The 93259-nt window shown below is 61.8% G+C and carries 95 protein-coding genes, 1 tRNA gene, 1 pseudogene and 1 riboswitch; of the genes and pseudogenes, 54 read left to right on the forward strand and 43 right to left on the reverse strand.

The genetic code is table 11. The features are described 5' to 3' along the window. From HX851_RS33550 to HX851_RS33565, 4 genes are all read right to left on the reverse strand, one after another. The coding region (locus HX851_RS33550; RefSeq protein ID WP_177064185.1) for an OprD family outer membrane porin at positions 1-348 on the reverse strand (348 nt) is incomplete at its 3' end. A gap of 305 nt (positions 349-653) precedes the next feature. Further along, positions 654-2105: an AdeC/AdeK/OprM family multidrug efflux complex outer membrane factor gene (locus tag HX851_RS33555; RefSeq protein WP_177060733.1), complete on the reverse strand. Its 1452-nt coding sequence runs from the start codon at positions 2103-2105 to the stop codon at positions 654-656. After that, entirely contained in the window at positions 2102-5254 is a 3153-nt protein-coding gene (locus HX851_RS33560; protein WP_177060732.1) for an efflux RND transporter permease subunit, read from the reverse strand. The genes HX851_RS33555 and HX851_RS33560 overlap by 4 nt, the downstream gene beginning before the upstream one ends. 3 nt (positions 5255-5257) lie before the next feature. Further along, positions 5258-6418: an efflux RND transporter periplasmic adaptor subunit gene (locus tag HX851_RS33565; RefSeq protein WP_177060730.1), complete on the reverse strand. Its 1161-nt coding sequence runs from the start codon at positions 6416-6418 to the stop codon at positions 5258-5260. 254 nt (positions 6419-6672) lie between these two features. On the opposite strand from HX851_RS33565, the gene emhR reads away from it, so the two are divergent. Both emhR and HX851_RS33575 read left to right on the forward strand, forming a co-directional pair. Next, entirely contained in the window at positions 6673-7305 is a 633-nt protein-coding gene (gene emhR, locus HX851_RS33570; protein ID WP_177060729.1) for an efflux system transcriptional repressor EmhR, read from the forward strand. A gap of 159 nt (positions 7306-7464) precedes the next feature. Further along, the gene (locus tag HX851_RS33575) at positions 7465-8352 is read left to right on the forward strand and encodes a DMT family transporter (RefSeq protein ID WP_177060728.1); all 888 of its coding nucleotides are present in this window, start codon (positions 7465-7467) and stop codon (positions 8350-8352) included. A 12-nt stretch (positions 8353-8364) separates the two neighbouring features. On the opposite strand, the gene HX851_RS33580 is transcribed toward HX851_RS33575, so the two are convergent. The 7 genes from HX851_RS33580 to HX851_RS33610 form a co-directional block, all read right to left on the reverse strand. Next, on the reverse strand, positions 8365-9231 hold the full coding sequence (locus tag HX851_RS33580) for a hypothetical protein (protein WP_177064186.1): 867 nt from the start codon (positions 9229-9231) through the stop codon (positions 8365-8367). Between the two features lie 63 nt (positions 9232-9294). Beyond that, positions 9295-9741 carry a hypothetical protein gene (locus HX851_RS33585; protein ID WP_177064187.1) on the reverse strand — a complete coding sequence of 149 codons (447 nt, stop codon included), beginning with the start codon at positions 9739-9741 and terminating at the stop codon, positions 9295-9297. 143 nt (positions 9742-9884) lie between these two features. Beyond that, a complete protein-coding gene (locus HX851_RS33590; protein WP_177064188.1) occupies positions 9885-11090 on the reverse strand; it encodes an ABC transporter permease in 1206 nt (401 codons plus the stop codon). 183 nt (positions 11091-11273) lie between these two features. After that, a complete protein-coding gene (locus HX851_RS33595) occupies positions 11274-11723 on the reverse strand; it encodes a hypothetical protein (protein ID WP_017127706.1) in 450 nt (149 codons plus the stop codon). Positions 11724-11968: 245 nt separating this feature from the next. Next, positions 11969-13018 (reverse strand): alkene reductase, encoded by a 1050-nt coding sequence (locus HX851_RS33600; RefSeq protein WP_177064189.1) that lies wholly within the window; start codon positions 13016-13018, stop codon positions 11969-11971. 20 nt (positions 13019-13038) lie between these two features. Continuing rightward, positions 13039-14205: an MFS transporter gene (locus HX851_RS33605; protein ID WP_177060723.1), complete on the reverse strand. Its 1167-nt coding sequence runs from the start codon at positions 14203-14205 to the stop codon at positions 13039-13041. Between the two features lie 14 nt (positions 14206-14219). Then, the gene (locus HX851_RS33610) at positions 14220-14522 is read right to left on the reverse strand and encodes an ArsR/SmtB family transcription factor (RefSeq protein WP_177060721.1); all 303 of its coding nucleotides are present in this window, start codon (positions 14520-14522) and stop codon (positions 14220-14222) included. 155 nt (positions 14523-14677) lie between these two features. On the opposite strand from HX851_RS33610, the gene HX851_RS33615 reads away from it, so the two are divergent. After that, positions 14678-15259, forward strand: a complete 582-nt coding sequence (locus HX851_RS33615; protein ID WP_177060719.1) for an acyl carrier protein phosphodiesterase — start codon at positions 14678-14680, stop codon at positions 15257-15259. 200 nt (positions 15260-15459) lie between these two features. Here the strand turns inward: HX851_RS33615 and HX851_RS33620 are convergent, their stop codons facing one another. Next, a complete protein-coding gene (locus tag HX851_RS33620; protein WP_177064190.1) occupies positions 15460-16266 on the reverse strand; it encodes a lysophospholipid acyltransferase family protein in 807 nt (268 codons plus the stop codon). After that, a complete protein-coding gene (gene olsB / locus HX851_RS33625; protein ID WP_177060715.1) occupies positions 16266-17021 on the reverse strand; it encodes an L-ornithine N(alpha)-acyltransferase in 756 nt (251 codons plus the stop codon). The genes HX851_RS33620 and olsB overlap by 1 nt, the downstream gene beginning before the upstream one ends. Before the next feature lie 130 nt (positions 17022-17151). On the opposite strand from olsB, the gene HX851_RS33630 reads away from it, so the two are divergent. From HX851_RS33630 to HX851_RS33675, 10 genes and pseudogenes are all read left to right on the forward strand, one after another. Further along, complete coding sequence (locus HX851_RS33630) at positions 17152-18030, forward strand: acyl-CoA dehydrogenase family protein (protein WP_177060713.1); 879 nt, start codon at positions 17152-17154, stop codon at positions 18028-18030. Between the two features lie 75 nt (positions 18031-18105). Next, a complete protein-coding gene (locus tag HX851_RS33635; protein WP_177060711.1) occupies positions 18106-19206 on the forward strand; it encodes a serine hydrolase domain-containing protein in 1101 nt (366 codons plus the stop codon). Then, the gene (locus HX851_RS33640) at positions 19203-19532 is read left to right on the forward strand and encodes an amidase (RefSeq protein ID WP_177064191.1); all 330 of its coding nucleotides are present in this window, start codon (positions 19203-19205) and stop codon (positions 19530-19532) included. The genes HX851_RS33635 and HX851_RS33640 overlap by 4 nt, the downstream gene beginning before the upstream one ends. A 64-nt stretch (positions 19533-19596) precedes the next feature. After that, on the forward strand, positions 19597-20175 hold the full coding sequence (locus HX851_RS33645) for a YceI family protein (protein ID WP_177060707.1): 579 nt from the start codon (positions 19597-19599) through the stop codon (positions 20173-20175). 1 nt (position 20176) lies between these two features. Next, complete coding sequence (locus HX851_RS33650) at positions 20177-21334, forward strand: phospholipase D-like domain-containing protein (protein WP_177060705.1); 1158 nt, start codon at positions 20177-20179, stop codon at positions 21332-21334. Positions 21335-21435: 101 nt separating this feature from the next. Further along, complete coding sequence (locus HX851_RS33655; protein ID WP_177060703.1) at positions 21436-22074, forward strand: LysE family translocator; 639 nt, start codon at positions 21436-21438, stop codon at positions 22072-22074. A gap of 80 nt (positions 22075-22154) precedes the next feature. Further along, complete coding sequence (locus HX851_RS33660; RefSeq protein ID WP_177064192.1) at positions 22155-23432, forward strand: GGDEF domain-containing protein; 1278 nt, start codon at positions 22155-22157, stop codon at positions 23430-23432. Positions 23433-23502: 70 nt separating this feature from the next. Continuing rightward, entirely contained in the window at positions 23503-23757 is a 255-nt protein-coding gene (locus tag HX851_RS33665; RefSeq protein WP_177064193.1) for a helix-turn-helix transcriptional regulator, read from the forward strand. Further along, positions 23750-24752, forward strand: a pseudogene (locus tag HX851_RS33670) (type II toxin-antitoxin system HipA family toxin). The gene HX851_RS33665 and the pseudogene HX851_RS33670 overlap by 8 nt, the downstream one beginning before the upstream one ends. Positions 24753-24863: 111 nt before the next feature. Continuing rightward, positions 24864-25361 carry a hypothetical protein gene (locus HX851_RS33675; RefSeq protein ID WP_177064194.1) on the forward strand — a complete coding sequence of 166 codons (498 nt, stop codon included), beginning with the start codon at positions 24864-24866 and terminating at the stop codon, positions 25359-25361. A 221-nt stretch (positions 25362-25582) separates the two neighbouring features. Here the strand turns inward: HX851_RS33675 and HX851_RS33680 are convergent, their stop codons facing one another. Continuing rightward, complete coding sequence (locus HX851_RS33680; protein WP_177064195.1) at positions 25583-25930, reverse strand: DUF6124 family protein; 348 nt, start codon at positions 25928-25930, stop codon at positions 25583-25585. Between the two features lie 258 nt (positions 25931-26188). Between HX851_RS33680 and HX851_RS33685 the strand changes: the two genes are divergently transcribed. After that, on the forward strand, positions 26189-27274 hold the full coding sequence (locus HX851_RS33685; RefSeq protein WP_177060688.1) for a type I restriction endonuclease: 1086 nt from the start codon (positions 26189-26191) through the stop codon (positions 27272-27274). Between the two features lie 87 nt (positions 27275-27361). Here HX851_RS33685 and HX851_RS33690 read toward each other — a convergent pair whose 3' ends face one another. Beyond that, entirely contained in the window at positions 27362-27664 is a 303-nt protein-coding gene (locus HX851_RS33690) for a helix-turn-helix domain-containing protein (RefSeq protein ID WP_177060686.1), read from the reverse strand. Positions 27665-27883: 219 nt separating this feature from the next. Beyond that, positions 27884-28438 (reverse strand): 2OG-Fe(II) oxygenase, encoded by a 555-nt coding sequence (locus HX851_RS33695; protein WP_177060684.1) that lies wholly within the window; start codon positions 28436-28438, stop codon positions 27884-27886. A gap of 329 nt (positions 28439-28767) precedes the next feature. Here HX851_RS33695 and HX851_RS33700 point away from each other — a divergent pair, with 329 nt between their 5' ends. The 6 genes from HX851_RS33700 to copD all read left to right on the forward strand — a co-directional run bounded on the left by HX851_RS33700 (position 28768) and on the right by copD (position 34335). After that, the gene (locus HX851_RS33700) at positions 28768-29208 is read left to right on the forward strand and encodes an Ohr family peroxiredoxin (RefSeq protein WP_177060681.1); all 441 of its coding nucleotides are present in this window, start codon (positions 28768-28770) and stop codon (positions 29206-29208) included. 174 nt (positions 29209-29382) lie between these two features. After that, positions 29383-29841, forward strand: a complete 459-nt coding sequence (locus HX851_RS33705) for a MarR family winged helix-turn-helix transcriptional regulator (RefSeq protein WP_177060679.1) — start codon at positions 29383-29385, stop codon at positions 29839-29841. A gap of 421 nt (positions 29842-30262) precedes the next feature. After that, positions 30263-32089, forward strand: a complete 1827-nt coding sequence (locus HX851_RS33710; RefSeq protein ID WP_177064196.1) for a copper resistance system multicopper oxidase — start codon at positions 30263-30265, stop codon at positions 32087-32089. A 10-nt stretch (positions 32090-32099) separates the two neighbouring features. Continuing rightward, positions 32100-32927, forward strand: coding sequence for a copper resistance protein B (locus HX851_RS33715; RefSeq protein ID WP_177060675.1), 828 nt, complete (start codon positions 32100-32102; stop codon positions 32925-32927). A gap of 121 nt (positions 32928-33048) precedes the next feature. Further along, on the forward strand, positions 33049-33378 hold the full coding sequence (gene copC, locus HX851_RS33720) for a copper homeostasis periplasmic binding protein CopC (protein ID WP_177060743.1): 330 nt from the start codon (positions 33049-33051) through the stop codon (positions 33376-33378). Between the two features lie 3 nt (positions 33379-33381). Beyond that, positions 33382-34335, forward strand: a complete 954-nt coding sequence (gene copD / locus HX851_RS33725) for a copper homeostasis membrane protein CopD (protein ID WP_177064197.1) — start codon at positions 33382-33384, stop codon at positions 34333-34335. Between the two features lie 265 nt (positions 34336-34600). On the opposite strand, the gene HX851_RS33730 is transcribed toward copD, so the two are convergent. The 5 genes from HX851_RS33730 to HX851_RS33750 all read right to left on the reverse strand — a co-directional run bounded on the left by HX851_RS33730 (position 34601) and on the right by HX851_RS33750 (position 38477). Further along, a tRNA-Gly gene (locus HX851_RS33730) sits at positions 34601-34674 on the reverse strand. Between the two features lie 167 nt (positions 34675-34841). Further along, on the reverse strand, positions 34842-35729 hold the full coding sequence (locus HX851_RS33735; protein WP_177064198.1) for an alpha/beta fold hydrolase: 888 nt from the start codon (positions 35727-35729) through the stop codon (positions 34842-34844). A gap of 312 nt (positions 35730-36041) precedes the next feature. Then, entirely contained in the window at positions 36042-36734 is a 693-nt protein-coding gene (locus HX851_RS33740) for a pseudouridine synthase (RefSeq protein ID WP_177060672.1), read from the reverse strand. Positions 36735-36772: 38 nt separating this feature from the next. Further along, the gene (locus HX851_RS33745) at positions 36773-36994 is read right to left on the reverse strand and encodes a cysteine-rich CWC family protein (protein WP_177060671.1); all 222 of its coding nucleotides are present in this window, start codon (positions 36992-36994) and stop codon (positions 36773-36775) included. Further along, positions 36987-38477 carry a sensor domain-containing diguanylate cyclase gene (locus HX851_RS33750; RefSeq protein WP_177060670.1) on the reverse strand — a complete coding sequence of 497 codons (1491 nt, stop codon included), beginning with the start codon at positions 38475-38477 and terminating at the stop codon, positions 36987-36989. The genes HX851_RS33745 and HX851_RS33750 overlap by 8 nt, the downstream gene beginning before the upstream one ends. Before the next feature lie 167 nt (positions 38478-38644). Between HX851_RS33750 and HX851_RS33755 the strand changes: the two genes are divergently transcribed. Next, positions 38645-39493 carry a cache domain-containing protein gene (locus tag HX851_RS33755; protein WP_177060669.1) on the forward strand — a complete coding sequence of 283 codons (849 nt, stop codon included), beginning with the start codon at positions 38645-38647 and terminating at the stop codon, positions 39491-39493. Positions 39494-39666: 173 nt separating this feature from the next. On the opposite strand, the gene HX851_RS33760 is transcribed toward HX851_RS33755, so the two are convergent. Further along, a complete protein-coding gene (locus HX851_RS33760) occupies positions 39667-41184 on the reverse strand; it encodes an MDR family MFS transporter (RefSeq protein WP_177060667.1) in 1518 nt (505 codons plus the stop codon). Positions 41185-41387: 203 nt separating this feature from the next. Continuing rightward, on the reverse strand, positions 41388-42572 hold the full coding sequence (pobA, locus tag HX851_RS33765; RefSeq protein ID WP_177060665.1) for a 4-hydroxybenzoate 3-monooxygenase: 1185 nt from the start codon (positions 42570-42572) through the stop codon (positions 41388-41390). Between the two features lie 174 nt (positions 42573-42746). Here pobA and HX851_RS33770 point away from each other — a divergent pair, with 174 nt between their 5' ends. Further along, on the forward strand, positions 42747-43628 hold the full coding sequence (locus HX851_RS33770) for a helix-turn-helix domain-containing protein (protein WP_177060663.1): 882 nt from the start codon (positions 42747-42749) through the stop codon (positions 43626-43628). On the opposite strand, the gene HX851_RS33775 is transcribed toward HX851_RS33770, so the two are convergent. Together HX851_RS33775 and HX851_RS33780 are read right to left on the reverse strand one after the other, a co-directional pair. Then, complete coding sequence (locus HX851_RS33775; protein WP_177064199.1) at positions 43620-43796, reverse strand: hypothetical protein; 177 nt, start codon at positions 43794-43796, stop codon at positions 43620-43622. The genes HX851_RS33770 and HX851_RS33775 overlap by 9 nt on opposite strands. 218 nt (positions 43797-44014) lie before the next feature. Next, positions 44015-44920 (reverse strand): LysR family transcriptional regulator, encoded by a 906-nt coding sequence (locus HX851_RS33780; protein ID WP_218173407.1) that lies wholly within the window; start codon positions 44918-44920, stop codon positions 44015-44017. A 113-nt stretch (positions 44921-45033) separates the two neighbouring features. Here HX851_RS33780 and HX851_RS33785 point away from each other — a divergent pair, with 113 nt between their 5' ends. Both HX851_RS33785 and HX851_RS33790 read left to right on the forward strand, forming a co-directional pair. Next, complete coding sequence (locus tag HX851_RS33785; protein ID WP_177064200.1) at positions 45034-45930, forward strand: MBL fold metallo-hydrolase; 897 nt, start codon at positions 45034-45036, stop codon at positions 45928-45930. 48 nt (positions 45931-45978) lie between these two features. After that, positions 45979-46593 carry an NAD(P)-dependent oxidoreductase gene (locus HX851_RS33790; protein ID WP_177064201.1) on the forward strand — a complete coding sequence of 205 codons (615 nt, stop codon included), beginning with the start codon at positions 45979-45981 and terminating at the stop codon, positions 46591-46593. Between the two features lie 211 nt (positions 46594-46804). On the opposite strand, the gene HX851_RS33795 is transcribed toward HX851_RS33790, so the two are convergent. From HX851_RS33795 to arsC, 3 genes are read right to left on the reverse strand one after another with little or no spacing between them, the layout of a single operon-like run. Beyond that, a complete protein-coding gene (locus HX851_RS33795; RefSeq protein ID WP_177064202.1) occupies positions 46805-47230 on the reverse strand; it encodes a DUF2069 domain-containing protein in 426 nt (141 codons plus the stop codon). Then, positions 47223-47828, reverse strand: a complete 606-nt coding sequence (gene wrbA / locus HX851_RS33800; RefSeq protein WP_177060653.1) for an NAD(P)H:quinone oxidoreductase — start codon at positions 47826-47828, stop codon at positions 47223-47225. Before wrbA ends, HX851_RS33795 begins: the two co-directional genes overlap by 8 nt. Next, positions 47825-48178 (reverse strand): arsenate reductase (glutaredoxin), encoded by a 354-nt coding sequence (arsC, locus tag HX851_RS33805; protein ID WP_177060651.1) that lies wholly within the window; start codon positions 48176-48178, stop codon positions 47825-47827. The genes wrbA and arsC overlap by 4 nt, the downstream gene beginning before the upstream one ends. A gap of 115 nt (positions 48179-48293) precedes the next feature. Between arsC and HX851_RS33810 the strand changes: the two genes are divergently transcribed. After that, positions 48294-48755 (forward strand): TlpA family protein disulfide reductase, encoded by a 462-nt coding sequence (locus HX851_RS33810; RefSeq protein WP_177060649.1) that lies wholly within the window; start codon positions 48294-48296, stop codon positions 48753-48755. A gap of 3 nt (positions 48756-48758) precedes the next feature. Here HX851_RS33810 and HX851_RS33815 read toward each other — a convergent pair whose 3' ends face one another. From HX851_RS33815 to HX851_RS33840, 6 genes are all read right to left on the reverse strand, one after another. Further along, positions 48759-49841, reverse strand: a complete 1083-nt coding sequence (locus HX851_RS33815) for an FUSC family protein (RefSeq protein ID WP_177064203.1) — start codon at positions 49839-49841, stop codon at positions 48759-48761. Positions 49842-49848: 7 nt separating this feature from the next. Further along, positions 49849-50994: an FMN-dependent L-lactate dehydrogenase LldD gene (lldD, locus tag HX851_RS33820; protein ID WP_177064204.1), complete on the reverse strand. Its 1146-nt coding sequence runs from the start codon at positions 50992-50994 to the stop codon at positions 49849-49851. 318 nt (positions 50995-51312) lie between these two features. Then, positions 51313-51717: an META domain-containing protein gene (locus HX851_RS33825; protein WP_177060639.1), complete on the reverse strand. Its 405-nt coding sequence runs from the start codon at positions 51715-51717 to the stop codon at positions 51313-51315. Continuing rightward, the gene (locus tag HX851_RS33830; RefSeq protein WP_177060637.1) at positions 51717-52151 is read right to left on the reverse strand and encodes a hypothetical protein; all 435 of its coding nucleotides are present in this window, start codon (positions 52149-52151) and stop codon (positions 51717-51719) included. Before HX851_RS33830 ends, HX851_RS33825 begins: the two co-directional genes overlap by 1 nt. Before the next feature lie 96 nt (positions 52152-52247). Then, positions 52248-53237, reverse strand: coding sequence for a 2-hydroxyacid dehydrogenase (locus tag HX851_RS33835; protein ID WP_177060636.1), 990 nt, complete (start codon positions 53235-53237; stop codon positions 52248-52250). A gap of 224 nt (positions 53238-53461) precedes the next feature. Beyond that, the gene (locus HX851_RS33840) at positions 53462-56215 is read right to left on the reverse strand and encodes a response regulator (protein ID WP_177060635.1); all 2754 of its coding nucleotides are present in this window, start codon (positions 56213-56215) and stop codon (positions 53462-53464) included. A 245-nt stretch (positions 56216-56460) separates the two neighbouring features. Here HX851_RS33840 and cysM point away from each other — a divergent pair, with 245 nt between their 5' ends. The 5 genes from cysM (at position 56461) to HX851_RS33865 (ending at position 62696) form a co-directional block, all read left to right on the forward strand. Continuing rightward, positions 56461-57363: a cysteine synthase CysM gene (gene cysM / locus HX851_RS33845; protein WP_177060634.1), complete on the forward strand. Its 903-nt coding sequence runs from the start codon at positions 56461-56463 to the stop codon at positions 57361-57363. Then, entirely contained in the window at positions 57363-58715 is a 1353-nt protein-coding gene (rlmD, locus tag HX851_RS33850; protein WP_177060633.1) for a 23S rRNA (uracil(1939)-C(5))-methyltransferase RlmD, read from the forward strand. The genes cysM and rlmD overlap by 1 nt, the downstream gene beginning before the upstream one ends. A gap of 120 nt (positions 58716-58835) precedes the next feature. Beyond that, positions 58836-61079, forward strand: coding sequence for a GTP diphosphokinase (gene relA, locus HX851_RS33855; protein ID WP_177060629.1), 2244 nt, complete (start codon positions 58836-58838; stop codon positions 61077-61079). Between the two features lie 211 nt (positions 61080-61290). Beyond that, the gene (gene mazG / locus HX851_RS33860; RefSeq protein WP_177060628.1) at positions 61291-62145 is read left to right on the forward strand and encodes a nucleoside triphosphate pyrophosphohydrolase; all 855 of its coding nucleotides are present in this window, start codon (positions 61291-61293) and stop codon (positions 62143-62145) included. A gap of 5 nt (positions 62146-62150) precedes the next feature. After that, positions 62151-62696, forward strand: coding sequence for a DUF2058 domain-containing protein (locus tag HX851_RS33865; RefSeq protein ID WP_017527556.1), 546 nt, complete (start codon positions 62151-62153; stop codon positions 62694-62696). A 110-nt stretch (positions 62697-62806) separates the two neighbouring features. On the opposite strand, the gene HX851_RS33870 is transcribed toward HX851_RS33865, so the two are convergent. Then, on the reverse strand, positions 62807-62995 hold the full coding sequence (locus HX851_RS33870; protein ID WP_177060741.1) for a hypothetical protein: 189 nt from the start codon (positions 62993-62995) through the stop codon (positions 62807-62809). Positions 62996-63609: 614 nt separating this feature from the next. Between HX851_RS33870 and HX851_RS33875 the strand changes: the two genes are divergently transcribed. Together HX851_RS33875 and HX851_RS33880 are read left to right on the forward strand one after the other, a co-directional pair. After that, positions 63610-64056 (forward strand): hypothetical protein, encoded by a 447-nt coding sequence (locus HX851_RS33875; protein WP_177060627.1) that lies wholly within the window; start codon positions 63610-63612, stop codon positions 64054-64056. 197 nt (positions 64057-64253) lie between these two features. After that, complete coding sequence (locus tag HX851_RS33880) at positions 64254-64973, forward strand: hypothetical protein (protein WP_369680882.1); 720 nt, start codon at positions 64254-64256, stop codon at positions 64971-64973. A 229-nt stretch (positions 64974-65202) separates the two neighbouring features. On the opposite strand, the gene HX851_RS33885 is transcribed toward HX851_RS33880, so the two are convergent. The 3 genes from HX851_RS33885 to purM are packed head-to-tail and all read right to left on the reverse strand — an operon-like array spanning position 65203 to position 67645. Then, entirely contained in the window at positions 65203-65916 is a 714-nt protein-coding gene (locus HX851_RS33885; RefSeq protein WP_177064205.1) for a DUF3108 domain-containing protein, read from the reverse strand. Positions 65917-65924: 8 nt separating this feature from the next. Further along, the gene (gene purN, locus HX851_RS33890; protein ID WP_177060739.1) at positions 65925-66575 is read right to left on the reverse strand and encodes a phosphoribosylglycinamide formyltransferase; all 651 of its coding nucleotides are present in this window, start codon (positions 66573-66575) and stop codon (positions 65925-65927) included. 11 nt (positions 66576-66586) lie between these two features. Next, complete coding sequence (gene purM, locus HX851_RS33895) at positions 66587-67645, reverse strand: phosphoribosylformylglycinamidine cyclo-ligase (protein ID WP_177060625.1); 1059 nt, start codon at positions 67643-67645, stop codon at positions 66587-66589. Positions 67646-68020: 375 nt separating this feature from the next. On the opposite strand from purM, the gene HX851_RS33900 reads away from it, so the two are divergent. From HX851_RS33900 to HX851_RS33925, 6 genes are all read left to right on the forward strand, one after another. After that, positions 68021-69073 (forward strand): DUF2066 domain-containing protein, encoded by a 1053-nt coding sequence (locus tag HX851_RS33900; RefSeq protein ID WP_177060623.1) that lies wholly within the window; start codon positions 68021-68023, stop codon positions 69071-69073. A 37-nt stretch (positions 69074-69110) separates the two neighbouring features. Further along, the gene (locus HX851_RS33905; protein ID WP_177060622.1) at positions 69111-70184 is read left to right on the forward strand and encodes an AI-2E family transporter; all 1074 of its coding nucleotides are present in this window, start codon (positions 69111-69113) and stop codon (positions 70182-70184) included. Positions 70185-70569: 385 nt separating this feature from the next. After that, the gene (gene hda, locus HX851_RS33910; RefSeq protein WP_017127762.1) at positions 70570-71274 is read left to right on the forward strand and encodes a DnaA regulatory inactivator Hda; all 705 of its coding nucleotides are present in this window, start codon (positions 70570-70572) and stop codon (positions 71272-71274) included. 231 nt (positions 71275-71505) lie between these two features. After that, complete coding sequence (locus HX851_RS33915) at positions 71506-72141, forward strand: C40 family peptidase (protein WP_177060620.1); 636 nt, start codon at positions 71506-71508, stop codon at positions 72139-72141. Between the two features lie 231 nt (positions 72142-72372). Continuing rightward, complete coding sequence (locus HX851_RS33920; protein ID WP_017127764.1) at positions 72373-72909, forward strand: C40 family peptidase; 537 nt, start codon at positions 72373-72375, stop codon at positions 72907-72909. A 20-nt stretch (positions 72910-72929) separates the two neighbouring features. Then, entirely contained in the window at positions 72930-73592 is a 663-nt protein-coding gene (locus HX851_RS33925; protein WP_177060618.1) for a class I SAM-dependent methyltransferase, read from the forward strand. Between the two features lie 33 nt (positions 73593-73625). On the opposite strand, the gene HX851_RS33930 is transcribed toward HX851_RS33925, so the two are convergent. After that, positions 73626-74939 carry a PQQ-dependent sugar dehydrogenase gene (locus tag HX851_RS33930; protein ID WP_177064206.1) on the reverse strand — a complete coding sequence of 438 codons (1314 nt, stop codon included), beginning with the start codon at positions 74937-74939 and terminating at the stop codon, positions 73626-73628. 73 nt (positions 74940-75012) lie between these two features. Beyond that, positions 75013-75591, reverse strand: coding sequence for a hypothetical protein (locus tag HX851_RS33935; RefSeq protein ID WP_177060613.1), 579 nt, complete (start codon positions 75589-75591; stop codon positions 75013-75015). 157 nt (positions 75592-75748) lie between these two features. After that, positions 75749-75968: riboswitch (cobalamin riboswitch) on the forward strand. Between the two features lie 83 nt (positions 75969-76051). Between HX851_RS33935 and cobO the strand changes: the two genes are divergently transcribed. Genes cobO through HX851_RS34005 form a run of 14 tightly spaced genes read left to right on the forward strand, consistent with a single transcriptional unit; the run spans position 76052 to position 87371 of the window. Then, a complete protein-coding gene (cobO, locus tag HX851_RS33940) occupies positions 76052-76663 on the forward strand; it encodes a cob(I)yrinic acid a,c-diamide adenosyltransferase (protein ID WP_177060612.1) in 612 nt (203 codons plus the stop codon). Then, complete coding sequence (locus HX851_RS33945) at positions 76660-78024, forward strand: cobyrinic acid a,c-diamide synthase CobB (protein WP_177064207.1); 1365 nt, start codon at positions 76660-76662, stop codon at positions 78022-78024. The genes cobO and HX851_RS33945 overlap by 4 nt, the downstream gene beginning before the upstream one ends. Then, positions 78021-78671 (forward strand): 5,6-dimethylbenzimidazole synthase, encoded by a 651-nt coding sequence (gene bluB / locus HX851_RS33950; RefSeq protein ID WP_177064208.1) that lies wholly within the window; start codon positions 78021-78023, stop codon positions 78669-78671. The genes HX851_RS33945 and bluB overlap by 4 nt, the downstream gene beginning before the upstream one ends. Beyond that, a complete protein-coding gene (cbiB, locus tag HX851_RS33955) occupies positions 78668-79576 on the forward strand; it encodes an adenosylcobinamide-phosphate synthase CbiB (RefSeq protein WP_177060607.1) in 909 nt (302 codons plus the stop codon). Before bluB ends, cbiB begins: the two co-directional genes overlap by 4 nt. Next, a complete protein-coding gene (gene cobD, locus HX851_RS33960; protein WP_177060605.1) occupies positions 79569-80561 on the forward strand; it encodes a threonine-phosphate decarboxylase CobD in 993 nt (330 codons plus the stop codon). The genes cbiB and cobD overlap by 8 nt, the downstream gene beginning before the upstream one ends. Further along, positions 80558-82012, forward strand: a complete 1455-nt coding sequence (locus tag HX851_RS33965; protein WP_177064209.1) for a cobyric acid synthase — start codon at positions 80558-80560, stop codon at positions 82010-82012. The genes cobD and HX851_RS33965 overlap by 4 nt, the downstream gene beginning before the upstream one ends. 15 nt (positions 82013-82027) lie before the next feature. Beyond that, complete coding sequence (gene cobU / locus HX851_RS33970; protein ID WP_177064210.1) at positions 82028-82549, forward strand: bifunctional adenosylcobinamide kinase/adenosylcobinamide-phosphate guanylyltransferase; 522 nt, start codon at positions 82028-82030, stop codon at positions 82547-82549. Then, positions 82546-83601 carry a nicotinate-nucleotide--dimethylbenzimidazole phosphoribosyltransferase gene (cobT, locus tag HX851_RS33975; protein WP_177064211.1) on the forward strand — a complete coding sequence of 352 codons (1056 nt, stop codon included), beginning with the start codon at positions 82546-82548 and terminating at the stop codon, positions 83599-83601. Before cobU ends, cobT begins: the two co-directional genes overlap by 4 nt. After that, positions 83598-84176 (forward strand): alpha-ribazole phosphatase family protein, encoded by a 579-nt coding sequence (gene cobC, locus HX851_RS33980; RefSeq protein ID WP_017127777.1) that lies wholly within the window; start codon positions 83598-83600, stop codon positions 84174-84176. Before cobT ends, cobC begins: the two co-directional genes overlap by 4 nt. A gap of 2 nt (positions 84177-84178) precedes the next feature. Beyond that, positions 84179-84910 carry an adenosylcobinamide-GDP ribazoletransferase gene (locus HX851_RS33985; protein WP_177064347.1) on the forward strand — a complete coding sequence of 244 codons (732 nt, stop codon included), beginning with the start codon at positions 84179-84181 and terminating at the stop codon, positions 84908-84910. Positions 84911-84969: 59 nt separating this feature from the next. Next, positions 84970-85383 carry a MarR family winged helix-turn-helix transcriptional regulator gene (locus HX851_RS33990; RefSeq protein ID WP_017127779.1) on the forward strand — a complete coding sequence of 138 codons (414 nt, stop codon included), beginning with the start codon at positions 84970-84972 and terminating at the stop codon, positions 85381-85383. Positions 85384-85435: 52 nt separating this feature from the next. Next, positions 85436-86644, forward strand: a complete 1209-nt coding sequence (locus HX851_RS33995) for an MFS transporter (protein ID WP_177064212.1) — start codon at positions 85436-85438, stop codon at positions 86642-86644. Then, positions 86641-86763 (forward strand): hypothetical protein, encoded by a 123-nt coding sequence (locus HX851_RS34000; protein WP_256262808.1) that lies wholly within the window; start codon positions 86641-86643, stop codon positions 86761-86763. The genes HX851_RS33995 and HX851_RS34000 overlap by 4 nt, the downstream gene beginning before the upstream one ends. Before the next feature lie 56 nt (positions 86764-86819). After that, positions 86820-87371 carry a glutathione peroxidase gene (locus HX851_RS34005; RefSeq protein WP_177064213.1) on the forward strand — a complete coding sequence of 184 codons (552 nt, stop codon included), beginning with the start codon at positions 86820-86822 and terminating at the stop codon, positions 87369-87371. Positions 87372-87449: 78 nt separating this feature from the next. Here HX851_RS34005 and HX851_RS34010 read toward each other — a convergent pair whose 3' ends face one another. The 3 genes from HX851_RS34010 to HX851_RS34020 form a co-directional block, all read right to left on the reverse strand. Further along, a complete protein-coding gene (locus tag HX851_RS34010; RefSeq protein ID WP_177064214.1) occupies positions 87450-88730 on the reverse strand; it encodes an OmpP1/FadL family transporter in 1281 nt (426 codons plus the stop codon). Between the two features lie 145 nt (positions 88731-88875). After that, complete coding sequence (locus tag HX851_RS34015; RefSeq protein WP_017127784.1) at positions 88876-89358, reverse strand: hypothetical protein; 483 nt, start codon at positions 89356-89358, stop codon at positions 88876-88878. Positions 89359-89625: 267 nt separating this feature from the next. Beyond that, positions 89626-89850 (reverse strand): hypothetical protein, encoded by a 225-nt coding sequence (locus tag HX851_RS34020; protein WP_003204606.1) that lies wholly within the window; start codon positions 89848-89850, stop codon positions 89626-89628. A gap of 927 nt (positions 89851-90777) precedes the next feature. On the opposite strand from HX851_RS34020, the gene HX851_RS34025 reads away from it, so the two are divergent. Beyond that, on the forward strand, positions 90778-91101 hold the full coding sequence (locus HX851_RS34025; RefSeq protein WP_042936079.1) for an SEL1-like repeat protein: 324 nt from the start codon (positions 90778-90780) through the stop codon (positions 91099-91101). Positions 91102-91293: 192 nt separating this feature from the next. Beyond that, positions 91294-92646, forward strand: coding sequence for a DNA recombination protein RmuC (locus tag HX851_RS34030; protein WP_177064348.1), 1353 nt, complete (start codon positions 91294-91296; stop codon positions 92644-92646). The last annotated feature ends 613 nt before the right edge of the window (positions 92647-93259 follow it).

Consider the following 93259-nt stretch of genomic DNA (forward strand, 5'->3'; position numbering starts at 1 on the left):
CGGGCGCCCGTCACGGTCCAGTGGCAGCAACTGTGTACCACCAGTGCCTTTGCCGCCGTCGAGCTTCTGGGAAAAGGTGCCGAGCAGATCGAGACCGAAGCCGACCGTACCCTGGGTAAAACCGGATTTCGCATCGAGGATGAAGTTCTGGGTCCATTCCTCGGCCTTGCCCTGGGTGTAGGCGGGGTTGGTGTAGTTGCGATTGATATAGAAATTACGCAGGTTCAGGGTGGCCTGGGCGTCTTCCACAAAGCCATGTTCCTCGGCCATTGCCGGCAGGGTCGCCGCGGTAATGGCGAGGGCCAGCAGCGTAAGGGAGGACAGCTTGCTCGTGTTCAGTGGCTTCATGGATCGGTCTCTCTAATTGTTAGGGATGAAGCAGGGCGCAGCCGCAACCAGAAGGTGCAGACAAAAGGTGTGAACAGGGAACGGGCGGGTGTGATCAGCCGCTGAGGGCAGGGCGTCGAGGCATGGCGGATGAACCTGTTGTTATTGGTATGGATTGAGAGGTATGGCTCTGTGCGAGGGAATGTTGCGTTGGACCCACCGCCCGGTTCAATCGCGCTTTGGCGGTTCTGGGCGATTACCGAACGGAACAGTGCCGGCATGAAAAAACCCGCCGATGGCGGGTTTTTTGTGTCGCATGAAAGGCCTCAGCCCTTCGGGGGTGTCTCGTCGATCGGGCGGGCCTGACCGGTCTGCTCGTTCCAGCCACCGCCGAGGGCCTTGTACAGGTTGACCTCGCTGGTGAGTTGCGACAGGCGATCGCTGATCAGCGATTGCTGGGCAGTGAACAGCTGGCGCTGGGCATCGAGGAAGGTCAGGTTGCTGTCGACACCAATGCGGTAGCGACGCTCGGCCAGGCGGTAGTAGTCCTGGTTGGCGGCGACCAGATCACGCTGTGCCTGCAACTGCTGGTTGAAGGTCTGGCGTGCGGCCAGGCCATCGGAGACTTCCTGGAAGCCGGTCTGGATCGCTTTCTCGTAGTTGGCGACGCTGATGTCCTTCTGGATCTTCGAGTAGTCCAGGCTGGCTTTCAGGCTACCGGCGTTGAAGATCGGGATGCTGATCTTCGGCGAGAACAACCAGGTTCCCGAACCGCCCTTGAACAGGCCGCCCAGGTCCGGGCTCAAGGTCCCGGCATTGGCGGTCAGGCTGATGCTCGGGAAGAATGCCGCGCGCGCCGCGCCGATATTGGCATTGGCCGCCATCAACTGGTGCTCGGCACCGAGAATGTCCGGACGTCGTTGCAGCAGGTCAGACGGCAGGCCAGCGGGCATGTCGCTGAGCAGCTTGGCCGACAGAGGCTGGGCCGCTGGCAGGTTGGCCGGCAAACCGGCGCCCAGCAGCAGCGTCAGGCTGTTCTGGTCTTCGGCGACCTGGCGGGTGAACTGCGCCAGCTTGACCCGTGCGCCTTCCACCGAGGTCCGCGACTGGCTCAGGTCCAGGGCGGAGGCCACGCCGACTTCGTTGCTGCGCGAGGTCAGCTTGTAGCTTTCCTCGTAGGCCGCCAGGGTGTCCTGGGTCAGCTTGAGCAGTTCCTTGTCGGCCTGCCAGGTCAGGTAGGCGTTGGCGACGCTGGCCACCAGGCTGATCTGCGTGGTGCGGCGGGCTTCTTCGCTGGCGAAGTAAGTCTGCAATGCCTGCTCGCTCAGGCTGCGGATCCGTCCGAACAGGTCCAGCTCATAGGAGCTGACGCCGAGGGTGGCCGAGTACTGGCTGTTGATCCCCGCCTTGCCGGTTGACGAAGCGTCGGCCGGCAGGCGCTGGCGGCTGCCGCTGCCGTCGGCGCTGACCGCCGGGAACAGGTCGGCACGCTGGATCTGGTACTGGGCGCGGTAGGCGTCGATGTTCAGGGCCGCGACACGCAGGTCGCGGTTGTTTTCCAGCGCCACCTGGATCAGCTGTTGCAGGGCCGGGTCGCTGAAGAACTGGCGCCAGCCCTGTTCGGCTGCCGCGACATTCGCCGCCTGGGCCGGCGAGTAGGCCGGTCCTTGCGGGTACTGAGCCGCTACCGGCGCTTGCGGGCGCTGGTAGTCGGGAATCAACGAGCAGCCGCTGAGCACGAAGGCGGCGACCGCTACGGAGAGAAGGGACTTGCTCATTGGCCAGCCTCGTTGCTTGGAGTTTCAGTAGTGTCTGGCTTCTTGTGCTTCTTCTCGCCGCCGATGGACGACACGGATACGAAGAACAGCGGCACCCAGAAGATCGCCAGGATCGTTGCGGTGATCATACCGCCAATTACGCCGGTACCGATGGCATGTTGGCTGCCTGAGCCGGCACCAGTGGAGATCGCCAGGGGCACCACGCCGAGGATGAATGCCAGGGAGGTCATGATGATCGGACGCAGACGCATGCGGCACGCCTCGATGGCGGCGTCGACCAGGGTCCGGCCCTGTTCATGCAGTTCCTTGGCGAACTCCACGATCAGGATGGCGTTTTTCGCCGCCAGCCCGATGGTGGTCAACAGACCCACCTGGAAGTACACGTCGTTGGACAGCCCGCGGAAGGTGGTCGCCAGCAGCGCACCGATAATCCCCAGCGGTACCACCAGTACCACGGCGATCGGAATCGACCAGCTTTCGTACAGCGCGGCAAGGCACAGGAACACCATCAGCAGCGACAGGGCGAACAGCGCCGGCGCCTGGGAGCCCGACTGCTTCTCTTCGTACGACAGGCCGACCCAGGAAATCCCGACACCCGCCGGCAGTTTCTGGGCGAGGGCCTCGACCTCAGCCAGGGCTTGGCCGGTACTGTAGCCAGGCGCCGGGGCACCGAGCACTTCCACGGCGGAAACACCGTTGAAACGCGACAGCTTCGGCGAGCCGTAGACCCACTCGCCCTTGGCGAACGCGGAGAACGGCACCATGATCCCGGCGCTGTTGCGCACGTACCATTTCTGCAGGTCTTCAGGACTCATCCGTGAACTCGGCTTGCCCTGTACGAACACCTTCTTCACCCGGCCACGGTCGATGAAGTCGTTGACGTAACTGCCCCCCAGCGCAATCGACAGGCTGTTGTTGATGTCCGCGAGCGATACGCCCAGGGCACTGGCGCGCTCGTCGTCGATGCTCAGTTGGTACTGCGGTTCATCGTTCAGGCCGTTGGGACGCACCTGGGTGAGCACCTTGCTCTGTGCCGCCATGCCAAGGAACTGGTTACGCGCGGCCATCAGCTTCTCGTGACCGATACCGGCCTGGTCCTGCAGGTACACGTCGAAACCGATGGCGTTACCCAACTCCAGTACCGCGGGGGGGGCGAAGGCAAACACCATCGCATCGCGGAACGTGAAGAAGTGCTGCTGCGCACGGGCCGCCAGGGCGAACACGTTGTTGGCCGTGGAGCGTTCGTGCCAGGGCTTGAGCATGATGAACGCCAGGCCCGAGCTCTGACCGTTACCGGCGAAGTTGAAGCCGTTCACGGTAAAGACCGAGTTGACGGTGTCGCCTTCCTTGTCCAGCAGGTACGAGCGCATTTCGTCGAGCACCACCTGGGTCCGCTCGGCACTGGAGCCCGATGGCGTCTGGACCTGGGCGAACAGCACGCCCTGGTCTTCTTCCGGCAGGAACGAAGTGGGGATACGGGAGAACAGCCAGATCATGCCGGCAAAGATGATCACGTAGACCAGCAGGTACGGTGCCTTGTGTCGCAGGATGCTGCCCACGGTACGTTCGTAGCCGCGCACACTGCGGTCGAAGTTGCGGTTGAACCAGCCGAAGAAGCCGCGCTTGGAAGTGCCGTGGTCGCCCTTGGCAATCGGTTTGAGCATGGTCGCGCAGAGCGCCGGGGTGAAGATCAGGGCGACCATCACCGACAGGGCCATGGCCGAGACGATGGTGATCGAGAACTGCTTGTAGATCACCCCGGTGGAACCGCCGAAGAACGCCATCGGCAGCAGTACCGCCGAGAGCACGAGAGCGATACCCACCAGTGCGCCCTGGATCTGCCCCATGGATTTCTTGGTGGCTTCCTTGGGTGACAGGCCTTCCTCGCTCATCACCCGCTCGACGTTTTCCACCACGACGATGGCATCGTCCACCAGCAGGCCGATGGCAAGCACCATACCGAACATGGTCAGGGTGTTGATGCTGAAGCCGGCCGCCGCGAGGATCCCGAAGGTGCCGAGCAATACCACCGGTACGGTCATGGTGGTGATGATGGTGGCGCGGAAGTTCTGCAGGAACAGGAACATCACCAGGAACACCAGCACGATCGCCTCGACCAGGGTTTCAACCACGCCCTTGATCGATTCGGTCACCACTGGCGTGGTGTCGTACGGGAACACCACCTCCATGCCTGGCGGGAAGAACGGCTGCAGCTTGGCAATGGTCTGGCGCAAGGCCTTGGCGGTGTCCAGGGCGTTGGCGCCGGCGGCGAGTTTCACGGCCAGGCCGGATGCCGGCTTGCCGTTGTACTGGGCGTTGACGCTGTAGTTTTCACCGCCGAGACCGACATCGGCGACATCGCCCAGGCGCACTTGCGAGCCGTCCTGGTTGACCTTGAGCAGTATCGCCTTGAACTGTTCGGCGGTCTGCAGGCGGGTCTTGCCGATGATGGTGGCGTTCAACTGCTGGCCGGGCATGGCCGGCAGGCCGCCCAGTTGCCCGGAGGATACCTGGACGTTCTGTGCGGCAATGGCGTTCTTCACGTCAACCGGGGTCAGCTTGAAGTTGTTCAGCTTGGCCGGGTCGAGCCAGATGCGCATCGCGTACTGGGCACCGAACACCTGGAAGTCACCGACACCCGGAGTCCGTGAGATCGGGTCCTGCATGTTGGAGACGATGTAGTTCGCCAGGTCTTCCTTGACCATGCTGCCGTCGGTCGATACCACACCGATGACCAGCAGGAAGTTCTTCACCGACTTGGTCACGCGGATACCCTGTTGCTGCACTTCCTGTGGCAGCAGCGGGGTCGCCAGGTTCAGCTTGTTCTGGACCTGGACCTGGGCGGTATCGGGGCTGGTGCCCTGATTGAAGGTCGCGGTGATGGTCATGCTGCCGTCGGAGTTACTCGACGACTCGATGTAGCGCAGGTTGTCGATACCGTTGAGTTGCTGCTCGATCACCTGGACCACGGTGTCCTGCACGGTCTGCGCGGAGGCGCCCGGGTAGGTCACGGCAATCGCGATGGCCGGTGGAGCAATGGCCGGGTACTGGTTGATCGGCAGCTTGAGGATCGATAGAGCCCCGACCAGCATGATCACCAGGGCGATAACCCAGGCGAAGATCGGACGGTCGATAAAAAATTTCGACATGGTTTACTCCCCTTTGCTGCCCGCGGCTTTTTCTGTGGCCGGGGCAGGCGCCGGGTTGGCTGCCTTCACGTTGGTGGCTTCGGTGGCCTTGACTTCAATGCCAGGACGCACGAACTGGAGACCTTCGGTGATCACGCGGTCGCCGGCTTTCAGGCCGTCCTCGATCAGCCATTGGCTGCCGACGGTACGGGTGGCCTTGAGCTGGCGCAGCTCGACCTTGTTGTCGGGACCGACGACCATCGCGGTCGGCACGCCCTTGAGGTCGCGGGTCACGCCTTGTTGCGGGGCGAGGATCGCGGCGCTCTTCACACCGGCCTGCAACTGGGCATGCACGAACATACCGGGCAACAGGGTGTGATCGGGGTTGGGGAACACCGCCCGCAGGGTCACGGAACCGGTGGTTTCGTCCACGGTGACTTCCGAGAACTCCAGCTTGCCGTCCTGCGTGTACTGGCTGCCGTCTTCGAGGGTCAGCTTGACCGTCGCGGCGTTGTCGCCGGCTTTCTGCAGGCGACCGCTTTCCAGGTCGCGGCGCAGTTGCAGCAGCTCCGCGGTGGACTGCGTGACGTCGACGTAGATCGGGTCGAGCTGCGAGATCGTCGCCATGGCATCGGCCTGGCCGGAGCTGACCAGTGCGCCTTCGGTCACCGAAGAGCGGCCGATACGTCCGGACAGCGGTGCATACACCTTGGTGTAGCGCACGTTGATCTGGGCGCTTTGCAGGGCTGCTTCCGATTGCAGGCGGTTGGCGACGGCGGTGTCGTACTCCTGGCGGCTGACTGCCTGTTCGTTCACCAGTTGCTTGTAGCGGTCGGCAATCGACTTGGTCGATTGCAGGTTCGCCTCGGCGCTCTTCAGGGTCGCTTCATAGACCGACGGATCGATCTGATAGAGCTGCTGGCCGGCTTTGACATCGCCGCCTTCCTTGAACAGGCGCTTGAGAATGATGCCGTTGACCTGTGGCCGGACTTCCGCGATGCGATAGGCCGTGGTCCGGCCCGGCAGGTCGGAGGTCAGGGTGAAGGTCTGGGTCTGCAGGGTAACGACGCCGACCTGAGGCGCGGGAGGGGCTGCCGGGGCGGCCTTTTCCTCTTTACATCCGCTGAGCAGCGATGCCAGGGCGACGGCGGTGACCAGAGCGGTAACAGCTGGCTTGAGTTGCATGAAGATCCTCGGGTCAGGCGCGCACGATGCGCACAAGAATAGTGGAAGGGTATTAAAGGTGATCCGACTGGATAAATAGGTTGCTAATGAATATACTTACATTCATGGTTGTTTGTAAATACTTGCACTTTTCGTGAAAGTAGTAACAAAGCATTGAATTCATTTCGGGAAAAGGCATAAGAATCGCCGCCCGTCGTTAATCTCGGATCAAGCCCAGGGGCCGTCCGAGGCCCCCTGATTGAGGTTGTACTGCCATGGTCCGTCGCACCAAAGAGGAAGCTCAGGAAACCCGCAGCCAGATACTCGAAGCTGCCGAAAAGGCGTTCTACGAGCGTGGTGTGGCGCGCACGACCCTGGCCGATATCGCGACCCTGGCAGGTGTGACCCGTGGCGCCATCTATTGGCACTTCAGCAACAAGGCCGATCTGGTGCAGGCGATGCTCGACTCGCTGCGCGAGCCTCTGGATGACCTGGCCAAGGCCAGCGAAAACCAGGAGGAGCTTGATCCGCTGGGGTGCATGCGCCAACTGCTGGTGCACTACTTTCAGCAGGTTGCCCTTGATCCGAAGGTCCGGCGCATCAATGAAATTCTGTTTCATAAGTGCGAGTTCACCGATGAAATGTGTGATCTGCGTCGCCAGCGACGTGCTGCCAGCCTGGACTGCAACGTGCACATCGAACTGGCCTTGCGTAATGCAGTGAACCGAGGACAGCTTCCCGGGAATCTCGATACGGCCCGCGCCGCCATCAGTATCCATGCCTGGATCGATGGCATTCTCTATCAATGGTTGCTGGCCCCCGACAGCTTCAACCTGGCTGGAGATGCCGAGCGCTGGGTCGATACAGGATTGGATATGCTGCTCCTGAGCCCCAGCCTGCGCAATTGAGTCAAAATGCGTAATTGAGTCTAGTTGTGTCAACATTTAACGCTAGTAACAAAAAAACAGCTCAGTTGCCGACAGCGGGCAACATTTATATACCTGTGAGCTGAAACTTGGTAGTTAGTGTGCTAAGTATTTTGTAGCAAATTTGTTGCGAGCGTGTGAATGAATGTATCGAACCTGCTGCACAAGAGTGCCGAGCAGCCACTCAAGGGTATTGCCCTGATCGGCGTGGCGGTGTTGCTGTTCGCCAGCCACGATGCCTTGTCCAAGTACCTGTCGGGTTTCTACCCGATCGTGATGGTGGTCTGGGCCCGCTATGTGGTCCACACCCTGCTGATGCTGGTGGTCTTCGTACCCCGCAGTGGCTTTTCCGCGGTGGTACGCACCCGGCGTCCCGGCCTGCAATTGTTGCGCGCCTTGTGCCTGATCGGCACCAGCCTGTTTTTTACCACTGGCCTGCGTTATATCCCCCTGGCGGAAGCCACCTCGGTCAACTTTCTCGCGCCCTTGCTGGTGACCGCCTTGTCGGTGCCGCTGCTGGGCGAGCGCGTGAGCCGGGGACAATGGGCGGCGGTGATCGCCGGTTTTGTCGGGGTGCTGATCGTGGTGCGGCCGGGCGGGGCATTGTTCACCCCGGCGATCCTGCTGCCACTGTGTTCGGCGTTGTGTTTCGGCTTTTATCAGTTGCTGACCCGGATGCTCAGTGGTGTCGACAGCCCGACCACCAGCAACTTCCTCACTGGCATCCTCAACAGTCTGATCATGAGCGCGTTGCTGCCGTTTTTCTGGAGCACCCCGACTCTGGTCCATGGCCTGTTCATGATCGGCCTGGGGACCTGCGGCATGCTCGGCCACATGTTCCTGACCCAGGCCTTCCGCCACGCGGCGCCGGCGATGCTGGCGCCGTTCAGCTACGGACAGATCCTGTTCGCGGGTATGTATGGCTACCTGATTTTCGATCACACGCCGGACATGTTCGCCGTGGCCGGGATCGCGGTGATCTGTCTGAGTGGACTGGCGGTGGCCTGGGGGCAACGCAAGCGCGGTTGACCCCCTGGGTATTCAGCCATTGCGATTTCGGCTGAGAAAGGTCGCCAGTGATGATTGCCAGCCGCCATTGCGGACCATCTGGAGCAGACTTCTGCGCCAGATGTCCTGCAGGGTTTCGGCTTTTTCCGAGTCCGGTGCCGGATTTGGCGCCGCAGGATTTTGCCCCGTGGCCTCCTGTTTCTGTCTTGCCAGGCGTTCCAAGGCCAGGGGGTTCAGAATCTCGCGGGATTTATGTTCGATGTAGCTTTGGTGCCTCTGATAAGTCTGGAAGTGTGGCGCAAGCGCCACCTCCGGGTCGCCTGTGGTGGAAAATCGGGTGACGACCTTTTCCAGAAAATCGAAGTCGCAGATATTGAAAGCACTGTAACCGGGATCAAGGAGATAACGCAGGAAACCTTGGTCCAGAGCGCTGCCTTTTATGGCTTCGCCATCGAGAATACGTGCAGCCGTTGCAGCGTCCTTGTCGATAAAGCTGTAGCTCAACTGGTGTCCTTCAATATCGTATATGTCGCCACTGTTCAAACTTCCCAGCAGGGCACCATTCTTGAATTGACGGTAATCGGCCAACTCCCTCGCGAGGGAGGTGACGTATCTTGGCGCGGCGCCTTGTTCTTGAGCAAACTCATAGATGCGCGCCAGTAGATCTCTGTCGGCTTTGGTCAGGTAATATTTTCCGCTCTTGGTGGTGTCCAGAACTGTTTCAAAGGGTGGGTTGAGTTCCCCGCCATAGAGGTGGGTGATCAGTAATGCCTCGCCGCTTAGGGAAACAGAGTTTGACGTGGTGGCTGGTACACTGTTCTTTGTAGTGGGTGGAGCTGGTGCCGCTTTCATTCGGGCTGAAGGGAAATTGTATGGATTTTCTGACTGGGTGATTTTCATGTTTTCAGTTCTCTGGGTATAGTAAAAATCCGTCAGCACCTATGTGCTGACGGAGAAACTTTGTCACTGGTAGCTGTATTCAAAAGTAATAGCGTCTTCCCCCAGCGCATGGGCGGGCTTTTCCAGGTCTTCCGACATGTGGGTGATGTGGATCTTTACGCCATGTCCAAATTTTTTTCCGTTAAAGCGATTGATGCTTCCGGTCGAGTTTGGATTAATGAATTGGCAGTCTGTTTCTACTTCTGTATTGGAGTAAGGCTCGAAATAACAAAGTCGGACCCTTTCATTTATTGCGTCTGGAAAAAGCGTTGTAGTCCAACGAATCTCTCTGAGCTTCATCATAAAGTTTGTCGGATGAGCGAAATCGGCGAGTAATATCCGATGTGTTGAGGTGCCTGTATTGATATAGCTGAACATACTCGGCGGTTTTGCCGATTTGGTAATGCTCACGTCGGTGGCGAAAGTTGGGGTACTTGCCAAAAGCAAGGCGAGCGAAAGCAGCTTTTTCATGAGGGTATTCCTGAAAAAAGAGCGTGTTGTTTATGTTTTATGGGACATGCCGGCTCCGGGTTTTCATGGGCGGTCCCCTGGGCGCGTGGCTGTACTGAGGGAGGCCAGGACCCGGAAGGGCGCGGCAGGCGGCAGGTATCGGATCAGTCATCACGAAGCGCCTCCACCGGTTGCAGGCGAGAGGCTTTCAGCGCCGGATGCAGGCCAAAGAACAGCCCGGTCAACAGCGAACTGCCGATCCCGAGCAGCAACGCTTCGGGGGCCAGATGCAGGGACCAGCCGGCAAGATGACTGAAGATCAGCGCGACCAGGCTTCCCAGAACCGCTCCCAGCAGGGCACCGAGCAGCGACATGCACAGGGCCTCGCAGAGAAAGGCATCGCGGATATCCCGGGGGCGGGCACCGAGTGCCAGGCGCAGGCCGATTTCCCGTCGACGTTCGGCGAGGTTCATCAACATCACGTTCATCACCCCGACGCCCGCCACCAGCAGGACAATGCCGCCGAGTCCGGCCAGCAGTCGGGAGAAGGTGGCGGCCTGGCGCTTCAGACCGTCGAGCAGTTGCTGCGGTATCCGCACCTCGACATCCCGGCCCCGGAGCAGGGCCCGCAAACGGACCTTCAGTGCTTGCGCCATGGCGTGCGGGTCGGCATCCGGCGCGATCCTGATAATCAGGCTGTCGATTTTCGGCTCGCTAAATAACCGTTGCAGACTGTGCACGGGGATCACGATCGAGTGATTGATGTCCAGTGGCAACAATGGATTATTGGGCTGGCGAGCCGCAATGCCGATGACATCGAACAGATAGCCCTCGATAGGCAATTGGTCACCCGGGCGCAGGGGACGGCCCTGTTCCGATAATTGTCGTGCGACCTCTGCGCCGACCACGGCAAAGGTTTCCCGGCGATCGAATACGCTCAGGAAACGACCGTCGCGCATCTGCAGGTCCAGGGCCGCCGCCAGATCGCCAGTGGTGCCGAGCAGGGCGCTGTCGACCTCGATTGCAGACCGGCGCAAACGCGTGGAATACAGGCTGACGGGGGCAATATCGATCAGATGGGGCAGGGCGTTGCGCAAGGTGGCCGGATCGAGCGTCGTGGTGGGTGTCCGGGAGGTTTTGCCGCTCGGCGGGAAGCTGACGACCAGCATGTCCGTCCCCATGGCCTGGAACGAACGCAGGGCTTCGGCTTGCGCACTGTTGCCGATGTTCAGCAGGGCAACGATCGAGCCGCTGCCGACCACTAGGCCCAACAGGCTCAGCCAGGTGCGTCGGCCGGCCAGCCACAGGTTGGCGATAGCCTCGGCGAGTACCTGGCGCGGGAGGGGGCCGTAATGTTCGAGATGGATCATGCCGCACTCTTCCTTTGGACCGATCACTGCGTAGCGCAGATGCCTCATAAGAGTCGGCCGTTGGAAGGGGGGCTAAATAGGAATGGTTTCCGCTTGTTGTGTGGGAATTTTCTATTGCCGGTAGCGAGTCGAGCGACGCCGAAGCGCCTGGTGAAGCAGGCACCTCACCGGGTACTCAATGGCTCAGCTCATGCTGAATTTCACGCTATAGCTGTAGGGCGGGGCCTTGAGCGTCTTGTTCAGCCGGGCCTTGCAGGATGCCCGGCGTTCGCCGATCGACTCGGCTTCCCGTGTCCACACCGGCAGGTAGCTGTGGCGGGGCGCCTGGGCGAAGCGCTGTTGCAGGGAGTGCTGGGCCACGAAGCGGCACTTGCGGGGCCCCGAGCCGTAGATGAACCAGGCCCGTGGTCCGGCGAGCTTCAGTTCCCGCCGCTCGCCGCCGGCAATGGAAAAGCTCGAAGGCGAGGCGCCATTCAGGTCGATGCCGGTGCCCAGCAACTCCAGGGGCTGGGAGGAGTCGTTGTGGATTTCCACCGCGGTGACGATGCCTGACGCATAGGCGGCAAATGAAAGCAGGGCGGACAGGGCACCGCAGAACAGCGCGATGCTGAAGGATTGCAGCAGGAGAGTCATGTTAATTCCTTTTAGGTCGGATCTTGGAAGCAACGCCATTCCATGGCGTTGCACGCTTTTCCGGAGAGGGGAGGAAAAGCGTCGTGTAAGTATGCGGACTGTGGCGAGGAATACCCTCGACAAAGCGCCCTTTGTCCTGTGAGTGTTTTCCGATAGTGATGTAGTGAAGTTTGGCAGATGCAAAAAAGCCCCGGCTCTGACGAACCGGGGCTTTTTCTTGCGACTGTCAGCGTGTTGCTTGCGGCTTAGAGCGTCGGGTAGTCGATGTAGCCGACCGGGCCCTTGCCGTAGAAGGTTTCAGGGTGGGCATCGTTCAGCGCTGCGTCGGCCTTCAGGCGTGCCGGCAGGTCCGGGTTGGCAATGAACGGTACGCCGAAGGCCACCGCGTCGGCCTTGCCGCCGGCCAGCCAGGCATTGGCGCTGTCCTTGGTGAAGCGCTCGTTGGCGATGTAGGGACCGCCGAACGCCGCCTTCAATTGTGGGCCGAGGCTGTCGCCGGCTTCCTTCTCGCGGGAGCAGATGAAGGCGATACCGCGTTTGCCCAGCTCACGTGCAACGTAGGTGAAGGTTTCCGAGAGGTTCTCGTCGCCCATGTCGTGGGAGTCGGCGCGTGGTGCCAGGTGCATGCCGACACGGCCGGCGCCCCAGACTTCCACCACGGCGTCGGTGACTTCGAGCAACAGGCGGGCACGGTTTTCCAGGGAGCCGCCATAGTTGTCGGTACGCTGGTTGGTGCTGCTCTGCAGGAACTGGTCGAGCAGGTAGCCGTTGGCGCCGTGGATTTCCACGCCGTCGAAACCGGCAGCCTTGGCGTTTTCCGCACCGACGCGGTAGGCGTCGACGATATCGGCGATTTCAGCGGTTTCCAGTGCCCGCGGCGTCGGGTAGTCGGCCAATGGACGGACCAGGCTGACGTGGCCCTTGGGTTGGATGGCGCTCGGTGCGACCGGCAGCTCGCCGTTCAGGTACGAGGTGTGGGAAACCCGGCCGACGTGCCACAGTTGCAGGAAGATCCGGCCACCGGCGGCGTGTACGGCCTTGGTGACGTTGCTCCAGCCACGCACCTGGTCGTTGGACCAGATGCCTGGGGTGTCAGGGTAGCCGACGCCCATCGGGGTGACCGAGGTCGCTTCGCTGAGGATCAGGCCGGCGGAGGCGCGCTGGACGTAGTACTCGGCCATCAGGGCGTTCGGTACACGGCCTTCATCGGCACGGCAGCGGGTCAGCGGTGCCATGATGATGCGGTTCGGCAGTTCGAGGTCGCCCAGCTTGATTGGATCGAAAATAGTGGTCATGTGTACAACCCTCTTGATGATTAGTTGGTAGCGGGAGCCAGGTCGGCATTGCCGCTCTGGCGAAACGTGATCAGGGTCACCAGCAGCGCGAGCACCGCCAGTGCCGCGGCGGCCAGGGGCACGCTGGTAAGGCCGAAACCGTGGGCGATGACACTGCCGCCGATCCAGGCGCCAAGGGCGTTGCCGACGTTGAAGGCGCCGATGTTCAGGGTCGAGACCAGGTTCGGTGCGGCCTGGCCATAGGTCACCACGTTGACCTGCAATGCGGGCACGGCGGCGAAACAGGCGGTGGCCCAGAGGAACAGGGTGATTTCAGCCGGAACCACGATCAGGCTGGTCCAGGTCAGTACGGTGGCCAGGACGGCCATGGCGATAAAGACTCCGATCAGCGTCGCCGACAGGCTCTTGTCCGCCAGCTTGCCGCCGATGATGTTGCCGGCCGTCAGGCCCAGGCCCATCAGTACCAGGGTCCAGGTCACGCCCCGTGGCGAGACGCCGGTGACTTCGCCGAGCAATGGCGCGATGTAGGTGAACAGGGCGAATACCGAGGCCGAGAACAGCGCGGTCATGCTCAGGGACAGCCACAGGCCGGCCCCCTTGAGGGCCGCGAGTTCGGCGCGCATGTCGAGTTTTTCCTCGTCGCGCCTGGCCGGCAGGAAGCGGATCAGGCCGATCAGCGCGATCACGCCGATAACGGTCACCGCCCAGAAGGTCGAGCGCCAGCCGGCCTGTTGGCCGAGGGCGGTACCCAGGGGCACGCCGAGCACGTTGGCCAGGGTCAGGCCGGTGAACATCAGGGCCACGGCCGAGGCACGCTTGTCCGGGCTGACCAGGTTGGCTGCCACCACCGAGCCGATACCGAAGAAGGCGCCATGGCACAGGGCGGTGACGATGCGGGCGATCATCAGCACGTTGTAGTCGCTGGCCACCGCGCAAAGCAGGTTGCCGATGATAAAGATGCCCATCAGGGCCACCAGGGCGGCCTTGCGCGGCAGCCGGGCGGTGGCCATGGCCATGAATGGCGCGCCGATGGCCACGCCCAGGGCGTAGCCGGTCACCAGCCAGCCAGCGCCGGGGATCGAGACCCCGAGGTCCGCCGCGACATCGGGCAACAGGCCCATGATGACGAACTCGGTCGTGCCGATGGCGAAGGCGCTCAGGGCCAGGATAAGTAGCGAGAGGGGCATCGTGTGCGGTCCTTTTAGAGCTCTTGGCTCATGATGCGGAGGAACTCCTGGATGGTTTCCTCGTTGCGTTTGAAGAAGTGCCACTGGCCGGCTTTCTGGCTGCTGATCAGGCCTGCCCGTTGCAGCGTTGCCAGGTGTGCGGACACGGTCGACTGCGACAAGCCGCAGCGTTGGTCGATCTGTCCGGCGCAGATGCCGAATTCATGGTGGTGCTGCTGGTCCGGGAACTGGGTTTTCGGATCTTTCAGCCAGTTGAGGATGTCTCGGCGTACTGGGTGTGCCAGCGCTTTTATTATTTCGTCGAGGTCGATGGTCATGGCAGTGTCTCAGGGTGGTAAAACGGTATATCGCGATGGGGCGAAATATAAATCGCTACTTCACGATATACCAATATGATTTCGATCTGATTCCAGCATAAATCGCTATATCGGGTTATAACGATATAGACGGCGAAGGTGCTAAGCTGCTTGGCATGAATTATCTCGCACACCTCCATCTGGGCGGCCAGCGCCCGGAACAACTGCTCGGCAGTCTCTACGGCGATTTCGTCAAGGGGCGTGTCGACGGGCAATTCACGCCCTCCATCGAGGCGGCGATCCAGTTGCATCGGCGCATCGATGTGTTCACCGACCGGCATCCCCTGGTGGACCAGGCGTTGTCGCGTTTCAGCCTGACCCGTCGGCGTTATGCCGGGATCGTCCTGGATGTGTTCTTCGATCATTGCCTGGCGCGGGACTGGGCGTTGTACGCCGAGGGTTCGCTGGACAGCTTTACCGCCGGGGTCTACCGGCTCCTGGCGAGCGAGCCGCAGTTGCCGGGGCGCCTGGCGCAGGTCGCACCCTATATGGCGGCCGATGACTGGCTGGGTTCGTATCGGCAGTTCGACGTGCTGCGCCAGGTACTGCGAGGGATTTCCCGGCGCTTGTCACGGCCCGAGGAACTGGCTCATGCGATGCATGAGCTGGAGCTGTTGTACGAGCCGCTGGGCGAAGATTTCCGGCGCTTCTATCCCCAGTTGCAGGCGTTTTCCCGGGAGCAGTTGCAAGCGCCTTGATCGCCGGGTGTTTGCCCTGATTTGTAGGAGCCGGGCTTGCCCGCGAAGCTTTTGATCGTTCCCACGCTCCGCGTGGTAACGCCGCGATGGACGCTCAGCGTCCGCTTCTGCGACGCAGAGCGTCACGGGCAGCATTCCCGCGCTGGAGCGTGGGAACGATCGGACGGGCCTCTTCGCCGGCAAGCCGGCTCCTACAGGGTTTATGCGGCTTCGGCTTCGGCTGCTGTGACCGGACGTGGCATCGCACGCTTCACTTCGGTGGCTTCGCCAAACAGGGCCATCTGCACCGCCTGTTGGGCCTGGAAGGCCAGGGCCGCGCGTTCCTGGCCGTTGCAGGCAATCGGTGCCAGTACCTGGATCTCCACCTCGGCCTGGTCATTGGAAAACAGCCGCATCAGGTGCGAGAGCAGATCATCGTCGCCAATGAAGGGTGCGAGCATGTCAGGCTGCCCGTCGCGCAGATAGCGGATCGCCACCGGTTGCAACGAGACGTCCGTATCGATGGCCGCCGACAGCAGGCGACCGTGGAAGGTACGCAGCGAACGGCCATCGGTGGTGGTGCCTTCGGGGAACATCAGCAAGGGATGCTGTTGCTCCAGGTGACGGCTCATCTGCTTGCGGATCAACTGACTGTCACCCGAGCCACGGCGGATGAACAGGCTGCCGGCCTTCGCCGCCAACCAGCCGGCCACCGGCCAGGTGCGGACCTCGGCCTTGGACAGGAAGGACAATGGCGTCAGTGCGCCCAGCAGGGCGATGTCGGTCCAGGACACGTGATTGCTGACCCACAGCATCGGTTGGGTCGGCAAAGTGCCACGGACCGTGACGCGAAAAGGCAGGGCATTGCTCAGCCGGGCCATGAAAAACCGCGACCAGCGCTGGCGACGGACCATCGAGTTGGCGATACCCAGGCGTTCGAACACACCGAACACGCTGGCCATGCTCAAGCCGAGGGCGACCACCAGCAGCACCCGGGCTATCCGCGCATACACCCGCAGCCGGCTCATTACACGGCCGCCTTGAAGTGGCGGGCGTAACGCGGGCACAACTCGTCGCGCTTGAGCAGGATGAACACATCGGCGACCTGGAAGTCTTCGTCCCAGCACGGCTCGCCACAGATCTTCGCGCCCAGGCGCATGTAGGCCTTGAGCAGCGGCGGCATCTCGGCGATGACGTTACCGGGGATATCCAGCGACGGCAGCGGTTTCTTCGGTTCGGCGCGCAGGTGTTCGGTGCTCAGGTAGCGTTCACGCAGACGCTGCATGATCGCGTGGGCCTGGATCCCGCCATCCTGCATCGGGATGCTCGCGCAACCCATCAGGTAGCTGTAGCCGCCTTCGTTGAGTACTTCGGCCAGCTCACCCCAGAGCACGGCGATGGTGCCGCCGTTGCGGTAGGCCGGATCGACGCAGGTCCGGCCGATTTCCAGGATCGGGCCCTGCAAGTGGCCGAGGCCATGCAGGCTGAATTCTTCTTCGCTGTAGAAGCGGCCCAGGGTATTGGCGGCCTTGTGGTCGAGCAGGCGGGTGGTTGCTACCAGGCGGCCGCTGTTCAGGTCGCGCACGCCGATGTGGCGGCAGTGCACATCATAATCATCCATATCCAGGCCGAGCTCGGCGCCTTTCAGCTTGGCGTTGAACTCGCCGCTGAAAACGTTGAAGCGCAAGGCCTGGGCTTCTTGCAAGGCCGCGGCGCCCAACAGGCGTTCGGCTTGCAGGCGGCGTTCATTGCCGGTGTCGCTGATGCGGGCGATCTGAGTCATGACGCGTCTCCGGTTGCCGGCCAGGGTTGCGGCCAGTCGACTTTGTTGTGCAAAGTCAGGCTATGTAGCCCCGGTGTCATCGCCATGAAGCTTTGGTGATGCTTATATGACAGCCCCCAAGGAGCCCGCCATGTCCTGGTCATTCCTGCTCGACCCGCCCCAACGCCTGCCTGTGCCGACCGATCTGGGCGAGGGCTTCGCGGTCCTGCTCGATGGGCTGGGAGCGGTGACGCCGTTCGAACTGGCGGTGCGCGGAGGGCGGATCATGGCCTCGCCGGGGCTGGCGTTCCTGGTGGGGTATCAGGCCGCCTTGCGCATGCTCTGGCCCAGCGCCCCGGCCAGCCTCGGCGCGTTATGCGCGACCGAGCAGCGCAGCCTGCGTCCGGCCGATATGCAGACCCGTCTCGATGGTCTGCGCCTGACCGGGCACAAGGACTTCGTCACTGGCGGTGATGCCGCCGACTGGCTGCTGGTGGCCGCGCGCAGTGAAGAAGAAGGCGGTTCGCCGCGCCTGAGCCTGGTGATCGTTTATCCGGGCGAGCCGGGTATTCGCCTGGAGAGCCTGCCGCCCTTGCCGCTGATACCGGATATCAGCCATGGCCGGGTGCATTTCGATAACGCCGCCTGCGAGCGCCTGGCCGGTGATGGCTGGGATGCCTATATCAAGCCGTTCCGAACCCTGGAGGATATTTATGTCCTCAGTGCCCTGACGGCCTGGCTGCAGGGTGTCGGCCAGGACAGCGGCTGGTCGCAGACGCTGCAATTGCGCCTGCTGGGCGTGTTGGCCGGCTGCGCCGAAGCCAGCCGGCAAAACCCGTCTTCGGCAGCGGGGCATGTGTTGCTGGGTGGTCTGTTTGCCCAGTTCGAGGCCCTCAAGGTCGAACTGGAAAAAGCGTTTGCGTCGGGACCCACTGAGTGGCGCGATATGTGGCTGCGTGATCGCGGGGTGCTGGATATCGCCGCCGGTGCACGGGCCAGGCGCCTGGCGAAGGCCCTGGCAACGCACTGAGCAGACAGAGTGCTGAGCAGAACTGTCATCAAATCCGCTTACACTCGACCGCGGCTATTTCTTCGAGCTTGCCCCATGCCCAAGGGTTCGACCTTTTTCGCGGTTTTCCTGCTGCTTGTCACCTCCGCCGTCCGTGCCGAAAACTGGCCCGGTGCCGACTGGGCCCAAGGGCCGAAGGTTGCCGGTCCTGCCGTCGAAGCCCTGCAGGCCTATGCCTTTGCGCCGCGCGACGATACGACCCGCAAAGGCGTGCGCACCGACGCCTTGCTGGTGATCCACCAGGGCCGGATCGTCTACGAGCAATATGCCGGACCGACCCGTGTCGATACCCCGCACCTCACCTGGTCGATCAGCAAGAGCATCATGGCGACGGTCATGGGCGTCGCCTACGGCGAGGGGCTGTTCCAACTGCACGATCCGGTGGCGAAGTTCTACCCGGCTTTCCAGGCCCACCCCAAGGTCACCCTGGAGCACCTGTTGAACTGGTCGTCGGGTATCGACTGGCAGGAGGACTATGAATACGCGCCGCTGAAGTCCTCGGTGGTGGCGATGCTCTACACCCTCGGCCATGCCGACATGGCCGGCTATACCGCCGGTCATGGCGAGTACAGCGCACCCGGCCGGGCTTTCCGTTATTCCAGCGGTGACAGCAACGTCCTGGCGGCGGCCCTGCGCAATATCGTCGGCGCCCAGCGTTATCCGGACTATCCCTGGACGGCCCTGTTCGACCCGCTGGGTATCCACGGTGCGGTGTGGGAGCGTGATGGCAGTGGCACCTTCGTGGCGTCGTCCTACGCCTATATGACCGCCCGCGACCTGGCCCGGATCGGCCTGCTGATGGAGCGCAATGGCCACTGGCAGGACCGGCAACTGCTGCCCAGGGCCTGGGTCGATTTCAACCGGCGCCCGTTTCCCGGCTACAAGCCGGGGCAGGATGAAGCCGTGGCGGGAGGCCAGTGGTGGCTCAATCGCTCCATCGACGGGGCGCCCAAGCCTTGGCCGGACGCGCCGTCGGATACCTTCGCCGCCCTCGGGCACTGGGGACAGGTGTTGTACGTGATTCCCAGCGCCGGCCTGGTGATCGTGCGCTATGGCGATGACCGCGACGGCAGCTACCGTCACAACGAACTGCTCAAGCGGGCCATGGTGGCCTTTGCGCCGAAGGTGCTGCCATGACGTCCACGGGGTTTATCCGCCGCCGCCCGTTTCTCAGCCTGCTGGCGTTGCTGCTGTTGGCGCTGTTCTCCTGGACCTGGCACGAGCGTGTCGCCCTGCGGGCCTTTCCGCAGATCATCAGTGCCTATACCGCCAAGGAATATTGCTCCTGCCGGTATGTCATGAACAATGCCGCCGACTACTGCCTCGGCTATGTGAAACAGTCGGTGCCGATCAGCCGTTTTGTCGACGACCCGAGCCAGCGCCGGGTCAGTGCCGAAGGCCTCGGGCGCAGCAGCACGGCGGTCTGGGTCGGTGAGCGCGAAGGCTGTCGGCTGGAGCCCTGAGACGTCGTTTGCCACCTCAACCGCCGCCGGTTAAGGTGACGCCTACGTTCAATCAGGAGCTTGCATGCACCGGTCCCGCCTTCTTCTGGCCCTGCTCGGGGCACTGGCCCTGCCGGCCCAGGCCAACTGGTACCTGGACAATGAGTCTTCGCGCCTGTCGTTTGTCACCACCAGGAACGCCGATATCTCCGAAGTCCACCGCTTCCTGACCCTGCACGGTAAGGTCGATAGCCAGGGGCTGGCGACCCTCGAGGTCGAGCTGGAGTCGGTCAATACCGGCATACCCTTGCGCGACGAGCGCCTGCGTCGCGACCTCTTCGAAATCAAGGCCCACCCCGAAGCGCAGGTCACCGCGCAGATCAATGTCCAGCCGATCAACGACCTGGCACCCGGTGCCCAGCTTGAACTGCGCCTGCCGCTGGTGGTCAGGCTGCATGGCCAGGAGCACAGCTACAACGCCGAATTGCTGGCGACCCGTCTCGATGACCGGCGCTTCCAGGTCGTGACCCTGGAGCCTCTGGTGGTGCACGCCGAGGATTTCGACCTCTTACCGGGCCTCACGGCGTTGCGCAAGGTTGCCGGGCTGTCGGCCATCAGTCTGTCGGTACCGGTGGGCGCGGTGCTGATTTTCACGGCGCGCTGAAATGGCCGGCGCGGTCTTTCCCTGGCGCAGCGACAATGCCTTCGAGCTGCTGATCGACGGCCCGGAGTTCTTTCCGCGCATGCTGGTGGCGATTGCCCGGGCCGAATGCCAGGTCGAACTCGAGCTGTACCTGGTGGAGGCCGGCGAGTGCGCCGAAGCCATGGTCCAGGCGCTGGTCCAGGCGGCCGAGCGTGGGGTGCAGGTGCGCTGCCTGTTCGATGACTATGGCAGCCTGGCCTTTACCCTGGGCTTGCGTCGGCGGCTGCTCGAGGCCGGGGTCGAACTGCGCTTCTATAACCGCCTGCGCTGGCGGCGTGGCATGCGCAACCTGTATCGCGATCACCGCAAGCTGCTGCTGGTGGACAAGTCCATGGCGGTGGTCGGAGGCACCGGCGTCACCGACGAATTCTGGACGCCTGGCAACGACCGTTTCGAATGGCACGAAGTCATGGTGCAGATCCGTGGTCCGCTGGTGCTCGACTGGCAGTTGCTGTTCGACCGTCAGTGGCTGGCCAACGAGCAACGCACCGCCTGGAAACCCGTTGCCCATTTCGGCCTGACGCGCGTGCCACGGCTACCGGTGGCGGGGCAGGGCATGGGGCGGGTGGCCTACGCCGATGCCCGGCAACATCGCGATATCCTGCAGTCGCTGATCCGTGCGCTGAGTGGCAGCAAGCAGCGGATCTGGCTGGCGACCCCGTATTTCCTGCCCACCTGGAAGGTCCGGCGTTCATTGCGCCGGGCCGCCCAGCGCGGGGTTGACGTGCGGCTGCTGCTGACCGGGCCGCGTACCGATCATCCTTCAGTGCGTTATGCCGGCCATCGTTACTACCCGCGCCTGCTCAGGGCGGGAGTGCAGATCTTCGAATACCAGCCATGTTTCCTGCATTTGAAGATGGTGCTGGTCGACGATTGGGTCAGCATCGGCTCGTGCAATTTCGATCACTGGAACCTGCGCTTCAATCTGGAAGCCAACCTCGAAGCGCTTGATCCGCCATTGACCGCAGCCGTGATGGCCAGCTTTATCAGTGATTTCGCCCTCAGCCAGCCGGTCAGCCTCGAAGCCTGGAAGGCGCGGCCGTTGTGGCGCCGGGTGAAACAGCGGCTATGGGGTTGGGTCGACCGCCTGGTGGTGAACCTGCTCGACCGTCGGCACTGATCGATTGTGCAACAGTGTCCCACAGGTCGCATTCAGGGTATTGCGACCGGTTTCCCTGGGATAGACTCCAGCCAATTCTTCCTATGTACGGGAACACCCCCATGACTCCATCGTTGCTTATGGCCGTCCTCGCGTCCGGCTTTATCTATGGCATCACTCCCGGTCCCGGTGTGCTGGCGGTATTCGGCATTGGTGCGGCGCGCGGACGGAGGGCCGGTGCCGGGTTTCTCTGCGGTCATCTGCTGGGGGATGTGATCTGGTGCAGTACCGCGCTGATTGCGATTGTCGGTGCGCGGGAAGTCGGCAGCACCGCCTTCGATGTGCTGGGCGTCATCAGCGGCCTCTACCTGTTCTGGCTGGGCTGGCGGGCACTGCGCAGCCGTCGTTCCAGCGGCGAATCCCCCCAGGGTGCGGCCCGGCAACCGTTCTGGCATGGCATCCTGTTCGGCCTGACCAATCCCAAGGCCTACCCGGTGGCGGTCGCGACTTTTACCGCCTTGCTCTCCAGCCGTGCCGAGCTACTCAGCTGGTCGATGCTGCCGGCGCTGATTTTTCTCAGTTTCCTTGGCGGCGTGCTGGCATACGCTATTCTCATCGGTGTTGTCGGTGCCCAGCGGGTGCGGGTGCTGTATCAGCGCCACGAATTGATGATTACTCGTTTGTGCGGTGTGATGTTCATCGGCTTTGCCATAAATGCGCTGACTCATGCGCTGCCGGGATTACTGCCGAACAAGGCTTGAGTCAACGGCGAGGGGGGCAGGGAGCCGCGTTTTTCCAGGGATCGATACTGACGCTTAATTTTTCGGGCGATCGCTTTCTGATGGAAACGAAGACTGTCACACCGCTGGCCAGCTATATCGACCTGCTGCTTGATGCGGTGTGTGCCGTTGATGTCGAAGGGCGTTTTGTTTTTGTCAGTGCCGCCTGCGAGCGCATCTTCGGCTATACGCCGGACGAACTGATCGGCACCGCGATGATCGAGCTGGTCCTGCCCGCCGACCGCGAGCGGACCCTCAGGGCCGCCAGTGAAATCATGGCCGGCGAGCCCAAGCCACATTTTGAAAACCGCTATGTGCGCAAGGACGGCCAGGTGGTGCATATCATGTGGTCGGCGCGCTGGTCCGAGGCCGATCAACTGCGTATCGCCGTGGCCCGGGACATCACCGAGCGCAAGCTCGCCGAGGCGAAGCAGGCGGCGCTCTATGCGATTTCCGAGGCCGCCCATGCGACCGAAGACCTGCTGACCCTGTTCCAGCGGATACACCGGATCATCGGCGAATGGTTGCCGGCGCAGAACTTCTGCGTGGCGCTGTATGACGTGCCGCGGGACCAGTTGAGTTTCCCCTATCACATCGACGACCGACGAGCACAGTGCAACGCCGATGGCCACTGCGCCCAGATCGTGCGCAGTGGCCTGCCGTTGCTACTGAACGACGAGGACGCACCTTGTCTCGGCGTACCACTGACCTCGCAGAACGGCATCATTGGCGCACTGCTGGCAAAGAGTTCGGATGGTGAGCGCTACACCGAGCACGACCAGGATCTGCTGCAGTTCGTCTCGGCCCAGGTCGCCGCGGCCATCGAACGCAAGCAACTGCATGCGCGCCTGCAATACATGGCGCGTTACGACCAGTTGACCCACTTGCCCAACCGGGCGTTTTTGCAGGAGCGCCTGAAGGCGGCGCTGGCCAGGGCGCGGCGTGAGCACGGGCAGTTGGCGTTGCTGTATGTCGACCTGGACAAGTTCAAGCAGGTCAACGACAACTTCGGCCATGGCGTGGGCGACCTGCTCTTGCAGGAAGTGGCCCGGCGTCTGCAGCAATGCGTACGCGAAACCGATACCGTGGCCCGTATCGGCGGGGATGAGTTCGTCATTCTGCTGGAGCAACTGCACCTGCGCGAACACGCCACCCAGGTTGCCGACAAGATCCGTCGCCAGCTCAACGAACCGATGGTCTGGGAGGATTGCGAACTGAGCATCATGCCGAGCATCGGCATTGCCCTGTACCCGGAAAACGGCGAGGAGGCGCAGCAGCTGTTCAAGCATGCGGACGAGGCGATGTATGGGGCAAAGCGCGCAGGTCTGGTAACTCATTGAGGCAGTGGAAAGGTATTTTGAAAAGTGATCTATAAATCACATTTAGCATGTAATGTGATTTATAGCCGACATGAACGATCTTCTGGTTCAGGATCAATTCGCCCAGCAGTTGCGGGCCTTGCGTAAACGCCGTGGCCTGACCCAGGCGCAGGTTGCCGCACTGGCGATGATTGACCGCAAGCAAGTGATCCTGGTCGAAAAGGGCTTGGGCAGTGTGTCTTTCGAGTTCTACAGCAAGGTCATCGCCGCCCTGGGATGCTCCATCGAAATCAAGCCGGCGACACGCCCGACGCTGGAAGAGTTGCAGGGTATTTTCAATGAATAACCCTCTGTCTCTTGAAGTGGTGACACCCTTCGGCTTTGCCGGTGATCTGTTTTTTTCCGATCACGCAAAGCACTACGTATTCCGTTATGACCGACAGGCAATACCTGCCCATGATCTTTGTCTCTCGATGCCGGTACGTATCGATGAGTATCCCAGCGACCAGATGCATCCGATTTTCCAGATGAACCTTCCAGAAGGTTTCCTGCTTGATGAATTGAAGCGGCGCCTGTCGAAAGTCGCCCGCCTTGATCCGATGATGCTGTTGGCGATTTCAGGCAGCGGTCATCCGATTGGTCGGGTGCGGGTCAGGGCCCCTGAAGCGGTGACCCGGCCGCAGCGACTTTCCTGGCCTGGCAATCAACGAGTTTCTCTGCATGTCCATGGCCAGGGAGGCGGGGCTGCCCGTGCCGGAGTTCTTCCTGTCGCAGAACCATGAGCTGTTCATCATGCGTCGTTTTGATCGCACTCCGGAGGGCGAGCCGCTGGGGTTTGAAGATATGGCTGTGGTCACGGGGCGGGGGGCGGAAGCCAAGTACAATGGCAGCTATGAAATGCTGGCGAAGGCGATTGATATTTTCGTGGCAAAGGAGCACCAACTTCAGGATCTGCGGCTATTGTTCCGGATGGTCGCGCTGTCATGCATCGTCGGCAATGGCGATGCCCATATGAAGAACTTCGGGCTGCTTTACAGCCCTCCTAGGGCGGGTGATGCACGTCTTTCTCCGGCCTACGACATCGTCAATACCACCGCCTATATCCCGGAGGATATGCTTGCTCTGACACTGAACGGCAGCAAGAGCCTGTTCGCTTCGTGCCTGGGTTTACTGGAGTTCGGTCGTCGTTGTCGCATTGATCAGCCCAGGCAGGAGATCTGTCAGGTCATGGCTGCTGTCGTCGATGTGTTGGAGCGTGAAACCTTGCTCTGTGAAGCAGTGCCGGCTGTGACTGCAGTGGTCAGGCAACAACTGAATCAGTTCGAGAGCAGTTTTGGTTGAGCACAGCGGAGTGGGTTCTGTATCCATTTGCTTACGTGGCACTCAAGTCCGCTTACTGGGCGCCGATAAGTCGATACAAGGATCTCTATCACGCTTGAGCGAGCATTGGCCATGGTTTCCATCAGCAACGTCACTATCCACAACCCGGCCTTGCAGGCCGTCCAGGGTGCTGCTGCGGCGTCGAAAGACAAGCCCGCCACTGCTTCGACCCAGCCGGTCGAAGGGGTTCAGGTGAAGATTTCTTCCGAAGGGCTGGCGGCGTCGAATGCTGCCAAGCCGACGGCCAAGAGCCCGGCAACCGCCCAGGCCCAGCAGATCGAAAAACTGCGCAAGATGATGGCTGAACTGCAAAAGCAGATGGCCGAGAAACAGGCGCAGATCCAGGCGGTTGCCAACAGCCAGTCGAGCGATGCCGAGAAGGCCAGCAAGGTCGAAGCGTTGAACACCGAAATGGCGACCCTCAGCGCATCCCTGACCAGCGCCACCGCGACCTTGTTCAACCTGATGAAGCAGAAACCGACGCCGGCGCTTTCGACCGAGCCTATCCCGGTGACGGCGACCGTGAAGTCGAATGATGCCCCGGCCGAGATGGCGCCGCTGGAGAGCTGACAGGCAGCCAAGGTCAAGCACGCTCTTTTGCAGGAGCAGAGCTTGCTCGCGAAGACGCTCTTGAGAGCGCTAAAAGCTTCGCGGCGGTGCGGCGCCCGGACAAGCACCGCTCCCACGCACTGTTCCCACGGTTGATAGCATTCAACCCGTTGACCTCAGGCTGCTCATTCGCCAAAGGACGGGTCGAGAGGGAGGCGTTCTCCCTGTCGGTTTTGCTCCCTTCAGCTTGTCGCTGTCACCGGTTCATTCTCCAGCACCGAATCCACCATCCGCTGCGCCAGTTCGATCAGGTGCACCACGCCCATCGCCACCTTGCGGCTGGGGCCGTTGAGGTTGTCGGCGTTTTCATAGGCCGTGGCGGCTGCGGACTCCAGGATCGAGCTGGCATTGACCAGGACTTCTTCGCTGCTTTGAAAATCGGGCAGAGGCTCGCGTATTGATATGGCGCCTGGGTGGTTTCTTTTGCGGAATGGCGGTAGATCGTAGTGCGCCAGGGCGCTATCAGCAGCCTTTGGATCAATCGTCTCGGGACTTGATGAATCCGGCGGGTTCGGTGTGACCTTGAACATGGCAAATCTCCAATCCAATTGAAGATAGCCATCCGGATTGGCAGGCACAAGCGGTCAGGATTTTCTAGGAAGTTTCAGTCAAAAGAAAGGGATGTGTCTTGCTGGCTCGGCAAAAACACTGGCTGATAGTAGCGAATCACAGAGGCTTCTGGACGCTTTGTATCTCTTCCTTTCTTTGTTCCATTTTGTGTCTACGCTCAAGGGCAGTCATTTTGCCAGTATGCCGAAGCACGGACTTGAACAGATAAGGAGTCGTTTATGGAGTTCTTTGAAAAGCTTGCCAGTCTCGCCGCAAAGGTTCGTTTGCAAGGGGCTGCGATTCAAACGGAGGAGGCCACCAAAAACGCCTTTGTCATGCCGTTTATCAATACCGTGCTCGGTTACGATGTTTTCGATCCGCTTGAGGTCACCCCGGAGTTTGTTTGCGATGTCGGGACGAAGAAGGGGGAAAAGATTGATTACGCGATCATGAAGGATGGGGAGGTTCAGATACTGATCGAGTGCAAGAAAATCGGTGAGCCGCTCAATATCAATCACGCCTCGCAATTGTTTCGCTATTTTCACGTCACCAGTGCCAGGATTTCCATCCTTACCAATGGGCAGGTCTACAAGTTTTTTACTGATCTGGATGCGCCCAATAAAATGGATGAAAAGCCTTTTCTTGAACTTGATTTGCTCGATATCGATGAGTACTCGGTTCCTGAGCTGACCAAACTCACCAAGTCGGCTTTTGATGTCGATTCGATTATAAACGCTGCCGGTGAACTGAAGTACGTCAGCCAGATCAAGAAGGTGATTGGCGCTCAAGTCAGCAAACCCGACGATGATTTTGTCAAAGTGTTTGCTTCAAGGGTCTACGACGGTGTGATTACGCAGAAGGTTCGTGAGCAGTTTTATGAATTGACCCGAAAGGCACTTGGGCAATTTCTTAATGACCAGATCAATGACCGACTGAAATCTGCGATGAGCGGTGCACTTCAACCGACGATCAGTTCCCTTCCACCTTCGTCTGAGCTGCCAGAGAACATTGGCAGTCGTGAGGATTCAGACGAGAAAATCCTGACGACGCTGGAGGAACTCGAGGGTTACCACATCGTTCGTGCGGTGGTGCGCTCGGTCGTTGACGCGAAGAGAATCGTGCAACGGGATACCCAGAGCTACTTCGGGATTCTGCTGGACGATAACAATCGCAAGCCAATCTGTCGCTTGCATTTCAATCGCTCGCAAAAATACATCGGGATTTTCGACGAGGGAAAAAATGAAACGCGGCACCCGATAAATTCCGTGGACGATATTTACGAGTATTCGGACCGGCTGAAGAAAACAGTGGGTTACTACGAATGAATTGTGAGATGGAGGTAAAAGCTCTTTAAACATCCGTTGATGTTCAGGCCAACTGGAGAGTGAGGGCGACTCTCCGGTTGAGATGACTCAAGCGCAAACCGTGCCGATCTCCGGCGTCAGGCGAATTTCTACCCGCTGCCCGAGTGCACGGGCGGCGTTGGCCAATGTGGCCAAGGTCATCCCTGGATCATTTTGATCCAGAGCACGATCCACAGCCGTTCGGCGGGTGTGCATACGTTCGGCCAGGGCTTTCTTGCTGACCCGTCGTGCTTTCATCAACTCGCCAAGCTGCCAGGCGATAACCCGCTTGAGCGCTGCTGCGCAGACTTCCTCTGTCAGACCTTCCTCTTCTAGAAAATCATCGAAAGCGGAGCCGATATGCTTGTTCATGGGCTTGTCTCAAAGGTTGGCTTTGCGTCGTTTCGCGAGTTGCAGGTCACTGGAAAGGAAAGTGTTGGTAGCTGTTTCTGCCTTTTCCGGAATGGTCGCTGGCGTAGTCAGGCGACTGGAAGCGGCTTCGTGGCTTTCTGTTTGGAGGGGGAGGGGACGACAAGGAAGGGGGGCGAGAGCGACCCGTATGAATTGTCGCTCTCAGACGCATCACAGCTTTTAAGGCTTCGGCTTGCCAGCCTGGTCTTTTCCTCGACCGACACGCAACAATCGGGAGACCGCGTTGCGCAAGGTGTTGTCGACGACACCCAGGGCACGACGCCCCGGTTCTTCCGGACGGCCATTGAAGGACGTTACGTGGAAGTAGGACTTATCGTCGTCGTCGGGAGATTCTTCGGAAAAGTAGTAGTTGGATACGCAGCAGCGCGGGCCTTCAACACGTACTTTGCTCACCGAGTGCCAGGAGTCCTTGTTGGTTTCCATCACGACCAGTCGGTTGAATTTTGAAACCAGGGTTTTTTGTGTCTTGACCTGTGGGTCCCACAGCTCGAAGTTCCCACCGTTTTCCAGCGACCAGTCCGGCGCCACGTAGTACAGCAGGTTCAGCCGACGATAGAGCGCCCGGGCGGCATCGTGGCTGTTGTCGATATGAGGGTTGAGGAAGTCATCCTTGAACATCATCGACAGGCCACCGGCATACAGCGTCGGATCCGGCAGGATACCGTCGATAGCGACCAGTTCGGCAATCTTGCCGACGACCGAAGGATGCTGCATCGCGAAGGTGATCGAACTGCAGCACGCGATCTACCGTTCGTCGCCGATCCGTAAAAAAATATTTGACATCGTTAGGGGCTTTGATTGAGTATTTATAAGTCGTATACGATTTAATCGTTAGCGATAGTAAATACTTCAACTCTTACTCTCTGGAGATTCGGCCATGAACACTGGAAGCCACCACCCAATGCTTGTCTCTACCGACCATGCTTCCCATGGCCACCAGAGCCACAACGAGAATAACTGGATCGCTGTATCAGGCGATTTCAATGGCTAAAATATCGTATGCGATATTTTAGCGCTAAATTAAAAACTCTGAGGAAACGACCATGAGCAAGATTGAAAAAGTACTGGCCACCGGCAAAACCCACACCACTCACAGCAGTGTCGGCGGTCAGAGAGGCAACCTCGATATCGAACTCTCGTCACCCGGTTCTGCCCAGCCGGCCCACGTATTCACTGGTGTCCAGCCGCACCCGAAAGCCGAGCAACTGTTCGCCGGGGCGTGGTCGGCCTGCTACACCGCCGCCGTCGGGCTGGTGGCCCAGGAGCGCAATATCGCCTTGCCAGCGGATCTGTCCGTCGATATCGAGGTCGACCTGGGCCAGACCGGATCGGCCTATTTCCTCCAGGCCCGACTGACCCTGCGTGTGCCCGGGCTGTCCCACGATGTCGCGACCGACTTGGCGCAGATCGCCGATTCCATCTGCCCCTACTCCAAAGCCACACGCGGCAACATCGACGTCGCGATCAAAGTCCTCACCGCTTGATGCACCATCTGGCCGACTTGCCTGGACCATCCTTGGCGAGTCGGTCATCGACCGTTGCAAAACGCATGCACATCAAGTGATGGCAGTCAGGAGGGCGGATTGCTTCTGATAACATCGCATGCGATGTATAGTTCTAGCTTGCAATACATCCGTTTTCGGTCGTAGAGAGTGCTTATGAAATCCACTGAAAAGATAGACCCCCTCGACCTGAAGCTTTCCCAGTTCCTGTGTTTTGCGGTCTATTCCTCCAACCTTGCCTTCGGCAAAGCCTACAAGCCAATGCTCGAGCGGCTCGGGCTGACCTATACGCAGTACATCACCCTCGTTGCGCTGTGGGAGGAAGACGACCAGACCGTTGGCAGCCTCGGCGAAAAGCTGTTTCTCGAATCCAACACCCTCACGCCAATCCTGAAGAAGCTGGAAGCGATGGGGTACTTGCTGCGCCAGCGCGACCCGGAAGACGAACGCCAGGTGCGGATCAACCTCACTCAAGAGGGGCGCAAACTGCGCGAAGGTCTTTCGGAAGACGGCTTTCCGCAAACCGGCCTCGATCCTGATGACTTCGTGCAAATACAGAAGGCAATCGTGAAGTTACGGAGCAATCTCATCCGTTCGACGAAAGACCGGGAGTAGCTCGCAAGAGGCGCCTGGAGATTCTTGTCGAGGGCGCCATGATGCAGGGCACGCACAGAGCAGCAGCGTGATTCGCCGTCTCCAGTCAGACGTATCGCCCGCCCATATCATGACTGGAAACTCGCGCCCTGCGGTTCAATCGCAACCTGAGCGTCGGCCTCCACCGCATGCCCGAAGAGCAATACTGTCAAAACCGTAACGTTCACCTCAGCTTTCTGAAAGCTCCTCCCGCCTACCATCCTTGTTCAGTGTCGTCGCTTCTGTGGTTGGTGAGGCTTCGATACCGAGGGCCGAAACAAGCTTGCCGGCTGGCTGATGGCGACTCTCGTTCAAACACGCACGTGGTAGTCCCAGATATCCAGGTCTGCGGCGCTGCTCCATGTGCTTGCTCTGGTATCTGATTCGCGGGGCGTGAAACGGTATGCAATCCAAAACATCCAGGCGCACCTTTGTGAAAGGCCTGACCTCTGGTGGCATTCTCGGCGGCCTGGGATTGTGGCGCACGCCCGTCTGGGCGATCACCAGCCCTGGCCAACCTGGCGTTTTGTCAGGTACGGAGTTCGATCTGTTCATCGCTGAGAGCCAGGTGAACATTACTGGCGTAGCGCGTACGGCGATGACCATTAATGGCGGTCTGCCCGGGCCTCTGTTGCGCTGGCGTGAGGGCGAGACCGTCACACTCAGGGTCAAGAACCGCCTGAAAGACATGACCTCTATTCATTGGCACGGAATTATCCTGCCCACGAACATGGATGGTGTCCCGGGCTTGAGCTTTCACGGTATCGATCCTGACGGTATGTACCTCTACCGGTTCAAGGTCAAACAAAACGGGACATATTGGTACCACAGCCACTCCGGCCTGCAGGAGCAGCTTGGGGTGTATGGCCCATTGGTCATCGACGCCAAGGAGCCCGAGCCCTTCACATATGATCGTGACTATGTGGTGATGTTGAGCGACTGGACGGACGAAGACCCCGTCGCGTTGATGAAAAAACTGAAGAAGCAGTCGGATTACTACAACTACAACAAGCGTACCGTGAGTGATTTCATTCACGATGTCGGGGAGAAAGGCTGGGCCGCCACGGTTGCCGATCGGAAGATGTGGGCCGAGATGAAAATGAACCCCACCGATCTCGCAGACGTAAGCGGTGCAACCTACACCTACCTCATGAACGGCCAGGCGCCGAACATGAACTGGACGGGGATCTTCCGACCGGGTGAGAAGATCCGGTTGCGGTTCATCAATGGTTCGTCCATGACGTACTTCGATGTGCGAATTCCCGGGTTGAAAATGACCGTCGTTGCCTCGGATGGCCAGCATGTAAAACCTGTCGTTGTTGATGAGTTGCGGATTGCTACTGCAGAAACGTTTGATGTCATCGTCGAGCCTGCTCAGGAGGTCTACACACTTTTTGCCCAGTCGATGGACCGAACCGGCTACGCACGCGGCACTTTAGCTGCACGAGCTGGCCTTGTTGCCCCTATCCCTGCGCTGGACCCACGACCATTGGTCACGATGGCTGACATGGGGATGGGGGGGATGGACCATGGCTCCATGGCTGGCATGGGCGATATGGCCGGAATGGACCACAGCTCGATGGCGGCTATGTCCGGGATGGACGGTGGAGAAATGCAGGGCATGGACGACATGGTCGGCATGGACCACAGCCAAATGTCGAACATGGCCCCAGGAAATGGGCACGGTATGTCGGGGATGGCCGACATGCAGTCTCATCCTGCAAGCGAAAACAACAATCCTCTGGTGGACATGCAGGCGATGGAAACTTCGCCGAAACTCGACGACCCTGGCATGGGCCTCAGGAATAATGGCCGTAAGGTGCTTACCTACTCGGACCTCAAAAGTACCTTTGAAGACCCCGATGGACGCAAACCCGCTCGCACGATCGAACTCCACCTTACCGGCCATATGGAGAAGTTTTCCTGGTCATTCAACGGTGTGAAGTTTGCCGACGCTGAACCCCTGCGATTGAAGTACGGCGAGAGAGTCCGACTGGTGTTGGTCAACGACACCATGATGACCCACCCGATTCATCTGCACGGCATGTGGAGTGATCTGGAGGACGAGTCCGGGGAGTTCATGGTGCGCAAGCACACGATCGATATGCCACCAGGTTCGAAGCGCAGTTACCGGGTCACGGCGGATGCGCTCGGACGTTGGGCCTATCACTGCCATCTCCTGTATCACATGGAAATGGGAATGTTCCGCGAAGTGCGTGTAGAAGAGTGAGACATTAATCATGATCAATAGACTTCGTGCGCGCCCCATCTACCTGACCATGGTGGTCACAAGCCTGGCATTTGCCACGACTTCATCAGCCCTGGCGAAAGACAGCGGCCTGCAAGTCATGGAGCAAAGTCGTACACCGATTCCCGTTCTGAACGATGCTGACAGAGCCGCTGTTTACAACGCCCCTGGCGGGCATGAAATGCAGGACGACGCCCTTAACTCTTTCTTCCTGATTGATCGGTTGGAGTGGCAGAACGCTGATGCGGGAAGTGCTTTCAATTGGGAGGCGAAGGGCTGGGTCGGTGGCGATATTGATCGTCTTTGGCTGCGCACCGAGGGTGAACGGCTCAATGGTCTGACTGAAAAATCAGAGGTCCAGGCGTTATGGGGGCACGCCATCAGCCCATGGTGGGATGTCCTCGGCGGTGTTCGCCAGGACTTCAAACCAGGCGACGCCCAGACCTGGGCTGCTTTTGGTGTTCAAGGATTGGCACTGTACAACTTTGAGGCCGAGGCGACCGCATTCATTGGCGAGCAAGGCCAGACTGCTGCGCGTCTTGAGGGAGAGTACGACTTTCTGCTGACCAACAAACTGATTCTCCAGCCAATGGCAGAGTTGAACTTCCACGGCAAGAATGACCCGCAACGCGGCGTCGGTTCCGGCCTGTCTGAAAGTGAAATAGGCATGAGGCTTCGATATGAGATTCGGCGAGAGTTTGCGCCGTATGTGGGTTTGACCTGGAACAGGTCCTATGGAAAGACCGCCGACTACACCTTGGCGGAAGGTGGTGATCGCAGTGAGGCACGCTTGGTGTTGGGTGTCCGTTTCTGGTTTTAATCGCAATAAACACGTGATGTAACTTACTAAATTAAATCCGGCAGCTTTGTGCTGTGAGGAGTCCTGCGTGCCCATTATTAGAAAAACGGCTGTAATTATTCTTCTATCCACAGGGTTGCTGATGAGTGCCTTGGTTCAAGCTCATCCAAAACTGCTGTCTTCCAGTCCGATGGATGGAGAGAGTAGTGTTGCTCCGGCGAAAATAGAACTGCACTTCTCCGAAAACCTGATGACCCAGTTTTCCGGAGCGAAACTCATCATGACGGATATGCCAGGCATGCCTGACTCCCCCATGGGCGTAAAGGCCAAGGTTTCAGGTGGCAGCGATCCCAAGACGATGCTTATCACTCCCGTGTCTGTGCTCACTGTCGGTACGTACAAGGTGGAGTGGCGTGCGGTGTCTTCCGACACCCATCCCATTACGGGTACTGTTACCTTCAAAGTGAAGTAGGTCATGAGCGACTTCATTAATATGGCACTGCGTTTCACCCTTTATACCGATCTCATGATGCTGTTTGGATTGGCGCTATTCGGCTTGTACAGCTTGCGGGGCCGAGAGCGGCGATCAGGGGTAGTGCTGCATTTTGAGTCGCTGCTGACAGGCTCCGCCGCTATTGGCATCGTGGCGTCTATTGCCGCACTGGTTGTGCTGGCGCAAAGCATGAGTGCCGCCTCGAGTTGGATCGAACTACACCCTCATATTGAAATGATACTGACTGAAACCGAAGTGGGGTTGAGCTGGATCATTCGCGTGGGCAGCTTGATCCTGGTGATGGCGGCTGCGGCCCAGAATAAGCGTTCGCCCACGGCAAGCCTGTGGATCGTCACCCTCGGCGGCGGGATAGCCCTGGCAACGCTTGCCTGGACAGGGCATGGGGCCATGGATGATGGGCGTCGCCGAATTTGGCATTTTGCCACGGACATCTTCCACCTGCTTGCCGCGGGTGGCTGGCTGGGGGCGCTGGTTGCCTTTGGATTATTGGTGAGACTCAAGAAAGTCCAGGCACGGCAATCAGTCGGGATTCTGGCCCGGGCGCTGACCGGTTTCGAGTCCGCCGGCGCTGTGATTGTCGGCATCATCATCGTCACTGGCGTAGTGAACTACCTGTTTATCGTGGGCCCCAACCTGGATGGGATCACGGACAGCACCTATGGCCTTTTACTGTTTTTGAAGTTGGCTCTGTTTGGCGCGATGCTGGGCCTCGCCGCACTCAATCGGTTTCACCTTGGCCCATTCCTCGAGCGTTCGCTCGCCAACGGTGATTACACGGTTGCGGCGAATACCCTGCGACGCAGCATGGTTGCCGAACTCGGCCTGGCCATCGTCATCATCTGTCTGGTGGCCTGGTTGGGAACGTTAAGCCCCGAGATGGACAGAGGTGAAAGTCAGACACAATCGGCCAGGTAATCCTCGATAGCGGCAGCAAACTCGGTGCGTAACCGCGTCACTGAGTCGGCCAGCGGCCGGCGTTTGATTTCTGATCGTTTCATCCGTGGATTCTTGTATGGTTTGGTTCGATTTTCGAGCGACCATGCATCGCGCCATACAACAAAATCAATGCTATGCGGGAATAGAGGGGATTGTGAGGGATTGCGCGGATCAGCCTTGGCTGTTGTAGCGCGGGACTTGCGAGGGATTGAGGCGTTTCGGGGTACGAGGGGGAATAAGATCGTGGAGCGGGTAGAGGGAATCGAACCCTCAACTAAAGCTTGGGAAGCTTTCGTTTTGCCACTAAACTATACCCGCTCGAACGGCTGACTTTGTACCAGATGTCGCCGCGGATTTGAAGTTTTTCTTTGCGAATCTGCGTTTTAGCAGCGATTGCGCAGCGGACTTTCGCCAGGTGTCATCGCGGGCAATCGAGCATCGGCCGGGGTGTTCCCCGCAACGCCGTTGCCCGCGATGGCGGTCGATCACATGGCGTGCGCATGGTGTTCCTGGACATGTCGGTAGTATCGAGCCCGGCTTTCCTGGTGGGTGGGTTCGAGGAAACCGAGCACCGCATGACGGCTGTCCCGGCACGCCGATTTGTGTTCCATGTCGAGGAAATGCCCGGCGCTCGGAATGGTGCTGAAGTGGCTATGGCGCACGTGGTTGCCGAATGCCCGCGCATCCCCGGCCGCCGTGTACTCGTCCCATTCGCCGTTCATGAACAGCACCGGTACGTCGATCTTGTCCGCGGCCTTCAGGTAGCACAGGCGATCACTGGCGAGTATTTCGCTGATGTGGAAGTGCATCTGCCCGTATTCGTGCTCGGCCAGGCTGCTGACATGACGGTAGTTGAAGCGCTTGAACAGCGACGGCAGGTGCTTGCCGATGGTGCTGTTGACCAGGTTGCCGACCCGGTCGCGGTCGCAGGCGCCGAGGTAGTCGACACCGCGCTCCAGGTAGTCGCGCATCGGGTCGTTGATCACCGGCGAGAACGAACTGATCACGGCCTTTTCCACCCGTCGCGGGCGCTCGGCCAGGGCGATCAGCGCTGCGGCGCCACCCCAGGAAAACGACATCACATGCTCGGCGGCAAAGTGGTCGATCAGTTCCAGGAGGATCTGGCCCTCGACTTCCTTGGTCAGCATTCTCTCATGACGGTTGTGGGCCTTTGACTTGCCCGCGTAGGGCTGGTCGTAGCACACGACATTGTACTGCGGGTGCAGGTTCTTCACGGTCTGTGCAAATGACGCAGTGGTGGCCATCGAGCCGTTGACCAGGATAATGGTCTTTTCTGCGGCATCTGCGCGATAGAACTCCGTGTAAACCCGATATTGACCCTGTATATCCAACACAGCGATTTCTGGCCTCATGTCCAAAGACTCCTGGCAAGCGGGTATGCGCGCAACTGACTGTGCACGAGCTATATGACAGGTAGGCATTCGCCTGGAATTTGCGGCCCATGTCGGTCCGGTGGAAGCCTGGCCGACGGGTGTTTTTATAGGCGGGCAATCTGCCGGAGAGCGAGAGCTGGCAAGCTCTGCAGCCGACAAAGAGTTTCTTGGAGTTATGAGGTGACTTGTCAGTCACAATCTGGCTGACGGTTTGATTCAAGCAGGCACCCGGTGATTGTGCAAGGAGCGATTTGGCATAAGCCGATCACTTCTGCCCAACGGTCGTCGACTTCAGATCAGGCGGATTTCTTCGTCTGTCAGCGCACGGTATTGCCCGGGGGCGAGGTCATCGTCGAGTACCAGTGGTCCCATGCGCTCGCGGTGCAGGCGCAGGACCTTGTTGTCGAAGTGGCCGAACATGCGTTTGACCTGGTGATAGCGGCCCTCGACGATGCTCAGCCGGGCGCTGCGCGGACCCAGCAGTTCCAGCCCGGCCGGTTGCGTGGTGAGGTCTTCGAAGGCGAAGTACAGGCCTTCGGCAAAGGTCGCGGCGTATTCGACGCCGATCACCTGCTCGGTCTCCACGTAGTAAACCTTGGGCAGCTTGGTCAGCGGCTGCGTGAGGCGCCGCGACCACTGTCCGTCGTTGGTCAGCAGCATCAGGCCGGTGGTGTTGAAGTCCAGGCGGCCGGCGATATGCAGCTCATGGACGTCCGGTTCCTGCAGCAGGTCGAGGACGGTAGGGTGCTGCGGGTCGCGGGTGGCGCTGACGCAGCCCTGGGGTTTGTGCAGCATGAAGTAGCGCGGCGGGCGACCGGCCTGCAGCACTTCGTCGTCGACTTCGACCTGGCTGAACTCGCGCACTTCATGATGCGGATCGGAGGCGATCAGGCCATCGACCCTGACCCGCTTTTCCACCAGCAACAGGCGTACCTGCTGGCGATTGAAACGGGGCAGGTTGCTGAGGAAACGGTCGAGGCGCATGGCGGGATGTTCATGGGAAAGCGGGCGGGCATTTTACGTCATGGCGCCGAGGATGGGGCCTGCTTCAACTGTTCGTCCACCTGCGCGCAACGCGGACACAGGCAGGCGGTGTTGCGCAACTCCGCGGGCAGGGCTTCGAGCACGGCCCGGTCGATGCTGACGCTGTAGCACCAGCAGGGCCGGTCGGCGGTACGCGGATCGGCCAGGGTGCAGTCGTTGCGGGCGCCGCAGGCCGGGCAGAGGCTGGGGTCATTATTCATTGGCGGACTTTGGCAGGTCGCTGCAGACGCGGTTGCGCCCGCTCTGCTTGGCGCGATACAGCGCATGGTCGGCGCGGGCCAGCAGGCTGTGCAGGGTGTCGTCCTGTTGCAGTGAGGTCAGGCCGATACTGACGGTCAGTTGCAGGCTGTGGCCGTTGTAGCTGTAGCGCTGTTGTTCGACATGTCGGCGAATCTTCTCGGCAACCAGCTGCGCATTGTTGCTGTCGGTGTCCTTGAGCAGCACGATGAATTCCTCGCCGCCCCAGCGGCAGATGATTTCCGACTGGCGCAGGCAGCTTTCCAGGTCCCGGGCAAAACCGCTCAGCACGGCATCGCCAGCGAGGTGGCCATGGCTGTCGTTGAGCTGCTTGAAGTGATCCAGGTCCAGCAGCAGCGCGGTCAGCGGCTTGGGCTCGCGCTGGGCTTCGTGCAAGGCCTGGGCCGCCAGCAGGTCGAAGCCCCGGCGGTTGGGCAGGCCGGTCAGGCTGTCGAGGGTCGCCAGGGCCTGGATCTTGCGCTGGTAGCGATGGATCACGCGGTTGAGCAGGGCCAGTACGATCAGGGTCACGACCAGGCAGATCAGCAGGTTCAGGTACAGCGATTGGCGGATCCCGCTGAGGGCGCCGTCTTCGCGCTTGTCGACGAACAGGTACCAGTTCAGTTCCGGAATGAAGCGCACGTTGAGGAAATGCCGCTGGCCGTCCGACTCCGCATAGTCGTAGCTGCCGTCGTGGGGCTTGGGCAACTTGGCCAGCAGGTTCTGCATGCTCGCCAGGTCGTTGAGCGACTTGCCGGCACGGGCGCCTTCGGGGCCGCCGTCGGCGCCGGTCAGTACCAGGCGGCCAAAGGTGTCGACGAAGTACACACTGCGCTGGTAGCGCTGCTGGTACTTGTCGATCAGCTTGATCACCGCGTCGACGGTGAGGCCGACTCCGGCCGCGCCGATAAAGTGTTCGTCGTAGTCGAAGACCTTGTAGTTGATGAAGAAGGTCAGGCGGTTGTTGTTGGCGCTGTCCGGGTCGACGTTGATCTCATAGGGTGGCTGCATGTCGCGCACGCGGAAGTACCAGAGGTCGTTGGGTTCATCGATGCGGACTTTCTTCAGCACGCCCTTGGCCTGGTAGTAGGTCAGGTTGCTGTTGGAAACGAAGAAGGCGGTGTAGGCGCCGTAGTGGGTCATGACCTCGTTGAGGTAGCGGGTCATCTGGTCCGGATCGCGCTCGCCGGCCACCACCCAGTCGCGCATGAAGGTGTCGCGGGCCATCATCGAGGAAATCAGGATCGGCCGCACCAGGTCCTTCTGGATTTCCGAATAGACCGTGTCGGACGTCAGCGGCAGTTCGGTGTTGATGATGCCGTCGCGGATCGAGGCGCGCGAGGCGTAGTAGCTGAGCAGCGAAGTGGCGAGGAAACCGCAGCCGAGCAGGGCGATCAGCGTCACCGCCAGCGAGCGTTGCGAATAGAGTACAGAGCGAAGCGGCATGACGATTCCGTAGGCGGTTCCCGATGGACGCATTCTAGTGCCCAGTCCGGTAAATGACTGCACATTTTGCAGGGATGTTGATGCCGTACTCTTCATTGGCTGAATGGTCCCGTATAGGCCATGGCGGTCTACGCTCTTGGGAGACCAACAAGAACGGGGGATACACCATGAAGTCAGGCCTGCTACGAGCCTTGTCAGGTTGCCTGCTGTTGCTGTGCGGGGGGATGGCGTCGGCCGCGACCGCGCCGGCCGACGAGGCGCCTGCCGCCAGGGCGCTGCTGGAAAAGGCCCTGGCCTATTACCACGACCAGGGCGACAAGGCGTTCGCGGCGTTCAGTCGTCAGGGCGAGTTCGTCGATCAGGATCGTTATGTGTTCGTGGTCGACACCCGGGGCGTGATGCTCGCCAGCGGCGGCCCGTCTGCGGCGTTGATCGGTCGGGACGTGTCCGAGGTGCTCGGCGCGGATTTGCGCAAGGCCTTCAAGGACGTGCTCAAGACTCCGGAGGGCAGCGGGATCCAGGAGACCGAGTATCGCTGGCAGAACTGGAGTGACGGCAAGGTCGAGCGCAAGCGGGTGTTTTTCCAGCGGGTCGGCGAGCGCATCCTCGCCGTGGGTTATTACCTGCCCCGGGCTTCGGCGGAGCAGGCCAAGGCCTTGCTGGCCAGGGCGGCGAGCGATCTGGGCAAAGACCGCAAAGGCACGCTGGAGGAGATCAACGGGCTGCAGGGCGGGTTCCTGCAGGATGACCTGTATGTCTTTGTCGTGGACCTGAAGACGCACCGTTACCTGGCCCACGGTACCAACCTGCGCATGGTCAATACCGATTTCGCCAAGGTCAGGGACCCTGACGGCAAGCCGGTGGGCGAGCCGATCCTGGCGATGATGGGCAAGCAGGAGCAGGGCGAGTACGCGTATCGCTGGAAGAACCCGGTGACCGGCAAGGTCGAGGACAAGCATGCTTACTTGCGCAAGGTCGGGCAGTTGCTGGTGGCGGTCGGGTACTACAGTCCCTGAGTAGACACTCCCCTTTTGAAGAGCGGGCTTGTCAGTTTAGGAAAAGGGATCTTGAAAATTTCACGCAACCTGTAGGAGCCGGGCTTGTCGGGACGCCGCACCGCCGCGAAGCTTTTAGCGGCTTCACGGGCTTCTTCGCTGGCAAGCCAGGCTCCTGCAAGGACCGTGTTCACTTAGTGTGCCTTGTCTTCCCTTCCGCGCAGTACCTTGTTCGGCATGGCGATGGCCGCGGCCAATCCGAGCAGGGCGACGCCGGCGCTGATCAGCAGCAGATGCCGGAAGGTCAGCAGCAACTCGGCCCGCAGGGCTTCCTGCGCCGGACCCGGTGCGGCGTTGAGGCCATCGAGCAGGGCGTTGCCCGAACTGCCTTCGGCGATCACCGCGGTGCCGGTCAGGTGGGTCAGGCTAGAGTCCTGCAACAACGCCAGCAACAGCGCCGACATCAGGGCCACACCCACCGCCCCGCCGAGGGAGCGGAACAGGTTTGTGGTGCTGGTGGCGACGCCGATATCCCGTTGCTCCACCGAGTTCTGCGTGCCCACCAGCGAGGTCGGGAACTGCAGGCCGCCGGCAATCCCGCAGAGCAGCATGAGCAGGCTGCTCGGCACCACGGCCTGGGGCGCGGTGAATGCCATGCCGACAATGGCCAGGGGCATCAGCACTGCACCGCTGAGGATCATCGGTTTGTAGTAGCCGGTCACCGAGGTCATGCGCCCGGCGAAGTAGGCGCCCATGGGCAAGCCCATCGCCAGCGGCAACAGGTGCAGCGCCGCGCTGTCGGCGCCGGCGCCGGTCACGCTCTGGAAGCGCAGCGGCATCAGCACGGTCAGCGAAATCGCCTGGAAACTGGTGAAGAAGATCGTGCACCAGCACAGCAGGGCATTGTGGTTGACGAACAGGTGCATCGGCAGCAGCGGTTCGGCGGTGCGCCGTTCATGCAGGACGAATAGCGCCAGGGCCACCACTGCCGTGGTCAGCAGCCCCAGCACATCGCTGTCGTTCCAGCGATGGCCCTGGCCGATCTGGGTGATACCCAGCAGCAGGGCGGTCAGGCCGACGATCATCAGCAGTGTGCCGAGGTAGTCGATGACCGGTTTACGCTGCGGGACCGGCAGGCCCACCAGTGTCCGGTGCGCCACCCACCAGGCGCCCAGGCCCAGCGGCAGGTTGATCAGGAACACCCAGCGCCACGACAGGTACTCGGTCATATAGCCGCCCAGCACCGGACCGGCGACGCTTGCCACCGCGTACATGCTGCTGAAATAACCCTGGTAACGACCGCGCTCGCGCGGCGGGATGATGTCGCCGATGATCGCCTGGCTGACCGAAATCATTCCGCCGGCACCGATGCCCTGGATGATCCGCGCAATCACCAGTTGCTCCATGCTCTGGGCCATGCCGCAGAACAGCGAGGCCAGGGTGAACAGGCCCATGCCGAACAGCATCAGCTTGCGTCGACCGTAGAGGTCGCCCAGCTTGCCGTAGATCGGCACGGCCACGGTCATGGCGACCATGTAGCCGGAAATCACCCAGGCCAGCAGGCCGACATCCTTGAACTGGGCGGAAATGGCAGGGATGGAGACGGCGACGATGGTCTGGTCCAGGGCGCCGAGGAAGATCGCCAGCATCAGGGCGATCAGGATGCTGCGAATCGCCGGCTTCGTCTGGCCGGGCTGATGAAGATTGGTCACGGTAGAACCTGCACGCTGAGATTGACCCGTGATCTGTCTTGAGCGCCGCTGTCCTCTGCACGCGCCGGGCCTGCCCGCGAAAAGGCCCTCGGGACCTTTGAATGTTTCGCGAGCAAGCCTGGCCCCCACAGGTATGCATCAGTTCCGGACCGACGGTTATCGGGACAAGCACGGGAGTGCCTGCCAGTGTACTAGATAGCCTGCTATTGGATAGCCTCGTAAGGGAGACCGACGTAATTTTCCGCGATGGTCTTGCGCCCGGCTTCGGAGCCGACGAAGTAGTCCAGTTCGGTCTGTTGCAGGCGTTGGCTGAAGGCATCGCTGTCGGGAAAACGATGGAGGATCGAGGTCATCCACCAGGAAAAGCGCTCGGCTTTCCAGACCCGACGCAGGCAGATCGACGAGTATTGCTCCAGCAGTTCGTGACGCCCCTCGCGGTAGACCTTGAGCAGGATGTCGAACAGGGTGCTGACATCGCTGGCCGCCAGGTTCAGGCCCTTGGCGCCGGTGGGCGGGACGATATGGGCGGCGTCGCCGACCAGGAACATCCGCCCGTACTGCATCGGTTCGACCACGAAGCTGCGCAGCGGCGCGATGCTCTTTTCAATCGACGGGCCGGTGACCAGGCGCTCGGCCAGGGTCGCCGGCAGGCGGGCCTTGAGTTCTGCCCAGAAGCGCGCGTCGGACCAGTCCTCGACCTTCTCGTCCGCCGGCACCTGCACGTAGTAACGGGTGCGTGTGGGCGAGCGCATGCTGCACAGGGCAAAACCGCGTTCGTGGCTGGCATACACCAGCTCTTCGCTGACCGGCGGCGTGTCGGCCAGGATACCCAGCCAGCCGAAAGGGTAGACCCGTTCGAAGGTCTGCAGCGACTCGGCCGGAATCGACTGTCGGGCAACCCCGTGGAAACCGTCGCAGCCGGCGATATAGTCGCAGTCCAGGCGGTGGGTCTGACCGTCTTTCTCGAAGGTCAGCCAGGGCATGTCGCTTTTCATGCCGTGGGGCTGAACGTTACTGGCGCTGTAGATCGTCGGCGCGCCGGCGGCCTCGCGGGCGGCCATCAGGTCGCGGGTGACCTCGGTCTGGCCGTAGATCATCACGCTCTTGCCGCCGGTCAGCGTCTTCAGATCGATATGCACCCGACGGTCGTTGAAGGCGAGTTCGAAGCCGTCATGCACCAGGCCTTCGGCATCCATGCGCCGGCTGACGCCGGCCTGGCGCAGCAATTGGACCATGCCCTGTTCCAGGACGCCGGCGCGGATCCGTCCGAGCACGTAGTCCGGTGCCTGGCGTTCGACGATCACGGTGTCGATCCCGGCGTTGTGCAGCAATTGACCGAGCAGCAGGCCGGAAGGACCGGCACCGATAATGGCGACTTGAGTTTTCATTGTTGTTCTCTCTGCAAGCCTCACGCGGCACGCCGGTGAGTCGGTTCTTGTAAGGACTCTTGTTACGAGTGCCTGTATTTTTCGCTTGCAGTACACGCTTTAGAAGGTGAAAACTGTGCATTTGCCGGTACTTTCCAACAATGCGGGCGATTATCGCCCAGGTCTTCCGCACCGATGAACAAGCCCGCCACCGCGTCGATTCCGGTCTTCAAGCTCTACGGTGAAAACCAGGACTGGATCACCCCGGATCTGCTGCACTGCGAGACCATTCCCAAGCGCAGCCGCCTGCATCACTGGGAGATCCAGCCACATCGGCATGCCGATCTGTGCCAGTTGCTGTTTCTCAACAAGGGCCAGGCCGAGGTCGATATCGAAGGGCAGCGCACCACCTTGCGTGAGTCGGCGATCCAGGTGGTGCCGCCGCTGTGTGTGCACGGTTTTCACTTTTCCGAGAATATCGACGGCTACGTGCTGACCCTGGCCGCGCCGCTGGTGGCACAACTCCAGCAGCAACTGGGCAGTTCGCCGGATGCCCTGGCGCTTGCCGCGAGTTATCCGGCGGGCCGGGACCGGGCCTATCTCAACCGTTTGTTCAGTGCCTTGCAGAGTGAGTACGCGGCGAATCAGCCGGCGCGGGACATGCTCCTGCGTTCGCTGGTCAGTGTGTTGCTGGTATGGGTCAGCCGTCAGGTGATCCGCCGCCAGGCAGCCGGACAGCTACCCGAGCGCGGGCGGGAGTACCTGAGTCGTTTCAACGGGTTGGTGGAGGCGCACTTTCGCCAGCAGCCGAGTGTCGAGCAACTGGCCCACAGGGTCGGCATTTCCGTTGCGCACTTGAACAGTACCTGCCGGGAATGGGCGGGGCAGTCGGCGTTACAGATGATCCACCAGCGCCTGTTGCTGGAGGCCAAGCGCAACCTGATCTACACGCGCATGAGCATCAATCAGGTAGCGGATGACCTGGGCTTTGCCGACCCGGCCTATTTCTCGCGGTTCTTCCGCCGCATGACCGGGCTTTCACCGAGCGCCTTTCGCGCCGATATCAGCCTAACGTAGCGCGCTCAGGCTCGCCGTATGCGGCACGCAGTGCTCAAGGTTGCAGGTGGAGAGGTTGCGCGGTGTCTGCCTGAGCTGTTCGACCCGCCAGGCGGCGGTGGCATACAGCGCAATGGCGGCGCAGACAGCGAGAACGGCGGCACATTTTCTTGTTTTGAGGATGTTCATGGTGCTGACCTCTTACTCAGTCGAACCCGGTTCGCTAGAAGGTACTGAGTTGAAGATTAGGTCAGTTGTGCCGACTTGTGTAGGAGCGGTGCTTGTCGGGACGCCGCACCGCCGCGAAGCTTTTAGCGATCTCCAGGGCCTCATCGCCGGCAAGCCGGCTCCTACAGGTCGGTGCATCACCGCAAAACGCAGGAACGATCTCTGGATGGTCCGTGCAGTCAGAGCCCCTCGTCCCAGGCCGGCGTCTCGGGAAAGCGCTGCACCAGGAAGTCCAGCATGCTGCGCAGGGTCGCCGGCATATGCTTGCGCGAGGCATACACCGCATAGATGTTCATCAGCCGGGGTTCGGCGTGGGGCAGCAGGCGTACCAGCTCGCCGCGGTGGATGTGCACCCCGGCCTGGTAGGTGGGCAGCATCGAGATGCCGGCCCCGGCCATGACCGCGCGTAGCAGCGTGCTGGCTTCGTTCGCGCTGATAGTGCCCTGGACCGGCACCGACACCTGCTCGCCGTCCTGCTCGAAATGCCAGAGGCTCTTGCCGAAGTAGGAGTGCGTCAGGCAGTTGTGCCGGCTCAGTTCCTCGACCCGTTGCGGCGCCGGGTGTTCGCGCAGGTAGGCCGGTGACGCGCAGATCACCGAGCGGCAGACCGTCAGCCGTCGGGCGATCAGGTTCGGGTCCAGGTCGTTGCTGGTGCGGATCGCCAGGTCGATGCGTTCGTCCACCAGGTTCACGGTGCGGTCGAGCATCTGCAGGTCGATGCTGACGCCGGGGAAGCGCTTGACGTATTCGGCCATCGCATCGACCAGTTGGGCCTGGCCGAAGGAAGTGCTGACACTGATCCGCAGCAAACCGCGTGGCGCCTGATCCGGGGTGCTGACGGCGGCCTGCAGGTCACTGGAAAGCTCCAGCAGTTGCCGGCAGCGCGGCAGGGTTTCGCTGCCAGCCGCGGTCAGGCTCAACTTGCGCGTGGTGCGGTGCATCAGCCGCGCGCCGACCCAGTCTTCCAGCTCCGCCAGATAACGCGATACCACCGGCCGCGACAACTCCAGGTGGTCGGCAGCCGCCGATTGGCTACCCAGGTCCACGACTGTGACGAACACCCGCATTGCTGTAAGACGATCCATGATTTGCCCGATTTTAGAAACAAACTATGTCCCAGCATCGCATTTTTTGTATCGGATCGGGCAACTAAGCTCTGTTTACTGCCAATCACGGCAAACAGACTCTGGAGCTGTACATGATCGGACTTTCTGCATTTCGCCGTCTCTTGCTCGCTGGCGCGACCCTCGGCTTTGCGGCCCTCGGTTTTGCCGGCCAGGCGGCGGCCCGGCCAGCCCTGATCCTGGATGTCTACAACCCGGGGACGGCGGCGATTTTCCCGGTGACTTCGGTGCTGGTCAGCGGGGAGAAGGAGGCGATCCTGGTGGACGCCCAGTTTGGCAGGTCCCAGGCCGAGCAGGTGGTGGAAAAGATCCGTGCCAGCGGCAAGCAACTGACCACCATCTATATCAGTCACGGTGACCCGGATTACTACTTCGGCCTGGACACCCTTACCCGCGCGTTCCCCAAGGCCAAGGTGCTGGCCTCGGCGCCGACCGTGGCGCATATCAAGGCCACCGTCGACGGCAAGCTGGCGTTCTGGGGGCCGAAGATGGGCGCCGATGTGCCTGCGCGAACCGTCGTGCCGCAGGTGCTCAAGGGGCATCGTCTGATGCTTGAAGGACGCGAGCTGGACATTATCGGCCTGGATGGCCCGCAGCCGGATCGCAGCTTTGTCTGGATCCCGTCGATCAAGGCGGTGGTGGGCGGCGTGGTGGTCGCACGGAACATCCATGTGTGGATGGCCGACACCCCGTCGGCCCGGTCCCACCAGGATTGGCTGGCTACGCTGCAACGTATCCAGGCGCTGCAACCGCAGACCCTGGTGCCCGGCCATTACCTCGGCGACGCCGCGCATTCCGTGGCGGCGGCGCAGTTCACCGCGGACTACATCAAGGCCTTTGATGAAGAGACCGCCAAGGCCCAGGATTCCACGCAGTTGATCGCGGCCATGAAACAGCGTTACCCGGACCTGGGCGAAGCGTCCTCCCTGGAACTCAGCGCCAAGGTCGCCAAAGGTGAAATGAAATGGTGAGCCCGCTCACCGCCTGATTGACCGTAAACAACCCATTTGGAGAGCGTCATGAGCAAGATTGCAATCATTGGTGCTACCGGTCGTGCCGGTAGCCAGTTGCTGGAAGAAGCCCTGCGTCGCGGCCATGGCGTCACCGCCATTGCCCGTAACCCGGCGAAGATCGAGGCGCGCGCCGGTGTCGTCAGCAAGGCGCTCGACGCCCTCGATGCGGCTGCGCTGGAAGCGGCCGTGGCCGGTCACGATGTGGTGATCAGCGCCGCGCATTTCGCCACCCTGCCGGCCGCGGCGGTGATCGGTCCGGTGAAGAGGGCCGGGGTCAAGCGCCTGCTGGTGGTCGGTGGGGCCGGTTCGTTGCTGCTGCCAGGTGGCGGGCGAGTCATCGACAGTCCGGGTTTTCCGCCGGAATACAAGGCTGAGGCCAGTGCCGGGGCGGCCTTCCTCGACACCCTGCGTCAGGAAAAGGAGCTGGACTGGAGTTTCCTGTCACCTTCGGCGGAGTTCGTCGAAGGCGAGCGCACCGGTAAATTCCGCCTGGGCCAGGATGACCTGCTGGTGAGCGCCGAAGGCCGCAGCTGGATCACCTTCGCCGACTATGCCATTGCCCTGCTGGATGAAGTCGAGAAGCCCGCCCACTCGCGTCAGCGGTTCGCGGTCGGTTACTGACCGCTTGTAGGCGCCAGCGCGGTGCTTGTCCGTGAAGCTTTTTGGCGCCTTCAAGGACGCGATCGCCAGCAAGCCGGCTCCCACAGGTTTGTGCATTACCGCGAAGTATTGTGGCAACCACGATCCGTGTAGGAGCTGGCTTGCCAGCGATGAGGCGCCTGAGCCTTGCGGCGCCTGTCGGGGTGCCATCGCCGGCAAGCCTGCAGCAGGGTCAGGCCGGTTGGACCTGGCCTTCTCCCGCCAAGCGCCGGTTCAACTGATGACGCCAGCGCACATACAGCATGGCGCTGCAGAACACCGCCAGGCTTGCGCCCATTTCCAGTACCCCGAACAGTTGCCGGTTGGGGTCGAAGGCCGCCAGTGCACCCTTGAGGAAATACAGGTTCACCACATAGCAGGTGAACGAGTGGCCGCGCGCACTGCCCAGCAACATCCCCGGCAGTAGCGGCAGCAAGGGCACCAGTTCGACCAGCAGGATCACCCAGCGCCGGGCGCCGTGCAGGTCGGCGAACATCAGGTAATACACGCAGAGCAGGCCGATCAGCCCGAGAAAGCACACCAGGGCCAGCGCCCTGCCGAGCTTTACCCGTGGCTCCAGCCAGTCCTGGCTGGGCAGAACCTTGGGCTTCCTAGCCACGACCGTTCTCCAGTTTCAGTGCAGTGTTCGCCAGGCGCAGGCCGAGGGCGCGACACAGGGCGATTTCATGTTCGTCCAGTGCACGCTTGCCGTCGCTGCCGGTGTGATGGCTGGCGCCGTAGGGCGTGCCGCCACCGCGGGTATCGAGCAGGGCCGACTCGCTGTAGGGCAGGCCGGTGACCAGCATGCCGTGGTGCAGCAATGGCAGCAGCATCGACAGCAGGGTGCTTTCCTGGCCGCCGTGCAGGCTGGAAGTCGAGGTGAAGACCGCGCCCGGCTTGCCCACCAGGGCTCCGGTCAGCCACAGGTTGCTGGTGCCGTCGATAAAGTACTTCAACGGTGCCGCCATGTTGCCGAAGCGGGTCGGGCTGCCGAGGGCCAGGGCCGAACAGTGCTTCAGGTCGTCGAGGCTGGCATACAGCGCGCCTTCCTCTGGAATGGCCGGGGCCACTGCCTCGCATTCGCTGGAGATCGCCGGCACGGTGCGCAGGCGTGCTTCCATGCCGGCCTGCTCGACGCCCCGGGCAATCTGGCGGGCCATTTCGCGGGTGGAACCGTTGCGGCTGTAGAACAGCACCAGGACGTACGGTTCACTCACGGCAGGATCTCCAGCACTTTTTCCGGTGGGCGGCCGATGATGGCCTTGTTCCCGGCCACCAGGATCGGTCGCTCCATGAGTTTCGGGTGCGCGGCGATGGCGGCGATCAGTTGGGCTTCACTGAGCCGGCTGTCGGCCAGGTTCAGGCTCTTGTATTCGTCTTCGCCGCTGCGCAGCAGTTGCCGGGCGTCGAGGCCGAGCTTGTCGAGCAAGGCCCGCAGTTGGCCGGCGTCGAGCGGGGTTTCCAGGTAGCGCACCACGGCCGGGGCCAGGCCGCGGGCTTCGAGCAGTTCCAGCGCACCGCGGGATTTCGAGCAGCGCGGGTTGTGATAAAGCGTCAGATCGGTCATGTGCGGGTCGCATCTTGCGTAAGGTGGCGGGTATTCTACCTGCCTGGCGAGCGCTCCTGAACCGTACGAGGTAAATGGTCGCAGTCGATGACTCAATTGACGGGGGATGGTGCACATGGCGAGGCGATTGGCCGCCGTATTGGCGATGATGGGCGCGCTGCTGCTCAGCGGTTGCGGCAACGATTACGGGGTTGACCAGCACGGCCGGAAGGTTGCCTCCGAGCGTCTGGACAAACAGTGGAAAGTGGTCAACTACTGGGCTGAATGGTGCGGTCCGTGCCGCACGGAGATCCCTGAGTTGAATGCCTTGTCCGAGCAGCTCAAGGGCCAGTCGGTGGGGGTGTTCGGGGTGAATTTCGACGGCTTGCAGGGCGATGACCTGGTCAAGGCCAGTGACGCGCTGGGGATCCAGTTCACGGTACTGGCGCAGGATCCGGCGGATTTCTTCGACCTGCCCCGCAGTGAGGCCTTGCCGGTGACCTACATCATCGATGACAAGGGCAAGGTCCGCGAACAACTGATGGGCGAGCAGACCGCGGCCGGTGTGCTGGAGCGGCTGAAGGCCCTCAAGGGCTGACGCTCAGGAACCCGGCGTCTTCGAGCCGGTCGCCGGTGGTTTTCCCCAGAGCGGTCGGACGATCAGCGCGATCATGATCACCAGCAGTGCAGCGCCCAGGCTGTTGGACACGCGCAGGTAGGTGAGGCCGATTTCACTGCCATCGGGTTGGCTCAACTGGGCCACCAGGATGAAGTGCGGCGTCAGAAACAGCATATAGGCCAGGTAGCTGATATTGCGGCAGGCCAGTGTCCCGATCGACAGCGGCAGGATCAGCCACGCCAGCAGCAACGGCGAGTGGACAAGATGGCCCAGCAGCATGGCGATCAGTGCACCGAGCACGGTACCTGCCACCCGTTCGACAGACACCTTCAGGGTGGCGGCAAAACCGGGTTGGCTGATCAGCAGTACGGTCAGGATCATCCAGTAGCCGTGGTCCAGTGCGCAGTAGTGCACGGCGGCCACTGCAATGGCCGTGGCGATGGCCACGCACACGCCGTGCAGAAAACCCTGTGAGTCGGGGTTGAGGTGTTGCCGTAGCGTGCTCGACAAGGTTACGGGCGGCTCGCCCGGGACCACCGCCTGCTCGTAGGGGCACCATGACAGCAGGGTGACACTGCTTGCCCAGAGGCTGCCGTAGAGAAAGTAGCAGCCATAACCGAGGGCATGTTCGAGGTCGTTTCCGGCAAAGGCCGTCGAGACCGCGAAGGCCGTGGCGACCAGCAACGCCGGGAAGCCGATCCGCTTGCCCGCCACGATAGCGAAGGCGCCACAGAAGCCGATGAACGCAGCCAGGCCGATCATCAGTGGCGCGCAGGCGGCGCTCCAGACCCCAAGCCCCGAAGCGAATGCGCCGGCCAGGCCAAATACCAGGGCGAACCGGCAGCGGCTGGCGAAGCGCCCGCCGGGCAGGCTGATGTAGCTCCAGAACGCGGCGATGGCCGACCAGCCGAGCAGCGGGTTGTGACAGTACGCGGCGAGGATCGCCGGGAACGCACACACGATCCCGCCGCGGAGGAGGTCGGCCAGGTGGCGCGGGTGGGCGGTATATGCGTCTGTCAACCGACGCAGGATCGCCGCCGCTTTCGAGGTCATGGGCTGTTGCATGATGGACTCAGCAGACCGGAGTGCGGGCGAGGATGGATTCGTTGATCTGATCGATCGACGTCACTCCGGTCAGGGTCATCGCCACGCGCATTTCCTGGGCGAAGATATCCAGCATGTTTTCCACGCCGTGTTGCCCTGCAGCCGCCAGGGCGTACACCGTCGAGCGCCCGAGCAGCACGCTTTTCGCCCCCAGGGCCAGCATCCGCACCACGTCCAGTCCCGAGCGGATGCCCGAGTCGACCAGCACGGTCAGGTCGCTGCCCACGGCCTGGGCAATCGGCGGCAGCGCCTTGGCGGTGGACAGCACCCCGTCGAGCTGACGGCCGCCATGGTTGGAGACCACGATCCCATCGGCGCCGAAGCTGACGGCGTCCTTGGCGTCCTGTGGGTCGAGGATGCCCTTGATGATCATCGGGCCCTTCCAGAATTCGCGGATCCACTCCAGGTCCTTCCAACTTATGGACGGGTCGAAGTTGTTGCCCAACCAGCCGACGTAATCTTCCAGAGTGGTGGCCCTGCCCAGGTAGCGGGAGATATTGCCCAGGTCATGGGGACGCCCGAGGACACCGACGTTCAAGGCCCAATCCGGCTTCATGGTCGCCTGCAGGATCCGCCGTGGCGCGGCGAACGGGCCGGACATGCCCGAATGTGCATCACGATAACGCGCGCCCGGGGTCGGCATATCCACGGTGAACACCAGGGTCTTGACGCCGGCGGCCTGTGCCCGTTCCAGGGCGTTGCGCATGAAGCCGCGGTCCTTGAGTACATAGAGCTGGAACCAGATGGCCTGCGGGCTTTGCGACGAGACTTCCTCTATGGAGCACACCGAGACGGTCGACAGGCAGTAGGGAATGCCCTTGTTGGCGGCAGCCTTGGCCGCCTGGACTTCGCCACGACGGGCATACATGCCGGTCAGTCCCACCGGGCTCAGGGTGATGGGCATCGCCATCGGCTGGTCGAACAGGCTGGTCTTCAGGCTCAGGTTGTCGACGTTCTTCAGGATCCGCTGGCGCAGGCTGACGTCCGCCAGGTCCGAACCGTTTTTCCTGAGGGTGTGCTCGGCGTAGGCGCCGCCATCGATGTAGTCGAACAGAAAGCGTGGCAACTTGCGACGTGCGGCTTCGCGGTAGTCAGTGGCCGATGAAATGATCATGGGAGCGATTCCTCTGAGTGACAGGGTTGGCGTACCTGAGCGTTGATCCGGGGATATCGCTGTGGGGTGGCCGACGGGGTCAGAGTAGGGAAAACTTCTTCATGATAAAAACAACTTTTTCAACTTGAATTAAGTCGCAAATGGAATACTGGTGAGCCTGCGGACGCGGAGCGCAACGACCTGGTGGCCGCCGGGTTGGGCATGGCTTTACTGCCGCGCCTTGCTGGAATTGGCGGAGGAAATGAAAGGGATGTGATGGGTGATGCAGGCGCCGTATGTTTCAGGTCACGACGCCTCGGCTATCCGGCTGAAAGCGCTTCAGCCTTCTTCCGACCACAAACGCAGGGGCTGGCCTTGAGCCGGCCAGAAACGCACCTGTTCCACCGGGGAAATATCCCAGCGCTGGACCGTTTCCAGGGCCTGCAGGAAGCGTTTTTCCTGCTCCATCAAGGCTGGGGCACAAAGCTTGCGAGTGCTGCCGACCTTGCCGAAGCTCAAGGTGTCGCCTTCCAGGGTATAGGGGGCGAACCAGTGGTTGCAGCCGCCGGTGCCGTAGGCCCGGCCATCATCGCCGAGGGTGATGGTCAGGTGGCTGTTGTCGATCAGCGGACGTTCGCCGATCCACTCCAGCACGTAGCTGTGATCCTGCTGCAACTGCACACGGTCGCCGGTACAGCCCAACAGGCTGGTCGCCAGCATCCCCAGAATCACCGCTTGTTTCATTATGTTGCCTCCTGGCATTTCGGGCAGAGGTGCTTCTCGCCCTGTGTGGTCCAACCCAGCTCGGCGATACGTGCCGTGGCTGCAGGTTTCTGCGCGGGAGCGCCGAGCTTGGCGTCCACCGCGAATTCGAAGTTCAGCTCCTTGGCGCAGCTGTCGCAGTTGACCTGCCACTGATGAATCGCCAGCTCGCCGAACACCGGTCCACGAGCCATGGCGGTCCACTGGCCCGGCGGGTTGATCAGGTGCCGCACGGTTTCGACGGTCAGGCGCATGGACAGGTCCTTGCTGCCCTTGAGGGTGACCAGCAGCACGTCGTCGATGCGGATCGAGCCACCGTTGCCGGTAACCTGGTAACGACCCGGCACCAGGGCGCGGCATTCGGTCAGGGTGTGTTGCGGGTTCATCAGGCTGTAGCGGAAATCGTGTTCGACCATGGGTCCTCCAAATATGGCCGGTATGCTAGCACGCAGACGCGAACCGGATAGCGCCGGCATGCGACCTTCGATCCGGTTCACGCCACTGTTGCCGGCTCAGCCGTGCACCAGGTTGCGGGCCTGGCCGGATTTCCATGCGGCGATGTTGTCCAGGGTGGTCGTGGCGATCGCCGCCAGCGCTTCGTGAGTGAGGAACGCCTGGTGGGCGGTGACGATCACGTTGGGAAAGGTCAGCAGGCGTGCCAGTACATCGTCCTGCAACGGCAGGTCGGAGCGATCCTCGAAGAACAGCTGTGCCTCTTCCTCATAGACATCCAGCCCGAGGTAACCGAGCTGGCCCTCCTTGAGCGCGTCGATCAGCGCCGGGGTGTCCACCAGGCCGCCACGTCCGGTGTTGATCAGCATGGCGCCGGGTTGCAGGTGGGCGAGGGTGTCGCGGTTGATCAGGTGCCGGGTAGCGCTGTTCAGCGGGCAATGCAGGCTGATGATCCGCGACCGGCCGAGCAACTCCGGCAGTTCCAGGTAGCGGGCGCCCAGGGCCACGACCTCGGGGTTGGGGCAGGGATCGTACGCCAGCAACTCGCAGCCGAATCCGGCCATGATCCGGGCGAAGGTCGCGCCGATCTGCCCGGTGCCGACCACACCGACGGTTTTCCCCACCAGGTCGAAGCCGGTCAGCCCGTGCAGGCTGAAGTCACCCTCGCGGGTCCGGTTGTAGGCGCGGTACAGGCGGCGGTTGAGGGCGAGGATCAAGGCCACGGCATGTTCGGCCACGGCATGGGGCGAGTAGGCCGGCACGCGCACCACGCTGAGCTCCAGGCGACTGGCGGCGTTCAGGTCGACGTGGTTGTAGCCGGCCGACCGCAGGGCGATCAGGCGGGTGCCGCCGGCGGCCAGTTGCTCCAGCACCGGGGCACTCAGGTCATCGTTGATAAAGGCACAGACCACTTCATGCCCTGCGGCCAGCGTCGCGGTGTCCGGGCTCAGGCGGGCGGGCTGGAAGTGCAGTTCGAGATCGGCCATCGGCGCGACGGCCAGAAAGCTGTCGCGATCGTAGGTCTGGCTACTGAAAAGAATTCCACGCATATCGGGCTTCCTTGGATATGAGCTGGCTTGCCAGCGAAGTTTCTGATTCTTTGCAGGAGCAGAGTTGGTGTAGAAGTGGGCGTGCCTGCGATGAGACCCTCGGGGCTGTTAAAAGCTTCGTGGGCAAGCCCCCTCCCACACAAGCCCACTCTCTCGCAAGCCCATTCCTGCACAAGCTCCGCGCCTACATAACCCCGATTCCGGAATGACAGCTCAGGATGGGCTCAGGCGCTGACACGGGCCTCGATGGCAAGGCGGGCGATAGCCATGTCCAGTTCGTCGAGGGCCTTCTGGGCGTTGGGATCGTCCTGCTTGAGCAGGGTCTCGCTGCGCTGGCAGGCAGCACGCAATTGCGGTACGCCACAGTAGCGGGTGGCGCCATGGAGGCGATGGACCCGCTCGATCAGGCCGTTGTTGTCATGGGCTTCACGGGCCGCGCGGATCGCTTCGCGGTCGGCGTCCAGCGAAGCCAGGAGCATCGCCAGCATATCGGCGGCGAGGTCGGCCTTGCCCGCGGCCAGGCGCAGGCCTTCGTCCGGATCGAGGACCAGCAGGTCGCTGCCGCTGTTCCAGACTTCGCCGCTGCGCTCCTGGCCCTGGTTACGCAGGGCCAGGCCGGTCCACTTCAACACCACCTGGGCCAACTGGCGTTCGCTGATGGGTTTGGTCAGATAGTCATCCATGCCGCTTTGCAGCAGGGCGCGCTTCTCGTTGGCCATGGCATGGGCGGTCAGGGCGACGATGGGCAGCGGCGTGCTCTGCCGTTCGTTTTCCCACTGGCGAATCGCCTCGGTGGTCTGCCGGCCGTCCATGCCGGGCATCTGCACGTCCATCAGCACCAGGTCGAAGCGCGCCGTCTGTACGGCATCGATCGCCGAGTAGCCGCTTTCCACCGCCACGACCTCGGCGCCCATGTCTTCGAGCAGGGTCTGGACCAGCAGCAGGTTGGCCGGGTTGTCATCCACGCACAGCACTTGGGGTGCACGGCTGCTCAAGGGTTCGATGGGCTCGATGCGCATCGGACGCGGGGTGATCAGGTCCGACAGGGCGCGGCGCAACTTGCGGGTGCAGGCCGGCTTGGCCTGGAGCTGGCTGTGGGGGTTGGGCACCGACAGGTGGAACAGCGTCTGCTCGGTGGTCGGGCAGAGCACCATCACATGGCAGCCGAGGTGTTCCAGGTCCCAGATATGCTGGTTCAGTCGTTCGGGCGGCATGTCCTGGGCGGTGACGCCGAGTACCGCGAGGTCGATGGCCTGTTCGGTCTGGTGCGCGCCGGTCACGCCATTGGCGAGGTTCTGCAAGGTGTTGAACGGAATCACTTCCAGCCCGCAATCTTCCAGTTGGTGCTGCAGTGCCTGGCGCGCCAGCTCATGGTTTTCCAGCACGGCGACGCGCCGGCCGAGCAGCGGCGCGGCGGGCAGGTCTTCGATATCGTCGCGGGTCTTGGGCAGGCTCAGGCTGATCCAGAACTCGGAGCCTTCGCCCGGCGTGCTGTCCACGCCGATTTCACCGCCCATCTGTTCGATCAGGCGCTTGGAGATCACCAGGCCCAGGCCGGTGCCGCCGGGCTGGCGCGACAGCGAGTTGTCGGCCTGGCTGAAGGCCTGGAACAGCGCCCGCACATCCTGGTTCGACAGGCCGATGCCGGTGTCCTGCACGCTGATGCGCAATTGCACGCTGTCTTCGTGTTCTTCCTCGAGCATGGCCCGGGCGACGATGGTGCCCTCGCGGGTGAACTTGATCGCGTTGCTCACCAGGTTGGTGAGGATCTGCTTGAGCCGCAGCGGATCGCCGATCAGCGACAACGGCGTATCGCGATAGACCAGGCTGACCAGTTCCAGCTGCTTGGCATGGGCGGCCGGGGCGAGAATGGTCAGGGTGTCCTGCAACAGGTCGCGCAGGTTGAACGGAATGCTGTCGAGTACCAGTTTGCCGGCTTCGATCTTCGAGAAGTCGAGGATCTCGTTGATGATCCCCAGCAGGCTGTCGGCGGATTTTTCGATGGTGCCCAGGTAGTCCAACTGGCGCGGGGTCAGCTCGCTCTTCTGCAACAGGTGGGTGAAACCGAGGATGCCATTGAGCGGTGTGCGGATTTCATGGCTCATATTGGCGAGGAATTCGGATTTGATCCGGCTGGCTTCCAGCGCTTCCTTGCGGGCCAGGTCCAGCTCGATGTTCTGGATTTCGATGGTTTCCAGGTTCTGCCGGACGTCTTCGGTGGCCTGGTCGATGCTGTGCTGCAATTCTTCCTGGGCGTTCTGCAGGGTTTCGGCCATGCGGTTGATACCCGAGGCCAGTTCGTCCAGCTCCTGGCTGCCGAGGGGCGGCAGGCGGGTTTCCAGGTTGCCGTCCTTGAGCTGGGCCACGGCCAGCTTGATCTTGCTGATCGGCGTATTGATGGTGCGGCTCATGCGCAGGGCCAGTAGCGCGGTGCCGAGCAGGCCGGTGGCGATCAGCAGCAGGCTGGCGAACAGGCTGCGATAGCCGCGCAACAACATGCCATTGTGGGACAGCTCCAGCTCGACCCAGCCGAGCAGCCGGTCGGCTTCGTCGGGGAGCGGTTCGCCGGCCATGTTGCGGTGCCGGCCGAAGACCGGCAGCAGGTAGCGGGTCGCGTCATTGCCGCTACGTTGCAGCATATGACTGCTGTTGCCGGTGGGCGGTTGGTTGAGCATGCTGGGGCCGGCATGGGCCAGCTGTTCGCGGTTGGCGCCGAGGAACGATACGGCGCGCACGTCGGTCTGTTCCAGCGCCTGGGTGGCGACGCGCTCCAACTGTTCGCTGTCGTTGCGGCCCAGCGCCGGAGCCACCAGCGGTGCCAGTTGTTCGGCGATCATTTCCCCGCGTTGCAGCAACTGGGTTTGCAGGTCCGACTGTTGCAACCAGGTGAAATAGCCGCCCAGCACCAGGGCCATCAGTGTGGTCGGCAGCAGGGTGAGCAGTAGGACGCGGCCTTTGATGCCCAGGTTTTTAAGCACGCAATACTCTCCATCAGATACAGCGTCCGGCAGACACGGCGATCTTCGATTCTCGGCGCGCGCTTCCTGCGCCCGCTCCACCTGCGCAGTGTAGGGGAGGCACAAACCACAAGCCACAGGCCTGCACGGGCTTCTGCCGTTTAAGCTTATAGCTGAAGTGAATAACGTCTGCACTTTGCGTGATATGGGCCGCAGGCGTTTGCCGGTATGATAGGCGCCCCCGCAGTCTGGATTGCGAATACGCCATGACCTTGCAGTACCCCACGATCGCCGATTGCATCGGCAACACGCCCCTGGTTCGCCTGCAACGCTTGCCCGGAGCGACCAGCAACACCCTGCTGCTCAAGCTTGAAGGGAACAATCCCGCGGGGTCCGTGAAGGACCGTCCGGCACTGTCGATGATCACCCGCGCCGAGTTGCGTGGGCAGATCCAGGCCGGCGACACGCTGATCGAAGCGACCTCGGGCAATACCGGGATCGCCCTGGCGATGGCTGCCGCGATCAAGGGCTACAAGATGATCCTGATCATGCCCGACAACTCCACCGCCGAACGCAAGGCGGCCATGACCGCCTATGGCGCCGAGCTGATCCTGGTCAGTCGCGAGGAAGGCATGGAAGGCGCCCGTGACCTGGCCGAGCGGATGCAGGCCGAAGGGCGCGGCAAGGTCCTCGACCAGTTCGCCAACGGTGACAACCCCGAGGCGCACTACACCAGCACCGGTCCGGAAATCTGGCGGCAGACCCAGGGCACCATCACCCATTTCGTCAGTTCCATGGGCACCACCGGGACCATCATGGGGGTGTCGCGCTACCTGAAAGAGCAGAGCCCGGACGTGCAGATCGTCGGCCTGCAACCAATGGAAGGTGCGTCGATTCCCGGCATCCGCCGCTGGCCCCACGAATACCTGCCGAAGATTTTCCAGGCCGAGCGGGTCGACCGCATCGTCGACATGGGCCAGGAAGAGGCCGAGGACGTGATGCGTCGTCTGGCCCGTGAAGAAGGAATTTTCTGCGGCGTGTCCTCGGGCGGCGCGGTGGCGGCGATGTTGCGCCTGTCCCGGGAAGTCGAGAACGCGGTGATGGTCGCGATCATCTGTGACCGCGGCGACCGCTACCTGTCGACCGGCATCTACGACGCGCCCAACTGATGGCCAAGCATGAGAGAGGCCTGCGCTTCCAACCGAGTGGCGGTAGCCGGGCCCCGCAAGTGCCTGTGGGCAAGAAACAACGCCTGACGATCGAGCGGTTGGCCAACGATGGCCGCGGGATCGCGTTTATCGAAGGCCGTACCTGGTTTGTCGCCGGCGCCCTGGCCGGCGAAGAGGTCGAGGCCCGTGTGCTCGGCGCCCATGGCAAGGTGGTCGAGGCCCGTACCGAACGGGTGTTCCTCGCCAGCGAGCGGCGGCGTCCGGCACCTTGCGCCCATGCCGGACGTTGCGGTGGCTGCAGTGTGCAACATATGCCCCACGATGATCAGTTGGCCCTGAAACAGCGCATGCTCGCCGAGCAGTTGTCGCGGGTGGCCGGTGTCGAACCCGAGGAGTGGGCGGCGCCCCTGACCGGTCCGGAGTTCGGCTATCGCCGCCGGGCGCGGGTGGCGGTGCGCTGGGATGCCAAGGCAAAAAAACTCGAGGTGGGTTTTCGTGCGGCGTCCAGCCAGGACATCGTCGGCATCGACGACTGCCCGGTGCTGGTACAGGCCTTGCAACCGATCATGAGCGGCTTGCCGGCAATGCTGCGACGCCTGGGCAAACCCCAGGCCTTGGGTCATGTCGAGTTGTTCAGCGGTTCGGCGCTGGCGGTGTTGTTGCGCCATATGTCGCCGTTGTCGGCCGATGACCTGCAGGTCCTGCAAGCCTTTTGCGCGGAACATGGCGCACAACTCTGGCTGCATGGCGAGGACGGGCCGCAACCGGTCGACCCGACGCGGTCCCTCGGTTATCGCCTGGAGGCGTGGGATCTGGAGCTGGCGTACCGGCCGGGGGATTTTGTCCAGGTCAATGCCGGGGTCAACGAAGCGATGGTGGCCCAGGCGCTTGACTGGCTCAAGCCTGAGGCCGGCGAGCGGGTGCTTGACCTGTTCTGCGGGCTGGGCAACTTTGCCTTGCCGCTGGCCCGTCGGGTCCGTGAAGTGGTGGCGGTGGAGGGCGTGCAGACCATGGTCGAGCGCGCCGCTGCCAATGCCGCTAGCAACAATCTGCATAACGTGGCTTTTTTTCAGGCCGATTTATCCCAGCCCCTGAGTGATGCCGGTTGGGCCAAAGCAGGCTTTTCTGCGGTACTCTTGGACCCACCACGCGATGGTGCTTTCGAGGTGGTGGGCAAGCTCGCCGCACTGGGTGCCGAGCGATTGGTGTATGTGTCGTGCAACCCGGCAACTTTGGCGCGCGACACGGTCGAATTGATCAAGCAGGGCTACCGGTTAAAACGTGCCGGGATCCTCGATATGTTTCCGCAGACCGCGCATGTCGAGGCCATGGCGTTATTTGAAGCGAGCTAGGATGCTCGTCTAGTCCGACTGGCCGCCCCCGTATTCCGACCAGCCTTGCCGGAATGCAGGGGCGATGAACGGCCAGCGATTTTGACGCATTGAATCTGCGTCGTAGGGAAGGTAAGCAAGATGGTACAGGTGAGAGCACACCAGCCGATCAACACTGACGGCAGTATCAATCTCGAGGCATGGCTCGATCATACGGTCAGCGTCGACCTGGCGCTGGACCGTGAAGCCTTGAAGGAAGCCTGCGAGTACGCACGGCTTGCCGAACAACAGACCAACGCGGCCCAGAATCTGTGGCCCGAAGGGGGTTCCAGTTTCAGCACTGGCCTTGAGATCGCCGAGATCCTCGCCGACCTCAAGCTCGACCAGGACTCCCTGGTCGCGGCCGTGCTTTACCGTGGCGTACGCGAAGGGCAGATCGCCTTGCCAGCGGTCAGCCAGAAATTCGGCCCGGTGGTGGCCAAGCTGATCGACGGCGTGCTGCGCATGGCCGCCATCAGCGCCAGCCTCAGTCCGCGCCAGTCCCAGGTCCTCGGCACCCAGGTGCAGGTGGAAAACCTGCGCAAGATGCTGGTGGCCATGGTCGACGACGTGCGTGTCGCGCTGATCAAGCTGGCTGAGCGCACCTGTGCCATTCGTGCGGTCAAGAACGCCGACGACGAGAAGCGCAACCGGGTGGCCCGCGAGGTGTTCGACATCTACGCGCCGCTGGCCCATCGCCTGGGCATCGGGCATATCAAGTGGGAGCTGGAGGACCTGTCCTTCCGCTACCTGGAGCCCGACCAGTACAAGCAGATCGCCAAGTTGCTGCATGAGCGGCGCCTGGATCGCGAGCGGTTCATCAGCGATGTGATGAACCAGCTGGAAAACGAATTGCTGGCCACCGGGGTCAAGGCCGATATCAGCGGCCGGGCCAAACACATCTATTCGATCTGGCGCAAAATGCAGCGCAAGGGCCTGGAGTTCAGCCAGATCTACGATGTGCGCGCCGTGCGCGTGCTGGTCCCGGAAATGCGCGACTGCTACACCGCGCTGGGGATCGTCCACACCCTGTGGCGGCACATCCCGAAAGAGTTCGACGACTACATCGCCAACCCCAAGGAGAACGGCTACCGCTCGTTGCACACGGCGGTGATCGGTCCGGAAGGCAAGGTGCTGGAGGTGCAGATCCGCACCCACGCCATGCACGAAGAGGCCGAGCTGGGGGTTTGTGCGCACTGGAAGTACAAGGGGACCGACGTCAAGTCCGGGTCCAATCATTACGAAGAGAAAATCTCCTGGTTGCGCCAGGTGCTGGAGTGGCACGAAGAGCTGGGGGATATCGGTGGCCTGGCGGAACAACTGCGGGTCGATATCGAGCCGGACCGGGTCTATATCTTCACCCCCGACGGGCACGCCATCGACTTGCCCAAGGGCGCGACACCGCTGGACTTCGCCTATCGGGTGCACACCGAAATCGGTCACAACTGCCGGGGCGCGAAGATCAACGGGCGGATCGTCCCGCTCAACTACAGCCTGCAGACCGGCGAGCAGGTGGAGATCATCACCAGCAAGCACGGTACGCCGAGCCGCGATTGGCTGAACTCGAACCTTGGCTATGTCACCACCTCCCGGGCGCGGGCGAAGATCGTCCACTGGTTCAAGCTGCAGGCCCGCGACCAGAACGTCGCCGCCGGCAAGACCCTGCTCGAGCGCGAGCTGACACGTCTCGGCCTGCCGCAGGTGGACTTCGACAAGCTGGCCGACAAGGCCAACATGAAAACCTCCGAGGACATGTTCGCCGCCCTCGGTGCCGGTGACCTGCGCCTGGCGCAACTGGTCAACCAGGCCCAGCAACTGGTCGAGCCGGAGCGTGGCAACGAACAGCTGGAACTGATCCCGCGCAAGGCCACCGGCTACAAACCGGGCAAGCGCGGCGATATCCAGATCCAGGGCGTCGGCAACCTGATGACCCAGATGGCCGGCTGCTGCCAGCCGCTGCCGGGGGATGCCATCGTCGGCTACATCACCCAGGGCCGTGGCGTGAGCATTCACCGCCAGGATTGCGCCTCGGTGCTGCAACTGAGCGGGCGCGAGCCCGAGCGGATCATCCAGGTCAGTTGGGGACCGGTGCCGGTGTCGACCTACCCGGTGGACATCGTGATCCGCGCCTACGACCGTTCCGGCCTGCTGCGTGACGTGTCCCAGGTGCTGCTCAACGAGCGGATCAACGTGCTTGCGGTCAATACCCGCTCGAACAAGGAGGACAACACCGCGTTGATGTCCCTGACCATCGAGATCCCGGGGCTGGACGCGTTGGGGCGGTTGCTGGGGCGGATTTCCCAGCTGCCGAATATCATCGAGACCCGACGCAACCGCACCCCTTGAGGATGGCGGGGGCGTAGCGGACTTGTGTGTGGGAGTTGGAAGGATGCCTTGAGGCCGCCACGAGCTTCGCGGGCTTTGTGGGAGGGGGCTTGCCCCCGAAGCGGCCCTTGAAGTCGACATGAGCTTCGTGGACAAGCGGAGCACCGTCCGGCACGGCCCCTACAAGGTTTGCGCTGTTTCCAGCGTGTGACAGAAACGAACGGAACAATCGATGTACAGCCTTCAAGACCTGCTCCATCTGATGGCCCGCCTGCGCGACCCGCAATACGGTTGCCCGTGGGATATCAAGCAAAGCTACGCCACCATCGTTCCCTACACCCTGGAGGAAGCCTACGAGGTGGCCGATGCCATCGAGCGCGGTGACTTCGAGCACTTGCAGGGCGAGTTGGGCGACCTGCTCTTCCAGGTCGTCTACTACAGCCAGTTGGCCCGCGAAGAAGGGCGCTTCGAGTTTGATGCCGTGGTCGACAGCATCACCCGCAAGCTGATTCGCCGACATCCCCATGTCTTCCCCACCGGCGATCTTTATGCGCCCGCCGACCTGCCGCGCCTGAGCGAAGAGCAGGTCAAGCTGCGCTGGGAGCAGATCAAGGCCGAGGAGCGCGCCGAGAACCACCGCGCGCCCGAGCAGTTGTCCTTGCTCGACGATGTCCCCGCCGCCTTGCCGGCCTTGTCACGGGCGGCGAAGTTGCAGAAGCGCGCGGCCCAGGTCGGTTTTGACTGGCCGGCCGCCCTGCCGGTGGTGGACAAGATTCGCGAAGAGCTCGAAGAAGTGCTCGAAGCCATGGCCGACAACGACCCGGCGGCCATGGCCGATGAGATCGGCGACCTGTTGTTCAGCGTGGTCAACCTGGCCCGTCACCTTCAGGTCGACCCGGAAAATGCCCTGCGTGGTGCCAATGGCAAATTCGACAGGCGCTTCCGATTTGTCGAACAGGCATTGCGCGACACCCACCGTCCCATGGAAGATTGCACCCTCGAAGAGTTGGACGCCTTGTGGGGCGAAGCCAAACGTCAGGAAAAGAATGCACCCAGCTGCGGCGCAGTTGTTGACCCAAGTGAGTAAGCACCATGAGCCTTTCCCTTCGTGACCAGTTGCTCAAAGCAGGTCTGGTCAATCAAAAGCAGGCCAAGCAGGTCGGCAAAGAGAAACAGAAACAGCAGCGGCTGGTCCATAAAGGCCAGGCCGAGGTTGACGACACCCAGGCGCGCCTGGCCCAGGAAGCGCAGGCCGAGAAGGTCAAGCGCGACCAGGAACTGAACCGCCAGCAGCAGGAGAAAGCCGAGGCCAAGGCGCGCACGGCGCAGGTCAAGCAATTGATCGAAACCTCGCGCCTGCCCAAGCTGACCACCGAGGACTACTACAACTTCGTCGACGACAAGAAGGTCAAACGCCTGTCGGTCAACACGCTGATGCGCAACAAACTCAGCAATGGCTCCCTGGCGATAGTGCACCATGGCGGCGGCTATGAAGTGATCCCGCGCGAAGCGGCGCTGAAGATCCAGGAGCGCGCCCCCGAGCGTATCGTCCAGCTCAATATCCTCACCGAGAGCCAGGTGCCGGACGAGGACGACCCGTACGCGGCCTACCAGATCCCTGACGATCTGATGTGGTAAGCCTCTGAACGGCACCCCTGAAACGACAAACCCCGCTCGAAAGGCGGGGTTTGTGCTTGTGGGTCATCGCCGGCTGCGTGGGCCGGGGGATGCCCATGGAGCTCAAGACTTCAGGAGGTTTGTGCCTGGCGTTTCATCTCGAGGGTTTCCAGCTCGTTCTTGTAATTATGAGCATCGGCCTCGTTGTGAAACATGCCTACCAGCAGGTCCTGTTGGTGTACATCCCAGATTCGAATGCCATTGGCTACGCCTTCATGGGACATATGTGCATCATCGCGTTCGGTCACTTTTACGGTCATCTGCAAGCTCCAGTCTCTGTTGAACTGCGGCAACGCGTCGCAGGCCTCTTTTATATGATTCATTAGCCTCCTACGTAAATCACTTGCAGACGAAATTCACCGTTGCAAAAACTGCAGTAATCGACAAAGCCCCGGATTTGTTGGGGGCGAGGTGATTTTTGCGGAGTTTTCTGACAAAAGTTTCATGTTCGATGGGGTGCAAAGCACGGATTAGAGCGATGCCTGACGATGATTCGCCAAGCCGGCGGTGAGCGCACGAAAGCAGTCGGCGATCCGTCAGGGCGCTTTCCACTTTCCGACGTTCTGTGGTAAATACCTCGCCTCGGATTTCCAGCCAGGTGGCTGGAACCATGGATAAAAGAAGTTCGGCATGGAAGCCACAGTCGATACCTGCGCTCGCTCGACAGCGTCCTGCTGCCCCTGCGGCGCTCTCCCGATCTCTCTTCCCGCCAGACGACAGGCCTGACCTGATTCGTGGGGAAAGTCGTGCCTCGGGTTCTGTGTTTTCCATGCCTTTGAACTTTTGCCGTCGGCCTGGTTGTGCCAGGAGACAGGTTTTTTCCGCTCGACCGGAAAAGCCGTGGACAGGAAATCAACCCAAAAGGAGCAAAAGCATGAAGATGTTCAAGTCTGTTATTTCGGTACTGGCCCTGGCCACGCTGACCGCCGGATCGGCCTTTGCCGGGCCTCCGGTAGCGGTCACTTTCAAGAACCTCGGCACCACCGATGCGGCCTACACGATCATTACCGGTAACGAAGCCAGCACCAACGTCAATGCGGTGCCAAAGCCCGTGGCGACGGTCCGGGCGGGTGGGGCCGATACCTATACCGTGCAAAGCAATATTTCGCCCAATGCCAACTACGCCAACCTGCGTTACACCATGGGCGGCAAGACCTGCACCTTCCTGGCGACCTACGTAGGGACCCTGGGCCCGTTGGGCTCGATCATTCCCAAGTGGAACAACACCGCGACTCCGAGTGGCGGCGCGGTCTGTACCGCGAAAGTGACCTCGACCAACATATCGACCTATTCGTGGACGGTTGAATTCACGATGAAGTAAGGCCATGACGGGCCTCGCATGGTCATGCCGTGCGAGGTTCGTGGTCCTGCCGTTCATCGTGAGACCTTACAGTTTCCCCGGCGGTTGCCGATAACGGTTGATGGGCCAGGGATTCGGGAGTGGCCACTAACAGGGAGGACGTCATCTTGGTAGGTTCAATCAATTCGAATTCAGTATCCGGCGCGCAGGTTTCCGGCGTGGCCGCGACTCCGGGCGAGCCGCTCGCCAAGGCCGGCTCCACGGCGCCAAGTCCCGCAGCCGAGCCTGCGAAAGACACCAGCAGTATTTCTTCGCTCTCTCGTCAGTTGAGCGAAAGCGCCGCGCGTGCGGCGACACGGGATGCCAGCTTGAGCAGGAAGGAGCTGGGTGCCAAGGCCAATGAACTGTTGAACAAGATTTCCGGCGATGGATATTTTGCCAACAAGGCAGCCAATGATGCCGAGGTGCCCGACACCCAGGATCCTGACTTGCTGGCGCGGGCCAGGAATGCCACGGACTTCGTCAATGGCAGCGGGAAGAACCCTTTTGCCGGAATGTCCAGCGACCAGTTGTCGCTGATCATCTACGATGACAGCGGCAATTTCACGGCAAACGAGCGGCGTGCGGCCTGGAGTGAATCATCTGATCAGGAGTACGCCTGGCGGCAGAAAGTCGTGGCCAGCTCGATTGCCGAGTACGATGGTACTGGCAAGCTGAGCAAATTCTTTACCGCGGCACTGGAGCATTACAAGGACCTGCCCGCGATCGAGCAGGCCCAGTACCCGAACAGCTACGAGGCGAAATTGCAGGCCTGGATTGCCCTCGACTTCAACTACAAGACCCATACCGTCGAAGGCCAGGGCAGTCCGCAGGAAGTGATGGACAAGGTCCTTGGGCTCGACAAGCAGATGTTCGATGAGCCCGGATCGGCCAGTTAAGAAGATGGGTTCTTGAAACGCCACGTAACCTGTAGGAGCTGGCTTGCCAGCGAAGCTTTCAGCGGCTTCACGGGCCTGTTCGCGGGCAAGCCCGGCGCCTACGGGACGATGTTTCACCACAAGATATCGTCGTGCTCGAAACCCTGTGGGAGCTGGCTTGCCAGCGAAGCTTTTAGCCGCTTCACGGGCGTGTTCGTGGGCAAGCCCGGCTCCTACAAAGGGGGGGGCATCAGTTGCCTTTGACAGCCTTGCCGTCGACGGTACCGTCCTGGAGCATGATGTTGTACTCCTTGCCGTCGGTCTCGACCTGGCGCAGGGCAACCAGGATGTAGCCCCAGTCCTTGGCGAACCACATTTGCGTGATGCGCTTGCTCTGTGTCGGGTCGCGGACACGCTCGACCTTGATCGCATCGATCGTGCCGGCCTTGGTCTGGACCTTTTCCGGACCGATCACGCGGAAGTCGTAGGTGTCGGTATCGGTGCCTTCGGCGACCCGGTAGCTCATGCTTTTCTTGCCGGCCGCGACATCACGCTGCAAGGCCAACTGATAGGTCGACTTGTCGAGCATGCCGCTTTCGAGGGGCAGGTTGACCGAGTCCTTGCCTTCGAAGCCGGTGACCTTGTTGGTCGCCCAGTCGAAGTCCAGGTTGATCTTCTTGGCCTTGCCCAGCCCGCCACGTTCGAAGGTGTAGGTCTGTGGCAGCAGCTTGTCCTTCTCGAGGCGCAGGGTGCTTTCCTCGGTCAGGCTGGCGATCATCATGGAGGCCTTGAAATTCAGGGTCCAGCTGCCATTGTCGTTTTTCGTCAGGCTACGTTCGGCCGAGCCGCTCATGGGGAGCTGTTTCCAGTCGGCGGTGTAACTGGCGGAGAATGGCTGAAGGTCCGCCGCCTGCACAACCGGCAAGGCAAGCAGGGTAAGAGCGAAGAGCAGGGCGCGACGCATAAAATCTCCTAGGTTCGAATCGAATGGCCGCTGGCCGCGAGTAATTGACCGTCCAATAAAGCCCCCTGGTCGTCAAGGCTCAAGCGGCCTTCGGCGAACCAGCGCACCGCCAGCGGGTAAATCCTGTGTTCCTGGGCATGAACCCGTTGCGCCAGACTCTGCGCCGAATCATCAGACTCTACCGTAACCACAGCCTGTACGACCAGAGGGCCGCCGTCGAGTTCCTCGGTGACGAAGTGCACGCTGCAGCCGTGTTCGGCGTCGCCGGCGTCCAGCGCCCGCTGGTGGGTGTGCAGGCCTTTGTATTTGGGCAGGAGCGAAGGATGGATATTGAGCAGGCGTCCCTGGTAGTGCCGGACGAAATCCGCGCTGAGAATGCGCATGAAACCGGCGAGTACCACCAGTTGCGGGTTGAAGGCGTCGATCAGTTCGATCAGGGCGGCATCGAAGGCTTCGCGGCCTTCGAAGGCCTTGTGATCCAGGGAGCGGGTGTCGATCCCCGCGTCCCTGGCGCGTTGCAGGCCGTAGGCATCGGCGCGGTTGGAGATCACCGCGGCGATGCGGGCCGGGTTGCCCCCGGTCCGTACGTCATCGATCAGGGCCTGCAAGTTGCTGCCGGTGCCCGACAGCAACACCACGACGTTACAGGTCGAGGTTATCGGCTCGGACATCAGTGAGCCTTGAGGTTCTTCAGCTCGACCTGGGCAGCGCCTTCGGCGGCAGTGGCGATCTGGCCGATGACCCATGGCTGTTCGCCGGCTTCACGCAGGACCTTCAGGGAGGTTTCAACGTGTTCCTGGGCGACGCAGATGACCATGCCGACGCCGCAGTTCAGCACGCGGTGCATTTCGGTTTCGTCGACGTTGCCTTTTTCCTGCAGCCAGTCGAAGACCGCCGGACGCTGCCAGCTGGCCACGTCGACCACGGCCTGGGCGCCTTTTGGCAGGACGCGCGGGATGTTGTCCAGCAGGCCGCCGCCGGTGATGTGGGCCATGGCCTTGACCGCGCCGGTGTCCTTGATCAGCTTGAGCAATGGCTTGACGTAGATACGGGTTGGCGCCATCAGCAGGTCGGCCAGCGGCTTGCCGTCGAGCTGGGTGTTTTCGATGTCGGCACCGGAGACTTCGATGATCTTGCGGATCAGCGAGTAGCCGTTGGAGTGCGGGCCGGACGATGGCAGGGCGAGCAGGGCGTCACCGGCCGCGACTTTCGAACCGTCGATGATTTCGGCTTTTTCCACGACGCCGACGCAGAAGCCGGCCAGGTCGTAGTCTTCGCCTTCATACATGCCCGGCATTTCAGCGGTTTCGCCGCCCACCAGGGAGCAGCCGGACAGTTCGCAACCGGCGCCGATGCCGGTGACCACCTGGGCGGCGGTGTCGACGTTGAGCTTGCCGGTGGCATAGTAGTCGAGGAAGAACAGCGGTTCGGCACCGCAGACCACCAGGTCATTCACGCACATGGCCACCAGGTCGATGCCGATGCTGTCGTGCTTGTTCAGGTTCAGTGCCAGGCGCAGCTTGGTGCCGACACCGTCGGTGCCGGAGACCAGGACCGGCTGCTTGTAACCTGCCGGGATCTCGCAGAGGGCGCCAAAACCGCCCAGGCCGCCCATGACTTCCGGGCGCGCAGTGCGCTTGGCCACGCTCTTGATGCGTTCGACCAATGCTTCACCGGCGTCGATGTCTACACCGGCGTCCTTGTAGCTCAGGGAGGGTTGCTTGCTCATGATCCAGGCCTTTAGGGGGGATTCAGGGGTATCGACCGGGAGTGACGGGACCACGGGAAGGAACGGCGCAAGTCGTTCTTTTCAGGTGTCCGGCCATTGCCGGTCTGCGAAGGCGCGCGATTTTATCAGGCTTGAGCAGCAGCGGCCATCCTCGGGCCGACGGGCAGGGCGATATCCGCGAAAAAATCCCTGAACGGTGGCGCTGGCTGCATCGGGCACGGCTGTATAAGGTATAGCTTTATCAACCGCTGTCTTGATGACGGCGGAAAAACTTTCAGCGACGGTATGAATGATGGCACTGCGCTGTGGTCACACGCCTGTCCCTTTGTATTCATATGGTCTTTCACGCCGTTTTCTGCCTGTCGGGAATTTTCCATGCGTTTGTTCAAGTTATTGAGTGTCGGTTGCCTTTCCCTGCTGAGCCTGGCGATTCATGCCGAAACCCTGAACGGTCTGTATCAGGTGCGCGAACCGGTCGCCAGCCAGACCCCGGATGAGCGTAACCAGGCCACCCAGCGTGCGCTGGAGACGCTGGTACTGCGCCTGACCGGCGACCCCAAGGCGGCGCAGAGCCCGGGGTTGGCCGAGGTGCGCAAGGACCCGCAGCAGATCATCAGCCAGTACGGCTATGACGCCGGGCCGCCGCAGAGCCTGCAAGTGGATTTTGATCCGGTGAGTACCGATCGTGCCTTGCGCGGTGCCGGGCTGGCCTTGTGGGGGAGCAATCGACCGTCGATTCTCGGCTGGTGGCTGAGCGATTCCACCGAGGGTTCGAGCCTGGTGGGCGACGGGCAATCGGCCGCCGAGCCGTTGCGCCGTGCCGCACAACATCGTGGTCTGCCACTGCGCTTGCCGCTGGCCGACCTGGATGAGCAGATCGTCGCTACCGCGAAGAACCTCGAAGGCTCCGATGCCTCGCCCTTGCATGCCGCGTCCGAGCGTTATGGCGCCGATGCCTTGCTCGCCGTGCATGCCCATCAGAACGGCGCGCAGTGGGAAGCGAAATGGCGCCTCTGGCTGGGCGACCAGAAGGAGCAGGGTACGGCCCAGGGCGCGGATACCGCAGCCCTGGCCGACGCCGTGCTGTTGGCGGTGAGCGAACGTCTCGCCCCGCGTTTTGCCGCCAAGCCCGGCGTGGCCACGGATCAGTTGCTGGAAGTGCAGGGCATGAACCTGGAGCGCTATGCGGCGCTGGGGCATCTGCTTGAGCCTTTTGGCGGCCGGCCGCTGAGTGTGGATGGCGACCGCATCGTCTATCAGGTCAGCGGCAGCGCGGAGCAACTGCGGGCGCAACTGGGGCTGGCGAAATTGCTGGAAGTACCGCCGGGCGAAGCGCAGGCGCCCGCGGCGGTCAGCGATCCCACGGCGGCTACCGCGGCACCGGCTGTAGCACCGGCACCGACACCTCAGCTGCGTTTCCGTTGGTAGTTCATCTTTCCTTCTATATATAAGGCTGGAATCGTCCATGACCGACACCCGTCGATGGATTTGGCTTGGCGCGGCGATCCTGCTGTGCGTGCTTGTGTACTTGCTGCACCCGATATTGTCGCCATTCCTGGTGGGCATCCTGCTGGCCTACATGTTCGATCCCGTGGTCGATCGGCTGGAGAAATCCGGTCTGTCGCGGACCTGGGGCGTGGTGGCGGTGTTCGCGCTGTTCACCCTGATCCTGATGACCCTGTTGCTGGTGCTGGTGCCGATGCTGGCCAAGCAACTGTTCCGGCTCTATGAGCTGGCACCGCAGATGCTCGACTGGTTGCAGCACACGGCGATGCCCTGGGCGCAGCACAAGTTCGGCCTGGCGGACGGCTTCTGGAAGTTCGACAAGGTCAAGGCTGCCATCAGCGAGCATATGGGGCAGACCACCGATATCGTCGGTGTGGTCCTGTCCCAGGCGACGGCATCGAGCCTGGCACTGATGGGCTGGTTGGCCAACCTGGTGCTGATCCCGGTGGTGAGCTTCTACCTGCTGCGGGACTGGGACCTGATGATGGCGAAGATCCGCAGCCTGCTGCCGCGTCAGCAGGAGGGGCATATCGTCGCATTGGCCGATGAGTGCCATGGCGTGCTCGGGGCTTTCGTTCGTGGCCAGTTGCTGGTGATGCTGGCGCTCGGGGTGATCTACGCCGGCGGTTTGATGCTGGTTGGCCTGGAGCTGGGGTTGTTGATCGGCCTGCTGGCGGGCCTGGCGGCCATCGTACCGTACATGGGCTTCGTGATCGGGATTGGTGCGGCGATCATTGCCGGTCTGTTCCAGTTCGGCGGTGACCTGTATCCAATGATCGGCATCGTCGCGGTGTTCATGATCGGCCAGGCCCTGGAAGGCATGGTGCTGACGCCGCTGCTGGTGGGCGATCGCATCGGCCTGCATCCGGTCGCGGTGATTTTCGCCATCCTCGCCGGGGGCGAGCTGTTCGGCTTTACCGGTGTGCTGCTGGCGTTGCCGGTGGCGGCGGTGATCATGGTGCTGGTGCGGCATGTCCATGATCTGTACAAGGAGTCGGATATGTACGGCGGCCAGGAAGATCCTGACCTCTGACGCGATTCCTCTGTGGATCGGGCTTGTGTTGATCGCTCCCACGCGCGGCAAAGGAATTGTTGATCGTTGTTGATCGTTCCCACGCTCCGCGTGGGAATGCCTCTCTGGACGCTCTGCGTCCGCTGTTGTGACTCAGAGCGTCACGGTCGGTGTTCCCACGCTGGAGCGTGGGAGTGATCGGCGAAGAACCTTTCGCAGGCAAGCCTCACCGCTACGATGATTTGTGTCATTTTTGACGACCCTGCCATCCCCTGATTCCCCTCGGTCAACGCAAACCTTTGATTTTGCTTGTGGTCTGCTGCATTGTGCGCCCGGCGTCACGGGTATAAACTTTGCAAACTTTACACAGAGGCCACTAACGGTTCCCTAGAACTGTTCAGTCAGCATGAAACCGATTCAGCTGCCCCTAGGTGTGCGTCTGCGTGATGACGCTACCTTCATCAACTACTATCCAGGCGCCAATGCCGCTGCACTCGGCTATGTCGAGCGACTATGCGAAGCCGACGCCGGATGGACCGAAAGCCTGATTTATCTCTGGGGCAAGGACGGCGTGGGGCGTACCCACCTGTTGCAGGCGGCGTGCCTGCGTTTCGAGCAGTTGGGAGAGCCGGCGGTCTACCTGCCATTGGCCGAGTTGATGGATCGTGGTGTCGAATTGCTGGATAACCTCGAACAATACGAACTGGTCTGCCTGGATGACCTGCAAGTGGTCGCCGGCCGGGCGGATTGGGAAGAGGCGCTGTTCCATCTGTTCAACCGTTTGCGCGACAGTGGCCGTCGCTTGCTGATTGCCGCGTCGACCTCGCCGCGGGAATTGCCGGTGAAACTGGCGGATCTGAAATCGCGCCTGACCCTGGCCCTGATCTTCCAGATGCGTCCGCTGTCCGACGAAGACAAACTGCGTGCTTTGCAACTGCGTGCTTCAAGACGCGGCCTGCATTTGACCGATGAAGTAGGACATTTCATCCTGACCCGTGGTACTCGCAGCATGAGTGCGCTGTTCGAGCTGCTCGAGCGTCTCGACCAGGCCTCCCTGCAGGCCCAGCGCAAGCTGACCATTCCCTTCCTGAAAGAAACCCTGGGCTGGTAAGCGACAGGTAAAGCCCCTAATATTGCGGGCTGCAAGCGGTTTTTCGCCAAATTCCAGACGCCACAAAACCCACGCCAAAAGCATTTTTCTGGCGCGTACGATCCGTTTGGGTATTAAGTCGTTAGATGTTTTCAGGGTGTGAGCGAGTCACATCTTGTCCCATAAAATTTGCAAATGAGGGTGATAGAGGGCATAGTCACGCCTTCTAACAATTCAGCCACGGTCGTGCCCATGCTAAATCGCTTCGCACCCCTCGTGCCTCTCGCACTTGTTACCCTGCTTTTTGGTTGCGCGGCACATACGCCGGTTTCGCAACAGCAGGTAGAAAATTCAGTCAAGGTTGCTTCGGTTTCTGGCGTCAAATCTTCGTCTGTACTGGACGATGAGCTGGCCACCGAGAAAGAGCTCGCCGAGTTCGCCGACAGCAAGCCTTATCAGTTGCCCGTCCTGGCCGACAGCATTCTCGAGCGCGGCATGTCCCTGATCGGTACCCGTTACCGTTTCGGTGGTACTAACGAGAGTTCCGGTTTTGACTGCAGCGGCTTCATCGGTTATCTGTTCCGTGAGGAAGCGGGCCTGGATCTGCCGCGTTCCACCCGTGAGATGATCAACGTGAAGGCGCCACTGGTTGCGCGCAACAAGCTCAAGCCGGGTGACCTGCTGTTCTTCGCCACCAATGGTCGTCGCGGTCGTGTCAGTCACGCCGGGATCTACCTGGGCGATGACCAGTTCATCCATTCCAGCAGCCGCCGCAGCGGTGGTGTCCGGGTCGATAGCCTGGGCGACAGCTACTGGAGCAAGACCTTCATTGAGGCCAAGCGCGCACTGGCGATGGCTCCAACCACGGTCACTGCCAGCAACAAGTAGACTTTCGGACGTTTCGGTGCCATCGGCCATAGCTGATGGCTAAATGCCAAGCCGCAAGGGCTGGCAAACTGTACAAAAAACGTCCGAAGTTAAAGTGATACTTGAAGTTTGGCTCATAGCCGCTAGAATCCTTACATATTGTTGAGTGTCTGACCGCGCAAGCCTGCTTGCGCGGTTTTGATTTCTTTACGCCACGGCAGAGCAAGCCGCATTCAGTCAGGATTTCTGCACATGTCGACCTCGGCCCGTATCGCCCTTATCGCCCTCACCGCATTGCTCGGTGCCTGTGCCAGCCATGCGCCGCCGCCGCCCGCGCCGGTGGCCCGTCCGGTGGTCTTCGCGTCCCCGCAACCTTCGTCACCGGAAGCCGAAGATGTCCTGTTCCGGGCATTGGGTCTGGTCGGCACGCCTTATCGCTGGGGCGGCAATACGCCGGATTCGGGTTTCGATTGCAGTGGCCTGATCAGCTACGTGTACCGTGACATGGCCGGTATCAACCTGCCACGTTCGACCCGTGAGATGATCGTGATGCGTGCGCCGAATGTGCCGCAGAACGCCTTGCAGACCGGCGATCTGATCTTTTTCGCGACCAATGGTGGCTCCCAGGTCAGTCATGCGGGGATCTATGTCGGCGAAGGTCGTTTTGTCCACGCGCCGGCCACGGGGGGCACGGTCAAGCTGGACAGCCTGTCCAAGGCCTACTGGCAGCGCGCCTACCTGAACGCCAAGCGCGTACTGCCGGCCGAACACCTGGCACGCAATCCCTAGACTGATTTCGCGAGGTTGTCATGACCGCTCGCACCCTCAAGCTCGACGATGCCCTCTACGGCTACCTGCTGGACGTTTCCCTGCGCGAGACGCCGTTGCTCAAGCGCCTGCGGGACGAAACCCAGGCGTTGCCCACGGCGCGCTGGCAGGTGGCTCCCGAGCAGGGCCAGTTCCTCTCCCTGCTGGTCAGGCTGACCGGCGCCCGGCGCCTGCTCGAAGTCGGCACCTTTACCGGCTACAGCGCCTTGTGCATGGCTTCGGCGCTGCCGGAGGGCGGTTCGTTGCTCTGCTGCGACATTCCCGGCGACTACAATGCCACGGCGCTGCGCTACTGGCAGGAGGCAGGTGTGTCCGGGCGGATCGAGCTGCGCCTGGCGCCGGCGCTCGATACTCTGACCGAACTGGAGCGGCAGGGTTTGGGCGAATCCTTCGACCTGATGTTCATCGATGCCGACAAGGCCAACTATCCACGCTATCTGGAGAGCGCCTTGCGCCTGTTGCGCAGCGGCGGCCTGGCGATTTTCGACAACACCCTGTGGAGTGGCCGGGTGCTGGAGGTGGATGCGCAAAGCGAGGACACCCGGGCTATCCAGGCATTGAACCTGGCCTTGAAGGACGACTCGCGAGTAGATCTGTCGTTGTTGCCCGTAGGCGATGGCCTGACCCTGTGTCGCAAGCGTTAGCGCGCAGCCCACAGGGTCATTGCTGTCAGCGGCCTATCGGTTGGCAGACACCCGCCAGATCTTGTTGCCGACATCGTCCGCCACCAGCAAGCCGCCTTGCTGGTCGATCACGACCCCGACCGGGCGACCCATGGCGTTTTCATCCTTGTCGAGAAAGCCTGTCAGCACATCCACGGGCTGCCCATTGGGCTTGCCAGCGGCAAAAGGTACGAAGATCACCTTGTAGCCGCTGTGGGGCTTGCGGTTCCAGGAACCGTGCTGGCCGATAAAGGCTCCCTGGGTGAACGGCGCCGGGAGTCTGCTGCCTTCGGCAAAGGTCAGTCCCAGGGACGCCGTATGCGGCCCGACGGCGTAATCCGGGGCGATGGCCTTGGCGATCATCGCCGGGTCCGAAGGTGATACCCGCACATCCACGTGCTGGCCATAGTAGCTGTAGGGCCAGCCATAGAACCCGCCGTCCTTCACCGAGGTGATGTAGTCCGGTACCAGATCGCTGCCGATCTCGTCCCGCTCGTTCACCGCGGTCCACAGTTTGCCGCTCTGCGGCTCCCAGGCCAGGCCGTTGGGATTGCGCAGGCCGGAGGCAAAGATCCGGTGGCTGTGGGTGGCCGGATCGACTTCCCAGATCGCGGCGCGACCTTCTTCCTTGTCCAGGCCGTTTTCGCCGACATTGCTGTTGGAACCGACGGTGACGTAGAGCTTTTTCCCGTCCTGGCTGGCGATGACATTCTTGGTCCAGTGGTGATTGAGGGTGCCGCCAGGCAGGTCGATGACCTTTTCCGGTTGTTCCTTGATCGTGGTTGCGCCGGGCTCGTAGTGGAAGCGCAGCAAGGCATCTGTGTCGGCGACATACAGGTCATTGCCCACCAGCGTCATGCCGAAGGGCGAGTTGAGTCGCTCGATAAAGGTCGTGCGGGTTTCCGCGACCCCGTCGTGATTGCTGTCGCGCAGCAGGGTGATGCGATTCGCGCTGGGCACCCCGGCCCCGGCCTTGCCCATGACCTTGCCGGTGATCCAGCCCTTGATCCCCTGGCTGTCATCGGGCTTGGGGGGCGAGTTGGTCTCGGCCACCAGCACATCGCCGTTGGGCAGGACATACAACCAGCGCGGATGATCCAGGCCCTCGGCGAAGGCGCCGACTTGGGTGCCGGGAGCGGCCACCGGTCTGGTGCCCTGGGGCCAGCCGATGGCGGGTGCGATGTTGACCGTGGGAAAGAGGGTCTTGTCCGGTTCCGGGAGCTTGGGCGAGGGGCCGGTGCCATCGGACACCGACAGGGTGGAGCTTTCGCCGCAAGCAGCCAATCCGCTGGCGAGCAGGATGATCAGGGCGTGTTTCTGCTGGAACATGCTGAATCTCCGTCGAGGCTTACGCTGGTCTAGAAGTAGAGAAGCGTAGTCGGCGCAGGTTCAATCCTTTTGCTCAGGCCTCCTTGAACAGCAGGGCGATGCCGGGATGGTAGTGGCCGGCTTCGTTGTGCAGCTTGCGGTAGGGGTAGGGGAAGTACCAGGCCACGGCGCAGCTGTTGGCTTTTTGCAGGTCGTCGACCATATCCTGCAGGTCTTCCGGGCTCGGGCTCTGCTGGGGTTTGAATGGCGAGACGAACAGGCAGCCGAGCTTGAGATGATGGGGATAGCTGACCTTCCTGGCGTCGCTGACCGCGTCGAGCAGGGCCGGCATCAGATTCAGGTTGTTGAAGCGCGGCCAGCGCTGACTGGCGCGGATATACGCCGAGGCGTCCGGCGTGGCGATATGCAGGTCACAGCGGCCATTGCGGTCGTCTTCCTCGGCCTGCTTCCTGGTCTGGAAATGCTCCAGGGTCACCATCTCCGCCGCCCAGGCCGCAGCCGACAGCAGGCCCAGGTTGGCGCGCTCATTGAACCAGTAGGGCGCCTGGCCGTCGCCGAGGACCTGGTTATAGCGGTCGATGCAGTCGGACCAGCGTTCCAGGGCCGGGCGCAGGAATTCCAGTTTCGGGTTGCTGATCGTCAAGCCTTGCATGCTGCTTACCCTTGTTATTGTTGGTTGGGTTATGGCTATTTGATATCACTTCTTGCAGTGTGGCACAAATTCTGGCGCCGGTTTATTGATCCGCATCGTCTTTCGATCAACGGGGCGCTCCTCGGCTTTAATTGACGCTCCACCCCCAACCCTCTAACCTTCGCGGCTTGTTTCAGGTGCTCTGTGGCGATCCGTCGACAGGGTGAAACAGGGAAGCCGGTGAGCCCCTTCGACAGGCGCGATTCCGGCGCTGCCCCCGCAACGGTAAATGAGTCAAGACTGCGCTTTTCGCCACTGTGCCGCGGCATGGGAAGGCGCGCGGTCCCGCGCTTGCGCAGCTCATGAGTCCGGAGACCGGCCTGATCCATCCCACGGCATCACGGCGGGCGATGCCGGACTGCCTCGGCCGTGCTTTTTCCTGCCCCCCGTTTGCCTTATCCAGCCCCAACGGAGAGCTGCCATGAACGAATCCCCCGATCGCGACGAACGTCACCTGGCGCGCATGCTGCGCAAAAAGGCCGTTATCGACGAACGTATCGCCAGTGCCCCCAACGAATGCGGGTTGCTGCTGGTCCTGACCGGCAATGGCAAGGGCAAGAGCAGTTCCGCTTTCGGCATGCTCGCCCGGGCCATGGGCCACGGCATGCAGTGTGGCGTGGTGCAATTTATCAAGGGCCGCAACAGCACCGGTGAAGAACTGTTCTTCCGGCGTTTCCCCGAGCAGGTGCGCTTCCATGTGATGGGCGAGGGCTTCACCTGGGAAACCCAGGATCGCCAGCGCGATATCGCTGCCGCCGAAGCCGCCTGGGCCGTGTCCCGGGAAATGCTCGGCAACCCGGATATCGGCCTGGTGGTGCTCGATGAACTGAATATCGCCCTCAAGCACGGCTACCTGGATCTCGATCAGGTACTCAGCGACCTGCAGGCCCGCCCGCCCATGCAGCACGTGCTGGTCACCGGCCGCGGTGCCAGGCCGGAGCTGATCGACCTGGCCGATACCGTGACCGAAATGGGCCTGCTCAAGCACGCGTTCCAGGCCGGGATCAAGGCGCAGAAAGGCATCGAACTATGAGTCAGTCGCGTCATTGCCCGGCGGTGCTGATCGCCGCGCCGGCTTCCGGCCAGGGCAAGACCACGGTGACGGCGGCCCTGGCGCGCCTGCACCGTAACCAGGGGCGCAGGGTCCGGGTGTTCAAGTGTGGCCCGGACTTTCTCGACCCGATGATTCATGAGCGGGCCAGTGGCGCGCCGGTGTATCAGTTGGACCTGTGGATGGTCGGCGCCGAGGAAAGTCGGCGCCTGCTGTGGGAAGCGGCCGGTGAAGCCGACCTGATCCTGATCGAAGGGGTCATGGGCCTGTTCGACGGTACCCCGTCCAGCGCCGATCTGGCGCGGCACTTCGGCGTGCCGGTACTGGGGGTGATCGACGGCACGGCCATGGCCCAGACCTTTGGTGCCCTGGCACTGGGTCTGGCGCGTTATCAACCGGACCTGCCGTTTGCCGGGGTGCTGGCCAATCGTGTGGGAACCCTGCGTCATGCGCAATTGCTTGAAGGCAGCCTGACCGAAGGCCTGCGCTGGTACGGCGCGCTCTCCCGGGAGACCGGGATCGAGCTGCCGAGCCGTCACCTCGGGTTGGTCCAGGCCAGCGAATTGAATGACCTGGATCGACGTCTCGATGCCGCGGCCGAGGCCCTGGCCGGCAGTTGTGAGGTGGAGCTGCCACCTCCGGTCGAATTTGCCGCGCCGACGCCGGTCGTTGCCGAGCCGCTGCTGGCCGGGGTGCGGATTGCGGTCGCTCACGACGAAGCCTTTGCCTTCATCTACGGCGCCAACCTCGATCTGCTGCGGGCGATGGGCGCCGAGTTGTGCTTCTTCTCGCCGATTCACGATGTCGCTCTGCCGGACGCCGACAGCCTGTATCTGCCGGGCGGCTACCCGGAACTGCATCACCTGGCCCTGGCCGGCAACCACGGCATGCTCACGGCGATCCGCGATCACCATGGCGCGGGCAAACCCTTGCTCGCCGAGTGTGGCGGGATGCTCTACCTGCTCGACGCCCTGACCGATGTCGAAGGTCAGCGCGCCGAACTGCTGGGCCTGCTGGCGGGGGAGGCGGTGATGCAGAAGCGTCTGGCGGCCCTGGCCCTGCAGGCCGTGGAGCTGCCGGAAGGTGTGCTGCGCGGGCATACCTATCACCATTCGCTGACCACCACCGAACTGGCGCCGATTGCCCGTGGGCTGAGCCCCAATGGTGGGCGCGGCGCGGAAGCGGTGTACCGCGAGGGGCGGATGACCGCCTCCTATGTGCACTTCTACTTCCCGTCCAACCCGCGAGCGGTTGCCGCGTTGCTGGCACCTGATGCCTCGATCAATTCTGCCAAGGCCGGCGCTCTCCCTGTGGGAGCGGGCTTGCCCGCGAAGAGGCCATGACCGACAACGCCTTTACCGCTGAAGAACGCCAGGCGGTCTACCGCGCCATCGCCGAGCGCCGCGACATGCGCCACTTTGTCGGCGGCACCGTGGCCCCGCAACTCCTGGCGCGCCTGCTGGAAGCCGCGCACCAGGCGCCGAGCGTCGGCCTGATGCAGCCGTGGCGGTTTATCCGGATCAGCGACCGCGCGTTGCGTGGGCGGATCCAGCAACTGGTGGAAGAGGAACGGGTCCGCACCGCCGAAGCCCTGGGCGAGCGTTCCGATGAATTCATGAAGCTGAAGGTCGAGGGCATCAACGATTGCGCCGAAGTGCTGGTGGCGGCGCTGATGGACGGTCGCGAACGGCATATCTTCGGGCGCCGGACCTTGCCGGAGATGGACATGGCGTCGCTGTCCTGCGCGATCCAGAACCTCTGGCTGGCGTCCCGCGCGGAAGGCCTGGGCATGGGCTGGGTATCGCTGTTCGAGCCGCAGGCGCTGGCGGACCTGCTGGGTTTACCGGCGGGGGCCAAGCCGCTGGCGGTGTTGTGCCTGGGGGCGGTCAAGGAATTCTACCCGGCGCCGATGCTGGTACTGGAAGGCTGGGCGCAACCGCGTCCCTTGAGTGAACTGTTGTACGAAAACTATTGGGGAGTGAGTCAATGAGTGTGGCGTTGTTGAGTGTCGCCGGGGTTGCGCTGGATGCGCTGCTGGGCGAACCCAAACGCTGGCATCCGCTGGTGGCGTTCGGCCGTATCGCCGATCGCATCGAACAACGTTTCAATGCCGGCGGTCGCGGCTGGCGCAGCCATGGTGTGACTGCCTGGGTGCTGGCCGTGTTGCCACTGACGCTGTTGGCCACGGCCTTGTCCTGGGCGCCTTATGTCGGCTGGGTCATCGAAATCCTGTTTCTCTATTGCGCCCTGGGCATGCGTAGCCTGGGCGAACACGTGGCGCCGGTGGCCCAGGCGCTGCGCGGCGGTAACCTGGAGCTGGCACGCGAGCGTGTGGGGTATCTGGTCAGTCGCCAGACCTCGGAGCTGGACGACACCGCCGTGGCCCGCGCGGCGACCGAGTCGGTGCTGGAGAACGGCAGCGATGCAGTGTTCGCCGCCCTGTTCTGGTTTGCCGTCGCCGGAGTGCCCGGCGTGGTGCTGTATCGCCTGAGCAACACGCTGGACGCCATGTGGGGCTATCGTAACGAGCGCTTCGAGCGTTTTGGCTGGGCGGCGGCGAAGATCGACGACCTGCTCAACTATATTCCCGCACGCCTGGTGGCGCTGACGTATGCGTTGCTGGGCAAGACCCGGCTGGCGCTGAAATGCTGGCGCGACCAGGGGCCGACCTGGGACAGTCCGAATGCCGGACCGGTGATGGCGGCCGGCGCCGGTGCCCTGGGTGTCGAGCTGGGCGGTGCGGCGATCTATCACGGCGAGTTGCACCAGCGTCCGCAGTTGGGCGAAGGCCCCGCCGCCGATGCCGACGCGATCGATCGCGGTTGGCAATTGGTGCAGCGCGGCGTGTGGTTGTGGTTGCTGATTCTCTGTCTGGGAGCTGAGTTTTATGCTTGAGCACGGCGGGCGGTTGCGCAAGGCGGTTGAGCAGTACGGGATTGCCGAGGCGGATTGGCTGGACCTTTCCAGTGGCATTGCGCCGTGGTCCTGGCCGATCCCGCCGATTGCCGAGCGCGCCTGGGCCCGCCTGCCGGAAACCGACGATGGCCTGGAGCAGGCCGCTTGCGCCTACTACGGTGCGCCGCTGGTATTGCCGGTGCCCGGTTCCCAGGCCGCGATCCAGTTGCTGCCGCGGCTGCGCCGGGCGGGCAAGGTCGGTGTCCTGTCGCCGTGTTACGCCGAACATGCCGAGGCCTGGCGCCGTAACGGTTATATCGTGCGCGAAGTGCTGGAGCATGAAGTCGATTTCTTTCTCGACAGTCTCGATGTGCTGGTGGTGGTCAATCCGAACAACCCCACGGGCCTGAGCCTGCCGCCGGAGCAGTTGCTGGAGTGGCATGGCCGACTGGCCCAGCGCGGCGGCTGGCTGGTGGTGGACGAAGCCTTCATGGATAACACGCCGCAACTGAGCCTGGCCGCGCATACCCACAAGGTCGGGCTGATCGTCTTGCGCTCGTTCGGCAAGTTTTTCGGCCTGGCCGGCGTGCGCCTGGGCTTTGTCCTGGCCGAGCGCAAGTTGCTCAAGTTGCTGGCCGAGCAGGTCGGTCCCTGGGCGGTGGCCGGGCCCACGCGGGTGCTGGGGCAGGTGTGCCTGGCCGACAGTGCCGGCCACCTCCGCCAGCGCTTGCGCACGGAGCAGGCCAGCGAACGGCTGGTCGCCCTGTTGGGGCACTACGGGTTTGCTCCCCAGGGCGGCTGTGCGCTGTTCCAGTGGTTTATCACCTCCCGCGCCGAGCACCTGCATGAATTCATGGCGCGGCGCGGAATCCTCCTGCGACTGTTCACCCAGAGCAGCAGCCTGCGTTTCGGCTTGCCGGTCGACGATGCCGACTGGCAGCGGCTGGAGCTGGCGTTCAAGGCCTATACCGAGGAACACCCATGAGCACCTTGATGGTCCAGGGCACCACCTCCGATGCCGGCAAGAGCACGCTGGTGACAGCCTTGTGCCGCTGGCTGACCCGCCAGGGTGTCCGGGTGGTGCCGTTCAAACCGCAGAACATGGCGCTCAACAGCGCGGTGACCGCCGACGGTGGCGAGATCGGCCGGGCGCAGGCGGTCCAGGCCCAGGCCGCCGGCCTGCAGCCGCACACCGATATGAATCCGGTGCTGCTCAAGCCCAACAGCGATACCGGCGCCCAGGTGATCATCCATGGCCGCGCGGTGACCACCATGAATGCCGTCGCCTATCACGACTACAAGGCCATCGCCATGCAGGCGGTGCTGGCCTCCCATCAACGCCTGAGTGACGCGTACCCGGTGGTGATGGTCGAGGGCGCAGGTTCGCCGGCGGAGATCAACCTGCGAGCCGGCGATATCGCCAACATGGGGTTTGCCGAGGCGGTGGACTGCCCGGTGCTGCTGATTGCCGATATCAACCGCGGTGGGGTGTTCGCCCATCTGGTGGGCACCCTGGAGTTGTTGTCGGCCACTGAGCAGACACGGGTCAAGGGCTTCATCATCAATCGTTTTCGCGGCGATATCGCCTTGCTGCAGCCGGGACTCGACTGGCTGGAGGCGCGTACCGGCAAGCCGGTGATCGGCGTGCTGCCCTATGTCATGGACCTGCACCTGGAAGCCGAGGATGGCCTCGACCAGCGCCAGGCCGACAAGGTCGAAAAGGTCCTGAAGGTGGTGGTGCCGGTTCTGCCGCGCATCAGCAACCATACCGATTTCGATCCGTTGCGCCTGCACCCGCAGGTCGACCTGCAGTTTGTCGGACCCGGCCAGTCGATCCCGGCGGCGGACCTGATCATCCTGCCTGGCTCGAAAAGCGTGCGCAGCGATCTGGCGTACCTGCGCAGGAACGGCTGGGAAACCGCGATCAACCGGCACTTGCGCTATGGCGGCAAGGTGCTGGGTATCTGCGGCGGGCTGCAGATGCTCGGCGAGCAGGTGCACGATCCATTGGGCCTGGAAGGTCCGGCGGGGTCCAGTGCCGGCCTTGGCCTGCTGGCCTTCAGCACCGAGCTGGAGCAGGAGAAGCAACTGCGCAATGTGCGCGGGCACCTGTTGCTGGAGGACGCCGAGGTCAGCGGCTACGAGATTCATGCCGGGGTGACCACGGGGAGGGCTCTGGAACACCCGGCGGTACGGCTGGATGACGGGCGCTGCGATGGCGCCCAGAGTGCCGACGGGCAGATCCTCGGCACGTATCTGCATGGCCTGTTCGAGTCGCCCGGGTCCTGTGCCGCGCTGTTGCGTTGGGCGGGCCTGGAAGCGGTGCAGGAAGTGGATTACCACGCCCTGCGCGAACGGGATATCGAGCGCCTGGCCGATCTGGTCGAGCGGCATCTGGACACCGATCGCCTGCGCGAGCTGTGCGGTCTTGGCTAAGCGGGTCTATTGAATATGCAGCAACTGATTCTGGGGGGCGCGCGTTCCGGCAAGAGCCGTCTGGCCGAACGCCTGGCTGCCGAAAGCCACTTGCAGGTGACCTATATCGCCACCAGCCAGCCACTGGATGGTGAACTGAGCGAGCGGGTCGCCTTGCACCGCCAGCGTCGACCGGCCCATTGGCGGCTGGTCGAGGAACCGGTGCAACTGGCGCGGGTCCTGCGCGACAACGCCGCCGTTGATGCCTGTCTGCTGGTGGACTGCCTGACCCTGTGGCTGACCAACCTGCTGATGCTGGAGGATGCTGCCCGCTTGCAGGCCGAGCGTGATGCCCTGCTGGACTGCCTGGCCGAACTGCCGGGGGAAATCATTTTTGTCAGCAACGAGACCGGACTCGGTGTCGTGCCGCTGGGCGAATTGACTCGCCGTTATGTCGATGAAGCCGGTTGGCTGCATCAAGCCCTGGCCGAGCGCTGCCAGCGAGTCGTACTGACCGTTGCCGGCCTGCCCCTGACTTTGAAAGGACCTGCGTTATGAGTGAATCGTGGTGGCTGAACCCGTGCAAGGCAATCGATCTGCAAGCCCGGGAGGCGGCGTTCGAGCGCCAGCAGCAGTTGACCAAGCCCGCCGGCTCCCTTGGCCTGCTGGAACAGGTCGCGGTGCAGCTTGCCGGCTTGCAGGGCCGGCTCAAGCCGCGGGTCGACCACCTGTGGATCGCGATTTTCGCCGGTGACCATGGCGTGGTCGCCGAGGGGGTATCGGCTTATCCCCAGGAAGTCACCGGGCAGATGCTCGCCAACTTTATCGGCGGCGGCGCGGCGATCAGCGTCCTGGCGCGGCAGCTGGGGGCGCAACTGGATGTGAATGACCTCGGGACCGTGACACCGATGCTCAACCTGCCGGGTGTCCGTCACCTGCAGATCGGCGCGGGCACGGCGAACTTCGTCCAGGGCCCGGCGATGACCGAAGCCCAGGGCCGACTGGCGTTGGCAGCCGGGCGTGACAGCGTGCGGCGTGCCGTGGCGGCCGGCAGCGAGCTGTTTATCGGTGGCGAGATGGGCATCGGCAATACCGCTGCCGCCAGTGCCGTGGCCTGTGCCTTGCTCGGTTGCCCGGCCAATCTGCTCGCCGGTCCCGGCACCGGCCTGGACCCGGCGGGTGTCAGCCACAAGGCGCAAGTGATCGAGCGTGCGCTGGCGTTGCATGCCGGACACACCAATGATCCGCTGCAGGCGCTGTTGTGCCTTGGCGGTTTCGAGATCGCGGCGCTGGCCGGGGCTTACCTGGCCTGCGCCCAGGAAGGCGTGGCGGCATTGGTCGACGGTTTTATCTGTACCGTGGCGGCGATGGTCGCGGTGCGCTTGAGCCCCGATTGCCGCGACTGGCTGATTTTTGCCCATCGTGGCGCGGAGCTGGGGCATCGGCATGTGCTGGAAAGCCTGCTGGCCGAGCCGCTGCTGGAATTGGGCCTGCGCCTGGGCGAAGGCAGCGGCGCGGCGCTGGCGGTGCCGTTGCTGCGACTGGCCTGCGACCTGCACGGGCAGATGGCGACCTTCGCCGAAGCGGCCGTGGCGGACCGTCCGGCATGACGGCCCTGCATCTGGATCTGCTGCGTCATGGCGAGACCGAGCTGGGTGGCGGCTTGCGCGGCAGTCTGGATGACGCGCTGACCGACAAGGGCTGGGCGCAGATGCGCAGCGCGGTGCTGGGGCAGGGGCCCTGGGATCGCCTGGTCAGTTCGCCCTTGCAGCGTTGCGCGCGGTTTGCCGAAGAGTTGGGCGGGCGGCTGGGCTTGCCCGTCGAACTGGAAAAAGACCTGCAGGAGCTGCATTTCGGTGCCTGGGAAGGGCAGAGCGCGGCGGCGCTGATGGAGACGGATGCCGATGCCCTGGGGCGCTTCTGGTCCGACCCATATGGCTTTACCCCACCCGAGGGGGAGCCGGTGTCACGGTTTTCCGAGCGCGTGCTGGGAGCGGTCGGGCGTTTGCAACAGCGCTATGCCGGCCAGCGGGTGTTGCTGGTCAGTCATGGTGGCGTCATGAAGTTGCTGCTGGCCCGGGCGCGGGGCCTGCCGCGCGAACAACTGCTGCAGGTCGAGGTCGCCCATGGTGCCTTGTTCACCTTGCGGGTGCCGGCCGATGGCGTGCTGAGGGAAGGGCGGTGAACCTGTTGCCCTTGTGGATTGCCCTGCAGTTTCTCAGCAGCCTGCCGATTCGCCTGCCGGGCATGCCGCAACCCGAGGAACTGGGGCGGTCGCTGCTGTGGTATCCGCTGGTGGGGTTGCTGCTGGGCGCGTTGCTGTATGGCGTCGACGGATTGCTGGGCGGGGCACCGCTGTTCTTGCACGGTGCGTTGTTGCTGACGGTGTGGGTGTTGTTCAGCGGCGGCCTGCACCTCGATGGCCTGGCCGACAGTGCCGACGCCTGGTTGGGCGGCTTCGGCGATCGCGAACGGACCCTGCTGATCATGAAGGACCCGCGCAGCGGACCGATCGCGGTGGTGACCCTGGTCCTGGTGTTGCTGTTGAAGTTCTGTGCCTTGCTGGCCCTGATCGAACAGCAGCAGACGGTGGCCCTGATCCTGGCCCCACTGATCGGGCGCGGTGCCCTGCTGGGCTTGTTCCTGGTGACGCCTTACGTCCGCGCCGGCGGCCTGGGCCAGGCACTGGCCGATCATCTGCCACGGCGCACCGGGCGTCATGTGTTGCTGGCGAGCATCCTGGGTTGCCTGGTCCTCGCGGGCCTCAAGGGGGCGTTTGCCGTGCTGCTGGCGGCGGGGTGTTTCTTCTGGTTGCGGCGGTTGATGATGCGGCGCCTGGGGGGCACCACCGGTGATACGGCAGGGGCCTTGCTGGAGTTGCTGGAAATGGCGGTACTGGTGGGGTTGGCGTTGATCTGACACGCTGCCGTTTTATCGATAAACTGGTTACACGTGTTTCGCGGGTATATACACCTATCATGTTGTCCACCGACTGTTTATGCATCAGCCTGCGTCGCGCCGCACGTGGCGTCAGCAGACATTATGACGGCGCTCTCGATGGCTTTGGGATCAACGTCGCGCAGTATTCTCTGCTGTGTAATCTGCAACGCCTGGACAAGCCGAGCATTTCCAGCCTGGCTGAAGCCATGGGCCTGGATCGCAGCACCCTGGGGCGTAATCTGCGGGTCCTCGAAGGCGAGGGCCTAGTGAAGTTGAGCGAGGGGGCCGACCAGCGCAATCGCCTGGTGTGCCTGACCGCTGCCGGAGCCGAACGGCTGGAGGCGGCGTTTCCGGCCTGGGAGGCGGCGCAGTTGCGCCTGGCCGAGCGGTTGGGAGATGAAAAGCGCGCCGCCCTGCTGGCGTTGCTGGATGAACTGGCGTGTGGCGAGTAATCGCCTTTAATTTGAATAAAAGTGGGTATATACCCGCTATTGGAGAACAATAATGACATCGCTCTGGCGTACCAGTGGCTGGATTCTTCTCGGGGGGGCGTTGATTCTCGCCTTGTCGCTGGGAGTGCGCCATGGCTTCGGCCTGTTCCTGCCACCGATGAGTGCGCAGTTCGGTTGGGGACGGGAGGTCTTTGCCTTTGCCATCGCCTTGCAGAACCTGATCTGGGGCCTGGCACAACCCTTCACCGGCGCCCTGGCCGACCGTTTCGGCGCGGCGAAAGTGGTGCTGGTCGGTGGCCTGCTGTACGCCGTCGGCCTGGTCTTCATGGGGCTTTCCGATTCGGCCCTGAGCCTGTCCCTGAGTGCCGGCCTGTTGATCGGGATCGGCCTCTCGGGCACCTCCTTCTCGGTGATTCTCGGCGTGGTCGGACGTGCTGTCGCGCCGGAGCAGCGCAGCATGGCGATGGGGATCGCCAGCGCCGCCGGCTCGTTCGGGCAGTTCGCGATGTTGCCGGGCACCCTGGGGCTGATCGGTTGGCTCGGTTGGTCCACCGCACTACTGGTGCTGGGTGTGCTGGTGGCACTGATCGTGCCGCTGGTGGCGATGCTCAAGGACAAGCCGCTGCCGGTATTGGCGGGTGAGCAGACCTTGGGCGAGGCGCTGCGCGAGGCTTGTTCCCATTCCGGTTTCTGGCTGCTGGCATTCGGTTTTTTCGTCTGTGGTTTTCAGGTGGTATTCATCGGTGTGCACCTGCCGGCCTACCTGGTGGACCAGCATCTGCCGGCCAGTGTCGGGACCACGGTGCTGGCGTTGATCGGCTTGTTCAATATCTTCGGCACCTACACCGCCGGCTGGCTGGGCGGGCGCATGTCCAAGCCACGGCTGTTGACGGCCCTGTATCTGGCACGGGCGGTGGTGATCGGGCTGTTCCTCTGGCTGCCGGTGACGAAGACTGGCGCGTATGTGTTTGGCATGGCCATGGGGTTTCTCTGGCTGTCGACGGTGCCGCTGACCAATGGCACCGTGGCGACGCTGTTCGGTGTCCGCAATCTCTCCATGTTGGGCGGGATTGTGTTCCTCTTCCACCAGATCGGTTCCTTCCTCGGTGGCTGGTTGGGTGGCGTGGTGTATGACCGCATGGGCAGCTATGACTTGATCTGGCAGGTGGCGATTCTCCTGAGCCTGTTGGCGGCAGCCTTGAACTGGCCGGTGCGTGAGCGGCCGGTGGCGCGCCTGCAGACGCAACTGGGGGCGGCATGAATACCTTGTGGCCCAGGCTGCTGACCCTGGCCGCCATGGCGTTGCTGCTGGCGCTGGCCTGGTGGGGCTGGCATCAAGGTGGCTTGGCCTTGATGCAGTTAGGCATGGGTGCTTGCTAGATGAGTTCGCAGGCGCGTAAGTTCGTTATCTGAGCTATGGGTCGAGGAGGCTGGATATGGCAATGCGCTGGTGGTGGGTGCCGACGGTTCTGCTGGCTTTTTCGGGCGCGGCGATGGCAGCCGATTGCCCCGAATTGTTGCAGGGGCAGTTGCCGAAATTGCGGGCCAAGGAGTCCATCGACCTGTGCCAGAAGTTTGCCGGCAAGCCGCTGGTGATCGTCAATACCGCCAGCTTCTGTGGCTTCGCGCCGCAGTTCAAGGGCCTCGAGGCGCTGTACCAGCGTTACCAGGGGCAAGGGCTGGAGCTGATCGGCGTGCCGTCCAATGACTTCAAGCAGGAGTCCAAGGATGGCGCCGAGACGGCCAAGGTCTGTTATGTGAACTACGGCGTCACCTTCACCATGACCGAGCCGCAGGCGGTCCGGAGCAGTGATGCGACACATCTGTTCAAGGTGCTGGCCGAACAGGCTGGGGCGCCGAAGTGGAATTTCTACAAGTACGTGGTGGATCGCCAGGGCAAGGTGATCGCGCATTTTTCCAGCCTGACCAAGCCGGATAATCCGGAACTGATCGAGGCGGTGGAAAAGGCCATTGCGTCGAAGCCTTGAGACAACCGGCCAATAAAAAACCCCGCGAGTGCGGGGTTTTTTCTGTTCAACCGATCAGCCGTTCAGGCTTGCGGTGAATCAGAACTTGTAGGTCGCGCCTACACCAAAGCCGTTCGCGCTGTTTTTGAATTCAGAGTTATAGGTCTGGTTGCCATTGTCGCCGCTGACTTTGACCTTTTCCTCTTTGAGGTAGGAGTAGGCCACGTCGATTGTCAGGTCGTCAGTGACGGCATAACCGGCACCCAGGCTGAAAATCGTACGGTCGCCTGTCGGAATACGTGGCGAGCGGTCGGTGTTGTTGGTCGGTGCCTGGTCGAATGTCAGGCCGGTACGCAGGACCCATTGCTTGTTCAACTGATAGGAGGTACCCACGGCGTAAGCCCAGGTGTCGTGCCAGTTCTGCTCTTCCTTGATGCTGGTAAACGAAGTCGGAGCAGCAGCACCGCCGGCGGCCACCGTTACACCTTCGTTGTTGACCGTGATGTCTTTCAGGCGGCTCCAGCGGGTCCAGGTGGTACCAGCGTAGAGTTTCCAGGCATCGCTCAGGTCTTGTGTTACCGACAGGTCGTACGATTCAGGTGTCTCGATTTTCAGCGAGGCATCATAACGATTGGGTTTCAACACTGGAGATGGTGTGCCTGCACCAGGTGTCACGGTGGTATGGCCTTCAAGCTTGTAGTTGACCTTCGAGTGGTAGGTCAGGCCGACACGAGTAGTGTCGGTGGCTTGAACCAGGACGCCGATATTGTAGCCATAACCGACATCGTCACCCTTGATCTCGACTTCGCCGTCATTTGGCGAAAAAGGCGTTTTCAGTGCGGACGACAAAGTACCGGAAATACGGTTGATGGTCGGACCGAAACCGATCGATACCTTGTCATTGAAGGCGTAGCTGACAGTTGGCTGGAAGGTGACAACCTTCACTTCGCTCTTGTCGGCCTGATTTCGACCCTGGAAGCTGCTTTCGTAGTTGGTAATCAGACCGAATGGCGCGTACACGCCAAGGCCGAAAGCCCATTGATCATCCAGTTTCTTCACGGCGAACAGCATGGGGACGGCCGTGAACGGCACCATGTCACCTTTGTTGGTACCGGTACGGCTACCGCTGGCATCGCGGATATCGGTCGAAGCATCAATGGCAGCAACACCACCTGTGATCTGATCGCGTTTGAGGAATGACATACCGGCAGGGTTGCCATAGACAGTGCTTGCATCATCGGCAGAAGAGGATCGACCCGCAAAACCAGTACCCATCCCGCTGATGCTCTGCTCGTTGAGGGCAAAGCCACTCGCGAAAAGCTGGGTGGATGCCAGGGTAACGGCGAGGCTGAGTGTGGTCTTGAGCATTACTTTTTTCATTATTAGAACTCCGTGGTGATCACCGAGGCGGAAATTACCAACATTTTCGCTTCGGCGCTATAGGCTGTATCGCAGGAGATAGAGCGGTTTTGTAGGACAATCCGACCAAAATCGGTAGTATTTTGCCGATATCGAAGGAGGACGATTAACAGGCGACAAAACTGACCGATGAGTCACAATTTTTCCAGGCGCGGGTGAAGTCGCGCAAACGTCCCTGTGGCTGGAAGATCTGTCGCCAGATTCGCGCCATGCCGAGCAGGTCGTCGGCGGCAGGAAGGCGCAGTTGTTGCTCCTCGATCAACAGCCAGGCAATGGCTGTGGCGTAACGCAGGTTCACGGTGAGTTCGAGGTGGGGGCTGCTGAGGAAGGCATGTTGGCTGGCGAGGCCGCGAACCAGGCTGGCGAGTTCGGGGTCGAGGGCCAGGTAGTGGTCCCAGAGTGCGGCATGACGGTTTTCACCGATGCGGTACAGGCCGTGGCCGCGACGGTTGTGCAGGGCCGAGCCCAGGTCCGATTGGCTGGCGGCGATGCCCAGCAGCAATGCTTCTGCGGTCTGGCTGTGACGGCCCAGGTACTGCAAGGTCGGGCGAATCACATAAAGGCGCAGTTCCCTCGCGGCAATACCCATAACACCCTCAAACTTATTATTGGCCGGCGAGACCTGGCGCTTGGCAGCGGTGGATCGATCAGGTCTGCCGGAAGCGGCTCAGACCGCTTGAGTTGAAGTGTAGTGTCATATCTTTGCTGTAAAGGACTGTTTTTAAAATATTTAAAACGTGCAGCCGGAGCTTATATATTTATTCGTGATTAGGACGGCGAGCAAAATCGCGAAACTTCAGGCAATAAAAAGCCCTGCTTCATGGGCAGGGCTTCTGGAGTGCGGCGGGTTCGAACTTCAGGCAACCAGTGCCTGACGGGTGCGTTCGATCACGGCCTGCAGCGGCTCGGCGCTGGAATACTGGTCCGGATACAGGCGTTCGCTGTGACGGGCGATGCCGTGTTCGTTGACCAGGGTGAAGCTGAAGCAACCTTTGCGAGCGGCCATGATCAGGCAGTTCATCGGTGCAAAGGCGTTGGTTAGGGTGCGAATGGCATCCTGAGCATGGATTTGAGTGGACATAGTTATTAGGTGTTCCTACAAATGACACGGTATCTGAACCGCGCAACGTTAAAACGTTCCAGTAACGCCGAACCACCATTGGTCGGACGAAGAACCTGACTGGAACAAAGCAGCCAGTTTGCAGCGCTTGAAATAAGTGGCGCTTGGGCTGGCAGGTAGGTACTTAGGAGGGCAGGCAATCACAACAGGGGCAAAGGTTCTGGGCCCGGGGTGAAGATCCTGATCAATTTGCAGGTTGGTTCGGTCAGAGTAATAACACCTGGCAACACCCTTTGCTTTCGATTCAAAGGCTGTGTTGTCGCAAGTTCTACCTGGAAACCATCGAGGTGGTCGGTCCCTTTTTTCAGCCGCTGATTCCTTTTCAGGACGCTTGCCGGGGGATGTGTTCGACCAGAATTGACTTTCAGCTTGGTACTAACGGTGCGGATACTATCGCATCGAGTCGGGGAATGGAAGGGGGGTGATGAAAAAACTCGGGTCCCGCACAGAGGGCCGGGCTACGAGGCCCTAGCTCCTGTCTTGACCGCTTGTCGAGACGTTTGCCGCGGTGTCGCGCCCGATTTTGCCCGCTTGTGCAAAAAAGGTGCGTCGATATAACCGTCAAAGTATGACTTGTGCACATTATTGGCCCGCCTTGTCACCTCGTTGTCATCTTCCGATTCAGGCCCTCGAATGCCTGTATCGGAAATACAAGTCAATGAAAAATATCGTATTTTTTTATTGGTGAAAAAATCGACAGTTTGACTGCGAGCCCCATTCCATGGGGGTTTGCGGGGATTAAAGAGTGGTTGTCCACTGAGTTATCCACAGCTTCTGTGGATTGTCCCAAGCGCTTGCTCTAGCACGGGCATATGACGTTTTTTCGACTTTACCTGAGCGGAAAAAAGAGTAGAGTGGCGCGCCCTGCGATCTACCCTACTGTCAGATATGAAGTTTCGCTCAAGCTCACCAACCCTATCTTCATCCAATACTATTTCAACCGAACCGAAGCGTTTTTCCCTGCGTGTCGCGCTCTGGTTGCTGGACAGCCCGAGCCTGGGTCACAACCCCAGCGTCAAGCACTTCGCCGGGCGCTTGCTGAAACAGCCGGCTCGCGAGGGTGTGGTGCTGGCCCAGCGCCGATTGGGGCAACTGATGTGCCGTGATTGCGGGAGTGCCCGGGACCAGCGTATCGGCCATGAGTTGCTGCGCCAGGCCGCGCGCGCCGGTGACCCGGTGGCACGGCGCGAACTGGACCTGCGCGAAGACTGAGCTGTCCCTGGCGGAGTGGGTTCGCTACCCTTGATCCTTTGAGTCCGGCCCTGGTGTCGGCGGCTAACGGGAGTGCTTATGGCGTTGGATCTGACCAGTCTGTTGCTGGGTGTGGCGGGGGCGGCGCTGCCGTTGCTGGCATTCGTCTGGCAGTTGCAGCGCCGTAGCAGTGCGGCGCAGGCGGAACTGGCCTTGCTGGACGAGCGCCTGAGCACCGCGCAGCTGGCCCAGGACGGTCTCAATGCCCAGCTGGATGCCTGTCGCGACGAGGTCAGTGACCTGGGCCAGGCCAATGCCGCGAGGCAGGCGGAGCTGGCGGCAACACGACGGGAAGTCGAGTTGTTGCAGATCGAACGCGACAATGCCCGTGATGCGGCCCATGCCTGGAATCTCGAGCGCAGCAACAAGGAAGCCGAATTGCGTCGCCTGGACGCCCAGGCCGCCTCGCTGAGCGCCGAACTGCGTGAACAGCAGGACAGCCATCAACAACGCCTGGACGACCTGCAAGGTTCGCGGGACGAGCTGCGCGCGCAGTTTGCCGAACTGGCCGGGAAGATCTTCGACGAGCGCGAGGCGCGGTTCGCCCAAAACAGCCAGGAGCGTCTCGGGCAATTGCTCGACCCGCTGAAGGAGCGCATCCAGTCTTTCGAAAAACGGGTCGAGGAAAGCTACCAGGCCGAGGCTCGCGAGCGCTTCTCCCTGGGCAAGGAGCTGGAGCGCCTGCAGCAACTGAACCTGCGCCTGAGCGATGAAGCGACCAACCTGACCCGCGCGCTCAAGGGCCAGAAGACCCAGGGTAACTGGGGTGAGCTGATTCTCGAACGGGTCCTTGAACATGCGGGACTGGAGAAGGGGCGCGAGTACCAGACCCAGGTCAGCCTGAAAGGGCCCGATGGCGAGCGTTTCCAGCCGGATGTGCTGATCCTGTTGCCGGGCGACAAGCAGGTGGTAGTGGACTCCAAGGTCAGCCTGACCGCCTATCAGCAGTACGTCGGCGCGGACGACGAGGTGATCGGTCAGGCGGCGCTCAAGCAGCATGTGCTGTCGCTGCGCAATCATGTCAAAGGTCTGGCCGGCAAGGACTACAAGCGCCTGGAGGGCCTGCACAGCCTCGATTTCGTGCTGCTGTTCGTGCCGATCGAGGCGGCCTTCTCGGCAGCCCTGCAGGCGGAGCCGAACCTGTTCCAGGAGGCTTTCGATCGTAATATCGTGATTGTCAGCCCGACCACGCTGCTCGCCACCCTGCGGGTTATCGACAGCCTGTGGAAGCAGGAGCGCCAGAGCCAGAATGCCCGAGAAATCGCCGAGCGGGCCGGCTGGCTGTACGACAAGTTCGTGCTGTTTATCCAGGATCTGGATGAGATCGGCGGTCGTCTCCAGCAACTGGACAAGGCTTACGCCGCGGCCCGCAACAAGCTGACGGAAGGGCGCGGCAACCTGATCAGCCGCAGCGAACAGCTGAAACTGCTCGGTGCCCGCGCCAGCAAGAGCCTGCCGGCGGACCTGCTGGAGCGGGCGATGACCGATGAAAACGGGGCGCTGTAGGCGTCTCACCGCAAAATATCGCTGTTGTCACGCCCCCTGTAGGCGCCGGCTCCCACAGGTTTGTGCATCACCGCGAAGTCCCGTGGCCGCCACGATCCGTGTAGGCGCTGGCTTGCCAGCGATGAGGCCCTTGAGCCTTGCGGTGCCTGTCCGGGCGCCATCGCCGGCAAGCCGGCTCCTACAGGTTAGTGCATCACCGCGAAGTATTGTGGCCGCCACAACCCGTGTAGGAGCTGGCTTGCCAGCGATGAGGCCCTTGAGCCGTGCGGCGCCTGTCCTGGCGCCATTGCCGGCAAGCCGGCTCCCACAGGTCGGTGTCTCACCGCAAAGTATCGTGGCCGCCACAACCCGTGTAGGAGCTGGCTTGCCAGCGATGAGGTCCTTGAGCCTTGCGGTGCTTGTCCGGGCGCCATCGCCGGCAAGCCGGCTCCCACAGGTTTGTGCATCACCGCGAAGTATTGTGGCAGCCACGATCCGTGTAGGAGCTGGCTTGCCAGCGATGAGGTCCTTGAGCCGTGCAGCGCCTGTCCTGGCGCCATCGCCGGCAAGCCGGCTCCCACAGGTTTGTGCATCACCGCGAAGTATTGTGGCAGCCACGATCCGTGTAGGAGCT

This window comes from Pseudomonas gingeri (genome assembly GCF_013385635.1).
Classification (GTDB): Bacteria; Pseudomonadota; Gammaproteobacteria; order Pseudomonadales; family Pseudomonadaceae; genus Aquipseudomonas; species Aquipseudomonas gingeri_A.

Excerpts from the sequence above, each read along its gene's own strand:
- HX851_RS33555 (WP_177060733.1), bottom strand. The coding sequence starts at position 2,105 with ATGAGCAAGTCCCTTCTCTCCGTAGCGGTCGCCGCCTTCGTGCTCAGC.
- HX851_RS33560 (WP_177060732.1), bottom strand. The coding sequence starts at position 5,254 with ATGTCGAAATTTTTTATCGACCGTCCGATCTTCGCCTGGGTTATCGCC.
- HX851_RS33565 (WP_177060730.1), bottom strand. The coding sequence starts at position 6,418 with ATGCAACTCAAGCCAGCTGTTACCGCTCTGGTCACCGCCGTCGCCCTG.
- emhR (WP_177060729.1), top strand. The coding sequence starts at position 6,673 with ATGGTCCGTCGCACCAAAGAGGAAGCTCAGGAAACCCGCAGCCAGATA.
- HX851_RS33575 (WP_177060728.1), top strand. The coding sequence starts at position 7,465 with ATGAATGTATCGAACCTGCTGCACAAGAGTGCCGAGCAGCCACTCAAG.
- HX851_RS33580 (WP_177064186.1), bottom strand. The coding sequence starts at position 9,231 with ATGAAAATCACCCAGTCAGAAAATCCATACAATTTCCCTTCAGCCCGA.
- HX851_RS33585 (WP_177064187.1), bottom strand. The coding sequence starts at position 9,741 with ATGAAAAAGCTGCTTTCGCTCGCCTTGCTTTTGGCAAGTACCCCAACT.
- HX851_RS33590 (WP_177064188.1), bottom strand. The coding sequence starts at position 11,090 with ATGATCCATCTCGAACATTACGGCCCCCTCCCGCGCCAGGTACTCGCC.
- HX851_RS33595 (WP_017127706.1), bottom strand. The coding sequence starts at position 11,723 with ATGACTCTCCTGCTGCAATCCTTCAGCATCGCGCTGTTCTGCGGTGCC.
- HX851_RS33600 (WP_177064189.1), bottom strand. The coding sequence starts at position 13,018 with ATGACCACTATTTTCGATCCAATCAAGCTGGGCGACCTCGAACTGCCG.
- HX851_RS33605 (WP_177060723.1), bottom strand. The coding sequence starts at position 14,205 with ATGCCCCTCTCGCTACTTATCCTGGCCCTGAGCGCCTTCGCCATCGGC.
- HX851_RS33610 (WP_177060721.1), bottom strand. The coding sequence starts at position 14,522 with ATGACCATCGACCTCGACGAAATAATAAAAGCGCTGGCACACCCAGTA.
- HX851_RS33615 (WP_177060719.1), top strand. The coding sequence starts at position 14,678 with ATGAATTATCTCGCACACCTCCATCTGGGCGGCCAGCGCCCGGAACAA.
- HX851_RS33620 (WP_177064190.1), bottom strand. The coding sequence starts at position 16,266 with ATGAGCCGGCTGCGGGTGTATGCGCGGATAGCCCGGGTGCTGCTGGTG.
- olsB (WP_177060715.1), bottom strand. The coding sequence starts at position 17,021 with ATGACTCAGATCGCCCGCATCAGCGACACCGGCAATGAACGCCGCCTG.
- HX851_RS33630 (WP_177060713.1), top strand. The coding sequence starts at position 17,152 with ATGTCCTGGTCATTCCTGCTCGACCCGCCCCAACGCCTGCCTGTGCCG.
- HX851_RS33635 (WP_177060711.1), top strand. The coding sequence starts at position 18,106 with ATGCCCAAGGGTTCGACCTTTTTCGCGGTTTTCCTGCTGCTTGTCACC.
- HX851_RS33640 (WP_177064191.1), top strand. The coding sequence starts at position 19,203 with ATGACGTCCACGGGGTTTATCCGCCGCCGCCCGTTTCTCAGCCTGCTG.
- HX851_RS33645 (WP_177060707.1), top strand. The coding sequence starts at position 19,597 with ATGCACCGGTCCCGCCTTCTTCTGGCCCTGCTCGGGGCACTGGCCCTG.
- HX851_RS33650 (WP_177060705.1), top strand. The coding sequence starts at position 20,177 with ATGGCCGGCGCGGTCTTTCCCTGGCGCAGCGACAATGCCTTCGAGCTG.
- HX851_RS33655 (WP_177060703.1), top strand. The coding sequence starts at position 21,436 with ATGACTCCATCGTTGCTTATGGCCGTCCTCGCGTCCGGCTTTATCTAT.
- HX851_RS33660 (WP_177064192.1), top strand. The coding sequence starts at position 22,155 with ATGGAAACGAAGACTGTCACACCGCTGGCCAGCTATATCGACCTGCTG.
- HX851_RS33665 (WP_177064193.1), top strand. The coding sequence starts at position 23,503 with ATGAACGATCTTCTGGTTCAGGATCAATTCGCCCAGCAGTTGCGGGCC.
- HX851_RS33675 (WP_177064194.1), top strand. The coding sequence starts at position 24,864 with ATGGTTTCCATCAGCAACGTCACTATCCACAACCCGGCCTTGCAGGCC.
- HX851_RS33680 (WP_177064195.1), bottom strand. The coding sequence starts at position 25,930 with ATGTTCAAGGTCACACCGAACCCGCCGGATTCATCAAGTCCCGAGACG.
- HX851_RS33685 (WP_177060688.1), top strand. The coding sequence starts at position 26,189 with ATGGAGTTCTTTGAAAAGCTTGCCAGTCTCGCCGCAAAGGTTCGTTTG.
- HX851_RS33690 (WP_177060686.1), bottom strand. The coding sequence starts at position 27,664 with ATGAACAAGCATATCGGCTCCGCTTTCGATGATTTTCTAGAAGAGGAA.
- HX851_RS33695 (WP_177060684.1), bottom strand. The coding sequence starts at position 28,438 with ATGCAGCATCCTTCGGTCGTCGGCAAGATTGCCGAACTGGTCGCTATC.
- HX851_RS33700 (WP_177060681.1), top strand. The coding sequence starts at position 28,768 with ATGAGCAAGATTGAAAAAGTACTGGCCACCGGCAAAACCCACACCACT.
- HX851_RS33705 (WP_177060679.1), top strand. The coding sequence starts at position 29,383 with ATGAAATCCACTGAAAAGATAGACCCCCTCGACCTGAAGCTTTCCCAG.
- HX851_RS33710 (WP_177064196.1), top strand. The coding sequence starts at position 30,263 with ATGCAATCCAAAACATCCAGGCGCACCTTTGTGAAAGGCCTGACCTCT.
- HX851_RS33715 (WP_177060675.1), top strand. The coding sequence starts at position 32,100 with ATGATCAATAGACTTCGTGCGCGCCCCATCTACCTGACCATGGTGGTC.
- copC (WP_177060743.1), top strand. The coding sequence starts at position 33,049 with ATGAGTGCCTTGGTTCAAGCTCATCCAAAACTGCTGTCTTCCAGTCCG.
- copD (WP_177064197.1), top strand. The coding sequence starts at position 33,382 with ATGAGCGACTTCATTAATATGGCACTGCGTTTCACCCTTTATACCGAT.
- HX851_RS33735 (WP_177064198.1), bottom strand. The coding sequence starts at position 35,729 with ATGAGGCCAGAAATCGCTGTGTTGGATATACAGGGTCAATATCGGGTT.
- HX851_RS33740 (WP_177060672.1), bottom strand. The coding sequence starts at position 36,734 with ATGCGCCTCGACCGTTTCCTCAGCAACCTGCCCCGTTTCAATCGCCAG.
- HX851_RS33745 (WP_177060671.1), bottom strand. The coding sequence starts at position 36,994 with ATGAATAATGACCCCAGCCTCTGCCCGGCCTGCGGCGCCCGCAACGAC.
- HX851_RS33750 (WP_177060670.1), bottom strand. The coding sequence starts at position 38,477 with ATGCCGCTTCGCTCTGTACTCTATTCGCAACGCTCGCTGGCGGTGACG.
- HX851_RS33755 (WP_177060669.1), top strand. The coding sequence starts at position 38,645 with ATGAAGTCAGGCCTGCTACGAGCCTTGTCAGGTTGCCTGCTGTTGCTG.
- pobA (WP_177060665.1), bottom strand. The coding sequence starts at position 42,572 with ATGAAAACTCAAGTCGCCATTATCGGTGCCGGTCCTTCCGGCCTGCTG.
- HX851_RS33770 (WP_177060663.1), top strand. The coding sequence starts at position 42,747 with ATGAACAAGCCCGCCACCGCGTCGATTCCGGTCTTCAAGCTCTACGGT.
- HX851_RS33775 (WP_177064199.1), bottom strand. The coding sequence starts at position 43,796 with ATGAACATCCTCAAAACAAGAAAATGTGCCGCCGTTCTCGCTGTCTGC.
- HX851_RS33780 (WP_218173407.1), bottom strand. The coding sequence starts at position 44,920 with ATGGATCGTCTTACAGCAATGCGGGTGTTCGTCACAGTCGTGGACCTG.
- HX851_RS33785 (WP_177064200.1), top strand. The coding sequence starts at position 45,034 with ATGATCGGACTTTCTGCATTTCGCCGTCTCTTGCTCGCTGGCGCGACC.
- HX851_RS33790 (WP_177064201.1), top strand. The coding sequence starts at position 45,979 with ATGAGCAAGATTGCAATCATTGGTGCTACCGGTCGTGCCGGTAGCCAG.
- arsC (WP_177060651.1), bottom strand. The coding sequence starts at position 48,178 with ATGACCGATCTGACGCTTTATCACAACCCGCGCTGCTCGAAATCCCGC.
- HX851_RS33810 (WP_177060649.1), top strand. The coding sequence starts at position 48,294 with ATGGCGAGGCGATTGGCCGCCGTATTGGCGATGATGGGCGCGCTGCTG.
- HX851_RS33815 (WP_177064203.1), bottom strand. The coding sequence starts at position 49,841 with ATGCAACAGCCCATGACCTCGAAAGCGGCGGCGATCCTGCGTCGGTTG.
- lldD (WP_177064204.1), bottom strand. The coding sequence starts at position 50,994 with ATGATCATTTCATCGGCCACTGACTACCGCGAAGCCGCACGTCGCAAG.
- HX851_RS33825 (WP_177060639.1), bottom strand. The coding sequence starts at position 51,717 with ATGAAACAAGCGGTGATTCTGGGGATGCTGGCGACCAGCCTGTTGGGC.
- HX851_RS33830 (WP_177060637.1), bottom strand. The coding sequence starts at position 52,151 with ATGGTCGAACACGATTTCCGCTACAGCCTGATGAACCCGCAACACACC.
- HX851_RS33835 (WP_177060636.1), bottom strand. The coding sequence starts at position 53,237 with ATGCGTGGAATTCTTTTCAGTAGCCAGACCTACGATCGCGACAGCTTT.
- cysM (WP_177060634.1), top strand. The coding sequence starts at position 56,461 with ATGACCTTGCAGTACCCCACGATCGCCGATTGCATCGGCAACACGCCC.
- rlmD (WP_177060633.1), top strand. The coding sequence starts at position 57,363 with ATGGCCAAGCATGAGAGAGGCCTGCGCTTCCAACCGAGTGGCGGTAGC.
- relA (WP_177060629.1), top strand. The coding sequence starts at position 58,836 with ATGGTACAGGTGAGAGCACACCAGCCGATCAACACTGACGGCAGTATC.
- mazG (WP_177060628.1), top strand. The coding sequence starts at position 61,291 with ATGTACAGCCTTCAAGACCTGCTCCATCTGATGGCCCGCCTGCGCGAC.
- HX851_RS33865 (WP_017527556.1), top strand. The coding sequence starts at position 62,151 with ATGAGCCTTTCCCTTCGTGACCAGTTGCTCAAAGCAGGTCTGGTCAAT.
- HX851_RS33870 (WP_177060741.1), bottom strand. The coding sequence starts at position 62,995 with ATGACCGTAAAAGTGACCGAACGCGATGATGCACATATGTCCCATGAA.
- HX851_RS33875 (WP_177060627.1), top strand. The coding sequence starts at position 63,610 with ATGAAGATGTTCAAGTCTGTTATTTCGGTACTGGCCCTGGCCACGCTG.
- HX851_RS33885 (WP_177064205.1), bottom strand. The coding sequence starts at position 65,916 with ATGCGTCGCGCCCTGCTCTTCGCTCTTACCCTGCTTGCCTTGCCGGTT.
- purM (WP_177060625.1), bottom strand. The coding sequence starts at position 67,645 with ATGAGCAAGCAACCCTCCCTGAGCTACAAGGACGCCGGTGTAGACATC.
- HX851_RS33900 (WP_177060623.1), top strand. The coding sequence starts at position 68,021 with ATGCGTTTGTTCAAGTTATTGAGTGTCGGTTGCCTTTCCCTGCTGAGC.
- HX851_RS33905 (WP_177060622.1), top strand. The coding sequence starts at position 69,111 with ATGACCGACACCCGTCGATGGATTTGGCTTGGCGCGGCGATCCTGCTG.
- hda (WP_017127762.1), top strand. The coding sequence starts at position 70,570 with ATGAAACCGATTCAGCTGCCCCTAGGTGTGCGTCTGCGTGATGACGCT.
- HX851_RS33915 (WP_177060620.1), top strand. The coding sequence starts at position 71,506 with ATGCTAAATCGCTTCGCACCCCTCGTGCCTCTCGCACTTGTTACCCTG.
- HX851_RS33920 (WP_017127764.1), top strand. The coding sequence starts at position 72,373 with ATGTCGACCTCGGCCCGTATCGCCCTTATCGCCCTCACCGCATTGCTC.
- HX851_RS33925 (WP_177060618.1), top strand. The coding sequence starts at position 72,930 with ATGACCGCTCGCACCCTCAAGCTCGACGATGCCCTCTACGGCTACCTG.
- HX851_RS33930 (WP_177064206.1), bottom strand. The coding sequence starts at position 74,939 with ATGTTCCAGCAGAAACACGCCCTGATCATCCTGCTCGCCAGCGGATTG.
- HX851_RS33935 (WP_177060613.1), bottom strand. The coding sequence starts at position 75,591 with ATGCAAGGCTTGACGATCAGCAACCCGAAACTGGAATTCCTGCGCCCG.
- cobO (WP_177060612.1), top strand. The coding sequence starts at position 76,052 with ATGAACGAATCCCCCGATCGCGACGAACGTCACCTGGCGCGCATGCTG.
- HX851_RS33945 (WP_177064207.1), top strand. The coding sequence starts at position 76,660 with ATGAGTCAGTCGCGTCATTGCCCGGCGGTGCTGATCGCCGCGCCGGCT.
- bluB (WP_177064208.1), top strand. The coding sequence starts at position 78,021 with ATGACCGACAACGCCTTTACCGCTGAAGAACGCCAGGCGGTCTACCGC.
- cbiB (WP_177060607.1), top strand. The coding sequence starts at position 78,668 with ATGAGTGTGGCGTTGTTGAGTGTCGCCGGGGTTGCGCTGGATGCGCTG.
- cobD (WP_177060605.1), top strand. The coding sequence starts at position 79,569 with ATGCTTGAGCACGGCGGGCGGTTGCGCAAGGCGGTTGAGCAGTACGGG.
- HX851_RS33965 (WP_177064209.1), top strand. The coding sequence starts at position 80,558 with ATGAGCACCTTGATGGTCCAGGGCACCACCTCCGATGCCGGCAAGAGC.
- cobU (WP_177064210.1), top strand. The coding sequence starts at position 82,028 with ATGCAGCAACTGATTCTGGGGGGCGCGCGTTCCGGCAAGAGCCGTCTG.
- cobT (WP_177064211.1), top strand. The coding sequence starts at position 82,546 with ATGAGTGAATCGTGGTGGCTGAACCCGTGCAAGGCAATCGATCTGCAA.
- cobC (WP_017127777.1), top strand. The coding sequence starts at position 83,598 with ATGACGGCCCTGCATCTGGATCTGCTGCGTCATGGCGAGACCGAGCTG.
- HX851_RS33990 (WP_017127779.1), top strand. The coding sequence starts at position 84,970 with ATGTTGTCCACCGACTGTTTATGCATCAGCCTGCGTCGCGCCGCACGT.
- HX851_RS33995 (WP_177064212.1), top strand. The coding sequence starts at position 85,436 with ATGACATCGCTCTGGCGTACCAGTGGCTGGATTCTTCTCGGGGGGGCG.
- HX851_RS34000 (WP_256262808.1), top strand. The coding sequence starts at position 86,641 with ATGAATACCTTGTGGCCCAGGCTGCTGACCCTGGCCGCCATGGCGTTG.
- HX851_RS34005 (WP_177064213.1), top strand. The coding sequence starts at position 86,820 with ATGGCAATGCGCTGGTGGTGGGTGCCGACGGTTCTGCTGGCTTTTTCG.
- HX851_RS34010 (WP_177064214.1), bottom strand. The coding sequence starts at position 88,730 with ATGAAAAAAGTAATGCTCAAGACCACACTCAGCCTCGCCGTTACCCTG.
- HX851_RS34015 (WP_017127784.1), bottom strand. The coding sequence starts at position 89,358 with ATGGGTATTGCCGCGAGGGAACTGCGCCTTTATGTGATTCGCCCGACC.
- HX851_RS34020 (WP_003204606.1), bottom strand. The coding sequence starts at position 89,850 with ATGTCCACTCAAATCCATGCTCAGGATGCCATTCGCACCCTAACCAAC.
- HX851_RS34025 (WP_042936079.1), top strand. The coding sequence starts at position 90,778 with ATGAAGTTTCGCTCAAGCTCACCAACCCTATCTTCATCCAATACTATT.